98 protein-coding genes, 2 pseudogenes and 1 riboswitch (1 of these 101 cut by a window edge) are annotated in these 114024 nt (G+C 72.6%); of the genes and pseudogenes, 51 read left to right on the forward strand and 49 right to left on the reverse strand.

The window, feature by feature from the left end; all coding sequences use genetic code 11:
- The first annotated feature begins 162 nt into the window (after positions 1-162).
- Positions 163-786, forward strand: coding sequence for a TetR/AcrR family transcriptional regulator (locus tag ACZ3OF_RS24900; RefSeq protein WP_361674130.1), 624 nt, complete (start codon positions 163-165; stop codon positions 784-786).
- A 307-nt stretch (positions 787-1093) separates the two neighbouring features.
- Positions 1094-1312, forward strand: a complete 219-nt coding sequence (locus ACZ3OF_RS24905) for a DUF6296 family protein (protein ID WP_361674128.1) — start codon at positions 1094-1096, stop codon at positions 1310-1312.
- Between the two features lie 38 nt (positions 1313-1350).
- On the opposite strand, the gene ACZ3OF_RS24910 is transcribed toward ACZ3OF_RS24905, so the two are convergent.
- Both ACZ3OF_RS24910 and ACZ3OF_RS24915 read right to left on the reverse strand, forming a co-directional pair.
- Positions 1351-2118: an NPP1 family protein gene (locus tag ACZ3OF_RS24910; RefSeq protein WP_361674126.1), complete on the reverse strand. Its 768-nt coding sequence runs from the start codon at positions 2116-2118 to the stop codon at positions 1351-1353.
- A 146-nt stretch (positions 2119-2264) separates the two neighbouring features.
- Entirely contained in the window at positions 2265-3740 is a 1476-nt protein-coding gene (locus ACZ3OF_RS24915; protein ID WP_467306852.1) for an MFS transporter, read from the reverse strand.
- 150 nt (positions 3741-3890) lie between these two features.
- On the opposite strand from ACZ3OF_RS24915, the gene ACZ3OF_RS24920 reads away from it, so the two are divergent.
- From ACZ3OF_RS24920 to ACZ3OF_RS24935, 4 genes are all read left to right on the forward strand, one after another.
- A complete protein-coding gene (locus ACZ3OF_RS24920; protein WP_361674122.1) occupies positions 3891-4358 on the forward strand; it encodes a MarR family winged helix-turn-helix transcriptional regulator in 468 nt (155 codons plus the stop codon).
- A 142-nt stretch (positions 4359-4500) separates the two neighbouring features.
- Positions 4501-5244: a transporter substrate-binding domain-containing protein gene (locus ACZ3OF_RS24925; RefSeq protein ID WP_467306855.1), complete on the forward strand. Its 744-nt coding sequence runs from the start codon at positions 4501-4503 to the stop codon at positions 5242-5244.
- 117 nt (positions 5245-5361) lie between these two features.
- Positions 5362-5547, forward strand: coding sequence for a DUF1272 domain-containing protein (locus ACZ3OF_RS24930; protein WP_361674119.1), 186 nt, complete (start codon positions 5362-5364; stop codon positions 5545-5547).
- Between the two features lie 132 nt (positions 5548-5679).
- Positions 5680-6771: a baeRF2 domain-containing protein gene (locus ACZ3OF_RS24935; RefSeq protein ID WP_361674117.1), complete on the forward strand. Its 1092-nt coding sequence runs from the start codon at positions 5680-5682 to the stop codon at positions 6769-6771.
- A gap of 459 nt (positions 6772-7230) precedes the next feature.
- Here the strand turns inward: ACZ3OF_RS24935 and yidD are convergent, their stop codons facing one another.
- From yidD to ACZ3OF_RS24950, 3 genes are all read right to left on the reverse strand, one after another.
- Entirely contained in the window at positions 7231-7665 is a 435-nt protein-coding gene (gene yidD, locus ACZ3OF_RS24940; RefSeq protein WP_361674115.1) for a membrane protein insertion efficiency factor YidD, read from the reverse strand.
- Between the two features lie 94 nt (positions 7666-7759).
- The gene (gene fusA, locus ACZ3OF_RS24945; RefSeq protein ID WP_467306857.1) at positions 7760-9853 is read right to left on the reverse strand and encodes an elongation factor G; all 2094 of its coding nucleotides are present in this window, start codon (positions 9851-9853) and stop codon (positions 7760-7762) included.
- Positions 9854-10284: 431 nt separating this feature from the next.
- Positions 10285-11349 carry an enoyl-CoA hydratase/isomerase family protein gene (locus ACZ3OF_RS24950; protein WP_467306859.1) on the reverse strand — a complete coding sequence of 355 codons (1065 nt, stop codon included), beginning with the start codon at positions 11347-11349 and terminating at the stop codon, positions 10285-10287.
- A gap of 356 nt (positions 11350-11705) precedes the next feature.
- Between ACZ3OF_RS24950 and ACZ3OF_RS24955 the strand changes: the two genes are divergently transcribed.
- The 8 genes from ACZ3OF_RS24955 (at position 11706) to ACZ3OF_RS24990 (ending at position 20991) form a co-directional block, all read left to right on the forward strand.
- The gene (locus ACZ3OF_RS24955) at positions 11706-12734 is read left to right on the forward strand and encodes a 3-oxoacyl-ACP synthase III family protein (RefSeq protein ID WP_467306861.1); all 1029 of its coding nucleotides are present in this window, start codon (positions 11706-11708) and stop codon (positions 12732-12734) included.
- Entirely contained in the window at positions 12731-13474 is a 744-nt protein-coding gene (locus ACZ3OF_RS24960) for a glycosyltransferase family 2 protein (protein WP_467306863.1), read from the forward strand. Before ACZ3OF_RS24955 ends, ACZ3OF_RS24960 begins: the two co-directional genes overlap by 4 nt.
- A complete protein-coding gene (locus tag ACZ3OF_RS24965; protein WP_467306865.1) occupies positions 13474-14955 on the forward strand; it encodes a class I adenylate-forming enzyme family protein in 1482 nt (493 codons plus the stop codon). Before ACZ3OF_RS24960 ends, ACZ3OF_RS24965 begins: the two co-directional genes overlap by 1 nt.
- On the forward strand, positions 14952-16271 hold the full coding sequence (locus tag ACZ3OF_RS24970) for a cytochrome P450 (protein WP_467306867.1): 1320 nt from the start codon (positions 14952-14954) through the stop codon (positions 16269-16271). The genes ACZ3OF_RS24965 and ACZ3OF_RS24970 overlap by 4 nt, the downstream gene beginning before the upstream one ends.
- The gene (locus tag ACZ3OF_RS24975; protein WP_361674101.1) at positions 16268-17176 is read left to right on the forward strand and encodes an NAD-dependent epimerase/dehydratase family protein; all 909 of its coding nucleotides are present in this window, start codon (positions 16268-16270) and stop codon (positions 17174-17176) included. Before ACZ3OF_RS24970 ends, ACZ3OF_RS24975 begins: the two co-directional genes overlap by 4 nt.
- Positions 17177-17337: 161 nt before the next feature.
- Positions 17338-18480: a PP2C family protein-serine/threonine phosphatase gene (locus ACZ3OF_RS24980; RefSeq protein WP_361674099.1), complete on the forward strand. Its 1143-nt coding sequence runs from the start codon at positions 17338-17340 to the stop codon at positions 18478-18480.
- A 108-nt stretch (positions 18481-18588) separates the two neighbouring features.
- Positions 18589-20016, forward strand: coding sequence for an FAD-dependent oxidoreductase (locus ACZ3OF_RS24985; protein WP_361674097.1), 1428 nt, complete (start codon positions 18589-18591; stop codon positions 20014-20016).
- A 231-nt stretch (positions 20017-20247) separates the two neighbouring features.
- The gene (locus ACZ3OF_RS24990) at positions 20248-20991 is read left to right on the forward strand and encodes a GntR family transcriptional regulator (protein WP_361674095.1); all 744 of its coding nucleotides are present in this window, start codon (positions 20248-20250) and stop codon (positions 20989-20991) included.
- Between the two features lie 67 nt (positions 20992-21058).
- Here the strand turns inward: ACZ3OF_RS24990 and ACZ3OF_RS24995 are convergent, their stop codons facing one another.
- Positions 21059-23275 carry a PAS domain-containing protein gene (locus ACZ3OF_RS24995; protein WP_467306872.1) on the reverse strand — a complete coding sequence of 739 codons (2217 nt, stop codon included), beginning with the start codon at positions 23273-23275 and terminating at the stop codon, positions 21059-21061.
- 206 nt (positions 23276-23481) lie between these two features.
- Between ACZ3OF_RS24995 and ACZ3OF_RS25000 the strand changes: the two genes are divergently transcribed.
- From ACZ3OF_RS25000 to ACZ3OF_RS25015, 4 genes are all read left to right on the forward strand, one after another.
- On the forward strand, positions 23482-23736 hold the full coding sequence (locus tag ACZ3OF_RS25000; protein ID WP_361674091.1) for a LapA family protein: 255 nt from the start codon (positions 23482-23484) through the stop codon (positions 23734-23736).
- An 11-nt stretch (positions 23737-23747) separates the two neighbouring features.
- Positions 23748-25394, forward strand: coding sequence for a PP2C family protein-serine/threonine phosphatase (locus ACZ3OF_RS25005; protein WP_467306874.1), 1647 nt, complete (start codon positions 23748-23750; stop codon positions 25392-25394).
- 184 nt (positions 25395-25578) lie between these two features.
- A complete protein-coding gene (locus ACZ3OF_RS25010) occupies positions 25579-27603 on the forward strand; it encodes a phosphocholine-specific phospholipase C (protein ID WP_467306876.1) in 2025 nt (674 codons plus the stop codon).
- 322 nt (positions 27604-27925) lie between these two features.
- Positions 27926-28077: riboswitch (cyclic di-AMP (ydaO/yuaA leader) on the forward strand.
- 2 nt (positions 28078-28079) lie between these two features.
- Complete coding sequence (locus tag ACZ3OF_RS25015) at positions 28080-28967, forward strand: transglycosylase SLT domain-containing protein (protein WP_361674085.1); 888 nt, start codon at positions 28080-28082, stop codon at positions 28965-28967.
- Between the two features lie 22 nt (positions 28968-28989).
- Here ACZ3OF_RS25015 and ACZ3OF_RS25020 read toward each other — a convergent pair whose 3' ends face one another.
- Positions 28990-30282, reverse strand: a complete 1293-nt coding sequence (locus ACZ3OF_RS25020) for a phosphoribosyltransferase family protein (RefSeq protein WP_361674083.1) — start codon at positions 30280-30282, stop codon at positions 28990-28992.
- A gap of 57 nt (positions 30283-30339) precedes the next feature.
- A complete protein-coding gene (locus tag ACZ3OF_RS25025) occupies positions 30340-31452 on the reverse strand; it encodes a CapA family protein (protein WP_361674081.1) in 1113 nt (370 codons plus the stop codon).
- Between the two features lie 208 nt (positions 31453-31660).
- Between ACZ3OF_RS25025 and ACZ3OF_RS25030 the strand changes: the two genes are divergently transcribed.
- On the forward strand, positions 31661-32380 hold the full coding sequence (locus ACZ3OF_RS25030; protein ID WP_467306879.1) for an alpha/beta fold hydrolase: 720 nt from the start codon (positions 31661-31663) through the stop codon (positions 32378-32380).
- Here ACZ3OF_RS25030 and ACZ3OF_RS25035 read toward each other — a convergent pair.
- Together ACZ3OF_RS25035 and ACZ3OF_RS25040 are read right to left on the reverse strand one after the other, a co-directional pair.
- The gene (locus ACZ3OF_RS25035; RefSeq protein WP_361674077.1) at positions 32377-33294 is read right to left on the reverse strand and encodes a phosphatase domain-containing protein; all 918 of its coding nucleotides are present in this window, start codon (positions 33292-33294) and stop codon (positions 32377-32379) included. The genes ACZ3OF_RS25030 and ACZ3OF_RS25035 overlap by 4 nt on opposite strands.
- 3 nt (positions 33295-33297) lie before the next feature.
- Positions 33298-34518, reverse strand: coding sequence for an RNA ligase (locus tag ACZ3OF_RS25040; protein ID WP_361674075.1), 1221 nt, complete (start codon positions 34516-34518; stop codon positions 33298-33300).
- Between the two features lie 276 nt (positions 34519-34794).
- On the opposite strand from ACZ3OF_RS25040, the gene ACZ3OF_RS25045 reads away from it, so the two are divergent.
- The 8 genes from ACZ3OF_RS25045 (at position 34795) to ACZ3OF_RS25080 (ending at position 43123) form a co-directional block, all read left to right on the forward strand.
- A complete protein-coding gene (locus ACZ3OF_RS25045) occupies positions 34795-35418 on the forward strand; it encodes an ankyrin repeat domain-containing protein (RefSeq protein WP_361674074.1) in 624 nt (207 codons plus the stop codon).
- The gene (locus ACZ3OF_RS25050) at positions 35415-36566 is read left to right on the forward strand and encodes a YncE family protein (RefSeq protein WP_361674072.1); all 1152 of its coding nucleotides are present in this window, start codon (positions 35415-35417) and stop codon (positions 36564-36566) included. The genes ACZ3OF_RS25045 and ACZ3OF_RS25050 overlap by 4 nt, the downstream gene beginning before the upstream one ends.
- A gap of 87 nt (positions 36567-36653) precedes the next feature.
- Positions 36654-37883 carry an amidohydrolase gene (locus ACZ3OF_RS25055; protein ID WP_467306884.1) on the forward strand — a complete coding sequence of 410 codons (1230 nt, stop codon included), beginning with the start codon at positions 36654-36656 and terminating at the stop codon, positions 37881-37883.
- Between the two features lie 75 nt (positions 37884-37958).
- Positions 37959-38903 (forward strand): endonuclease/exonuclease/phosphatase family protein, encoded by a 945-nt coding sequence (locus tag ACZ3OF_RS25060; RefSeq protein WP_467306886.1) that lies wholly within the window; start codon positions 37959-37961, stop codon positions 38901-38903.
- 135 nt (positions 38904-39038) lie between these two features.
- On the forward strand, positions 39039-39755 hold the full coding sequence (locus ACZ3OF_RS25065) for a flavodoxin family protein (protein ID WP_361674066.1): 717 nt from the start codon (positions 39039-39041) through the stop codon (positions 39753-39755).
- Between the two features lie 87 nt (positions 39756-39842).
- Positions 39843-41120, forward strand: coding sequence for a VWA domain-containing protein (locus ACZ3OF_RS25070; RefSeq protein ID WP_361674064.1), 1278 nt, complete (start codon positions 39843-39845; stop codon positions 41118-41120).
- Complete coding sequence (locus ACZ3OF_RS25075) at positions 41120-41941, forward strand: hypothetical protein (RefSeq protein ID WP_361674062.1); 822 nt, start codon at positions 41120-41122, stop codon at positions 41939-41941. Before ACZ3OF_RS25070 ends, ACZ3OF_RS25075 begins: the two co-directional genes overlap by 1 nt.
- Positions 41942-42022: 81 nt before the next feature.
- Positions 42023-43123, forward strand: coding sequence for a DUF6183 family protein (locus tag ACZ3OF_RS25080; protein ID WP_361674060.1), 1101 nt, complete (start codon positions 42023-42025; stop codon positions 43121-43123).
- Between the two features lie 51 nt (positions 43124-43174).
- On the opposite strand, the gene ACZ3OF_RS25085 is transcribed toward ACZ3OF_RS25080, so the two are convergent.
- Positions 43175-44398, reverse strand: coding sequence for an MFS transporter (locus tag ACZ3OF_RS25085; protein WP_467306891.1), 1224 nt, complete (start codon positions 44396-44398; stop codon positions 43175-43177).
- 64 nt (positions 44399-44462) lie between these two features.
- Between ACZ3OF_RS25085 and ACZ3OF_RS25090 the strand changes: the two genes are divergently transcribed.
- A complete protein-coding gene (locus ACZ3OF_RS25090) occupies positions 44463-44849 on the forward strand; it encodes a MerR family transcriptional regulator (protein ID WP_361674056.1) in 387 nt (128 codons plus the stop codon).
- Positions 44850-44854: 5 nt separating this feature from the next.
- Here the strand turns inward: ACZ3OF_RS25090 and ACZ3OF_RS25095 are convergent, their stop codons facing one another.
- The 3 genes from ACZ3OF_RS25095 to ACZ3OF_RS25105 form a co-directional block, all read right to left on the reverse strand.
- The gene (locus ACZ3OF_RS25095; protein ID WP_361674054.1) at positions 44855-46132 is read right to left on the reverse strand and encodes a YncE family protein; all 1278 of its coding nucleotides are present in this window, start codon (positions 46130-46132) and stop codon (positions 44855-44857) included.
- A 210-nt stretch (positions 46133-46342) separates the two neighbouring features.
- Positions 46343-46822 carry a (2Fe-2S)-binding protein gene (locus tag ACZ3OF_RS25100; protein ID WP_361674052.1) on the reverse strand — a complete coding sequence of 160 codons (480 nt, stop codon included), beginning with the start codon at positions 46820-46822 and terminating at the stop codon, positions 46343-46345.
- Between the two features lie 14 nt (positions 46823-46836).
- Positions 46837-49200: a molybdopterin cofactor-binding domain-containing protein gene (locus ACZ3OF_RS25105; RefSeq protein WP_467306894.1), complete on the reverse strand. Its 2364-nt coding sequence runs from the start codon at positions 49198-49200 to the stop codon at positions 46837-46839.
- Positions 49201-49365: 165 nt separating this feature from the next.
- Between ACZ3OF_RS25105 and ACZ3OF_RS25110 the strand changes: the two genes are divergently transcribed.
- Positions 49366-50064, forward strand: coding sequence for an NADPH-dependent F420 reductase (locus tag ACZ3OF_RS25110; RefSeq protein ID WP_361674050.1), 699 nt, complete (start codon positions 49366-49368; stop codon positions 50062-50064).
- A gap of 54 nt (positions 50065-50118) precedes the next feature.
- Here the strand turns inward: ACZ3OF_RS25110 and ACZ3OF_RS25115 are convergent, their stop codons facing one another.
- Entirely contained in the window at positions 50119-51111 is a 993-nt protein-coding gene (locus tag ACZ3OF_RS25115) for a glutamate ABC transporter substrate-binding protein (protein ID WP_467306897.1), read from the reverse strand.
- 102 nt (positions 51112-51213) lie between these two features.
- Positions 51214-51585: a hypothetical protein gene (locus tag ACZ3OF_RS25120; protein WP_467306899.1), complete on the reverse strand. Its 372-nt coding sequence runs from the start codon at positions 51583-51585 to the stop codon at positions 51214-51216.
- A 216-nt stretch (positions 51586-51801) separates the two neighbouring features.
- On the opposite strand from ACZ3OF_RS25120, the gene ACZ3OF_RS25125 reads away from it, so the two are divergent.
- Entirely contained in the window at positions 51802-52242 is a 441-nt protein-coding gene (locus ACZ3OF_RS25125; protein WP_361434160.1) for an OsmC family protein, read from the forward strand.
- A gap of 15 nt (positions 52243-52257) precedes the next feature.
- On the opposite strand, the gene ACZ3OF_RS25130 is transcribed toward ACZ3OF_RS25125, so the two are convergent.
- Positions 52258-52950 carry an RraA family protein gene (locus tag ACZ3OF_RS25130; protein ID WP_467306902.1) on the reverse strand — a complete coding sequence of 231 codons (693 nt, stop codon included), beginning with the start codon at positions 52948-52950 and terminating at the stop codon, positions 52258-52260.
- A 374-nt stretch (positions 52951-53324) separates the two neighbouring features.
- Between ACZ3OF_RS25130 and ACZ3OF_RS25135 the strand changes: the two are divergent.
- Both ACZ3OF_RS25135 and ACZ3OF_RS25140 read left to right on the forward strand, forming a co-directional pair.
- Positions 53325-53516, forward strand: a pseudogene (locus ACZ3OF_RS25135) (DUF3291 domain-containing protein); the annotation flags it as partial.
- A 334-nt stretch (positions 53517-53850) separates the two neighbouring features.
- On the forward strand, positions 53851-54615 hold the full coding sequence (locus ACZ3OF_RS25140) for a metallophosphoesterase (protein WP_467306904.1): 765 nt from the start codon (positions 53851-53853) through the stop codon (positions 54613-54615).
- Positions 54616-54794: 179 nt separating this feature from the next.
- Here ACZ3OF_RS25140 and ACZ3OF_RS25145 read toward each other — a convergent pair.
- A pseudogene (locus tag ACZ3OF_RS25145) lies at positions 54795-55533 on the reverse strand (aldo/keto reductase).
- 261 nt (positions 55534-55794) lie between these two features.
- Here ACZ3OF_RS25145 and ACZ3OF_RS25150 point away from each other — a divergent pair.
- Complete coding sequence (locus tag ACZ3OF_RS25150) at positions 55795-56487, forward strand: helix-turn-helix transcriptional regulator (RefSeq protein ID WP_467306906.1); 693 nt, start codon at positions 55795-55797, stop codon at positions 56485-56487.
- Between the two features lie 90 nt (positions 56488-56577).
- Here ACZ3OF_RS25150 and ACZ3OF_RS25155 read toward each other — a convergent pair whose 3' ends face one another.
- Positions 56578-58023 (reverse strand): carboxylesterase/lipase family protein, encoded by a 1446-nt coding sequence (locus tag ACZ3OF_RS25155; RefSeq protein ID WP_361674040.1) that lies wholly within the window; start codon positions 58021-58023, stop codon positions 56578-56580.
- A 140-nt stretch (positions 58024-58163) separates the two neighbouring features.
- Between ACZ3OF_RS25155 and ACZ3OF_RS25160 the strand changes: the two genes are divergently transcribed.
- Complete coding sequence (locus ACZ3OF_RS25160) at positions 58164-58532, forward strand: hypothetical protein (protein WP_361674038.1); 369 nt, start codon at positions 58164-58166, stop codon at positions 58530-58532.
- 504 nt (positions 58533-59036) lie between these two features.
- Here the strand turns inward: ACZ3OF_RS25160 and ACZ3OF_RS25165 are convergent.
- The 3 genes from ACZ3OF_RS25165 to ACZ3OF_RS25175 all read right to left on the reverse strand — a co-directional run bounded on the left by ACZ3OF_RS25165 (position 59037) and on the right by ACZ3OF_RS25175 (position 60530).
- Positions 59037-59435: a nuclear transport factor 2 family protein gene (locus ACZ3OF_RS25165; protein WP_467307020.1), complete on the reverse strand. Its 399-nt coding sequence runs from the start codon at positions 59433-59435 to the stop codon at positions 59037-59039.
- Between the two features lie 26 nt (positions 59436-59461).
- A complete protein-coding gene (locus ACZ3OF_RS25170) occupies positions 59462-59992 on the reverse strand; it encodes a GNAT family N-acetyltransferase (RefSeq protein WP_467306910.1) in 531 nt (176 codons plus the stop codon).
- A 172-nt stretch (positions 59993-60164) separates the two neighbouring features.
- Positions 60165-60530 carry a cupin domain-containing protein gene (locus ACZ3OF_RS25175; RefSeq protein ID WP_361674034.1) on the reverse strand — a complete coding sequence of 122 codons (366 nt, stop codon included), beginning with the start codon at positions 60528-60530 and terminating at the stop codon, positions 60165-60167.
- A gap of 333 nt (positions 60531-60863) precedes the next feature.
- On the opposite strand from ACZ3OF_RS25175, the gene ACZ3OF_RS25180 reads away from it, so the two are divergent.
- The 5 genes from ACZ3OF_RS25180 to ACZ3OF_RS25200 all read left to right on the forward strand — a co-directional run bounded on the left by ACZ3OF_RS25180 (position 60864) and on the right by ACZ3OF_RS25200 (position 64731).
- Positions 60864-61247 carry a VOC family protein gene (locus ACZ3OF_RS25180; RefSeq protein ID WP_361674032.1) on the forward strand — a complete coding sequence of 128 codons (384 nt, stop codon included), beginning with the start codon at positions 60864-60866 and terminating at the stop codon, positions 61245-61247.
- Between the two features lie 288 nt (positions 61248-61535).
- Entirely contained in the window at positions 61536-61925 is a 390-nt protein-coding gene (locus ACZ3OF_RS25185; RefSeq protein ID WP_467306913.1) for an SPW repeat protein, read from the forward strand.
- A 210-nt stretch (positions 61926-62135) separates the two neighbouring features.
- A complete protein-coding gene (locus tag ACZ3OF_RS25190) occupies positions 62136-62492 on the forward strand; it encodes a DUF805 domain-containing protein (RefSeq protein ID WP_361674028.1) in 357 nt (118 codons plus the stop codon).
- A 244-nt stretch (positions 62493-62736) separates the two neighbouring features.
- Positions 62737-64029 (forward strand): ATP-binding protein, encoded by a 1293-nt coding sequence (locus ACZ3OF_RS25195; RefSeq protein ID WP_361674026.1) that lies wholly within the window; start codon positions 62737-62739, stop codon positions 64027-64029.
- Positions 64030-64179: 150 nt separating this feature from the next.
- Positions 64180-64731, forward strand: coding sequence for a YdeI/OmpD-associated family protein (locus tag ACZ3OF_RS25200; protein ID WP_361674336.1), 552 nt, complete (start codon positions 64180-64182; stop codon positions 64729-64731).
- Between the two features lie 19 nt (positions 64732-64750).
- Here the strand turns inward: ACZ3OF_RS25200 and ACZ3OF_RS25205 are convergent, their stop codons facing one another.
- Positions 64751-65251 carry a GNAT family N-acetyltransferase gene (locus ACZ3OF_RS25205; RefSeq protein ID WP_467306916.1) on the reverse strand — a complete coding sequence of 167 codons (501 nt, stop codon included), beginning with the start codon at positions 65249-65251 and terminating at the stop codon, positions 64751-64753.
- Positions 65252-65400: 149 nt separating this feature from the next.
- Here ACZ3OF_RS25205 and ACZ3OF_RS25210 point away from each other — a divergent pair, with 149 nt between their 5' ends.
- A complete protein-coding gene (locus ACZ3OF_RS25210) occupies positions 65401-66072 on the forward strand; it encodes an NADPH-dependent F420 reductase (protein ID WP_361674022.1) in 672 nt (223 codons plus the stop codon).
- A gap of 40 nt (positions 66073-66112) precedes the next feature.
- On the opposite strand, the gene ACZ3OF_RS25215 is transcribed toward ACZ3OF_RS25210, so the two are convergent.
- The gene (locus ACZ3OF_RS25215) at positions 66113-67225 is read right to left on the reverse strand and encodes a hypothetical protein (protein WP_361674020.1); all 1113 of its coding nucleotides are present in this window, start codon (positions 67223-67225) and stop codon (positions 66113-66115) included.
- A 198-nt stretch (positions 67226-67423) separates the two neighbouring features.
- On the opposite strand from ACZ3OF_RS25215, the gene ACZ3OF_RS25220 reads away from it, so the two are divergent.
- On the forward strand, positions 67424-68893 hold the full coding sequence (locus tag ACZ3OF_RS25220; RefSeq protein WP_361674018.1) for a PP2C family protein-serine/threonine phosphatase: 1470 nt from the start codon (positions 67424-67426) through the stop codon (positions 68891-68893).
- A gap of 168 nt (positions 68894-69061) precedes the next feature.
- Here the strand turns inward: ACZ3OF_RS25220 and ACZ3OF_RS25225 are convergent, their stop codons facing one another.
- Positions 69062-70558: a DNA-binding protein NsdB gene (locus ACZ3OF_RS25225; protein WP_361674016.1), complete on the reverse strand. Its 1497-nt coding sequence runs from the start codon at positions 70556-70558 to the stop codon at positions 69062-69064.
- A gap of 234 nt (positions 70559-70792) precedes the next feature.
- On the opposite strand from ACZ3OF_RS25225, the gene ACZ3OF_RS25230 reads away from it, so the two are divergent.
- From ACZ3OF_RS25230 to ACZ3OF_RS25250, 5 genes are all read left to right on the forward strand, one after another.
- The gene (locus ACZ3OF_RS25230) at positions 70793-71917 is read left to right on the forward strand and encodes an aminoglycoside phosphotransferase family protein (RefSeq protein ID WP_467306921.1); all 1125 of its coding nucleotides are present in this window, start codon (positions 70793-70795) and stop codon (positions 71915-71917) included.
- A 379-nt stretch (positions 71918-72296) separates the two neighbouring features.
- Positions 72297-74219, forward strand: coding sequence for an N-acetylmuramoyl-L-alanine amidase (locus tag ACZ3OF_RS25235; protein WP_467307022.1), 1923 nt, complete (start codon positions 72297-72299; stop codon positions 74217-74219).
- A gap of 157 nt (positions 74220-74376) precedes the next feature.
- Positions 74377-76566 carry a terpene synthase family protein gene (locus tag ACZ3OF_RS25240; RefSeq protein ID WP_361674010.1) on the forward strand — a complete coding sequence of 730 codons (2190 nt, stop codon included), beginning with the start codon at positions 74377-74379 and terminating at the stop codon, positions 76564-76566.
- A gap of 317 nt (positions 76567-76883) precedes the next feature.
- Entirely contained in the window at positions 76884-78032 is a 1149-nt protein-coding gene (locus tag ACZ3OF_RS25245; RefSeq protein ID WP_467306923.1) for an ROK family transcriptional regulator, read from the forward strand.
- Positions 78033-78146: 114 nt separating this feature from the next.
- The gene (locus ACZ3OF_RS25250; protein ID WP_467306924.1) at positions 78147-79400 is read left to right on the forward strand and encodes a Gfo/Idh/MocA family protein; all 1254 of its coding nucleotides are present in this window, start codon (positions 78147-78149) and stop codon (positions 79398-79400) included.
- 9 nt (positions 79401-79409) lie between these two features.
- Here the strand turns inward: ACZ3OF_RS25250 and ACZ3OF_RS25255 are convergent, their stop codons facing one another.
- From ACZ3OF_RS25255 to ACZ3OF_RS25295, 9 genes are all read right to left on the reverse strand, one after another.
- Entirely contained in the window at positions 79410-79775 is a 366-nt protein-coding gene (locus tag ACZ3OF_RS25255) for an RNA-binding S4 domain-containing protein (RefSeq protein WP_361674004.1), read from the reverse strand.
- Between the two features lie 17 nt (positions 79776-79792).
- A complete protein-coding gene (locus tag ACZ3OF_RS25260) occupies positions 79793-80293 on the reverse strand; it encodes a hypothetical protein (RefSeq protein ID WP_260230756.1) in 501 nt (166 codons plus the stop codon).
- Positions 80294-80596: 303 nt separating this feature from the next.
- Positions 80597-83398, reverse strand: coding sequence for an ATP-binding protein (locus ACZ3OF_RS25265; RefSeq protein ID WP_361674334.1), 2802 nt, complete (start codon positions 83396-83398; stop codon positions 80597-80599).
- 378 nt (positions 83399-83776) lie between these two features.
- A complete protein-coding gene (locus ACZ3OF_RS25270; protein WP_467306927.1) occupies positions 83777-84187 on the reverse strand; it encodes an ACT domain-containing protein in 411 nt (136 codons plus the stop codon).
- 49 nt (positions 84188-84236) lie between these two features.
- Positions 84237-84479, reverse strand: coding sequence for a DUF397 domain-containing protein (locus ACZ3OF_RS25275; protein WP_361605935.1), 243 nt, complete (start codon positions 84477-84479; stop codon positions 84237-84239).
- A 77-nt stretch (positions 84480-84556) separates the two neighbouring features.
- Entirely contained in the window at positions 84557-85723 is a 1167-nt protein-coding gene (locus tag ACZ3OF_RS25280) for a thiolase domain-containing protein (protein ID WP_467306930.1), read from the reverse strand.
- Entirely contained in the window at positions 85716-86792 is a 1077-nt protein-coding gene (locus ACZ3OF_RS25285) for a thiolase domain-containing protein (protein WP_467306932.1), read from the reverse strand. The genes ACZ3OF_RS25280 and ACZ3OF_RS25285 overlap by 8 nt, the downstream gene beginning before the upstream one ends.
- A complete protein-coding gene (locus ACZ3OF_RS25290) occupies positions 86789-87748 on the reverse strand; it encodes a Zn-ribbon domain-containing OB-fold protein (RefSeq protein WP_361673996.1) in 960 nt (319 codons plus the stop codon). The genes ACZ3OF_RS25285 and ACZ3OF_RS25290 overlap by 4 nt, the downstream gene beginning before the upstream one ends.
- A 212-nt stretch (positions 87749-87960) precedes the next feature.
- A complete protein-coding gene (locus ACZ3OF_RS25295) occupies positions 87961-88761 on the reverse strand; it encodes a crotonase/enoyl-CoA hydratase family protein (RefSeq protein WP_361673994.1) in 801 nt (266 codons plus the stop codon).
- Between the two features lie 177 nt (positions 88762-88938).
- Between ACZ3OF_RS25295 and ACZ3OF_RS25300 the strand changes: the two genes are divergently transcribed.
- Complete coding sequence (locus tag ACZ3OF_RS25300) at positions 88939-90570, forward strand: acyl-CoA synthetase (protein WP_361673992.1); 1632 nt, start codon at positions 88939-88941, stop codon at positions 90568-90570.
- A gap of 71 nt (positions 90571-90641) precedes the next feature.
- Positions 90642-91256, forward strand: coding sequence for a dihydrofolate reductase family protein (locus tag ACZ3OF_RS25305; RefSeq protein WP_361673990.1), 615 nt, complete (start codon positions 90642-90644; stop codon positions 91254-91256).
- A 5-nt stretch (positions 91257-91261) separates the two neighbouring features.
- Here the strand turns inward: ACZ3OF_RS25305 and ACZ3OF_RS25310 are convergent, their stop codons facing one another.
- On the reverse strand, positions 91262-92794 hold the full coding sequence (locus tag ACZ3OF_RS25310) for an alpha/beta fold hydrolase (RefSeq protein ID WP_467306935.1): 1533 nt from the start codon (positions 92792-92794) through the stop codon (positions 91262-91264).
- A gap of 100 nt (positions 92795-92894) precedes the next feature.
- On the opposite strand from ACZ3OF_RS25310, the gene ACZ3OF_RS25315 reads away from it, so the two are divergent.
- The gene (locus ACZ3OF_RS25315) at positions 92895-93701 is read left to right on the forward strand and encodes a pentapeptide repeat-containing protein (RefSeq protein WP_467306937.1); all 807 of its coding nucleotides are present in this window, start codon (positions 92895-92897) and stop codon (positions 93699-93701) included.
- A 54-nt stretch (positions 93702-93755) separates the two neighbouring features.
- Here the strand turns inward: ACZ3OF_RS25315 and ACZ3OF_RS25320 are convergent, their stop codons facing one another.
- Both ACZ3OF_RS25320 and ACZ3OF_RS25325 read right to left on the reverse strand, forming a co-directional pair.
- Positions 93756-94532: a GNAT family N-acetyltransferase gene (locus tag ACZ3OF_RS25320; protein ID WP_361673984.1), complete on the reverse strand. Its 777-nt coding sequence runs from the start codon at positions 94530-94532 to the stop codon at positions 93756-93758.
- 107 nt (positions 94533-94639) lie between these two features.
- Positions 94640-95455 (reverse strand): bestrophin-like domain, encoded by an 816-nt coding sequence (locus ACZ3OF_RS25325; RefSeq protein ID WP_467307025.1) that lies wholly within the window; start codon positions 95453-95455, stop codon positions 94640-94642.
- A 161-nt stretch (positions 95456-95616) separates the two neighbouring features.
- On the opposite strand from ACZ3OF_RS25325, the gene paaK reads away from it, so the two are divergent.
- Positions 95617-96906, forward strand: a complete 1290-nt coding sequence (paaK, locus tag ACZ3OF_RS25330; RefSeq protein WP_467306940.1) for a phenylacetate--CoA ligase PaaK — start codon at positions 95617-95619, stop codon at positions 96904-96906.
- 109 nt (positions 96907-97015) lie between these two features.
- Here paaK and ACZ3OF_RS25335 read toward each other — a convergent pair whose 3' ends face one another.
- From ACZ3OF_RS25335 to ACZ3OF_RS25350, 4 genes are all read right to left on the reverse strand, one after another.
- A complete protein-coding gene (locus ACZ3OF_RS25335; protein WP_361673976.1) occupies positions 97016-98518 on the reverse strand; it encodes a fatty acyl-CoA synthetase in 1503 nt (500 codons plus the stop codon).
- Positions 98519-98627: 109 nt separating this feature from the next.
- Entirely contained in the window at positions 98628-99725 is a 1098-nt protein-coding gene (locus ACZ3OF_RS25340; RefSeq protein ID WP_467306942.1) for a calcium:cation antiporter, read from the reverse strand.
- A gap of 140 nt (positions 99726-99865) precedes the next feature.
- On the reverse strand, positions 99866-101440 hold the full coding sequence (locus tag ACZ3OF_RS25345; protein ID WP_361673972.1) for an acyl-CoA synthetase: 1575 nt from the start codon (positions 101438-101440) through the stop codon (positions 99866-99868).
- Complete coding sequence (locus ACZ3OF_RS25350) at positions 101437-102546, reverse strand: NAD(P)H-dependent flavin oxidoreductase (protein ID WP_467306944.1); 1110 nt, start codon at positions 102544-102546, stop codon at positions 101437-101439. Before ACZ3OF_RS25350 ends, ACZ3OF_RS25345 begins: the two co-directional genes overlap by 4 nt.
- Positions 102547-102716: 170 nt before the next feature.
- On the opposite strand from ACZ3OF_RS25350, the gene ACZ3OF_RS25355 reads away from it, so the two are divergent.
- Positions 102717-104507, forward strand: a complete 1791-nt coding sequence (locus tag ACZ3OF_RS25355; protein WP_467306946.1) for a serine hydrolase domain-containing protein — start codon at positions 102717-102719, stop codon at positions 104505-104507.
- Positions 104508-104523: 16 nt separating this feature from the next.
- On the opposite strand, the gene ACZ3OF_RS25360 is transcribed toward ACZ3OF_RS25355, so the two are convergent.
- The 8 genes from ACZ3OF_RS25360 to ACZ3OF_RS25395 all read right to left on the reverse strand — a co-directional run.
- A complete protein-coding gene (locus ACZ3OF_RS25360) occupies positions 104524-105432 on the reverse strand; it encodes a proline iminopeptidase-family hydrolase (protein ID WP_361673966.1) in 909 nt (302 codons plus the stop codon).
- A gap of 145 nt (positions 105433-105577) precedes the next feature.
- Complete coding sequence (locus ACZ3OF_RS25365; protein ID WP_361605878.1) at positions 105578-106486, reverse strand: LysR family transcriptional regulator; 909 nt, start codon at positions 106484-106486, stop codon at positions 105578-105580.
- A gap of 4 nt (positions 106487-106490) precedes the next feature.
- Positions 106491-107690 (reverse strand): glycine C-acetyltransferase, encoded by a 1200-nt coding sequence (locus ACZ3OF_RS25370; protein ID WP_361605875.1) that lies wholly within the window; start codon positions 107688-107690, stop codon positions 106491-106493.
- A 20-nt stretch (positions 107691-107710) separates the two neighbouring features.
- A complete protein-coding gene (gene tdh, locus ACZ3OF_RS25375; RefSeq protein ID WP_361674332.1) occupies positions 107711-108739 on the reverse strand; it encodes an L-threonine 3-dehydrogenase in 1029 nt (342 codons plus the stop codon).
- A 247-nt stretch (positions 108740-108986) separates the two neighbouring features.
- Positions 108987-110525 (reverse strand): phytoene desaturase family protein, encoded by a 1539-nt coding sequence (locus tag ACZ3OF_RS25380; RefSeq protein WP_361673964.1) that lies wholly within the window; start codon positions 110523-110525, stop codon positions 108987-108989.
- 169 nt (positions 110526-110694) lie between these two features.
- Complete coding sequence (locus tag ACZ3OF_RS25385) at positions 110695-113097, reverse strand: serine/threonine-protein kinase (RefSeq protein ID WP_467306949.1); 2403 nt, start codon at positions 113095-113097, stop codon at positions 110695-110697.
- Positions 113079-113975 (reverse strand): oxygenase MpaB family protein, encoded by an 897-nt coding sequence (locus ACZ3OF_RS25390; protein ID WP_361673960.1) that lies wholly within the window; start codon positions 113973-113975, stop codon positions 113079-113081. The genes ACZ3OF_RS25385 and ACZ3OF_RS25390 overlap by 19 nt, the downstream gene beginning before the upstream one ends.
- Before the next feature lie 10 nt (positions 113976-113985).
- Positions 113986-114024 carry the final stretch of a hypothetical protein gene (locus ACZ3OF_RS25395; RefSeq protein ID WP_467306951.1) on the reverse strand. Its footprint extends 108 nt past the window's final position, so the window shows 39 of its 147 coding nt (coding positions 109-147); the start codon falls outside the window, past its right edge; its stop codon occupies positions 113986-113988.

The raw sequence follows: 114024 nt of genomic DNA on the forward strand, positions 1-114024 counted from the left end.
CGTAGGGGGGGGGGGGGGGGGGGGGGGGGGGGGGGGGGGGGGGGGGGGGGGGGGGGGGGTGGGGGGGGGGGGGGGGGGGGTTCCCCCCCCCCCCCCCCCCCCCCCCGGCCGCATCCGGAGCCGTGGTCGGCTCCGGCCGCCGTACCAGAAAGGAACCACCGCATGTCCCGAATGCCGCTCGCCGAACGGCGCCGGCAGTTGACCGAGGCGGCCATCCGCGCCATGACCCGGGACGGCGTGCCGCGTACGACGACCCGGTCCATCGCGGCGGAGGCGGGCGTGTCGCTGAGCGTCTTCCACTACTGCTTCGACTCCAAGCAGGCCCTGCTGGAGTCCGTGATCACGGCGATCACCGACCACTACGTCGGTACGGTGAAGAAGGCGCTGCGGCCGCGCGAGACGTTCAGGGAGACCATCCGGGCCGGCTTCGAGGCGTACTGGGAGCATGTCCGCGCCCACCCGGGCGAGCACATGCTGACCTACGAGCTCACCCAGCACGCGCTGCGCACCCCGGGGTTCGAGCCGCTGGCCCGCCGCCAGCACGAGCGGTACGCCGAGATCTACCAGGAGCTCATCGAGGAGCTCGACGCGAGCATGGCGCTCGAACTCCTGGTCCCGCTACCGGTGTTGACACGCTACCTCGCGGCGGTCACCGACGGGCTGACGCTGAACCTCCTCGTGGTGGGCCACGACGAGGACTCGGCGGCGCTGCTCGATCTGGTCACCGATCAGGTCGCGGCGCTCGTCAGGGACGGGATCGACCGACCCGCAGCCAGTACGCGATGACCTCCGGACGGACGACGACGGTCGTCGACGTCCTGGGGTCGCCCGGTGGGATGACGACCAGCTTCCGGTCGGGCAGGTAGCGAAGCGGCCCACACTTGCGCAGGGCCGGATCATCCCAGGCGCGTATGACCGTCCAAGGCCGGGGCGAGGAGGGCGAGGCCGGCTGTGGGAGGTGTCGGAGCGGCTGACCGGCGTACGGTTCGGTCTCCGGGACCGCGCCGCCGAATGATCGGTTTCCGGTGCCGGTCCGGCCACGGCCGCCGCGCGGGCAGCCGATTCGGCGTCAGGTGTCGGTATAAACAGGCTCATGCAGCATGCCGAGCGCTTTGAACTGACCTTCCCGACCTCGGGTGACTCCATCGTCGTCACCCGCACGGACCGCAAGGGAGCGGGCGGGCACCCCGTGTACTCCGACGAGACCGGCATCGTGCAGGCCGAGATCGACGAGGAGGGGAACGTCCGCATGATCGCCAGCGGCGGACACCAGAGCCTCGACGTTCCCACCCGCGCCGTCCCCGTGGACTGAAGCGTCCACGGGGACGGCATGGTGGGCACGAGCCGTGCTCAGGCGTACGGGTCGAACGGGATGCCGGCGGGCTTCGCCTTCGCGAGGTGCGGGCCGAAGCTACCGTCCTTCAGGCCGAAGTGGGCGCTGCCGAAGTCCGTCTGGACGAGCTTGTCCCGCACCCCGGCCGGGTAGCCGTTCCAGCCGACGAGGGCCGGGAACTGCCACTGGCCCTTGTGGTTCTCCGGCGGCTCGTCGTTCGCGTTGGCGGGGCGGAAGCAGTGCGTGCTCACGCCGTCCTTGTGATAGACGACCTTGGGGTGCGTCCCGTCCCAGCGGATCTGGTCACGGCCGTACGTGTTGAACTCACCGTGCGCGGACGTGGAGACGTACTTGGCCTGGTTGTCCTGGATCCAGACCACCACGTGCTCCCAGTCGTGGCGGTGGCCGCCGAGGCTGATGCCGGGTATCGCCTGGTCCTTCTCGAAGTAGAGGCCGTAGAGGACGGCGCACCAGCCGTTGTTGCACTTGGCGCGGGAGTACCCGTTGGTGTTGTCCAGGTCCCAGGCGTCCCGGCACGAGCCGTTCAGGGCGCCGGTGGGCTTGAGGCCCGGGTTGACCGTGCCGTCGGGACCGATGGCCGCCGAGGAGTAGCAGCCGTCCGTGTCGTAGTCGTACGCCGGCTGGAACGTCTGCTCGAGCGCGTCGGCGTTGGCGGGCAGCGGCGGGGGCGGCGCCGCGAACGCGCTGCCCGAGACCGCCACGACCAGCGCGATGCTGCTGCCGAGGGTGGCCGTGACCCTGCGGGTCCACGAACTCGTCTTCAACTGCGTCCTCCTGAGGGACCGTGCGGGGTCCGAGATGTGATGTGGGGTTGCGCGATTGGCATGCCCAGATCAGTTCTCTCGAACCCCGCTGTCGCGAGGAGGACCGGTTGATGACGCTGTGATGAAGGGTGGCGGTCGCCGGTCCGTCAGGCCTTCGCCCCGGACGGCAGGTGCGGCGAGGCGGCGGACGGGTCGGCGGCGCCGGCTGTGTCGACCCCCTCGGTCCCGGTCGCCGGACGGACCGGGATGAGGAAGGCGACGACCGCGGCGGCGAGACCCACGCCGCTGCCGATGAGGAGGGCTACGCGGAACGCTTCCTCGGAGGGCAGGAGATGGCCTGCGAAGTCCGTGGCCATCTGGGCCAGGACCACGCCCGTCACGGCCGCGGAGACGGAGCTGCCGATCGAACGCATCAGCGTGTTGAAGCTGTTGGCCGACGCGGTCTCGGACCGGGGCACGGCGCCCATGATGAGGGCGGGCATCGCGCCGTACGCGAGGCCCACACCGGTGTTGCAGATGAGGGTCACGACGAGCAGGCCGACGGTCGTGCCCATGAGCGGCAGGGCGCACGCGTACCCGACGGCGATGACGAGGCTGCCGACACCGAGGGTGATCTTGGGGCCGCGGGCGGCGGTGAGCTTGGCGCCGAGAGGGGCGAGGACCATCATCATCAGTCCGGCCGGGGCCATCCAGAGCCCCATCGCGAGCATGGACTGACCCAGTCCGTACCCGGTCGCCTCGGGCAGCTGGAGCAGCTGGGGCACCACGAGCGACTGGGCGTACATCGCGAAACCGACCAGCACCGAGGCCGCGTTGGTCATCAGTATCAGCGGACGGGCTGTGACACGGAGGTCCACCAGCGGTTCGGCGGTGCGCAGTTCCCACCAGCCCCAGAGCAGCAGTGCGGCGACGGAGGCGGCGAAGAGCCCGAGCGTCGTGGCGCTCGTCCAGCCCCAGTCGGAGCCCTTGGAGACGGCGAGCAGCAGACAGACCAGGGCGCCGCCCAGACCGACCGCGCCGGGCACGTCGAAGCGGCCCGCGTCCGACGCGGTACGGCCCGCGGGGACGCACAGCCGGACGAGGACGGCGACCACCGCGGCCAGTGCCGCGACGACCCAGAACAGCACGCGCCAGCTGGCGTTCTCGGCGACGGCGGCGGAGAAGGGGAGGCCGAGCGCGCCGCCCACGCCCATCGAGGCGCTGATGAGGGCGATGGAACCGCCCAGTCGCTCGGGCGGCAGCACGTCGCGCAGCAGGCTGATGCCGAGCGGGACCACGCCCATGCCCAGGCCTTGGAGGCCGCGGCCGACGATCATCGGGACGACGGAGGAGGACAGCGCGCAGACCACCGAGCCCAGCACCAGGGGTGCGAGGGAGACGAGCAGCATGCGCCGCTTGCCGTACATGTCACCCAGCCGTCCGGCGACCGGGGTGGCCACCGCCGCCGACAGCAGCGTGGCCGTGACCACCCAGGAGGCGTTGGACGCGGAGGTGCCGAAGAGCCTGGGCAGGTCGCCCAGGAGGGGCACCACCAGAGTCTGGGTGAGCGCGGCCACGATGCCCGCGAAGGCGAGGACGCCGACGACGGCACGGGGGCGCGCGTCGGGCTTGGAGCTGGTCACGTGGATCTCCCTGAGGGGCGGAGCGGGCGGGATGCGCTTCCGCGAATTGCATGATGCATAGGCATTGCAGCATACACATTGCCTGTACGGTGCAATTTCGAGCGCTCGGTGGGTGACCGGGCACGGCGCGGGGTTGGGAGGATGGGGCACATGGAAAAGCCCACGCACCTGATCGAGTTCGAGACCATGCTCGTCGGGCGGCACTCGCATCTGTTCAATCCCCGGGCGCGCGGCGCCGACGGGCGGCTCGACCGGAGCGCCTACGTGCTGCTCAGCCGCATCGAGATCGACGGACCGCTGTCCATCGGGCAGCTCAGCGAGGCCTTCGGCCTGGACGCCTCCACGCTCCACCGGCAGACCACCGCGATGCTGAAGGCCGGGGTCGTCGAACGCATTCCGGACCCCGACGGCGGCATCGCCCGAAAGTTCAGCATCACCGCCGAGGGTCGACGGCGGCTCGACGCCGACCGCGCCGCGAACGTCCACGGCCTGGAGCGGGTCCTGGAGAACTGGACGGCCGACGAGGTCGCCGGCTTCGCCGCGTACCTCCGGCGCTTCAACAGCGACATCGAGCGCCTGGAGGGGCGCCCCTGGCCGCGCCCCCGGCCGCGCGACTGACCCCGCGACCGACCCCGCGACCGACTCATCGGCCGCCCGCGGGGCCGACCGCCGGGCAGACCGCGGTACCGACCTGCGGTCCGACCACGCGGCCACCCCGTGGGACGGACGGCCTCGGAACGCCTGTCCTAGACTCCGGCGCATGACCACTGCGACCGCGGACATCGCCCGGGATCTCGCGCCGACCGGCGTCCTGCGGGCGTCGATCAACCTGGGCAATCCGGTCCTGGCGCACGGCACGCCCGAGGCCCCCGACGGGGTCACCGTCGACATCGCCCGGCAGATCGGCGCGCGCCTCGGCGTGCCCGTCGAGCTGGTCTGCTTCGACGCGGCCCGTAAGTCGTACGAGGCGATGACCACGGGCCGCGCGGACCTCTGCTTCCTCGCCGTCGAGCCGGCGCGCGAGGCCGAGGTCGCCTTCACCTCCCCTTACGTCGTGATCGAGGGGGTGTACGCCGTGCCCACGGACTCCGGGTTCGCGACGCCCGCCGACGTCGACCGGGAGGGCGTACGGATCGGCGTGAAGCGCGGGTCCGCGTACGACCTCTACCTCACGCGCACGCTCCGGCACGCGACCGTCGTACGCGGCGAGGAGGGCGTCGACACGTTCCGTACGGAGGGCCTCGAGGCCGGGGCAGGGATCCGGCAGCCGATGACCGCGTTCGTCGCCGCGCATCCCGACGTCCGGCTGATCGAGGACCGGTTCATGGAGATCCGGCAGGCCGTCGGCACGACCCCGGCGCGGCGCCCCGGAACGGTGCGCTTCCTCACGGACCTCGTCGAGGAGCTGAAGGCCGGCGGATTCGTCGCCGAGGCACTGCGGCGCGCGAACCAGTCCCCCGCCCTGGTGGCCCCGCCCCGGGACGACGCGACCCGATCGTGTTGATCCTTGGCCCTCGCCGCGCTGTCGGTCGGGCCTCCCGGACGACAGAGTGAGGTGACCTCGGGCCGGGCGCAGACACCCCCGCCCGGGTGGACATCCGGCACACGGTGAGGGAGAACCATGGCTCTGGAGATGCGTGAGACGTGCGAGCGCTGCACGACGGCGGCGCTGCCGCCGGACGCGCCCGCCCGCATCTGTTCGTACGAGTGCACCTACTGCGTCCCCTGCGCCGACGCGATGGACGACGTCTGCCCCAACTGCGGCGGCGAACTGACCTCCCGGCCGCGCCGGGCGGTCGCGGCGTAATGGCGGGGCACGGGCGCCGGGGTCGCCGCGTGACGGCCGAGCACGCCGGCCGACGGCCCTCGGCACCGTGTCGGCGGGCGCGGCTCGGGTAGCCGCCCGGGTGGTACTGCCGCCCCTCCCCGGGAGGAAGCCGTGAAGCTGCACTTCCTCGAACCGCTGTACGCCCATCCCGGACCGATCGTCTCCGTCTGCCTCGACACCTCGCGCGACGGGGACGACCCGGACCGCGCCATCGAGCTGCGCCTGCGCAACGTCCGGGCGAGCCTGCGCTCCCAGGGCGCCGACGAGGCCACGATCGATGCGCTCGCGCGTGCGGCCGGATCGGACCGGGACGTCGCCGGGCCGCACGGCCAGGCGCTGTTCGCCGCTCAGGGCACACTGGTCCTCGCGGAGCGGCTGCCCGAACCGCCCGCCCTGAGCAGCGCCCGGTACGGGATGCTCCCGGATGTCCTCCCCCTCGCGCTCCAGCACGCCCCGGCCCTCCCCTATGCGGCCGTCCTCCTGCACCGTGTGCACACCACCGAGCCCGGCGAGGACGAGGTGGAGCTGGACCACGAGACCGGCCACTGGCCGGCGAGCCGGGTCGCGCCGGGCGCCCGCGTCCACCGCCGGATCCCGGCCGGGGGCTGGGCGAAGGAGGCCGAACAGCTGCTCGCCGAGCTGGTGGACGGGGTGGAGGGCGAGGGTACGGAGGCCATCGTGCTGGCGGGCGATCCGTCGACCGTGAACAGCCTCATCCGAGCCGCCCCGCGCAAGCTGCGGGACCTGATCGTGAAGCTCAAGGACGGTCATCCGCGCCGCCCGGAGCCTGGGCGGGCGCTCCTGGAGTCGGAACTCGCCGGCCTGTTCGCCGGGCGACTGCCCGCGCACGACCGGCATCAGCTGGACACGTACCTCGGTCAGCGGGCGCGTCACCCGGAGTACGTGGAGGGGATCGACGCGTCCGTCGCCGCCCTGCAGCGCGGGCAGGTGCGGGCACTGATCCTCGACCGTCCGGTACGGCACGACCGGCATCTGTGGGTCGGCTGGGCACCCACCCATCTCGCGCTGTCCAGCGAGGAGTTGAGCGCGTTCGGGCTGCGCTTCACGTGGGAGGAACCGGCGGCGGGGGCCGCGCTGATCCGCGCGGCGGCCGGGACTCAGGCCGAGCTGATCGTCGTGCCCGAGGACGAGCTGCCGATCGCGGACGGGGTGGCGGTCCTGCTGCGCTACACCGAGGTCTGAGCTGCACCGCCGTCCGAGCCGCACCGACGTCCGAGCTACACCGACGTCTGGCCCTCCGTCTCCGAACTCCTCAGCACGAGCAGGGCGATGTCGTCCGTACGCCGGGAGGCGGGGCGGACCCGCGCCAGGAGGGTGTCGATGAGCCGGCTCAGAGCGCGCCGGCCCCCTGGCGGGGCCTGCGAGGGTGCGGGGCGGGGGCGGCAGGGGACAGCGTCGGCCCACGGCCAAGGGGCGCCGTCACGGGACGCCGGCAGGGGGATGGGGCGGCAGGGGACAGCGTCGGCCCACGGCCAAGGGGCGCCGTCACGGGACGCCGGCAGGGGGATGCGGTGTCCGCCCGCGTGAGGCCGGGTACGCCGAGCCACGGGACGTCCGGAGACGCCGGCCGGGGTACGCGGGGCCGCACGCAGGGCGGGGGCGGCGGGGTGCGGGCCCCGGGGCAGGGGCCCGCCACGGGGCTCAGTCCGGGACGGGGTCCGTGAAGCCTCGGCGGCGGGCCGCTGCCGGGCGGCAGCGCAACAGTCGCGCCAGCGTGAGACGCCCGCCGCGCAGCGCGCCGTGGCGGCGCAGTGCCTTCGCGGCGTACGTCGAGCAGCTCGGCGTGTACGGGCAGCACGGCGGGCGGGTCGGGCTGATCTCTTCCCGGTAGAACTGGACGCCCGCGTGCAGCGCTCCGGCCACCCGCCCCTGCGGCCGCCCTGCGGTCGGGCGCGGACCGGACGAGGGGCGCAGCAGCGCCGCGAACAGGGTCGGAAGCAGCACCAGCGCCATCTGGGGGCAGTGCATCGCGCACCAGGAGGTGCAGTGGTCGAGCGCCCCCGCGCAGCAGCCTTCTTCCCCGTCCTCGCGCCGCTGCTTCCGACGCGATCGCGCGGATCCCCTCGATGACGCCATTCCGCCCCCTCCGTTCGTCCCCATGATCATATGTGCGGCGCGCCGGGCAGACGGGACGGGCCCGCCCCTCGTCGGGGCGGGCCCGCGCGTTGCCCTAGCCGGACGTGCCGACCACCGTCGCCGTGATGCCGGCCGGGACGGGGGCGTAACCCGTGGGCCGGGTGGTGAACGTGCCCCGGCCCTGCGTACGGCTGCGCAGTCGCGACGCGTAGCCGAACAGCTCGGCCAGCGGCACCGTCGCCGTGAGGACCGCGGTCCCGGCGCGCGCCGTCGAGCCGGAGACCCGGCCCCGGCGCGCCGCGAGGTCACCGAGCACGCCGCCCACGGCGCTGTCGGGCACGGTGACCGTGACCTCGACCACCGGCTCCAGGAGCGTCATCGCACTGGCGCGCAGCGCCTCGCGGAGTGCGAAGCGGCCCGCCGTACGGAACGCCATCTCCGAGGAGTCCTTGGAGTGGGTGGCTCCGTCCGTAAGCGTCACCCGCAGGCCGGTGACCGGATGGCCGCCGAGGGGGCCCTCGGCGAGGGCGTCCCGGCAGCCGGCCTCGATCGCGCGGACGTACTCCTGCGGCACGCGGCCGCCGGTGACGGTGGAGGAGAAGGCGAACTCCCCCGTGCCCGGTTCCTCGGCGCCGAGCGGTTCGACGTCGAGGACGACATGGGCGAACTGCCCCGCGCCACCGTCCTGTTTGACGTGCCGGTGGACCAGCCCGGAGACCCCGCGGACGACCGTCTCCCGGTAGGCCACCTGCGGCCTGCCGACGGCGATCTCCAGGCCCTGGGCCCGGCGGATCTTCTCCACGGCCACCTCCAGGTGGAGTTCACCCATGCCCGAGAGCACGGTCTGACCGGTCTCGGGATCGGTTCTGACGGTCAGCGAGGGGTCCTCCTCGACGAGCCGGGCCAGTGCCGTCGCCAGCCGGTCGGTGTCCAGGCTCCGGCGCGCCTCGACCGCGACGGAGACGACGGGGTCGGCCACCGTGGGCGGTTCGAGGAGCAGCGGGGCCGAGGGCGCGCAGAGCGTCGCGCCCGCGCGGGCCTCCTTCACGCCCACGACCGCGACGATGTCCCCGGCGACGGCCCGGTCCACCTCGGTGTTCCGGTCGGCCTGCACGCGCAGGATCCGGCCGATCCGCTCCGTGCGCCGGGCCGCCACGTCGAGCACGACATCCCCCTTTCCGATGGTCCCCGCGTAGACGCGGAGGTAGGTGAGCCGCCCGGTGGCGGTCGAGTTGACCTTGAAGACGAGCGCGGCGAAGGGTTCCTCCGGGTCCGCGGCCCGCTCCTGTTCCGCGCCGTCCGCCGTGCCGCGCACGGGCGGTACGTCGAGGGGCGAGGGCAGGTAGGAGACGACGGCGTCGAGCAGCGGCTCCGTCCCGCGGTTGCGGTACGCCGAGCCGCACAGCACGACCACGGCGTCCCCGGTCCGGGTCAGGTCGCGCAGCGCGGCCGTGAGCGTGTCCGCGCCGAGCGAGGACGCGGCGCAGAACTCCTCGAGCGCCGCCGCGTGGAGCTCCGCCACCGCTTCCTCGAGGGCGCGGCGCCTGCGCCACGCCTCCTCAGCGAGTGCCTCGGGCACGGGGCCCTCGGTGTACGTGTCGGCGCCGGCGGCCCAGACCAGGGCGCGCATGCGCACAAGGTCCACGACGCCGGTGAACCCGTCCTCGCGGCCGATGGGCAGCTGGACGACGAGCGGCACCGTGTGGAGTCGGTCCCGGATCGACGCCACGGCCGTGTCGAGGTCGGCGCCCGCGCGGTCGAGCTTGTTGACGAAGGCGATCCGCGGGACGCCGTGCCGGTCGGCCTGGCGCCAGACGGTCTCGCTCTGCGGTTCGACGCCGGCGACGGCGTCGAACACCGCGATCGCCCCGTCGAGGACACGCAGCGAGCGCTCCACCTCGTCGGAGAAGTCGACGTGTCCGGGGGTGTCGATGAGGTTGATCCGGTGGTCGTCCCAGACACAACTGACCGCTGCCGCGAAGATGGTGATGCCACGGTCGCGTTCCTGCGCGTCGAAGTCGGTGACAGTGGTGCCGTCGTGGACCTCGCCGCGCTTGTGGGTGGCGCCCGTGAGGTACAGCATCCGCTCGGTGACGGTGGTCTTGCCGGCGTCGACATGGGCGAGGATGCCCAGATTACGGACGCGGTTCAGGGAGGTGGTGAGGTGGCGGTGAAGGTGGGTACGCACGGCCCGGACCTTTCGGTGGTGACGAGAAAGGGCGGCGCGATTCCCGGACGAAGCGGCCCGCAGGCGGGCGGAGCGTGACCCCCACGGCACGGAACGAGGCGTGCGGCAAGGCGGACGTCACGTCCCGAGGCGTTCGAGTCTCAGACCTCAAGACCTCAAGGCCTCCGGGCCGGTCGATGCAGGGCATGCCGGCTGGACGGCTCCGAGGCGCATCGGGCGTGACAAGGGGTCAGGCGTTCGTCACGGGCTTCCGGTGGCGGCCGCGCAGCCGGCACCGGGCAGAGGGAGACATCAGGATCACGTCGTACCGGGACCGGGGCACGACGACAGCAGTGCGGCAACGCATGGTCGGGCTCCCCTCATCGGTCGTCGGCGCGCGCCGTGATCTCGGCGGCACGTGCGGCGAGTCTAGGGAAGGGAGCCCGGTCGCGTCACCGGATTTGTCGTGGCTCGCTCGGCTCGGCGAAGTACCGTGCCACGTCGGCGTCCGTCACCTCGGCGAGCGTGGCCGGCGTCCACCGCGGGTCGCGGTCCTTGTCCACGACCTGGGCGCGGATGCCCTCGACGAGGTCGGCGGAGGAGAGGGCGGCGCTGGAGAGCCCGAACTCCATGTCCAGGACGGCCTCCAGGGAGTCCAGGGACCGGGCGCGGCGGACCGCGGCGAGGGTGACCTTGAGAGCGGTCGGCGACTTGGTGAGCAGGAGGGTGCCGGTCTCCTTGGCCTCGGGGACGCCGTGGTCGAGGAGCCGGTCGACGATCTCCTCCACGGTGTCGGCCGTGTAGCAGGCGTCGATCCAGTCGCGTGCGGCGGCCAGTCGGCCGGGCGGTGCCGGCCGCGTGAACCGGGGCAGCACCTCGTGCGCGGGCGCGCGGGTGAGCTCCGCGGCCAGGCGGGGCAGGTCCTCGGACGGTACGAAGTGGTCGGCCAGGCCGGCGAGGAGGGCGTCGGCGGCGTCGGCCTGGGCACCGGTCAGGGCGAGATGGGTGCCGAGCTCCCCGGGCGCCCGGCCCAGCAGGTGGGTGCCGCCGACGTCGGGAGCGAAGCCGATGCCCGTCTCGGGCATCGCCACACGGGACCGTTCGGTGACCACGCGGACGGAGCCGTGGGCCGAGACGCCGACGCCGCCGCCCATCACGATGCCGTCCATGAAGGCCACGTAGGGCTTGGGGTAGCGGGCGATGTGGGCGTTGAGCCGGTACTCGTCGCGCCAGAAGTCGAGGGTGGCGGTGCCTCCGGCGCGGGCGTCGTCGTGGATGGCGCGGATGTCGCCGCCCGCGCACAGTCCGCGCTCCCCGGCGCCCTGGATGACGACGGTCTCGACGGCCGGATCGTGCTCCCAGGCGGTCAGCGCCTCCTGGATGCGGAGCACCATCGGGTGGGTGAGCGCGTTGATGGCCCGGGGCCGGTTCAGGGTGAGAAATCCGGCCCGCCCTTCGGTGCGCACCAGAACGTGCGGAGCGTCGGCCTCCGTGGAGCCGGAGGTCTCCGCCGTCATCGCCGGGGCTCCGTCGGGCCAGGGGCCTGAATGAGTCGCATGATCCCGTCACCTTCCGCCGAACGATCTTCCGACCACCGTATCGGCAGGGCACGCGAGGCCCCACGCCCCTCCCCTCACCCGGCCCCGCCCGGGGTGCCCAGGAGGGCTGTGGAGCAGTGAGCCCATGCGGCTGCCTCCCGAGAACACCCTGTTCGTGCCCGGTTCCCATCCGGCGGGCGGTGCGCTCGTCCTTTCGCTTCCGGAGCTGCCCCGGGCCCTCGACTGGGAGCGGCTCAGGAACGGGGGCTTTTCCTCAGGGCGGTTGAGTACGGACACTCAGGTCCGTGGCCTCCGTCCTTCGTAGCCTCCGTCGTATGAACAGTCATCAGGCCGTCGCGGACGGCCCTCTCCGTATCGGGATCACCGGGGTCGGCGCGTGTCTGCCCGATCGGGTCATGGATTCGGAGCGGCTGCGGCAGCGGGTCGAGGCCGGCAGTGGGACGGTGTTGCCCGCCGGGGTGTTCGAGCGGGCCACCGGGATCGTGACCCGGCGCGTCGTGGGGCCGGGGGAGTACGCCTCCACCCTGGCGGTGGGGGCCGCCCGGCAGGCCCTCGCGCGGGCCGGGGCCGAGCCTCAGGACGTCGATCTCCTGGTGTTCGCCTCCGCCACGCGCGACATGGTGGAACCCGCCACCGCGCACATCGTGCAGGCCGAACTGGGTTCCCGAGCCCACGCGTTGGACGTCACCAACGCCTGCAACAGCTTCGTCAACGGCATCGACCTGGCCCGGAGCATGATCCTGGCCGGGCGGGCCCGGCGGGCCCTCGTCGTGACCGGTGAGACGCCGAGCCGTGCCGTCCGCCTCGACCCCGCGGACCTGGCCCAGTTCCGGGACGGGTTCGCCGGCTACACCTTCGGGGACGCGGGCGCCGCGGTGGTCCTGGAGGCGGTGGACCGCGGCGGGATCCTCGACGTGGACACCGAGACGCACTCCGAACACTGGCCGGTGGGCGGGATATTCGGAGGCGGTTCGCGCCATCCGCGCGGCGACGAGCACACCTACTTCCGGGGCGACGGCAGCGAGCTGCGCGAGGTGTTCGAGAAGGTCGGCACGTCGGTGATCGACCGGGTGCTGCACCGTACGGGGCTCGAGTGGCGCCACTTCCGGTACGTCCTGGTCCATCAGGTCACCGTGCCGTACCTGCGACGGTTCGTGGAGCTCACCGGCGTTCCGGAGGACCGGCTCGTCGTCACCGTCCCCGAGCTCGGCAACATCGCGAGCGCGACGCTGGGGGTCCAGCTCGACCGTGTCCAGGACGGGTTGCTCTCCGGCGACCGAGTGCTGCTCGTCGGGCTCGGCGGTGGCGTCAGCATCATGACGATGGTCTGGGAGAAGGCGTGAACGACGCGCTGTGGGTCGTGGTGCCCGCGCATCAGGAGGCGGCGCGCATCGGCGACACCCTGGAGGCGCTGGCAGCCCAGGCGGACCGGGACTTCCAGCTCGTCGTCGTGGACAACGCGTCCGAGGATGACACCGCGGCGATCGTCCGCGCCTTCGCGGAGCGTGCGCCGTTCCCCGTCCATGTGCTCGACGAGCGGGACAAGGGCGTGGGCTGCGCCGTTGACACCGGCTTCCGGTACGCGATCGGGCACGGGGCCGTGCTGCTGGCCCGCACGGACGCCGACTGCCTTCCGCACCCCGGCTGGACGGCCGCGGCCCGGGCCGCGCTGCGCGGGGGCGCGGGGCTGGTGTGCGGCCGGATCGACGCCCGCAGGGACGAGCACGGGCCGGTCGGCCGGGCCCTGTTCCGTACCCTTGTCCGCGTCGCCGCGTTCTTCGGGCGGGTACGGCCGGCACACCGGCGCCGGCACGGATACCTCACTCCGTACCGGATGCACGCCGGGAACAACATGGCCATCACGGCCCGGCTGTACGAGGCCGTCGGCGGGATGCCGCGCCGGCCCTCCCCCACCGACCGGCTCTTCCTGAACCGGGTGCGCCGCAGCACCACCGCCATCGTGCACGCCCGCGACATGGTCGTGGAGAACTCCACCCGGCGCCTGCGCGCGTACGGGATCGTCGGAACCGCCCGCTGGTACCTGGACAGGGGACCGGGGCGGCACGGGGAGGACCCTCGCTGATGCTGGACGCTCTCGCTCACACCCTGCGGTCGGACCCCGGCCGCCCGGCCGTGCTCGGCACGACCCGGTCCGGCGGAGTCCGGACGACTGCCACCTGCGGGGAGCTCGCCGACCTCGCGGACCGCTACGCCTCGGCGCTGCACGCGCGGGGTCTGCGGCGCGGTGACACGGTGGGGGTCGCGGTGCGGCCCGGGCCGCGCGCGCTGGCCGTGATGCTCGCCGTGCACCGGCTCGGGCTGCGGGCGGCCGTGCTCGACCCGGGCGCGGGCCCCGACGTGCTGCGGGCCCGCCTCGCGCTGGCCCGCCCCGACATCGTCCTCGCCGACGCTGCCGCGCAGGCGGTCGCCGGCTGGGCGCGGCCGCTCGCCCGCCGGGCCCGGCTCGCGCTGCCGGACCTCGCGGAGCTCGGCGGCCCGGTGGCCACGGTCGGACGCCGACTGCCGGGCTGCGCACCGGCGTTGGAGGCGGGGACGGGTACGTCGGTCCTGCCGCGTGCGGTGGACGAGGACGGGGACGCGGTGATCGTCTTCACCTCGGGCACGACCTCGCGCCCGCGTGCCGTGGTCCACACGCGTGCGTCGCTGGCCGCCGGTATGGCGACGGTGACCGATCTCGTCCGTCCGAAGCCGGGGCGTCCCGTGCTCGGCGGTACGTTCTTCGTTCTCGTTCCGTCGCTCGCGAGCGGGGCTCCGGTCGCGCTGCCCGCCCGGTCGCCTCGTGTACTGGCCCGCCAGATGCGCCGACTCGCCCCGCAGGCGACCTATCTGACGCCACCTCAGCTGAGGGCGGCGCTGGCCGTGGACGCGCGGTTCGGCGGGCGGGTGTGGACCGGTTCGGCGCCGGCGAGCGCCGAGCTGCTCACGCGTGTGCGGCGCGCCGGGGCGGACGAGGCGTGGGGGGTGTACGCGCTCACCGAGCTGTTCCCGGCGGCTGCCGTCGAGCAGGCGGAGAAGGCGGCGTTCTCGGGCGACGGCGATCTGGTGGGCGCGCCGCTGCCGGGGGTGACGGCGAGGCCCGGGCCGGGCGGCGAGCTGCTGCTGACCGGGCGCGGGGCCCGGAACCGCTACCTCGGCGAGGAGCCCGAGCCCTGGGTCCGTACCGGCGACCGGGGGCTGCTCGACGCGCGCGGCCGGATCGTGCTCGCGGGGCGCTGCAAGGACATGGTGCTGAGGAGGGCGGAGAACATCTACCCCGGCCTCTACGAGCCCGCGCTGCACGTGCCCGGGGTCGAACTCGCGCTCCTGGTGGGCGTCCCGGCCGGTGACGGCGACGAGCGGCTGGTCGCCGTCGTCCAGCCCCGCCGTGAGGCCGACCGCGACCGGGTGCGGGCGGCGCTCGCCGGCCCGCTCCGACGCATGGGCGCGGCCCGCCCGGACGCGCTGCTGCTGGCGGACATCCCGCTGTCCGGCCGCTCGCTGAAGCCGGACCGTGCGGCAACGGCACGGCTGGCGGCCGCACAGCGGACGGAGCCGGTCCGATGACGGCCGCGCGGGCCGTGGGTACGGATACGGAACCGGGGACGGGACTGCGCGCCGCGCCCGGCGCCGACGCGCCCGCGGACGCGCGGAGCACGGCCGAACCGGACGCGAGGGCCCCCTCCGGCGGGGCTGCTGAGGGTTCCTGCCCGCGTCGCGACGCCCGTGGCTCGGCGGCCCCCGGTGCCACGCCCGACCGCCGGGCCGCTCTGCGAGCAGCGCGACGGCGGGACCGGCAGGTGTACACGCGGTCGCATCCGCTGCTGTTCGCTCTGCTCGCGGCCGTGCGCCGGCGGCCCGTGGCACGGGTCGGGCGGGCGGTTCTGGTGAGCGGCACCGAGGAGTACCGCGAGGCGCTCACCCGCATCCCGCTGGACCGTGCGGCGGCCGGCACCACCGGGGGTGCGGCGCGCGAACTGTCCGGCGGGGGGAGCCTGTTCGACCAGGACGGGGGCGACCACCGCGACACCCGGCGCGCCGTCGCCGGGGACCTCGGTGCGGCCGGGGTCGAGCGGTTGCGCCCCGTGTGGCGGGCCGTGCTCGCCCACCGCCTCGCCCCGCTCGCCGCCGGGCACTCCGTCGACCTCGTCCCGCTGGCCCGGGAGTTCGCCGGTGCGACCGTCCGGGCCCTCCTCGACACCCCCGCCGACCCCTCGGCCCTCGCCGAGGCGGCGGCGGACGCCGCGGTCGCCGCCGTCCGCGACCACCTCCCCGGGCCGCGGCTCCCGGGCACCGCCCGCGCGGCGGCGGAGGCCACCGCACGTCTGGAGGCGCTCCTGGACGACGGATCGGCGACCCCGACCGCGCTGCGCGCCATGATCGCCGTCGCGGCCGTCAACACCACCGTCGCCGCGGTGCCGCGGGCCGTCGCCTGGTGTGCCGACGGGGGTCTGTGGGAGCAGGCCGCCGACGACCGGCTCCGGCCCGCGCTCGTCGACGAGCTGCTGCGCGTCACCGCGCCGTCCCCGCTGTTGCCGCGCGTGGCGGCCGCCGATGCCGTGCTCGGCGGGTGCCCGGTGAAGGCCGGGGACCGGCTGGTGCTGGTGGCCCGGCATGCCGTGGGGGCAAACCGCGAACCGCCCGACGCCCACCGCCCCGCCCCGCCCGCCGTCGCGCGGCTCGTCTTCGGTGCCGGTCCGCACGCCTGCCCCGGCGCGCGGCTCGCCCTGGCGCAGCTCGACGACGTCCTCGCCGCCCTCGCGCCGTACCGTCCGACCGTCGTCGACACCCGCGTGGACCGGCGCGCCGCGCTGCCCGGCTGGCGCCGGCTTACCCTCCGCGCGACCACCGCCACCCGCCCCCTCACGGAGACCTCCGCATGATCACGATCGCCGTCACCGGAGCGAGCGGCTTCTGCGGCTCCCATGTCGCCTCCCTCGCCGCCGCCCGTGGCGCGGACGTCCTGTGCGTGGGGCGGCGGCCCGGGCCGGTCGGCCGGCACGTCCCGTGGGACGCCGAGACCGCACCGCCCGACCTCACCGGGGCCGACCTCGTCGTGCACTGCGCGGCGGCGGTCGGCGACCCCGTGCCCGGTTCGCCGGCGGAGGCGACGATGCGGGCCGTGAACGTCGACGGCACCGCCCGGCTCATGGAGGCGGCAGCGGGCCGCCCTGTGGTCTGGGTGAGCAGTGCCAGCGTGTACGAGCCCGGTCCCGGACGTGACCGGATCACCGAGGACCATCCCGTGCGCGGCCAGCTGAACGCCTACGGCCGTACGAAGGCGGCGGGCGAGGCCCTCGCGCTCGCCGCCGGGGCGGTGGTCCTCCGGCCTCGCGCGGTCTACGGCCCCGGCGATCCGCACCTCGTGCCGCGCCTCCTCGCGCGTGTGCGGGCCGGGCGGGTGCTGCTGCCCGGCCCCGACGTCGTCCTGAGCCTGACGGCCGTCGAGAACCTCGCCGACGCGTGCCTGGGCGCCGTCGGCTGGGAGCCGGGCGCGTACAACATCGCCGACCCCGTGCCGTACCGCCGGGACGAGGCGATCCGGACCGTCCTGCGGGCCCATGGCACAGGCGCCCGGATCCACCACCTTCCGCTGCCGCTGGCCCGCGGCGCGGCGACGGCGGCCGAGGCCGTGGCGCGCCTTCGCCCGGGCGCCGAGCCGCCGCTGACCCGGTACGCCGTCGATCAGCTGGCCCACCGGGTCGTCCTGGACGTCTCCAAGGCGGAGGGCCGGGGCTGGCGGGCCGCCCGCACCCTCACCGACTACGCGACGGCGCGCCGGGCCTGACCGCATCGAGCCGGCGGGGGCGCCGCGAGCCCGTGCGACACGTGGCGCACGGCCGCTCCCCTGCCGAGCGTTTCGTGCGGTGGCGCCCCTGGGCACGTCGTGCGCCGCGCCGTGGAGCCCGGCAACAGGACATGCCCCAACACCTGATGTATGCCTTTCCCATGGATGCCCGCCGGCCCGACCCCTCACCTCGCCTCTCCCGGCGCGGCGGCCGGCTGCTGCTCACCGCTTCGTTCGCGCTGATCGCCGCGGTGACCGTGGTGGACATCCTGGCTCCGCCCGAGGTCCATCTGGGACCGTTCCTGATCGCCGCGCCGGCGGTGACGGCCTCGTTCGCGGGGCCGCGGATGACGGCGTTCGTGGGAGCCGTCGCGGTCCTCGCGCAGGCGGTGGTGGCGATCGCGCGGACGAGCCTGACCGACCTCAACCACACGTACCAGATCGTGGCGCTGATCCTGATCTCGGTCATCGTCACCTTCTTCGCCTACCTGCGCGAACGCGACGAGGGCCGGGTGTCGCGGCTGCGCTCCATCGCCCAGGCCGCCCAGAGCGTCGTCCTGCGCCCGCTGCCCCATCACGCGGGCCCCCTCCATATCGCGTCCGTCTACCTCGCGGCCGAGGAGGAGGCGCAGATGGGGGGTGACCTCTACGCGGCAGCCCGTACGGCCACGGGGACCCGGCTGCTGATCGGGGACGCCCGGGGCAAGGGCCTCGACGCGATCAGCGAGGCGTCGCTCGTCCTGGGCGCCTTCCGGGTCACCGCCCGGCGAGAGGCGGACCTGCCCGCCCTGATCGGGCATCTGGAGGCGGGCGTGGGGTCGGCCGAGGGGCCGGAGCCCGCGGACGAGCCGAGATCCGGCGCCGACGAGCCGGTCGACGACGCCGACGAGGCCTTCGTCACCGCGCTGGTCCTCGACATCCCCGATCAGGAGCCGGTGGTACGGCTGGTGAACTGCGGGCACCCGCCGCCGCTGCTGCTGCGGCACGGGCGGATCGTCCCCCTCGACACCGCGGACGCGAGCCCACCCCTGGGGCTCGCGGACGTGCTCTCCCCCGAGGTCACGGTGGAGACCTTCCCGTTCGACGTGGGCGACGTCCTCCTGCTCTACACGGACGGGGTGATCGAGGCCCGCGACCACACGCGGGCCTTCTACCCCTTGACGGAGCGGCTGGCGGCCTGGGTCGGGGACGATCCGCCGACCCTGCTCGGCCGGCTGCGGGAGGACCTGCGCGCCTACGCGGGCGGCCATCTCGGCGACGACGCGGCGCTCGTCGCGGTCGAGCGCCTCGCCCCGAAGCCGTAGCCTGGTCGTAGTCGTAGCCCCCGGCCGCAGGTCCAGGCCGCGCGTGATCCGGAGCCTGGCGGGCAGACGCGGGCCGACGGTCCCCGCCCCGGCCCGAAGGAGCGCGCGATGCCGGCGGACGCGAGTTTCGGCATGTCGTACTGGATGCGTGGCACCCCCTCCCCCGACCGTCCGGCCCTGGCCGAGGACCTCACGGCCGATGTCGTCGTCATCGGCGGCGGCATCGCGGGCGTCTGCACCGCGCACGAACTCGTCCGCGCGGGGCGCGAGGTCGTACTCCTGGAGGCCGGCCGGATCGGCGGCGGTGTCACCGGCCACACCACGGGGAAACTGACCGCCCTGCACGGCCTCACCTACGCCCGGATCCGCGACACCCACGGCATCCTCGCCGCCGCCCGGTACGCCCGCGCCCAGCAGGAGGCCCTGGAGCACGTCGTCCGGCTCTGCGAGGAGACGGGCACCGACGCCGAGTTGGAGCGCGCCCCCGCCTGCACGTACGTCACGGACGCCCGGCGGGCCGACGAGATCCGCTCCGAGGCGGCCGCCGCCCTGGAGGCGGGTCTCGACACCACGTACGTGACGGAGACCGAGCTCCCCTTCCCGGTGGCCGCGGCGGTACGCCTCGACGATCAGCTCCTCTTCCACCCCCGCCGCTTCCTGCTCGGTCTCGCGGAGGACCTCGTCGCCCGCGGCGGCAGGGTCCACGAGCACACGCGGGTCACCGAGCTGCGCGAGCACGCGGACTGCCGGATCACGACCGAAGCCGGTCACACGGTGCACGCGCGGGACGTCGTCGTGGCGACCCATTTCCCGCTGACCGTGCACAGCTCGCTGCTGACAAGGCTCACGGTACGGCGCGAGCTCGTCGTGGCGGCCCCGGTGCCCACGGACCAGGCGCCCCGCGGCATGTACCTCACGCCGGAGGACCGCACCCGCTCGGTGCGCACCGCTCCGTACGACGACGGCCACCGGCTGCTCATCGTCACCGGAGAGGCCTTCGAGCCCGGCACGGACCACACGGGCGAGCGTCTCGAACGGCTCACCGGCTGGGCGCGCCGGATCTTCCCGGGGTTCGGCGACGCGCGGGAGACGTACCGGTGGGCCGCGCAGGACGTACGGTCGGCGGACCACCTTCCGTACGTCGGCCATGAGCACCCGGACACCCAGCACGTCTTCGTGGCCACGGGTTTCGGTGGCTGGGGGATGAGCAACGGGGTCATGGCGGGCCGCCTGCTCGCCGCGCACGTGACCGGCGGACCGCGTCCGGACTGGACCGAACTGTTCGACCCGCGCCGGACCCTGCCGCTGCGGGAGTTCCCCGACGTGGTCAGGGCGCAGGCCTCGGTGGCCCGCCACTATCTCGTCGCCCGTCCGCCGCGCTGTACCCACATGGGCTGCGAGCTCGGCTTCAACGCGTTGGAGGACACCTGGGAGTGCCCCTGCCACGGCTCCCGCTTCGCGGCGTCCGACGGCCGCGTGCTGCAGGGGCCGGCGACCAGCCCCTTGGAGAACCCTGAGCGCAGGATTCAGCCATGACCGTGCCCACCGAACCGGACCCCGTCCCCCGCGAGCCCCGGCCCGGGTCCGACCCCGGCCCCACTCCCGGATCCGACCCCGAACCCGGTCGACCGGAGCCGCCGGATCAGCACCCGGCCTTCGGCCTCGACGATCCGTTCCCGGGACGCTTTTTCGTATGACATCGTGCGAGGGCGCGGCGCCACGCCCGGTGGCCGGACGGCGCGTCATAGGGACATCGGAGAACGGCATATGGGGCATCTGAAGCAGAGCCGGCTGATCACCACCCGGGAACGCCTGCGCGACCAGGTGGCCCACGCTCTGCGGGCCGCGCTGATCTCCGGCGAGCTGAAGCCGGGCGCGGTGTACTCGGCGCCGGGCCTGGCCGAGGACTTCGGCATCTCCGCGACGCCGGTGCGCGAGGCGATGCTCGACCTCGCCCGTGAGGGCCTGGTCGAGCCGGTACGCAACAAGGGCTTCCGCGTCACCGAGGTCGACGAGCGCGACCTCGACCAGTACACGGACATCCGTCTGCTGATCGAGGTGCCCACCGTGGGCCGGGTGACGCTCACGGCGGACCGCGAGGAGCTGCGGGCCCTGCGCCCGATCGCCGAGGAGATCGTGGCGGCGGCCCGTGCCCATGACCTCATCGGCTATCTGGAGTCGGACCGCCGTTTCCATCTCACCCTGCTCGGCCTGTCGGGCAACGCGCGCCTGGTGGAGACGGTCGGCGAACTGCGCAAGCGCTCCCGGCTGTACGGGCTGACGACCCTTGACGAGCGGGGTGAGCTGCTGCCGTCCGCCGAGGAGCATCTGGAGCTGCTCGACCTGATGCTGGCGGGCGACGCGAGAGGCGCGGAGGCCTGCATGGTGCGCCATCTCAGCCATGTGCGCTCGCTGTGGGCCCGGGACGACGCGGACCTGCGGGCTCGGATCGACGCCGGTCCGCGGCCGCGGACCCCCACGCCCCTCGGCATGCCGCGCGACGGACGCTGAGCTCGGAGCCCGTCCCCGGCAAGGAGTCTCAGAGCGTTCTCGGGGCGTGTTTCTCAGGGCGTGTTTCTCAGGGCGTGTAGGAGGTCTCGGTCCAGACCGTCTTGCCCTGCTCCGACCAGCGCACGCCCCAGCGGTCCGACAGCTCCCCGGAGATGAAGATGCCGCGTCCGCCCTCGTCGGCCGCTCGGGCCCGGCGCAGATGCGGGGCGGCGGTCCCCGCGTCGGAGATCTCGCAGGTCACCGTGTGATCCGCGGGGTTGCGGATGATCCGGAGGTGGATCGGCGGGGTGCCGTGGCGGATCGCGTTGGTCACGAGCTCGCTGACGATGAGTTCGACGGCGAAGGTCGTCTCCGGCAGGCCCCATTCCATCAGGGTACGGACGGCCCAGCGGCGGGCCTCGGACACGGCGGTCAGGTCGGGAGCGACCTCCCAGCAGGCGATGTCCTCCGCGTCGAGCGCCCGGGTACGGGCGACGAGGACGGCCGCCTGGTCGAGGGGGAGGTCGTGGAGGTCCGAGGCGCTGAGCGCGTGCGGAGGAACCGCACCGGTCAGCCGCGTGCGCAGCCCGGCGAGCGCCGGGTCGTCGGGATCGGCCCGGCCGGACAGGAGGACGAGGGTGCTGCCGGGCGGCACGGGAAACTCGTCGGCGGCGAACGGCGGCCCTTCACCGCCCAGCGCGGTGGTCTCCTCCAGGAGGCCGTTCCGCCAGCTTCCGTCGGGGTGTCCGACGAGGACGGTCTGGTGGCCGGCGCGGGCGATCGCGCAGGTCTCCGTGACCGGGTCGTGCACGGCGTACACGCACTGGGCCGTCAGCGGTCCCCCCGTACCGGCGGCCGCGCGTTCCTCGCCGAGACGGCGGGTGGTGTCGTCGAGCCGCGCGAGCAGATCGTGCGGGTCGAGGTCGAGCGCGGACAACACCTGGACGGCCGAGCGGAGTTGGACCATGCCCGCCATGGCGTCCGGCCCGACGCCGGCGATATGACCGACCGTGAGGGCGACACGGTTGCCGGACAGCGGGATGACGTCGAACCAGGTTCCGCTGCCGAGTCCGGTGGGGAGATAGCGGTGTGCCGTCTCCAGCGCGCTCCGGCCGGTACGGCCGGGCCGCACGAGGTCCCCCTTCAGGGCGAGTGCCACCGCGTGGTCGTGCTCGTAGCGCCGGGCGTTGTCGACGCAGACGGCGGTGTGGGCGGCGAGGTCCGCCGCGAGACGCAGATCGTCGTCCTCGAAGGGGTCGGGCCTGCGCGGCCGGGAGAAGTGGGCGACGCCGAGTAGGACGCCGCGCAGGGTGAGGGGCACGACGAGGGTGGGCCCGGCCGCGTCCGACTCCTCGACGTACGGAGCGGACGCGTGCGCGTCGCCGTAGGGCATGAGGGCGGCGCCCACCTCCGGTGTCTCCTCGGCGTCGGGGGGCCACACGGCCACGCAGCGCAGCGCCGTGTCGCCCGCCGAGGCCGTGTCCGTGTCCGTGTCGGGGTCGTGGGGCTCCGCGGTGGTGAGGGCGACGGTGGCGACATCGGCGAAGGTGGGCACGACGGCCCGGACGAGTTCGCGGGCGCACTGTACGGCGTCCAGGCGAAGCCCCATCCGCGCGTGGACGCGGTGCAGCACGGCCAGTCGGTCGCGGGCACGGTCGCGCGCGGTGACGTCGACGGCGGAGGCGACGAGGCCGAGGGGGCGGCCCAGGTCGTCCTCGAGCCGGAAGACGGAGACCGTGTAGACGTGTTCGCGTGCGGGATCCGCGGGAGGATAGCCCGTGACCCGCTGGTCGAAGATGGGCACACCCGAGGCCAGGACCTCACGGAGGGCGTCCTCGAACGGTCCGACGCCGAATCGGGAGTAGACCTCGGAGAACGGGCGGCCGACGATCTCTCCCTCGGACATCCCGCGCAACCCGCCGGCCGCCGAATTGATCCGGAGGACGTTCAGGTCGGCGTCGAGCACGTGCAGGCCGACCGGGGACTGGGTGAAGACGGCGTCGAGGACTCCGGAGCGGATTCCGCCGGGGAGCGGACCGGCGGGCCACAGGCCCCAGCGGCCGGGAGGGTCCCCCTCCCCGACGGGCCCCACCGTGACGCCCTCGGTCAGCCTCTCGACGTCGACGAGCGTGAGCAGTTCGGTCACGGGGCGGCCGAGGATGCCGGCGCGGTGGACGCCGAGGAGGCGTTCGGCGGCCCGGGTCCAGACGACGACCAGACCGCTCTCGTCGAAGACGGCGATGGCTCGGCGCCCCTCGGGGCCGGGCCTCTCGGAGGCCTCCCGCCCTTCGGGGGCTGCCGACAACGCCGGGGCTTCCTGCCCCGCTCGTTCCTCACGCTCTGCCATCGTGCCTCGCACTCGGCGTCGACTGACGTCTGTCGGCGGACATCCGTCGGCGGACATCTGCGGTCGTCGACGCAGCCTAGCGCTCGGCGCGAAATGAGGCATCCCGGCCAAGACGGGCATCCGACAGCCAGCACGTTCGCCCGATACGTCCGATAATGGGCTGCATGGCCCGTAAGGCATCATCGACGCATCCGCCCCCGACCGTGACCGTCAAGGGCAGGGACATGCGGCTGCGCACGATCGGTTTCGTGGTACTCGCGGCCCTCGCCATCTGGTTCATCGCCGTCAACACCGACTCGGTCACCATCCGCCTGTGGGTGTCGGAGGTCACGCTGCCGCTCTGGAGCGTCCTCACGGTCACCCTGCTCGTGGGGATCGTCCTCGGCCTGTACATCGCCCGTCGGCGCGCCCGACGCTGACGGGCACCCGTATGGGAGACAGCTCTCCGCGACTGGAGCGGGGCGAGGTGCTCACGGCGACCGGCGTGGGCTGTTTCGCATGGGATCCGGCCACCGGGCACCTGACCCTGGACGACGTCGCCCGGGCGGTGTTCGACCTGCTCCCGGCGGAGCACACCGTCCTCACCCACGGTCTGCGCCCCCGGATCCAGGCGGCGGACTGGACGCTGCTGTCCGGTCTGTCGGCGGATCTCCTGGCCGGCCGGCGCGACGCGTACAGCGCCTATTTCCGTGTGGTGCTCCATGACGGACGCACCCGCTGGACGCATGCCCGGGGCAGCGTCGTACGGGAGCCCCAGGGTGGCGGGCTCCGGGTCGTGGGGGTGGTCAGGGACGCGACACCCGATCTGGCGCACTCGGCGCTGCGGCTGCCGGGCGAGGAGGTCGAGGATCCGCTGCGCGCTCTGGGCGAGGGCGGGCTCGCGCTGGCGCGGGCCATGAGCGTCCGCGAGGTCTCCGCGGTCCTCGGCGACGAGGTGAGTCTGCGCCCGCTCGGCGCGATGGCGATGTCGCTCGGGGTGCTGGAGCAGGGGCGTCTTCAGATGATCCGCACCGTCCTCGCCCCGGACGCGACCGAGTTCCCGTGGAAGTCGCGGCTCGCGGACTCCTGGCCGTTGAACGACGTCGTCCGCACGAGCAGTCCGCTCTTCTTCACCTCCGCCCGTGCCTTTCTGGACCGCTATCCGCGGCTGGCGCCCCATCGGCACGGCTTCGATGCCACGGCGGCCGCGTTCCTGCCGCTGGTCGACGAGGGGCAGCCGCTCGGCGCCCTGGGCGTCTTCTACGACGACCGCTCCGTCTTCACCCTGGCGGACCACACCCTGATGAACGCCTGGGCCAAGGCGGTCGCCCGGGCGGTGCACCGGGTGCTGGCGCTCGACCGGTCGCGTGAGATCGCCGCCGGTCTGCAGAACGCGATGCTGCCGCGCCGGATCCCGGCGACGCCCGGGGGCCGGATCGCGGTGCGCTACCGGACGGCCCGGCAGGGGGTACGGGTCGGTGGTGACTGGTACGACGCGGTGATACTGCCCGACGGCGGTCTGGGGCTCGCGATCGGTGACGTGCAGGGGCACGACATCGAGGCCGCGGCGCTCATGGGGCAGGTGCGCGTCGCCATGACCGCGTACGCGGCGGAGGGCCATGGGTGCGACAGCGTGCTGGGGAAGGCGTCGGCGTTCCTCGCGGACCTGGACGCCGACCGCTTCGCCACCTGCCAGTACCTGCGGGTCGTACTGGATACGGGAGAGGTCCACGCGGCGAACGCGGGTCATCCGCCGCCGCTGCTGCGCCACGCGGACGGCACCGTCGCGTGCCTGCCCCTCGCGGGCGGCCCGCCGCTGGGCCTCCCCGCCGCCTGGGGGCTCGCCTCGTACCCGTACACGACGGCCCGGCTGGCGCCGGGCGAGACGCTGCTGCTCTACTCCGACGGACTGGTCGAGAAACCGGGTGAGGACTTCGATCTCGGGCTTTCCCGGCTGGCCGCCGCCTTCTCGGACGGACCGACCGATCTGGAGGAGCTGGCCGACCACCTGCTCGGCTCCCTCACGGACGGACCACACGCCGAGGACGACGCGGCACTGCTGATGCTGCGCCGGGACGCCGCCGGCCCCCTCGCCTAGAAGCGGTCGCTGCATCGTGCCGTTCGTCGCATTGGTTCGCTTCGGGACCAATCAGATCGCCACCACCCGAGGCCCTTCGTAAGTTCACCCAAGAATTACCGCACGGAGGTATACCTTTAAGCTCGCCTCCCTCATTCTGTCCACCGTGTGCCATGGGGGCACGCGGTGACACGAGAGGCGGGGCATGACTCCCATCAGCCGCAGGGGATTCGTCGGGATCGGGGCAGGGCTCGTGGCGGGTGCGACGCTGCCCACGGGCACGGCGTCGGCCGCCGCCTCCGCCGCGACCGGCACCATCACCGACGTCAAGCACGTCGTGATCCTCATGCAGGAGAACCGCAGCTTCGACCACTACTTCGGCAGACTGCGCGGTGTCCGCGGCTTCGGCGACCGGGCGGCGGGGAACATCCCGGGCGGCTGGGGCATGTTCCACCAGCCCAACTGGGGTGGCCGGCAGTACCCGTGGAAGCTGAGCGCCACCCCGCCGGCAGGCGGTGTCGACGGGGAGACCCTCGCGCAGTGCAACGGGGACCTGCCGCACAGCTGGACCTCGCAGCACGCGGCATGGAACAAGGGCCGGATGGACAACTGGGTCACGGGTGTCGGCAACACCCGCACCCTCGGTTATCTCGACCGCGGCGACATCCCCTTCCATTACGCCCTCGCCGACAACTACACCGTCTGCGACGCGTACTTCTGCTCGGCGCTCAGCGCCACGGGCCCGAACCGCACCTTCCTCTGGAGCGGCAGGATCGACGCCTCCAGCAAGGACGGCGGCGAGGAGTCCGGGCTCACCTGGGAGACGTACGCCGAGGCGCTCCAGCGGGCCGGTGTGAACTGGAAGGTCTACCAGAACGCCCAGGACAACTACGGCGACAACGGCCTCGCGTACTTCAAGAAGTTCACCGACGCCCGGCCGGGCGACCCGTTGCACGACCGCGGCATGGGCTCCGTGCCGAAGGTCACCGGCTCCACCCCGGACGACATAGCCGCCGCGATCCGCGCCGACGCCGTCGCCGGAACCCTGCCGCAGGTCTCCTGGGTGGTGGCGAGCGAGGCGTTCTCCGAGCACCCCTACGCCCCGCCCGGCGACGGCGCGCACTTCGTCGATCTCGTCTACCGTGCGCTCGCCGCGAACCCCGAGGTCTTCGACTCGACCGTGCTGTTCCTCAACTACGACGAGAACGACGGGTTCTTCGACCATGTGCCGCCGCCGGTCGCTCCGCCCGGAACGCCCGGCGAGTACATCGACGGCGTGCCGATCGGTCTGGGCTTCCGTGTCCCCATGCTCGTCATGTCGCCCTGGACGCGCGGCGGTTGGGTGAGCTCCGAGGTCTTCGACCACACCTCCGTCCTGCGCTTCATGGAGACCTGGACGGCCGCCATCGGAACCCCCGCCACCTGCCCGAACATCAGCGCGTGGCGGCGGAAGGTCACCGGCGACCTGACGGGCGTCTTCGACTTCGCGCGACCGGTGTACGGAGTTCCCTCCGGCCTGCCCTCCACCGCCAAGGTCATCGGGCAGTCCACCTGCGGCCCGCTGCCGAACCCGGTGCCGCAGGACAACGCCCTGCCCGCGCAGGAGTCCGGCACCCGTCCGGCGCGCGCCGTGCCGTACCAGGTCAACGGCAACCTCGACCGGTTCGAGTTCGGTGCGGCGGGCAAGATCCTCGCCTGGTTCTCGATGACGAACCGGGGCGCGCAGGCGAAGCGGGCCGCGCACTTCACGATCCACCCGCACCAGCACCGGGACACGGCGGCCTGGCAGTACACGGTCGACCCGGGCACGACGTCCACGGACTACTTCAACATCGGGCTCGGGTCCGGGTCGGGCAAGTACGACATCTCGATGATGGGCCCCAACCGCTTCCTGCGCCGTTTCATCGGTGACGCGTCGAAGGCGGGCAAGGCGATCGAGGTGGCGGCGAGGTTCGCGACCGAGCCGGGCACCGGGAAGACGGCGGTCTACTTCAGGATGACCAACACCTCGGCCGGCCCCGTGACCTTCACGATCCGCTCGAACGCCTACCGCACGGACGGGCCGTGGACGTACCCGGTCCCGGCGAACTCCTCGCGCGAGGACTTCTTCAACGCCGTGGCGTACAGCGACGGCTGGTACGACTTCACGATCACGGCCGACATCGACGGCACCTGGTCGCGCCGTTACACCGGTCACATCGAGACCGGCGCCCCGAGCACCACAGGCTGACGTACCCCACTACTTCCCACCAAAAGGGGCACAAGGGCATTTTCATGCCCTTGTGCCCCTTTTCTCTACTCAGCTGAATTTACCGGTATGACCGTTTTGACTACCGGGGTGACAGGAATCACGCGATCGGGACGCAACCCTTCCGGACGGACCCCTTCCCCTTGCGCCCCAAGGAAGTTCGGTGCTGCCGCGGCTGCGGGGAACTCATTTCTGAATTTCCTGTTCATTTCGCATCCATGCCCAGCCTTGTTCCGTCCGACATTTCTCGCCTACGGTCACCTCGACCCGGACGGATCGCCGAATCCTGCCACCGTCCGAAAAGACCAACCATTCACCCGTCGGCAGGAGCGGGGGACCCAGTTTTTTCGCCGGCCCGGATTTCCGGAGCGGCTTGGGGTGAAGCCGCACGCGTGCGGCCGGGCAGCTCCAGCCCGAACCCGACAGCTCACCCCGCAGGCGCCGGAGAGGAATCCTTCATGCCCGCTCACGGTAAGCACCGGCGCCCCAAGCGACGTCCCCTCAGCCGCGGTATCGCCCTCGCGAGTACGGGTGGAGCCGCGCTGGCCCTCCCCCTCGTCGCGACGGCCGGCGCGCACGCGGCGCCGAACGCGGCGCACACCGTCGCGCCCGTCCAGAAGACCGCCTTCACCAGCCCGGCGAAGATCGCGGAATCGGTTCCCGCCGCAGGGAATTCCGCCCCCAAGATCTATACCGTCGTCGGCGGTGACTCCCTTTCCGTGATCGCACACGAACAGGGCGTGCGAGGCGGCTGGAAGGCCCTGTACCAGGCGAATCGCAAGGCCGTCGGTGACAATCCGTCACTTATTCACCCGGGTCTGGAACTCTCGCTGACCGGGAAGCCCGCGGCCGCCGAGAAGCAGAAGTCCTCGGCCCGTACGACGAGCACGGACCGCGCGGACCGCTCGCAGCAGCGGAGCGCCGCTCCCGGCGCCGCCGCGACCAAGACCCCCGCCAAGGCCGCCCCGGCGAAGGCCCCCGCCGCCGCCCCGGCCAAGGCCGCTCCTGCCGCCGCCAAGAGCTACACCAACGACCTGGACGGCTGGATCCGCGAGTCCCTCGACGTCCTGCAGAAGTACGGCATCCCCGGTTCGTACGAGGGCATCCACCGCAACATCATGCGCGAGTCCTCGGGCAACCCGCAGGCGATCAACCTCTGGGACTCCAACGCCGTCAAGGGCACCCCGTCCAAGGGCCTCCTGCAGGTGATCGAACCGACCTTCCTGGCCTACCACGTGCCCGGTACGTCCATGGACCTCTTCGACCCGGTCGCCAACATCACCGCGGCCTGCAACTACGCCGCGGACCGCTACGGCTCCATCGACAACGTCAACGGACCGTACTGACAGTCGCTCCGGTGACGGGCGCTCAGCCACGAGCGCTCCGGAAGTGGTCGGCGAACCAGCCCGCGGCGAGTTCGCCGACCTCTTCCAGCGTGCCCGGCTCCTCGAAGAGGTGCCCGGCACCGTCGACGACGACGAGCCGGTTCTCGCAGGTGAGCCGCGCCTGCGCCGCCTCGTTCAGCTCCCGTACGAGCGGATCGCGACCCCCCACGATCAGCAGCGTCGGGGCGCGCACCTGCGCGAGGCGCGCCCCCGCGAGGTCCGGGCGGCCGCCGCGCGAGACGACGGCGGACACGTCGGACAGCGGGTCGGCGGCGGCCCAGAGGGCGGCCGCGGCGCCCGTGCTGGCGCCGAAGTAGCCGATCCGCAGCCCGTCGAGGCCCGGCCGGCCCGCCAGCCAGTGCGTGGCCCTGGCCAGCCGGCCGGCCAGCAGCTCCGTGTCGAACACGTTGTCCCGGTCGTCGGCCTCCTCCTCGGTGAGCAGGTCGAACAGGAGCGTTCCGAGGCCGGCGCGGTTCAGGCTCTCCGCGACGGCCCGGTTACGGGGGCTGTGCCGGCTGCTGCCGCTGCCGTGGGCGAACAGCACGATCCCCGCGGCGCCGTCGGGCACCACCAGATGGCCCGCGACCCGCGCCTCCCCCGCCGGGATGCGCACCTCCGGGTCCTGGTCGTCCGTGCCGCGCCCGGCGTGGTGGCGCTCCAGACAGGCGACGACCTCCTCGTCCGGTGTCTGCGAGAAGTCCTCGTAGAACTGGCCGATCGCGTAGAAGACCGCCGGTTCGTGGACGCTGATGGTCTCGTCCGCCTCCCTGCCGATCCGCTCCGGCCAGTCGCTCGGCGCGACCGGCACCGCGAGGACGATCCGCGCGGCCCCCTGGGCACGGACGACCCGGCAGGCGGCGACCGCCGTGGCTCCCGTCGCCAGTCCGTCGTCGACGACCACGGCCGTCCGGCCGTCGAGCCGGGCCGGTGGGCGGTCTCCCCGGTAGCGCCGGGCCCGCTGCCCGAGCACGGTGCGCTCGCGGGCCTCGACGGCGGCCAGGTCACCGCCGGAGACCCGGGTGTCGGCCAGGACATGGTCGTTCAGGACCCGGACGCCGCCCTCGCCGATGGCGCCCATGGCCAGCTCCGGCTGGAAAGGCACCCCCAGCTTGCGTACGAGACAGACGTCCAGGGGCGCTCCGAGTGCGTCCGCGACCTGTTCGGCGACCGGCACCCCGCCGCGGGGAAGCCCCAGGACCACGACGTCATGGCCCTTGAGGTGCTCCAGGCGTGCGGCGAGTTGCCGTCCTGCGTCCGTGCGATCGGTGAAGTACATGTCCCGCTCGTCTCCCTGGTCCGGAGCGTGTGCGCGGGCGGGTGCGGCCGCCGCCCGTCAGGCGGGGCGGGCGACGAGGGTTCCGTCCTCGTCGAGGTCGACCCGCGCGCCGTAGGGCCGGCTCTTCCGGCCCAGGACGTCATGGAGCCAGCGCGCGTCACGGCGGGGGGCGTGCTCCAGCCGCAGGCGCCGGGCCCGCAGGGGAATCATGCGTACCTCCTGGAGTCGGCCGTCTTCGGGCCTCAGCGAGACGAGGTACAGCAGACGCAGGTCGTCGCGGTACTGCTCGTAGCCCGTGATGCCCTCGTAGTCGTTGATCAGGTCGCCGCAGCCGTGGAGGACCAGCTTGCCCCGGTGGACCTCCAGGGGGCGGGGGTGGTGCGAGGAGTGGCCGTGCACCACGTCCGCGCCGGCGTCGATCAGCGCGTGCGCGTAGTCGACGTCGCCACGGGCGAGCGCGTACCCCCAGTTCGGTCCCCAGTGGATCGAGACCATGACGATGTCGCCGGGGCGCCTGGTGTCCCGGATCCGGGTGAGGAGGCGCGTGGCGGCGGTGTGGGTGGGTCCCGAGGCGAAGTGGACGCCGCCGCGCCCTGCGGTGGCGGCCCAGTCGCGCGGAATGCCGCTGGACGCCATGCCCAGGGCGTACGCGACGAACCGTCCGCCGCCGGGCAGGGGGACGACCACGGGCCGTGCCGCCTCCTCGGCGTCCTCGCCGGCGCCCACCGTGGGCACGCCGTGTTTGGCCAGGGCGTCGAGGGTGTCCGCCAGCCCTCGGTGGCCGTGGTCCAGGACGTGGTTGTTGGCCAGGACGCAGACGTCCGGGCGGGCGGCGGTCAGGCTCGGCAGGTTGTCCGGGTGCATGCGGTAGTGGACCGCCTTGCCGGGGACGAACTCGTCGCTCGTGGTGACGGCCGTCTCCAGATTCGTGACACGGACGTCGGGAGCGGCGGCGTCCAGGACGTCGAGCGCGGCGCCCCAGGGGTAGGTGAAGTCCACCCGGTGCGGGATGGGACCGTTGACCGCCTCGGCGAGCGCCACATAGGACCGTGCATCATGCACGTACCGCTCGCGCAGGGCCGGGTCGCCGGGGTGCGGAAGGACCTGGTCCACCCCGCGGCCGAGCATCACGTCGCCGCAGAGGAACAGTCCGACCAGGTCACCGCCCATACAGCCAGGGTAGACGCGGGGCGGCCCACGGGCCGGTGCGACTCACGTCTTCGGGGGCGGGGTCACACGGGTCGTCCACGTGCCCCGCCCCGGGCTCACGGCCTGGGGACGAGGGCGCCCCCTCGTCCCCAGGCGGTGCCGGACGGGCGGGCCCCGTACGGCGAGTCCCACGAGCCGGATTGTCAGACCCCCGACCTACGTTGGCAGCATGACGGAATTCGTACTGGTGGCAGGCACGTGGCTCGGATCGTGGGCGTGGGACGAGGTGGCGTCCGAGTTGCGGGCGGCCGGTCATGGTGCTCATGCGGTGACCTTGTCCGGTCTCGCCGAGAGACAGGGCGTGGCGGCGGGGCAGCGGACGCATGTGGCGGACGTCGTCGAGGTGGTCGAGGGGCTCGATCTGCGGGACGTCGTTCTGGTGGGGCACAGCTACGCGGGCATCCCGGTCGGTCAGGCCGCCGGACGGATCGGCGACCGGCTCGCCCGGGTGGTCTTCGTGGACTCCAACGTGCCCGCGGACGGTGAGTCGTTCGTGTCGGCGTGGCCGGACGGCCGGGCGATGGTGGAGGGGTCGATCGCCGGGAACGGCGGCTTCTGGGCGCCGCCGGGAGCAGCGGACTTCGAAGGCCAGGGCCTCGACGCGGAGCAGATCGCGCGGATACTCGCCGACTCGACGCCCCACCCGGGCGCCACGCTCACCGAACCGGCCGAACTGGCCCGCCCGCTCGGCGAGCTGCCGGCGACGTACATCAAGTGCCTGCTGGACGGCGAGGAGCCGAACGCCGACGTGGCGACGCTGCTGAAGAGCGAGCGGTGGCATCTCGTGCGGATGGACACCGGCCACTGGCCCATGTTCTCCCAGCCGCGCGAGCTGGCCCGGATCCTCCTCGACGGGGAGGATCCGGGCCGGCGGTGTGACGCGGTCTAGAAGTTGCCGTAGTTGACCTGCCAGGTCGGCAGGCCCATACGGCGCCAGAGGGCGACGACACGGTCGCGGTCGTCGAGCGAGACCCGTACCGCGTACCGGTGCCGGATGTGCGCGTCGAAGAGCTCGGCCTTGACGATGTCGTCACCGCGCCCGTCGTCCGAGGCCCGCATCCACAGTTCGTCGTACGGCACCTCATGGCGCGCGAGCCATGCCTCGGTCAGGGCGCGGTGATCCTCGCTGCGCCCTGACAGCAGCACGATCGTGTCGTTCTCTGCGCTGCGGAACGCGCGCAGCGCGCGGGCCACGGAGACGTTGAGCAGATCGAGGTCGCAGCGGGTGAAGTCGTAAGGACCGCGGTCGCCGCGCAGCGCGAGCGTGCCGTCGATGTCGCACAGCACCGCCGAGGGGAGCGCCGGGTCGGGGACGTACGGCGTGGCGGCGGGACTTTCACCCAGCCACTCCGCGGTCAGGCGCCAGCCGCCGCGGGTGGCCTTGGCGTGCTTGTCGGCGAGGATCCGGATGATCTCCTCGCCGACGGACCGCTCGCGCGCGGCGTCGCGCCGTACGCACTCCTCGACCGGTACGCCGGTGAAGTCGTGCACCACGAACCGGGCGTCGAGGCCGATGACGGCCGCCTTCAGCCGCTTGGGGATGTGCGGGGTCAGGTGCGTGTTGTCGACGACGACGTCGAAACCGCCCTCGACGGCCGAGCGGACCGCCGCGTCCTGGATGTCGAGGACGGTCCGCTCGTGCGCGTGGGAGCGGCCGCGCTCGGGGGCCGGGACGTCCAGCATGGTGCGCAGGTCGTCGAGGTTGACGCGGCGCATCCGGCCCTCGGCCTCGGCCTGGAGCCGTCGGGCGGCCGTCGTCTTCCCCGAGGCGGGGAGCCCGGTCATGACATGTACTTCGGGCACGGGTCAGTTCTCCACATCGTTCGTGAACGGGTCGGACGCCTCGGGCCTGATGGCGCGCCAGACGAAGAGGTCGGTCGGACGCCCGTCCAGGCGCAGGAACATCGCCGACCGCAGGTCGGCGTCGACCGGCAGCGACTTCACGGCCCGGGCGAAGGCGCCCCGGTCCGCCGCCAGGTGGGCGACGCGCGTGAACGCCTCGTCGATGGCGCGCTCACGGGCCGCGGCCTCGTCCTCCAGGCGCGCGATGACCCCGCGCACCCAGGCGTCGAACTCGTCCGGCACCTGCTCCAGGAGTGCGTCCAGCGGGCGGCCGCCCGCCGACTTCACGCCGCCGAGCTCGGCGACCGAGCAACCCAGGCCCTGGGCGAGGCGCTTGACGGACGTCCCCGCGAACCGCTGGATGCCATGGCTGCGCCAGATGTCCCGCTCGGTGACGCCGGTGAGCACCTTGTGGAGGCGTACGTACTCGCTCAGCTTGGCCTTGGCCCGCACACCGGAGGCGTAGCGGAGCACGAAGCCCTCGGCGTCCATGCCGGTGGCGGCGGATCCGCCGGGCAGGGTGTTCGACTCGGTCAGGGCCAGCAGTTCGTCGAGCGGCATGGCGGGCCAGGTCCGTACGACGGAGCCGATCTCCGTCCAGTCTGCGGCCGCCTCGGCGAGCGGGATCTCGGTGCCGTCGGGGCCGAAGGCGGCGAGCAGCACCAGGTCACGCCGGTCGCCGTAGTCGACGACGATACGGTTCTGCGGGTAGAGGATCTCGGCGAGGTAGGTGACACCGGGGGTCAGGGCCGCGGTGTCCCGGCCGTCGAGCCGGCGCTGCGCCCAGGTCGCCTGGGCGCTGATGAAGGAGCCCTTGGACGCGACCTGCCAACGGCCCGCGTAGTGGAAGATCACCGCGAGGCTGCCGTCGACCTTGTCGTAGACCTCGAAGGGCTCGTCGGGCAGCGTGGGCGCGTAGGGCTGACCGGCCTCGTGCTCACCGACGTTGAAGAACTTGGGAAGCGGCAGCGCGACGATCGCCCCGGTCGCGTCGTCGGCGACGAGCCCACGGCAGCGCGTCGTCACCTGGTTCCAGATCCGCTCGTACTGACACGCCCGCGTGTACGTGTAGATGGACAGCGGCAGTTCGGGGTGTGCCTTGCGGGTGACGTGCCCGGCGTCGATGGCCTCGGCCAACGCCTGCGGGGGCAGCAGCTCCTGGAGAGTCAGGTACGCCTGGCTCATGGGTTCCTCCTGGTCGGTGAGGGCCCATTCTGACCTGCGGAGAACCCGTCCGGACAATGCTTTTCACGGCGCCCGGGCAGAGCGCCGCTCCAGCGCGGTCATCCGATCGGTCGACCCTCCTGTCCACCGGTCGGCACCCCGGGGACATCCACTGGTCCGACCGGCGGCGCGCGGCGGCGACCGCACGATGGTGAGGAGAGCGGACCGCCCGCCTCCGCCGTCCGACGGGAAGGGACGACGACCGTGCTGCCGACAGCCGTGAGAAGGAGAACCTCCATGGACCCTAACGACCGGCTGCTGCTCGCGGCCGCCCGGCGGGGGGACACCGAAGGGGTCGCCGGCGCGCTCGGTGCCGGAGCGCACGTCGAGTGCCGTGACGAGGAGCGCCGCACCCCCTTGCTGCTGGCCGCGCGGGCGGACCAGGTGGACGTCGCCGCCCTGTTGGTCGAGGCGGGCGCCGATCCTGACGCGCGGGACAGCCGGGCGGACACGCCGTGGCTGGTCACCGGGGTGACGGGCAGTGTGCGGATGATGCGCGTGCTGCTCCGCGCGAACCCGGACCTGACGCTCACCAACCGCTTCGGCGGGACCTCGCTCATCCCCGCGGCGGAGTGCGGCCATGTCGCGTACGTACGGGCCGTCCTGCGCGAGACGGACGTGGACGTCGACCACGTCAACCGGCTCGGCTGGACCGCCCTGCTGGAGGCGGTCATCCTCGGCGACGGCGGGCGCGCGCACGAGGAGATCGTCGAGCTGCTCATCACCGCCGGAGCGGATCCCCTGCTCGCGGACCACGACGGGACGACGCCGCTCGAACACGCGCGGCGGCGCGGATTCGACGGCATCGCCGGCCTCCTCGCGGCCGCGTCGGCGCGCGCCGGACGGAGGGCGGCCCGATGACGCACGCGAGCAGGACGAGGGCACGCGCGCGCGTCATCGCGGGGGCCGCCGCGGTCGCGGCGGTCCTCGTCGGGTGCGCACCGGGCCAGGGCGCCGACGCCAGGACCGGAGGCGCCTCCGCCCCCGCGCCCGCGTCGCCCGCCGGAACGTCCCCCGGGACGGCTCCCACGCCGACGCCCGACGGGACTCTCCTCGTCGCCGACTTCGGCTCCGACACCGTCACCTTCGTCGATCCGGAGCGCGGCCCGCTCGGCTCGGTCGAGGTGGGGACCGCGCCGTACGGCCTGGTTGTCGGCGCCGACGGGCGCGCCTGGGTGGCCACCGCCGAGGGCGTCGCCGTCGTGGACACCCGCACCCGCGAGCGGCTCGCCCTCGTCCCGTACGAGACCGACACCGGCCCCGTCACCACGGGCGAGTACCGGGGCGGCGGCATGGGCATCGCGCTCTCCCCCGACGGCGGGCGGGCCTACGTCGGGGTCAACGTCCCCGGCGGGAACGGCACCCTGGAGGTCATCGACACCGCGAGCCGCGAGGTGACCGGCACGGTCCCCGTCGGCCGGCGGCCCTTCGACGTCGACGTGGCGCGGGACGGCTCCGAGGTGTACGCGACGAACCACGACTCGTTCGATGTGACGGTCGTCCGGGCGGACACGCTCGACCCGCACCGTATCGAGGTCGCCCCGTACGGCACGGAGGGCGGTCTCGGCTCGTGGCTCAAGCCTCACTACACGGTCGTGCGGCCCTCGGACGGCCGGCTGCTGCTCCCCTTCGAGGGGGAGCGACTCGCGGTGGTCGACCCGAGGACCGGGCGCACGGAGATCGCGCCGATGACGGCGAACACGCACCAGCACGGCGCCACCATCACCCCCGACGGCACGCTCTTCGTCGTCGGGACGGGGCCGATCGACCCGTCGGAGGACGAGGCTCCCTCGCTCACGGTCCGGGCGCCCGACGGCACCGAGCGGGTGTACCCGCTGGAGGGTCCGCACGAGGACGTCGCCGTGTCCAAGGACGGTCGCACCGCGTACGTCACGGGCGGCTTCACCCGCGACGGCTGGTGGGACGGCATCACCGTCGTCGACGTCAGGAGCGGCGAGACCCAGCGGCTCGCCGCGGGTGGACGTCCGCTCGGCGTCGCCGTCCTCTAGCGGTCCCGAGGCGGACCGCCCGTGGTACACCACCATCCGATCCACCACCCGAAGACGACCCCGCCCGCTCGTCGAGGAGTTCTCACCGTGGCCCCGAACGCTTCGCCCGTCATCACCGTCTTCCGCGACGTACGCCCCTGGGGCGGCCCGCCGACCGACCTGACCGCGGTGGACGGCGTGCTGGTGGAGGCGGACGCGGTCCCGGAGGGCGCCGCCGTGGAGCACGTCGACGGGGGCGGCCGGCTCGCCCTGCCGACCCTCGTCGACGCGCACCTCCACCCCGACAAGACGACGTGGGGCGAGCCCTGGCACAGCCGGCGGCCGGCGCGCGGCATCGCGGCGTACGTAGAGGGCGACGTGGAGCTGTACCGCGCGCAGCGCACGTCCGTGGCCGAGCGGGCGCTGCGACTGCTCTCGCACGCGGCGGCCCAGGGCACCCGGGCCACACGGGCCCATGTCGACGTCGCCCCCGCGTACGGCCTCGAAGGCGTCGAGGCCCTCGCCGCGGCGCGGGAGAAGCTGCGCGGGGTCCTGGACATCGAAGCGGTCGCCTTCCCCCAGCACGGTGTGGGGCGCACGCCGGGTGTGGCCGAGCTCCTGGAGGAGGCGGCGGCCGCCGGACTCGTCTCGCACATCGGCGGCATCGACCCGGCGGGCTTCGACCTCGACGGCGCGGGGCCCGACGGCGCGGGGCGTGACGGCGGGCAGCTCGACACGGTCTTCGGTATCGCGGAGCGCCACGGCCTGGGCCTCGGCATCCACCTGCACGACACGGGCGAGCGGGGTCTCGCGCCGCTGCGTGACATCGCCGCCCGCACCAAGGCACTTGGCCTGGGGGGCAAGGTCAACGTGGGACACGCGTTCGCGGTGGCCGAGCTGTCCGGCGGTGACCTGGACGAGATCGCGGACGTCCTCGCCGACGCCGGGGTCTCCCTGACGACGGTCGCGCTGTCGGTGAACACCGTGCTGCCCTTCCGCCGCCTGGCCGAGCGCGGGGTCCGCGTCGGCCTCGGCTCGGACGGCGTACGGGACAGCTGGAGCCCGTTCGGCAACGCGGACATGCTGCACCGCGCCTGGCTGGCGGGCTGGGCCCTGGACGTCCGGCTCGACGAGGAGCTGGAGGCCTGCTTCCGGGTGGCGTCGGACGGCGGCGCGGAGCTGCTGGGCCTTCCGCGCGCCGATCTGCGTACCGGCTCTCCGGCCGACTTCATGCTGGTGGAGGGCGAGTGCGTACCCCAGGTCGTGGTCGACCAGCCGCGCCGTGACGTGGTGGTGCGCGCGGGCCGCGTGGTCGCGAGGGACGGACGCCTGGTGTGAGGCGGCACGCCCCGCCCCGCTGCGGCCGGGAACTGGATCATTCCTGACGGCGTCCCCTCCCCCGAAGGGGGTCATGTGGAGGGGACACGAAGGAGGCGCGGGCTGCTCACGGCCGTCGTCGTCGCCGTGGTCGGCGTGCTGCTGCTGGTTCACCCCTGGCTCCCGGGGCTGCCGGGGAACCCGGTGAGTCTGGCGGAGACCTTTCTGCCCTGGCTCGGTCTCGCCGTGCCCCTCGGGCTGATCGTCGCCGCCCTGCGCCGCTCGGCGCTCGCGGCCGTCGTGTGCGTGGTCGTGGCCGCCGTCTGGCTGGGGGTGTTCCGGGAGACGCTGGCGTCGCCGTCGCCCGGCGTCTCCCGGGCGTACGACCTGACGGTCGTCCAGCACAACGTGAGCGACGAGAACACCAGCCCGTCGCGCGTCGCGCGGATCCTTCTCGGTCCCGACCCCGATCTCGTCGCCCTCCAGGAGCTGACTCCGGCGAGCCTGCCCGCCTTCCAGGTCGTTCTCGCGCCCACCCATCCGCATCACGCGACCGTGGGGACGGTCGGGCTCTGGTCGAAGTTCCCGCTGACGGACATCGCGCGCGTCGACCTGAAGCCGGCGGAGGTGGCCCCCGGCTGGGAGCGGGGGCTGCGGGCCGTCGTCCGCGGCCCGCACGGGCCGGTGACGACGTATGTGGCGCATCTGCCGTCGGTCCGGGTGCGGGCCACGCAGGGCTACGCGACCGCGTGGCGCGACGAGAGCGCCGAACGGCTCGGCAACGCGCTGACGGCCGACCGGTCCTCGGCGGTGCTCGTCGTCGGCGATCTCAACGGCACCGTCGACGACCGCGGTCTGGCCCCCGTCCTGTCCCAGGTGCGCGGCAACCGGGACGCCTTCGCCTTCAGCTGGCCCGCGAGCCTGCCCCTCGCCCGCATCGACCACGTCCTGGCGCGCGGCGGCGCGGAGGTCGGCACGACCTGGACGCTGCCCGAGACCGGCAGCGACCATCTGCCCGTGGCGGCGCGCGTACGGCTGTGAGTGCGGCGCCCGGGCCCGCGTCATCCGGTCGGTCGCCCAGCGTTGGCCCGGCCGCGCGCCGCCGCCGAGTCTGGTGGGGTGGCGTGGGCTCCGGACCGCGGCACTCCGGTGACCCCACCCGCGAGGAGACGGCCGATGCCCGAGACGACGTACCGCTACGACGATCTGCGGGCCCTGTTCGTCAACTGCACGCTCAAGCGCTCCCCCGAGGTCAGCAACACCGAGGGGCTGATCGACCGCAGCAGGGCCGTGATGGAACGGCAGGGCGTGGCGACCTCGCTCCTGCGGGCGGTCGACCACGACATCGCGACCGGGGTGTGGCCGGACATGAGGGAGCACGGCTGGGAGTCGGACGCCTGGCCCGAGCTGTACGAGCAGGTCATGGCGGCCGACATCCTCGTGCTCTGCGGTCCGATCTGGCTCGGTGACAACAGCTCGGTGATGAAGCGGGTGATCGAGCGGTTGTACGCCTGCTCCAGCCTGCTCAACAACGAGGGCCAGTACGCCTATTACGGCCGGGTGGGCGGCTGTCTGATCACCGGGAACGAGGACGGCGTCAAGCACTGCGCGATGAACGTCCTCTACAGCCTGCAGCATCTGGGCTATGTGATCCCGCCGCAGGCGGACGCGGGCTGGATCGGCGAGGCCGGACCCGGCCCGTCGTACCTGGACCCGGGGTCGGGCGGGCCGGAGAACGACTTCACCAACCGCAACACCTCGTTCATGGCCTGGAACCTGATGCACCTGGCGGCGATGCTCAAGCGGGCCGGCGGGATCCCGGCGTACGGCAACCAGCGTTCCGCCTGGGACGCCGGCTGCCACGCCGACTTCCCGAACCCTGAGCACCGCTAGGGACGTATCGGACGCGCGGACGCCCCCTCGGACGGCCGCGCACGGGGCCGTTTTGGATTGTCGGACGATCATCCCTACGATCCGCCCATGATCACGAGAAAACGGCTGTCGACCGGGGCCTGCGCACTGCTCGCCGTCCTGGCCGTCGGGCTGTTCCCGACCGGCGCCGCCGCCGACGAACCGGTGGCGAAGGAATCCCCCAAGGTCGAGCTGGTGCTCGACGTCAGCGGCTCGATGCGCGCCCGCGACATCGACGGCCAGTCCCGGATGTCCGCCGCCAAGCAGGCCTTCAACGAGGTGCTCGACGCGGTGCCCGAGGAGGTGGAGCTCGGCATACGCACCCTCGGCGCCGACTACCCCGGGCAGGACCGCAAGAAGGGCTGCAAGGACACCCGGCAGCTCTACCCGGTCGGTCCGCTCGACCGCACCGAGGCCAAGACCGCCGTCGCCACCCTCGCCCCCACCGGCTGGACCCCCATCGGGCCCGCCCTGCTCGGTGCGGCGGAGGACCTCAAGGGCGACGACAACGCCACCCGCCGCATCGTGCTCATCACGGACGGGGAGGACACCTGCGCCCCGCTCGACCCCTGCGAGGTGGCTCGCGACATCGCCGCCCGAGGCATCCACCTCACCATCGACACGCTCGGCCTGGTGCCGAACGCCAAGATCCGCCAGCAGCTCACCTGTATCGCGGAGGCGACCGGCGGCACGTACACCTCGGTCCGGCACACCGAGGAACTCTCCAAGCGTGTCCGGCAGTTGGTGGACCGCGCGGCCGACCCGGTCGTCACCCCTGTGGCCACCGACGGCGCCGAGCGCTGCGCCGACGCCCCGACCCTGAAGCCGGGGCTCTACACCGACCGCGAGACCTTCGGGCAGCACCGCTGGTACCGGGTCGACGTCCTGCCCGGCCAGGAGCTCCGCGCCTCGGTGAGCGTCTCCGCCGACCGCGCCGTCAACGACGACTACGGGGTCCTGCTGCGCGCGGTGACCCTGCGCGGTCGTGAGATCGTGCGCGGCTCCGAGGCGGGTGACGGACGCACGGACGTCATCTCGACCGGACTGCGCTATCCCAAGCAGCCCATGGACGGCATCGACGCGGACGCGAAGCCCGCGGCGGAGACCGTCTGCCTCCAGGTCAGCAACTCCTTCTCCGCGCCTCCGTCGGTGAAGACCACGCCCGGTATGCCGATCGAGCTGGCCGTCGACCTGGTCGACGCGCCCGACGAGGCCTCGGACGTGGCCGCCTTCGGCCTCGGCCGGGGCTGGTGGCTGCTCGGCGCGCTCGTCCTTGCCGGTTTCGTGGGCGGTCTGCTCTGGGGCTTCCTGTCCCGCTGGCGCGTCGCCGTCTGGAGGACCAACTGATGCGTACCGTACGCGCGCTGAGCGCCGTCGTCCTCGCGGGCGCCGCCCTGTTCGGACCGGCCGCCGTGCCGGTCCTGGCCGACACACCGACCCCGAGCGGCAGCGCGAGCGCCGAGGCGACGGCCGGACCGACCGAGGCCGGCACCACGTTCCGTACCGCCGCCTTCTTCCGGCAGGGCCAGCAGGCCACCGCCGAGGCCTCCACGGGTGACTACCTGTACTGGGTGTTCCCCGCGGACACCGGGCAGCGGCCCACCGTGACGGCCTCGGTCACCCTGCCCGAGTCCACCGCCCGGCACGGCGCCTCCACCTGGCGGATCGACGTCTACGACGGGCTGCGCCGCCGTCAGCCGTGCATGTACGGAATGCAGTCCCGGGCCGCGGCGAAGGAGGCCGCGACCGTGGAGCTGGCCTGCACCCTGCGCCCGGTCCGGCCCTGGGCCGACACCTGGGACGACGATCCGCTGCCCGGCAGTTACTACGTGCGGCTGACCGTCACGGGTCTGCCCGAGGAGGACCTCGGGCAGTCGTTCACGGCCCGGATCGGCGCGGTCTCGGCCGAGCAGGGCGGCGCGTACGCGGGCGGCGGCTCGCTCGCGGCCCCGCTGGTGCCCGGTGCCACGACGGAGGACGCGGCCTCGGCCGGCACGCCCTCCGCGGTGGAGGCGCGCGCGCCCGAGGACGGCTGGTCGTCGGGCTGGTGGTCCGACCGCTGGATCTGGACGGCGGTCGGCGGTGTGCTCGCCGCGCTGGCCGGCATCGGCGGGTACTCCCTGACCAGGGGAACCGGACGCCCCTCGCGGGTGCCGCCCGCCGTCTGACGCGGACGCGACGCGTACGGCCCCGGGACCCCACCAGGTCCCGGGGCCGTGTGCGTCGACCGGGCCCGTAGCCTGGGCGGCATGCCGGAACCGACCGCTCTGCCCAACGACGCCTCGCTGAAGGTCTACGCCGCCACCGACCCCGAGCGGCTGTACGTCCTGGCCACCGAACCGGCCCGCACCGCGGGCTCGTTGTACGTGCCGGAGGTCCTGAAGCTCGTCGAGCTCCTGACCGGGCAGCGCTCACAGGCCGCCACGGACCGCGCGGTCCGGCTCGGCGAGCACGCGGCCCGGCTCGGCACGGCTCCGGGAGCCGCACGGCTCATGGACCATGTGGTACGGGAGTTGGGGCGGCGGTCGAGCCCGGTCCAGCTCCGGCCGTACTTCGAGCAGGCACCGACGTCCGGCGATCCCGTCACGGAGTTCCGTGCCCGCCTCCTCCATGAGCTGGCCCTGGGCCGGGGCCTGCGCGACGAGCCGTACACGACCTACCAGGAGGGTCTGCGGGAGCTCGGCCACCCGCTCTCGTGGCTGCCGCTCACCTCGTTCCACTTCGAGCACACCGTACGGGAGCGCGCCTGGCGCCCCGGGGACATGCTCGGCTCCATGACTCCCGAGGAGCTCTACGCCCGCTACCCCGAGACAGCACCGACAGCGGCCGGAGCCGGGGCGGGCCGGGCCGCCCTGCCCGCGCCGGACGGCCGCCGCACCGAGGTCGCCGTCGACCCGTTCGCCGAACTCGGCCGGTCCGCCGCCGAGTTCTTCACGCTGCCGGAGCCGCTCGCTCCCGCCGACTTCAACGCGGCGCTGCTGACGGCGCTCGGCGCGGCGAGTCTGGCCGGGCTCACCGTGGAGACGTTGGCGGCGGCCCACACCACGGCGGACGACGTCATGGGCGATCTGTTCGTGGCGGCGGCCTCGGGCGGAATGTGGGGCGACGGACGGCCGGGCGCGTACTGCAGGTTGTCCACCTGGCGTGCGCTGTACGCCCTGATGGACCTGGACCTGTCCGTCCCGCACGGTCACGCCGTGCGCGCCGCCGCCGACCACCGCTGGCTGCGTCTGGCGCCGGCGCGCCGGACCGGGGACTTCTTCTTCGGCGATCTCTCGGACACCGCCTTCGCCGTCCTCGACCCGACGCGCACCCGGGTCGCGGTGGTCGCGGCCACCGACACGGACTGACGGCCAGGTGGCCGGCCGGGCGGGCTCCGAGGCGCCGGGAGAGGCGGGGTCTCACCCGCGGCCTCGGCGGGCCGGGAATCCGTGGGTGCGGGCGGTCGCCGCGACGGTCAGGACGGGGACGAGCAGCAGCAGGACGCTCCAGGGCAGGGCGGCGGCACCGAGCAGGTCGAGGAGGAGGCCGCCGACGACGCCCCCTCCAGCCATGGCCGCGTTCCAGACGCTGACGAGCATGGTCTGGGCGGTGTCCGCCGCCTCGCCCCCGGCGTCGCCCGCGGCGGTCTGCAGCAGGGTAGGCGCGCCGCCCCAGCCGAGGCCCCACAGCGTGGCGGCGGCGTAGACGAGGGCGGTGCTGTCGGTGGCCGCGGCGAGGATGCCGGAGGCGACGGCGAACAGCACGGTCCCGCCCAGGGTCAGGGCCCGCAGCCGGCGGTCGATGTGCAGGCCGGTGAACCAGAGGCTCAGCAGCGACGCCCCGCCGAAGGCCAGGAGGACGAGTCCGGTGGAGCCGCCCATGCCGAGGTGGTCGAGGAAGGCGGCGACGTACGTGTAGAGGAGCGTGTGGGCGAGGACGAGCACGAGCGTGACAAAGAGGACGGGGGCCACCCCGGGGACGGCGAGGGTCCGCCGGACGGGCGCCCGGCCGCCCCTGGGCAGGCCCGGGAAGTCGGGGACGGTCAGGACGATCCAGGCGAGGAGGACGGCGGCGAGGGCGGTCATGACCAGGAAGGTGACCCGCCAGCCGACCACGGCGCCGACGAACGTGCCGGCGGGCACGCCGAGGGAGAGCGCGAGCGGAATGCCCGTCATGACGACGGCGATCGCCTTGCCCTGGAGGTGGACGGGCACCATCCGTCGGGCGTATCCGGCGAGCAGGGCCCAGGCGACACCGGCGGCGACACCGGCGAGGAACCGGGCGGCCATGGTGAGGGCGTAGTGCGTGGAGAGGGCGGTCACCGTGTTGGCGAGAGCGAAGCCCGCGACCGCGGTGAGCAGCAGGCGCTTGCGGCGCCAGCCGGCGGTGGCCGCGGTCAGCGGGATCGCGGTGAGCGCCGTCCCGATCGCGTAGACGGTGACCGACTGGCCCATGGCCGCCTCGCCGACGCCGAGGTCGGCGCTCATCGCGGGCAGGACGCCCGCGGGCAGGGTCTCGGTGAGGCTGGTGACGAAGACGGCGGTGGCCAGGGCGAGGAGGGCGGCAAGGGGCAGGGGGCGGGCGGGCTGGTCGCTCCTGGCGCGGTTCGGCGAACCGGCCTTCGAGGCGGTGGAGTTGCTCATGCCCCGTATGCTGAAACCCTCACATTGATGTGAAGGTCAAGCGCGATCCCGGGAGGTGGACCACATGCGCATCGGAGAGCTGTCGCAGCGCACCGAAACCCCGCGCAGACTGTTGCGCTACTACGAGGAGCAGGGTCTCATCGTCGCCGATCGCGCACCGAACGGCTATCGCTCCTACGACGAGTCGAACGTGGACCGCGTCCTGCAGATCCGTGGTCTGCTGGACGCGGGGCTGCCGACGCGGATCATCAAGCAGATCCTGCCGTGTCTCGACAAGCCCCGCGCCATCCACTTCCCCGACGCCACACCGGAGATGCTCGCCACGCTGGAGAACGAGCGCGACCGGATGACCGACCGCATCCGTTGCCTGACCCGTAACCGGGACGCGGTCGCCGCCTATCTCGACGCCGTGCGCGAGAAGTTGGCGACCGGGTCCGTCGCGGCGGGCTGAGGCCGTCAGCGCGCGGCCGGGCCGCTCCAGTCGGCGGGAACGCGGGCCAGGCGGACGCGCTGGGGGTGGTCGCCGACGGAGACGGAGGCGACCTTGCGGCCGGTGGCGAAGTCGATCGCCGTCACCCGGTCCGTACCGCTCTCCGAGATGACACAGGACCGGCCGTCGCCGCTGACCGTTGCCCAGTAGGGCTTGGACGCCTCCACCAGCGGCCCCTCCTTCAGGGTCTGACGGTCCACGACGGTGACGTAGTCGTCCATCGTGGCGGCGACACAGAGCTTGGACCCGTCGGGACTCATGGACATGCCGTGGTGGCGCGAGTCGTTGACCCAGGTGGTGCGGTCCGGGTCGGTGGCCGGGTTCTCGGGGAGCGTCTTGACCCGGGTGATCCGGTCGGTGGCGATGTCGTACTCGAGGAAGCCGTTGAAGAACGAGACCTGGAAGTAGAGCTTCGACTCGTCGGGGGTGAAGGCGACGGGCCGGACCGCGTCGGAGAGGTCCTTGCGGCCGAAGGCGTCGAGCCGGGCGCGCATGTCGATGACGCGGACCTGCTCGAAGGTGCGGGCGTCGACGACGGTGATGCGGCGATCGCCCTTGGTCCAGTCCCAGAAGGGGTCGTCGAGGGCGGTGGTGACCTCGCCGATGGCCATGTTCCAGAGGTGACGGCCGTCGGCCGAGAAGACGTTCTCGTGCGGCTTGTCTCCGGTTGCGAAGGAGCCGACCTGCTTGCCCGTGGTGATGTCGAGCACGTGCACGGTGTTGGAGGTGGAGGCCGAGACGGCGACGCGGGTGCCGTCGGGCGAGACGGCCATGTGGTCGGAGCGGAAACCGGAGACGGGGAAGCGCCAGTTGAGCGCGCCGGTGCGGAGGTCGATGGAGACGACGTCGGCGAAGCTCGGCCTGGAGACCACCATCGCCGAGCCGTCCGGCGTGGCGTACATGTCGTCGACGAACTGGTCGTGCCCCTCGCCGGGCCCCTGCCGGATGCCCAGGAAGAAGGCGAGCTTGATCGGGTTGAGTCCGATCTCCCACATGCGGCGCTCGCGGTCCGGTATGACGTTGATCCGGCCGATGCGCGCGAAGTCGCCGGTGGCCTCGATGACGTCGGCGGTGCCGTCCCAGTTGTTCCCCACGAACATGACCTCGCGCAGACCCTCGGGAGCGGCCGGCCCGGCGGGCGGGGCGGCGGCGACGGTGCCGCCGCCGACGACGGTGAGCGCGAGGGCGGCGGCGAGTGAGCCGAGCAGGAGGCGGCGCGCGCCTCGCGTCCGGGCAGCAGACATCGGTGTTCCTTCCAGGAGGGTATGCGGCATCAACTGCCCTGTGCGGCAGGGCAACTTACCCGACAGTAAGGAGTCGCCGCGCCACCCACAAGACTCGGAACGCGCCTGCTGTCACGCGAGGCGTCCGTCGCGGGAGACCGACATCATCAGGACGATCTTCCTTGTCATGCCGTGGTCTCCCTCGCACTGGGCGAACCGGTGCTGTCCTCGTCAGGGCATACGGCGGGCTCCCGCCACGATCGCCTCACGGATCCGGTTATATGTGCCGCAACGGCAGATGTTGCGGATCTCGTCGAGGTCGGCCTCGTCGATCTCGCGCCCCGCCGCCCGTGCGGCGCGGACCTTGGCGACGGCCGTCATGATCTGGCCGGGCTGGCAGTAGCCGCACTGGGCCACGTCGAGATCCAGCCAGGCCTCCTGCATGGGGTGGAGCTCCTCGCCGACGGTCGCGGGCAGGCCCTCGATGGTGGTGATCTCGTCGGTGGGGGCGATGTCCTTGACCGGGACGGAGCAGGGGTTGAACGCCTTGCCGTTGATGTGGCTGGTGCACGCCTGGCAGACGCCGAGCCCGCAGCCGTACTTGGGTCCCGTGACGCCGAGGACGTCCCGGAGCACCCACAGCAGCCGGACGTCGTCCTCGACCTCGGCCGTGACGGCCCGGCCGTTGAGGATGAAGGTGTGGTGCGGCACGGAGGCTCCTGGTCCTAGAAGGCGCGGTCGAGGCCGTCGACCGGCGAGGCGGGGATCGGCGGGGTGGTGGGCAGCGGCTCGAAGCCGAGCGGCTCGGCGTGGTTGACGGGGAAGGTCGTCGGCATGGTGCCGGTGGCCCTGCCGTACGCGCAGGCGACCGCGGCCATCGCGCCCGCGACGGCCAGCTCCCCGGCGCCGCCCGGCCGGTCCGAGGTCGGGGGCATGACGACGATCTCCAGCTCGGGCGGGGTGTTCCACTGCCGGGTGTAGAAGTAGTTGTCCCAGCTCCCCTCCTCGAAGTGCCCGTCGCGGAGGTGGAGGCCCGAAGTGAGGGTGACGGCGATGCCGTCGATGATCCCGCCCATCATCTGCGCCTCCAGGCCGCGCGGGTTGACCGCCAGGCCGACGTCGACGGCGCAGACGACCTTGGTCACGCGGGGGCCGGTGTACGCGTCGTGGATCTTCCGGCCGGTGGTCTCGGGCCGGCAGTCGATCTCGGCGAGGACGGCGACGAAGGAGTGGTACTCGGGGTGGAGCGCGATGCCCTGCGCCATGCCGGCGGGCAGGGACCGTCCCCACTCCCCCACCTCCGCGACCTTGTCCAGGACGGCCCGGGCGCGCTCGTCCTTGAGGTGCCGGCGGCGGAACTCGTACGCGTCCTTGCCCGTCCGGCGGGCCAGTTCGTCCACGACCAGCTCCTGCGCGCACCGGACGTTGGGCGAGTAGATGTTGCGCATGGAGCCGGTGTTGAACCCCTTGTCGGTCTCGCTGAGCAGCTGGGTGGTGACACCGAAGTGGTACGGGCTCTGCTGCGTCAGCTGGAAGATCGTCTGGGAGAACGTGAGGTCACCGACGGGCAGTTGGGCGGCGGCGGAGGTGATGATCTCGCCGAGGCCGTGGCCGAAGTCGGTGGCGACGGAGGTGTGGCGCTGCTCGTACGTGAGCACCTCGCCGAGGGTGTACGTCGCCCTGACCCGGGACGTCGACATGGGATGCGTACGGCCCTGACGGAAGTCGTCGGTCCGGTGCCACATCAGCTTCACGGGCTTGCCCATGGCGCGCGAGATCTCGGCGGCCTCACGGGCGGCGTCGTGGAAGAGCTTGCGGCCGAACGATCCGCCGCCCTCGGTGACGTGGACCTTCACTGCCGTGACCGGGAGACCCAGCTGGAGGGCGATCTGCTCCTGGGCGACGATGGGCGATTTCAGGCTCGCCCAGATCTCGGCCGAATCCGCGCGCACGTCGGCGATGGCGCAGTTGGTCTCCAGGGCGCTGTTGCTGGCGAAGTGGAAGGTGAAGCGGGCGTCGACGGCCTTGGTCAGGAGGGGCAACGGCGGTACGACGAGGGGGAGTTCGGCGGCGCGCAGCTTCCGCAGGACGGTCGCGTCGGAGTCTGAGTCGGCGGTGCCGGGCCCCCAGGTGACCTTCAGGGCGCGGACGGCGTCGATGCACTGGCCGAAGGTACGGCCACGGACGGCGACGCCGGTGGAGATCCGTACGACGTCGGTGATGCCGGGCATGGCCCGTACCTGGTCCGCGTTGTCGACGGAGCGGACGGTGCCGTTGATCGTGGGCGGCCGGCAGACCATGGTCGGCAGCGCGTCCGGCACCTGGACGTCCATCGCGAACTTCTTGCGTCCCGTCACGGCCTCCAGGGCGTCGATCCGCCGCTGCGCGGTACCGATGACCTTGAACTCGGACGGCTTCTTGAGGGCGACGCTCACCGCGGTGTCGGTGCCGGAGGCCGCCTTCACGGCGAGCTGGCCGTAGGTGAGGCTCCGGCCCGTCGCCGAGGAGACGATCGCCCCGGCCTTGGCGGTGAGCGAGCCCACCAGCTCGCCGAGTTCGAGGGCGGCGGCGCGCAGCAGCCGGCCCCGGGCGACGGCCGCGGCGACCCGGATGGGCGTGAAGGTGGAGATGGTGGTGTTGGAGCCGCCGGTGAGCTGGTTGAACAGCAGCTCCGGGCGGGCGTCGGCGAGAGTGACGCGTACCTTCTCCAGCGGCAGGTCCAGCTCCTCGGCGATCAGCATCGCACTGGAGGTGGTGATGCCCTGGCCGACCTCGGCCCTGGGCAGGGCGAAGGAGGCGGTGCCGTCCGGGTCGATCCGGATGGTGATCAGGTCGGCGGTGGGAAGGGCGGCGTGCGTGAGCATGTCATTGAGGTCGTAGATCTCGGACGGCCCGGGCAGCGAGGGCACCAGGGCCGGTGCCGCCGCTGCCGCCGGGGCGGGCGCCAGGACCGCCTCGCCGAGCTGCGCGGCGACGGTGAGGGTCGGTGCGGCCAGGACGTAGCCGAGGAACCGGCGCCGGTCCATACCGCCACCCGGCGCGGACTCCTCCTGCTGCGGATTCTGCCGCGCCTCGTCGCGCGCTGTCATCGGCTGTCCTCTCGACGAACCTCGAAGTCTTCAGGATCATCGCGCACTTGGCGACCACTCCGGCCCCGGAACGGCACAGGATTCACTCCGGACACGCCAAGCCCTCACGTCGGGGCGGCGCGGAGCCGGGGAATAGCCCACCCGGGCCTGCGGTTCCGGTCTTGCGTGGCAGCTCGCCGCACCCGCTCGGAAGGACGTTCCATGAAGATCGGCATCATCGGCGCAGGCAACATCGGCGGCAACCTCACCCGCCGTCTCGCGGCGCTCGGCCACGACGTGTCCGTGGCGAACTCCCGCGGCCCCGAGACCCTCACGGCACTCGCCGAGGAGACCGGAGCCACGCCCGTCACGGTCGGCGACGCGGCGCGCGGCGCCGAGATCGTGATCGTGACCGTCCCGCTGAAGGCCGTCCCCGACCTGCCCTCGGGTCTCTTCGACGGCGCAGCGGAGGGCTTCGCGGTCATCGACACGAACAACTACTACCCGCAGCAGCGCGACGGCCGGATCGCCGCCATCGAGGACGACGGCCTGACCGAGAGCCGCTGGACCGAGCGCCACCTCGGCCACCCGGTCATCAAGGCCTTCAACGGCACCTACGCGCAGGACATCCTGGACAGGCCGCTCCCGGCCGGTGACCCGGAGCGCATGGCGCTCCCCGTCGCGGGCGACGACGAGGTGGCCAAGAAGACGGTCCGCGCCCTCATCGACCAGCTGGGCTTCGACACGGTCGACGCGGGCGGCATCGACGACTCCTGGCGCCAGCAGCCCGACACCCCGGTCTACGGCCTGCGGGCCGGTACGGAGGCGGTGGTGAAGGCCCTCGCCGAGGCCTCGCCGGAGCGGCCGGCGACGTTCCGGGGCTGACGGGCCAGGGAGGGCACCAGGCCGGGCCGTGGGGCCGGTCGGCGTACTCGCGGGTCAGTCGGCGTACTCGGCCGGCGGTGGGCCCTGCGGAAGGGCACCCAGGGTCGGGGCCAGCCAGCGGTTGTACGAGACCATCCAGAGGCTGCGGGAGCCGCCCTCGCGGTAGTCCTCCAGGATCGCGTTGACCCGGCGGACCAGGTCCGTGTCGCCCTTGTTCATGGCGACGCCGTACAGCGAGGTGTCCAGGCGCGGCCCGACGATCCGCAGCGTGGGGTCCTGCGCGACGAGCCCGGCGGCGAGCGTGGCGTGGGTGAGTACGGCGTCCACGTCGCCCTGCTGGAGCTCGACGAGACAGTCCAGATGGCTCGAGGTCTCCACGGCGACGGCGCCCGTACCGGACGAGCCCAGCAGGGGGGACGCCGAGCTCCCCTTGCTCAGGCAGACGCGCTTGCCGCGCAGCTTCGCGTCGAAGCCCGTGATCTCGGAGCCCTCCGGCACGAGGAGGCGGTGACCGGTCTCGAAGTACACGCTGGAGAAGGCGACATCGGCCAGCCGCTCGCAGGTGATGCTCATCGTGCGCACGATCACGTCGACCTGGCGGGCCTGGAGGCGGGGGATCCGCTGGCTGGGCGGCATGCTGACGAAACGGACCGTGGCCTTCGGGCCGAGGATGTCGCGCGCGATGGCCCGCACCAGGTCGACGTCGAAGCCGGCCGGCTCCTGCGCGTCCTGGTCCAGCGAGGCCCAGAGGTAGCTGTTGAGGTCCACGCCCGCGACGAGATGACCGCGCTCACGGATGCGCCGCACGGCCTGGCCGTCGACGCGTGAGGGGCGCGGGCTCGCGCGCCGTGGGTCGCAGGAGGGCGCCCGTGCGGCCGGCGCGGCGGCGGTCCTGACGGCGGTCGGGCGCGGGCCGTCCGACGGACCGGCCGTGACGGCGGCCGCGGGAGCCGCGGCGAGGAGGGTCGCCAGGAGCAGGAGCCAGAGGGCGAAGCGGCCGCGCGATGGACCCTTCCCCCGCCGTATCGACCCGGATCCAGCAGTCACACGCCTCACCCCCGCGCAGCCGACTCCCCTCCCCCAAGGCTACGCAGTCATGGCCCAACACAGGCGTCTATGCCGGGAGTTGGTCATACGTTGGGGCAGGCTTCACCGACGCGGAAGGGCAACCAGTTCGCGCAGGGCGTGCAGTTCACGCCGGGCGGCCAGTTCACGCAGGGCGGGCATGGCGGGGAGGGCGGGGAGGGAGGGCAGCGAACGCCGGGGGTGGACCGGGCGGGTCGGGCCGACCACCGGGCCCCGGCCCTCGCGCTTCGACCGTACGGCGCGCAGCTGGCAACGGTCCAGGCGGGCGCGCTGGCCGCCGCTCGCGATCAGGGCGTTCACCGGCGTCATCGGGTCCGCGCCCACGCTCCTCGCCAGCAGCATGCCGACGACGAGCGGAAGCAGCGCGCCCGCCAGCGCCGAGCCGGTGGTCGTGACGTGCTGCATGCGGCGGGAGCGCCGGGCGTCGGAGATCATGGTGCCATTCGACCAGCGCGGCCCCGGGCCGGGTATCGGACGACGTACTCACTCGGACCTGCTCACGTACTCAGGTCGGGACCGCGAGTGGGGGCGGATGCCCTGCGGCGACGCCGACCCGGCGCGCCACCTTGGCGGGCCGGGCCCGGTGGGGGTTGCGTGGTCGGTCGACCGCACCGTACGGACCCGTACGCACACCGAGGAGCCCACGACACCATGGCCGACTACCGCATCGAGACCGTCCGCACCGGCTACCGCCAGTGGACCGCCCGCAACGACCGGGGGGCGGAGGTGCGCATGGGAGCGGCGGACGACGCGGACGCACAGCCCTCGTTCACCCCCGTCGAGCTGCTGCTCGCGGCCATGGGCGGCTGCGGCGGCATGGTCGTGGACCGGACCGCGCGCGCGGTGGACCATGACGACCTGCGGATCGTCGTGGAGTCGGTCTCCGCTCCGGAGGACGACGGACGGGTGGGCCGGATCAGGGTCAGTTACGAGTTCGAGCTGCCCGAGAGCAACCCGCGGGCCGCCGAGGTCTTCGCCCGCGGGGTCCGGCTCACGCACGAGAAGTTCTGCACGGTGAGCCGCACCGTCGAGCACGGCGCGACGGTGGAGGCCGTCCTGCCGGACGGGACCGTCGGCTTCCGGGCCGGCTGATCCGCGGCACGGCCTCTACTCCTCGATGGCGCCGCCGATCCGGCGCAGATGCTGTCGGAAGGTGTACGACGGGTCCGCCTCCCGCCGGTCGAGGTACTCCGCGAACCGCGTCTGCGCGCGCAGCGTCTCACCGGCCCTGATCCTGCGCGCCTGTCCGCGCTCTGTGCCGTGGATCTGGTGTGCGGTCTCGAGGACGGCGTCGACCCGGTCGGCGGCGACGAACAGCACGCCGTCGTCGTCGCCGAGGACGACGTCGGCGGCGCTCACCAGGTGCGTCCCGCACCGCGCCGTGCGCAGGGACTCCGGCTCCCGGTCGTCCAGGCGCACGGGTCCGGGTGCGTGGCGGCCGTAGGAGAAGACGGGCAGCCCGATCTCGACGAGATCGGGGGTGTCGCGGTGCAGCCCCCAGACGACAAGACCGGCGACGCCGGCCGCCTCGGCCTCCAGCACGGCCAGGTCCCCGACGCAGGCCTCGTCGCGGCGGCCCGCGTTGTCGACGACGAGCACGTCCCCGGGCTCGGCCGCACCGAAGGCCTCCAGGAAGACGTCGACGCTTCCGTAGTGCCGGGCGGGCAGCACTCGCCCTGCGATGCGCTGCCCCGGCACGACGGGGGCGATACCGGTGGGAGCGACGCGCAGCGGTTCACCGAGCCGGACACAGGCGTCGGCGATCAGAGGCGTGGAGAGCTCGGCGAAGTCCTTCAGCATCGGTGATGTCCGTTCTCTGACGTGGTGCCCGGGCCCGGCGTCCGATCCCTCCGAGGGCGCGGACGGCGGCTGTCGCCCGATGCTAGACCGCAGCGTTGACGGTCTTTGAGCCCGTGCTCCGCCCGTCACCGCCCCAACCCCCGCAATGACCGGTGCAGGGGAGCCACTTGGGCAGGGGAAACGCAACTTCGACATGGCCCGCGGAGGCAGCTACCTTCACCCCGGTCCTCGGCGATCGCCCACGGTCGCGCAGGAGTTCCTTCAGGCTGGGCCACCCGCGACGGGACGAGTTCGTCACGCCCCAGGATCCTCGCCCCCAGGCGTAGGCCACCGAACCGGGTCCGCACCAGGCACCCCCGACCAGGGAGAGAAGCATGCCCCGTCTTGCGCTGTACACGTTCGGCGTCCTGAAGTCACCTCTCGCCGATCCCTCATCTCTCACGCGCGAGTTCTACGACCGTGGTGAGGCCGTCTACCGGAAGATCAGTCAGCACCCCGGATACCTCGCGCGGGCTGAAGCGGCGGACGGTGACCGGGGCCTGTTCTTCGGGGCGGACTGGGGCGCCCCCCGCACGCCTTCACCTTCCATCACCCGTTCGCCCCCGACGGAACTCCGACCAGGATCGAGGGCATCGGGCCGAAGAGCGACCAGGTTGGCTGACAAGGAAGCCTGAACGACGGCGAACAGATGCGTCTGCGCCACAGCGGTTACCGGAGCCGACCATCTGGCGTCGCGGATGCGGCGCGGTCCCGGGCCACTTGTGCGGAGTTGGCCCGCGCGACGGCCGGGCGGCGCACAGTAGTTTCACGGCGGGGACGCGGAGGGCGTCCCCTGGGTTGCCGGGGGCGCGGGGACCGTACGCGGTGCTCACGGCCTCGCGCCGGAGAGGGGTTCCCGCCGTGATCGTGATCGCGCATCTCAGCGACATCCACATCGACAGCTCACCGCGCAGCGCGGAGCGGACCAGGTCCGTGATGGCCTACCTGGAGTCGCTCGACATCGACCTCGACGCGGTCGTGGTGACCGGTGACATCGCCGACCACGGTCTGGAGTCGGAGTACCTCCGCGTACGGGAGTTGCTGCGGACCCGGCACCCGCTGCTCGTCTGTCCCGGAAACCACGACCGGCGTGACGTCTTCCGCCGGGTGCTCCTCGGCGAGCGCGCGTCGCGGGCCGATGCACCGGTGAACCAGGTGCTGCGCGGGGCCGGGTTCGTACTGGCGCTCGGCGACTCGTCGGTGCCGGGGAAGGACGAGGGCTTCCTGGAGGAGGAGACGCTCGCCTGGCTGGAGTCCGTACTGGAAGAGACACCGGAGGCGGTGCCCGTCCTGGTCGGCTTCCACCACCCGCCGACCGCGCTGCACATCCCGTTCGTGGACGGGATCCGTCAGTTCGGGGAGCACCGGCTCGCCGAGCTTGCCGAGCGCCGCCCCGGCCTCGTCGCGTTCCTGTGCGGACACGCGCACACCGCGGCCGCCACGACCTTCGCGGGGCTCCCGGTGCTGGTCGCCCCGGGCGTGATCTCGACGTCGAAGCTCCCCTGGGAGTCGGACGGCCGACCCGGCGTCCATGTGTACCGGGACGAGATGGCGCCCTCGCTCGCCTTCCACGTCCTGGCCGAGGGGGGCAGGATCACCACCCACTACCGGAGCGTCCCCATGTAGCGGCGCGCAGAGCGGAGACCCGCGAGGGTGTGGCGTGGAAGTTCTCGCCCGGGCGGGTGAAGCAGGCCAGGAGGACCTGCCTCAGGTCGTGTCCGGTCGCTGCGCTGCGGTGCGCCGGGCGGGTGCCCCGGGCGTCTGCTTCCGGGCACCCGCGGCCGGCGAGGGGCGTCTGGTGGCGCTCAGCTGTCCAGGCGGCGCCCCGCGAGCCAGGTGACCATCTCGGGGTCGCGGTGGTCGGGGATGGCGACGACGCCGCGCTGAGTGAGCCAGCGCAGCACGACCTGGGCGACCGACTTGCCGTGCTCCTTGCCGATCTCGGCGAGCAGCGGGTTGGTGAACAGGTCGTTCCTGCCTTCGGCGAAAGCCTCCCCAGGACTGGATCTGCACCCCGTGCTCGCGCATGAGGTCCTGGTAGTCGGCGCGCTGGAAGAAGGGGTGGGTCTCGATCTGGTTGACCTGCGGGGTGATCTCGTTGTTGACGATCAGGTCGATCAGCCGGTCGGGGTAGAAGTTGGCAACGCCGATCGCCTTGGCCGCGCCTTCGCGGTTGAGCGCCTCCATGGCGCGCCACTGGCCGTAGACGTCACCGAAGGGCTGGTGCATCAGGTACAGGTCGACGTGGTCCAGGTCCAGCTCGGCCAGCGACGTCTCGAACGCGCGGCGGGTGTTGTCCTCGGCGGGGGCGTCCTGCACCCACAGCTTGGTGGTGACGAACAGCTCCTCGCGCGGGATGTTGCCGGACTTGATGGCGCGGCCGACGGCTTCCTCGTTGCCGTAGGCGGCGGCGGTGTCCAGCAGGCGGTAGCCGGCGGCCAGTGCTTCGGAGACGGCGCACTCGGTGTCCTCGGCGGGGATCTGGTAGACGCCGAAGCCGAGGAGCGGCATCTCGACGCCGTTGTTGAGGGTGACGGTCTGCATGAGCGGAATGTCCTTCGCTGTGCGGGAGGAGAGCGGGTGGCGCGTCTCGCCTTCTCCGGTCGGTGGCGTTCTCCGTCCCTCCACCCTCGCCCGGCCCGGCAGATCGTGCCGGTCGGAGCCTGGGTGACGGCGAGGGGGCCGGTGTCTTCCTCGTCCACCTTCGCCCGGATCGATGCCGTGTGGCAGGGCGGGCTCTTCAGGGGGATGGCAGGCCCCCCGTCCTGTCCGCGGAGCGGGTGCCCGTCGGGCGAGACTGGAGTCATGGCATCCCAGAGCGCGCACAGCGAGGGCGCCGAGCTGAGCCGCTTCCTGCGCGCCCGCCGCACCCAGACCAGTCCCGGACACGTCGGCCTCACCGTCGGCGCCGGCATCCGCCGCACGCCCGGCCTGCGCCGTGAGGAGCTGGCCACCCTCGCCGGCATCAGCATCGACTACTACGTGCGCCTGGAACGCGGCAAGGAGACCCGCCCCAGCCCCGCCGTCCTCGACTCCCTCGCCCGCGCCCTGCACATGGACGACCAGGAACACCAGCACCTGCGCGATCTCGCCGCCCGCGCCGCCCGCTACGCCCCCGAACCACCCCCGGCCCCGGACTGGGACCGCCAGATCACCGGCTGCGTCGCCCGGCTGCGCGCCGTCGCCGGCACCGACCCCGACGCCCCCGACCTGACCAACCTCGTCGGTGAGCTCCTCCTCAAGAGCCCCGACTTCGCCCGGCTGTGGGAACGCAACGAGGTCACCGGCCACAAGCCCGCGCAGAAGACCTTCCACCACCCCCGCGTCGGCACGGTCACGCTCACCTCCCAGTCCATGCACCTGGAAGGCACCCCCGGCCGGCGCATCGGCGTCTACACCGCCGAACCCGACACCCCCGACCACGACGCCATGATGCTGCTCGACATGACCGCGCCCGTGGCCGCGCCCGGCCGGGAGACTCCGCGCACATCGGCCTGACCGCTGGTCGCGCCGAAGGTTCGTGGTCGACACGCCACCTCGCGCGGAACCCACAGGGTCGAGATGGCGCTTCTGCCGCGCACCGCCCGGTCAGGCGAGCCAGATCTCGCGGACCTGGCGCAGCGGGTCCCGCTCGACGCGCGGCTCGGCGTCCCAGATCATCGTGGCGCGCTCGTCGGCCGTGTAGCGCGGCCAGGAGGCGCCCGGGTCCTGGTCCCGTACGAAGGCGACCCAGGCACGGTGCATCGCGTCCGCCAGGGCGCGGGGCGGGGCCTCGCCCGCCACGGCGGTGACGCCCTCCGCGTCCAGGAGGTCGAAGGCGTACGGCAGGTCCAGGCAGTGGAAGGCCTGGCCGTTGACGGGCGACTCCCATACGAACTCGTACAGCCAGGTGGGGCGACGGCGCACGGCGCGGGCGTCGGCGAGGGCCAGGGACGGTGCGCGGAAGGTGACGTCGGTCAGGGCCTGGCCGAACAGCGTGTCCGGGTCGCCCCCGCCGTACGCCGAGGTGAACGAGTCCATCCGGTCCTCGGCCAGGCCGAGCGCGCCCAGGAGGAGCGGCACGGGTGGGCCGTCGGGGCCCGGGGCCGGGAAGGCGTTGAACTCGTGGGCGGTGAAGCCCAGCATGAGCGGGACGTCGGCACCCGCCTCGCCGGCCGTCAGCGCGTCGAGGACGGGCTCCGGGATCAGCTCGCCGTCCGCGAAGGGCGCCAGGGACAGCAGCGGCGGCAGGCCCTCGCGGTCCGGGCCCGGTGCGCCCATCCGGTCCTGGAGGTCGAGGAGTTCGTCGTCGCTCAGGTCACGGAGGGCCGCGGCCGTGGCGGGTACGCCGGTTCGCGCGGCGAACAGCCGGGACGCCGCGCGGGCGACCTCGGGGCCGTCGGGACGCATGACCGCCCCGGAGACGGAGAGCGCGCCGCGGAACAGGCCTCGGGCGGAGGGAACGGCGAGCAGGGTCTGCACGGCGCCGCCGCCCGCCGACTGGCCGGCGACGGTGACCTTGGCCGGGTCGCCGCCGAAGCGGGCGATGTTGTCGCGGATCCATTCGAGGGCGGCGATCCAGTCGCGGACGGCACGGTTGTCGGGGGCGTCGTCGAGGTGCAGGAAGCCCTCGACGCCGAGCCGGTAGCCGAGGGAGACCAGGACGACACCGTCGCGGTTGAAGGCCGATCCGTCGTACCAGGGGCTGGCCGCCGACCCCGCCACGTATCCGCCGCCGTGGATCCACACGAGGACGGGGAGCCCGGCCTCGGGGTCGGTACGCGGCGTGAAGACGTTGAGGTTGAGGACCCCGGTGCCCGGGACGGAGGGCTCGGGGATCGTGGTCACGTCGGCGAAGGGGCGGCGCTGGGCGGTCGGCCCGTAGGCGGTGGCGTCCAGCGGTTCGGTCCACGGCTCCGGCGGCACGGGCGCCGCGAACCGGAGGTCGCCGACGGGCGGCTGCGCGTAGGGAATGCCGAGGAAGCGGAGGCTCCCGTCAGTCCGGCGCTCGCCTCGGACGGGGCCGTGGGTGGTGGTGACGGTGGTGACGGTCATGGGAGCAGCGTCCGGCCGAAGATCGGCCGCGTCAACGCCTGAAGCCGGGAAGGTGACACGTGTCACTTACGCGTGTCAGGGAGGGCGGTGCCTGGATTCGGGTCGAACTGGGTACGGGTCCCTCGACGGGAGGGGGCCGGGTGACGGGGCTGCACGCGGAGACGGTGGTGGGGATCCTGGTCGTGGCCGCGGGGGCGGGCCTCATGGCGCTGGGCGCCGCGCGCCAGGGGCGCGCGGTCCGGCCGTTGGCCCCGGCGCGGGCGTGGGCCGCCGCCCAGCGGGAACAGCAGCGGGTGTTGCGGAGGGCGGCGGGCATGGCGATCGCATCGGCCCGCGGGGCGGCGGGAGCGGGTGAACCGGCGATCGTCACGGTGGACGACGTGCTCCGCCTGGCCGACGAACACTTCGCCCACCCGAACGCGGACCCCCACCTGGCGGCGGCCGCCCTCCGCGACGCGTACGAGCGGGGCGCGTGCGCGAGGGACTGCGTGACGGACGCGTACGGCTGAGGTGGCACCTGCGGGAGCCTCCGGTGGTACGCCACGACGGCCCTCCGGGCCGACCCGAGCCGGCACGCCGTGGCGGACGGGCCGGGCCAGTCCGTCGTGGCCGACGGGCGGTTCTTCGGCCAGGTGGCTGCCGGAGGCCGAGCGCTAGGCGAGGGGGCGCCGCCCGACGACGGCCGCAGGTAGCGACCCCGACGGACGAGCCGCCGGACGCCGGTGCCGACCGGCCGAAGGGGCCGCCGTGCACAGACCGCCGCACGTCTGCCCCAAGAGACCCTTGTGGTGCCACGAACCGCCGGACGCCGGCGCCCGACCGGCCCCCGAGGGGCAAGCGTCAGGCCACCGCCAACCGCACGCAGCGACCCCGGCACGGCCCCGGGCGCCTGCGCCCAACAGGCCCCCCGGGGGCCAGCGCCCGGCCGAACGCCGCACGCGTCTGTCCCAGCGAGACCCTTGCGGTTCGCCGGTGGCGCCCCCAAGAGGAGGGCGCCGGCAGATCGCGGGGTGCTACTTCGGGAACGGGGTTGCCTGGTGGTAGTACATGCGCCAGGTGCCGTCCGTGTGGCGGCGCCAGAGGGAGCTGCGGTGGGCGTGGTGGCCGTCGATGTGCGTGTCGTACGTCAGGTGGACCAGGCCGGGCGCCAGGACCGTGCCGTTCATCGCCGAGGGCTCGTAGCGCGGGCCCTCCGCCGAGCCGCCCGCGATCTCGGGCAGCGCGGCGAGCATCTCCGCGTACGTCCAGCGGCGCCCCGACGCCCCGATCTCCACGAAGTCGGGGTCGAGGAGTTCCCTGGAGAGCGCGCGCGAGGAGCGCACCGAGGGGTCCATCAGGCGCAGTTCCGCCGCGATCGCTTCGTCGATCTCACCCGGCACGTCCATGCCGTCCAAGCCGTCCAACCCGTCCATCCCCTCCATCCCGCCGGCCTCCGCGTTCACAGGGCGATCCAGTACCGGCGCTTGCGGCCGATCTCCGTGTCGCGGGTGTCCTCCAGGACCCCTCCGTTGCGCTCGATCGTGCGGGCGGAGGCCACGTTGTCGTCGTCGCAGGTCACCAGGACCCGGTCGAGCCCGAGGGCTCGGGCCTCGGGAAGGACTGCCCCCAGGGCCCAGGTGGCGAGGCCGCGGCGGCGGGCGGAGGGCCGGATGCTGTAACCGATGTGCCCGCCGGCCCGCAGCAGGAAGTCGTTGAGCTCATGGCGCAGATCGATCGCGCCGACGTACGCTCCGTCCTCGACGATCCACCAGTGCGTGGCGTTCACCCACCCCCGCGCCAACGGCCGCGCCGAGTCGGCCTGTTCCCGCAGTCGCCCGACCCAGGCGGCGAAGACCTCGGGCATCGCGAAGGCTTCCTCCTCCGCCAGTCTCATCCCCGCGCCCGACTGATGGGCGCCGGGGCTCCACTCGGCATGCGCTTCGAGCCAGGAGCGGTGAAGTCGAGCTGTGGGGGCGATCAGTTCGGGCATGCGGGCGACGATAACAGGCCAATGCCCCCGTTGATCTGGGCTTTTCGGCAGCCGTCCGGGTACCAGTACGCCCGGCCGGCGTCACGCGGTGGCCGGTGTCACACCGTGGGCGGTGTGCGCGGCGGGCCGCACCACCGACGCCCTCGGCTGTCGTCCACGCCGGTCGGCAGCCTCACTTCCGTACCGCGTAGTCCCGGAAGCCGGACCAGTCCACCACCACGCAGGGGTCGTCGCCGAGGACCCACGCGTCGTGGCCCGGCTCGACGGCCATGAAGTCGCCGGGGCCCAAGTCGGCGGACTCCCCGTCGTCCATCACGACCTTCATCCGGCCGCTGACGACGTACCCGACGTGCGAAGCCTGGCAACTGTCCGTCCCGGCAATGGGCTTGACGTGCTCGGACCACCGCCAGCCGGGCTCGAACACAGCACGCCCGACCGGACCACTGTCCGCGTTGATCACGTCCAGCCTGCCCTTGGCGCCCTCGAAGGGACGCGTCTCATCTGCGGAGTCGAAGCTCTGGGACACGATTCCGGTCATGTTCGTCCGCCTCCCGGCGATGGGACGTACCGACCCCCGAGTCCACTTCCAGATTACGCCGCGGAGCGCGTCGGGACCTCTCCCCGCGTTCTCCCCGCTCGCCGAAATGATGTTGCCCGCCCCGATGATCATTGGCTAGCCTGACCGTATGACTGCCGGGTCGGCCATGGGCCGTGAGCGAGTGAGGCACCCGGCCTTGGCGTGACCGCCGCCGGGCGGGCGCGAGGCCCGCCTCGGTCGTCTTCCACGTACGCGTACGCGTTCATACGCCAGTACGCGCGCGACAAGCCCATCAGGAAGACACCGACGCAGCCTTTTTCGAGAGGACCCTCCGTGGCCATCGAGCTCAACCACACTGTTGTATACGCCCGTGACAAGCAGGCCTCCGCCGCGTTCATCGCCGAGGTCCTCGGCCTGGACGTCGGCGCACCCTTCGGACCGTTCGTTCCGGTGGAGACCGGCAACGGCGTGACCCTCGACTACTACGAGTCGCCGGACGCCACGTTCACCCCTCAGCACTACGCCTTCCTCGTGCCCGACGAGGCGTTCGACACCATGATCGGACGGCTCGAGCGGATGGGTGTCACGTACTACGCGGACCCGAACCACACCGAGCCCGGGCAGGTCAACCACCTCTTCGGAGGCCGCGGCGCGTACTTCGACGACGCCGACGGTCACAACATGGAGATCATCACCCGCCCCTACAGCCGTGGCTGACGATCAGCGGTAGCCCGCGCATACCGATGCGGCGATGCACGTGACCCTTCAGGGGATGTTCATCAAATGATCACCCCTTTGGTGGTTACGCGCATATCCGTGACGCCATTTCTGTGCGAATCCCCTATCGGGCGCATCTACACATAAAGGCCAGATAAGCGCACAATGAAACCGCGGCACGACGCCGCAAGCGCGGTCAGACGTGCAAGACGCCAGAAGGAGGCGAGTCGTATGTCTGACGTCTCTCACCGTCCTGGTGATATCAGGGGACACCCTGACGCAACGGAAATGCGGGAGCGTTACTCCCAAATCCTCCAGACCCGGGGTGTGGCGGCGGTCGAGGAGCTCGTGATCCTCGCCGGCATCTACGCCGCGGTCTCCGGATGGGTGGTTCACTTCTCAACCGCCAGGCCAGAACTCGCTCTCAGCAACCTGGTCACCGGCATCGCCCTCGCGGCCCTCGGCCTGTGTATGTCGATGGCCCCCGAGCGGTCTCAGGACCTCAACTTCGTGGTCCTGGCGCTCGGCGCATGGCTGATCATCTCTCCCTGGGTGGTCGCCACCGCGGACGCCGGAACTGGCGCGATCCTGAGCAACGTCATCACCGGTGCGTGCGTCTGCCTCTTCGCTCTCACGGCGGGCGGGCTGCTCATGAGCAAGACCAGAAAAACGCGGTAAACCCCTGATACCTCCTCAGAACGGCGCCGCACCCCGAACGGGATGCGGCGCCGCCGCCGTGCCACAGGCGCAAATGCAGACACATCCACCACCAACGCCCCGCCCCAGGTAACGAATTGACCGACGGCGTTTCGGCCACATAAGTTCTGCGTAAGCTTGCTCCACAGGGACAGGCTCCCGCTCGCATTTCCCAGTCCTTGGGGGGACTAAGTGAACTGGTACCTCGACGTTCTCAAGAAGTACGCGGTATTCACCGGCCGTGCGCGCCGCCAGGAATACTGGATGTACATGCTGTTCAACGTCATCGCCTACGTCGTCCTGGCGATCCTCGACGCGGTGCTCACCACGGCCCCGCTGCTGACCGGCATCTACGCGCTGGGCGTGTTCCTGCCGACCCTCGCCGTGACCATCCGCCGTCTGCACGACACGGGCCGCTCCGGCTGGATGATCCTGCTCGGCCTGATCCCGCTGGTCGGTGGGATCATCCTCATCGTGTTCTACGCGACCGAGGGCAACCAGACGGACAACGCCTACGGCCCGAACCCGAAGCTCGCGCCGGCGTACTGAGCTGCACCCTGACGAAGCCCCCGGAGGATTCCTTCCGGGGGCTTCGCCCGTTCCGGATGCGTTCCGGACGCGATCGGGAGGCCATCCCGTACGCGTTCCGGACTTCCCCGGGCGCCGCCCGGCCAGTGACGCTTCGTAGCACTTGCCGGGCGCTCCTTGTGCACCGTGGCACACGACCCGCCTCCTCCCCCGCCCCTAGCCTCGCCGCATCGGTTCGAAATCGAACGAACGAGGGGCGGTACCGGTGAACTGGCTCATCCACGACTACCGCGAGAGCGATCTCGCCGCGGTCGTCCATCTGATCGACACCACGGCCGAGCTCGGACAGGAGTCCGTGTTCTCCCTGGCCGAGTGCATCAGCGCCCTGACCTCCCGCCAGCCGGCCGTCGTCGCCGTGCACCAGGGCGTTCCCATCGGCGCGGCGCTCGCCTGCGTCTCGGGCGAACGGGCCTGGGTGATGCGGATCGCGATCTCCTCCGCCTGGCGTGGCCGGGGGCTCGCCAGCGCCCTGCTCGTCGAGCTGGAGCGGCGGCTGGTCGCGGCACGGGTCGGCCGGATCGCGTACGTCCTGCCCGAGGAGGACCTGCTCGGCGAAGGCCTGCTCAACGCCGGTTACACCCGTCAGCCGGCCGTCGCGTACTTCGAGAAGGTCGAGCCGCTGCACGGCCCCGCCGCCAATCTCCTCGACGACCTCGGAGGCCGGCTGCTGCCGGGCGATCTGTGGGCCAAGGTCGCCGGCATGGAGCGCGAGAAGGACCTGATCGAACGGCGCGTCGTGCTTCCGCTCGCCGAGCCGGAGCGCGCGGCGCGGCACGGTGTGCGGCCACCGCGGGCGGTGGGTCTGTTCGGACCGCCGGGGACCGGCAAGACGACGTTCGCGCGCGGCATCGCCTCGCGCCTCGGCTGGCCGTTCGTGGAGATCCTGCCGTCCCGGCTCGCCGACGAGGGGAACCTGGCGGCGGCGCTGCGCTCGGCGTTCGCCCGGATCGCGGAGCTGGAGCGCGTACTGGTCTTCATCGACGAGGTGGAGGAGATCGCCCCGGTCCGTCAGGAGCCCGCGCAGCCGGGCGGGATGCACGGGGTGACCAACGAACTCCTCAAGCTCATCCCGGGGTTCCGCGAGCGGGACGAGCGGTTGCTCGTCTGCGCGACGAACTCGATCCGCTCCCTCGACCCTGCCTTTCTGCGCCCGGGGCGCTTCGACTACCTGATCCCGATCGGTACGCCGGACAAGGCGGCCCGCGCCGCGATCTGGGCACGGTACACCGAGGGGCGGACGGACGTCGACATCGACGAACTGGTGGCGGCGAGCGACCTGTTCACACCCGCCGACATCGAGCACGCGGCGCGGATCGCCGCCCAGAACTCCTTCGAGCGCGATCTGGTCGCCGTCGGCGGGCGCGCCGCGGCCGACGAGCGGCTGCCGGGTGCGACCACGGCGGACTACCTGGAGGCGATCGGCCAGTGCCGGCCGACGGTGACGCCCGAGATGATCACCCAGTTCGAGTCGGACATCACGACGCACGCACGGTTCTGACGAGGCATCACCCCTCCGGTGCGAGGCTTCCGCGGGTGGGTCCGGGGTCGCCGAATATCGTGGTCACGAGCGTCCAGGACGACGTCCGTGGGCGACGTCCGACGACGACAGGGGACCGATCCGGTGGAGCGGTACGAGGGACTCGAGCTGATCACGGTCACGACGGTCGCGGAGCTGGAGGCATGGCTGGAAACGCACCATGCCGACACGCCCGGGGTCTGGCTGCGGGTCGCGAAGAAGGGCAAGGGGGGCGAGTCGCTGACGATTCCGGAGATCCTCGACTGCATGCTCTGCTTCGGCTGGATCGACGGGCAGCGCAAGGGCGGGGACGGGGTGTACTACGTCCAGAAGTACACCCCGCGGAGACCGGGCAGTCTCTGGTCGCGGGTGAACGTGCGCAAGGTCGAGGCGCTCACGGCGGCAGGCCGGATGCGCGAGCCGGGGCTCGCGCAGGTGCGGGCCGCCCAGTCGGACGGCCGGTGGGAGGCGGCGTACCCGTCGCAGGCGGAGGCGACCGTACCGGACGATCTCGCAGCGGCGCTGGCGGCCGACGAGCGGGCGCGGGCCTTCTACGAGGGGCTCGGCAAGACCGATCAGTACCTGGTGATCCTGCGGCTGTGGCAGGCCCGCACCCCGAAGGGGCGGGCGCAGCGGCTGGAGCGGATGGTGGCGAAGCTGGCGGCGGGCGAGAAGGTCCGATGAGCGACGGGGGCCGCGGGGGTCAGCGTCGACGCCGGTAGAGGACCTGGTGGGCGTCGTGCTCGACGAAGGACGAGGTATGGGTCATGCCGACGGCTTCGAGGAGCCGCCGGGAGGGGTGGTTCGCCTCCTGGGTCAGGGCGACGACGCTGGGGGTGTCGTGGAGCGTGGCGTCGAGGACGGCTGCGACGGCCTCGCGGGCGTAGCCGTGACCCCAGTGCTCGGGGAGGAACTGGTACGAGATCTCCGTCTCCCCGTCCCGCGCCTCCGGCTCCACGGTCACGAGCCCGAGCAGTACCCCGTCGGCGGTCCGCACCACGGCATGCACGCCGGGCGCACCGACGACGCGCCGCTGCCGGATCCGCACGACCTGCTCGGTGACCGGCCCGCCCAGATGGCGCCGGACCTCGGGGTCGGTCCACAGCCGGGTGACGGCCGGCACATCGGCCGTGCGCACGGGGCGCAGCAGCAGACGCTCGGTGGTGAGGGCGTCGGTCGGCGCGGAGAAGGAAGAGGCGTGCATACGTACGATCATCTCAGCCCGGACGCCGGGCCGGGCGGCGCCGAGCCCCCTGGGGCCCGGCCTAGGCCGCCGGGTCTACGCCCGCGCGCGGGGCTTCCCCGACCATCGGCCGATGTGGCACCGGGCGGGGCGCGCCTAGCGTCGTGGTCATGCGAATCGGAATTCTCGGTACGGGTCATGTGGGACAGGCGCTGGCGGCGGGCTGGGCCCGCGCGGGCCATGACATCGTCCTCGGGTCACGGCGCCCCGAGGACAAGGAACTCCTCACGGAGCTGGAGGACCTGCTGGACGCGGGGGTACGCATCGGCGATCCGGCGGCGGCCACCGCGCACGCGGAGGTCCTGGTGAACGCCACGCCGGGGACGGCGTCGGTGGCGATCCTGGAGTCGATCGGCGCACCGGCGCTGGAGGGGAAGGTGCTGCTGGACGTCGCCGTCGGCTTCCTGGAGGACGAGTCGCTCTCGCACCCCGTGGTGAGCCTCGGGGAGGAGATCCAGAGTGCGTTCCCGGGGACGCGCGTCGTCAAGACGCTCTGCACGGTCGACAGTGTCGTGATGGTCGCCCCGCAGTCCCTGGAGGGCCCGAGCACGCTCTTCCTCTCCGGCGACGACGCCACGGCCAAGGAGACGGTGAGCGGCCTGCTGCACGACCTGGGCTGGCCGGACGACTCCCTGCTCGACCTCGGCGGCATCCAAACCGCCCGCGGCCAGGAGCACTTCGCACTCCTCTTCATCGGCATCGCCCTGTCGACGAACACCTTCGGGTTCGGCATCCGCCTGGTCCGCCCCGCGACCACCCAGGGATCCCGCACCGGCACGTGAGACCTGGCGAACCCCCGCGGGCGCGCGGGGGTTCGGCGGGTCATCCCATCTTGCGCTCGAGCGCGGCGAGGGCGCCGGCCTTGCGGCCCGGCACGTGGCGGCGCAGGGCGACGAGGGTGGGGCCGAGTGCGCGGGCGCGGACCGGGTCCGCGATGCGCTCCCATTGGTGGTGCGCCCGGTCCACGGCGCCTTCGACGTCCGGGTCCTGCGGCGGCTGGCTCATGTCGAGCCGGGCCTGCGCCGCTCCTATCCACAGCTCGCAGCTGCGGGCGGCCTCCCCCGCCAGCCGCGCGAGGTCGGCCCGCACCTCCATCCAGTGCACCGCCTCCCGCGACCGCGGCCCGTACCGCCGCAACGCCTCCTGCTCCCAGGCCACGGCCACCGCCACGGCCTCCCCGTGCCGCCCCGCCCGCGCGGCGGCGAGGATCGCGGGGTGGGGATCGATGTCTGCGGCAGGAGCGGCCGGCGGGGCCGGAGGGGTCGGGAATCCGTTCGCGGGCGCCCCCGTCTCCGGCGTCAGATACCGCGCCGGTGCCGGGCCCATCTGCGCGGCCGCCGCCGCGTGCAGGTCCGGCAGCGGGGGCCGGGCACCCGTGCGCCAGACCGTGGCGAAGTGGCGGAGGTAGTCCGGCGTCGTGGGCGCGCCACGCCGTGGCGCCGGGGCGACACGACCGTACAGCTGTACGCCCGGCCCCAGAGAGAGGAGCCCCGGCGTGGAGCCCAGGCCCTCCCAGACCTCCGCGTCGGCGACCAGGTCGGCCACCACGCTCGTCGTTCCCGGCCGCCGTACCGCCAGTTCCCCCGCGAGCCAGTGCCACGGCAGCCCCGTGTACCGCAGGGTCGTCGCCGTGCTCCGCGCCAGCGCCAGATGCGGCAGGCGCTGACGGCGGTCCAGTTGGAGCTGGCCCGCGAGGTGGACGGAGAGCGGTCCCGGTGTCGCGGCTGCCGCGCGCAGACGCGTCAGGACGGTCTGCGGGTCCAGCGGGTCGGCCAGTTCGACGACCGTCGCCACCGGCGTACCGGTCAGCGCGCCCGGCGGTACCGCCGCCAGCGCGGGCAGTACGGACGCCGCGTCGATCGCGCGCCCCCGCCCCGCCGGCGCCGCCGCCAGCAGCAACGCCGTCCCCACCCTGTCCACCTCGTCGTTCACCACAGCAGCACCGTAACCTTCCCACGGTGTCCTTCCGTTACCACCCCGATGGCCGATAATCGGCGGGCCGTTGGCATATGCCAGAAGCACCACCGTATCGAGTGTTGCCAAATCCCTTACGGGCTGTCCCCGCCTGTGCAACAGTCGTATCCGGGCCTCGTTCCACCGCTCGCCCGCGTCGCGCCTGTATCGGAGTACGACATGCCGTCCCCTCTCTACGCGGACCGTCCAGCCCAGCCGCCGGAGCCCGGCACCGTGGACGCGCTGATCTCGCAGACCCGTCGGCTGCGCGGTGACGTGGACGCCGTGCGCCGGGACGCCGTCATGGACGAGGACGACCCGAAGAACCGCTGGCAGCGTGCCCTCTGCGACCTGGCTGTGCATCAACTCGACGATCTGGGCGCCCATTTGGGACAGCTCAAGGCCGGCGTCCCCGACGAGCTCCCCGCCACCCCCGGTGCCGACGTCATCGAGGTCGAGGCCGAGGGCGTCTCCGACCCCGGCGCCGCCTACGGCGTCCCGGCGCCCCGCACCGGATCCCTCCTCAGCCGCGTCGGCAGCGCCGAGTGGAATCTGCTGAACGACGAGGTCAGCTGGTCCGAGGAGCTGTACCAGATCTTCGGCCGGAACCCCGAGAGCGGCCCGATGTCGCTGGACGAACTTCCCTCGATGGTGTTCGCCGAGGACCAGTCCGTGCTCCAGGCGATGGTGACGGACTGTCTGATCGACGGGAAGCCGATCGACGGCGAGTTCCGCATCGTCCGCACCGACGGCCGGGTCCGCACGCTCCACATGATGGGCGAGCCGGTCCTCGACTCCGACGGCTGCACGGCCTCCATGTGGGCCGTCCTGCGCGACGTCAGCGAGCTGCGCCGCAGCGAACGCGCGGTCCGCGAGTCCCGGGACAGTCTCCAGCGCCGTCGCCACATCGAGCGCACCGAGCGCCGCGTCGCCGTCGAGCTCCAGGAGGCCGTGCTCCCCCCGTGGCGTGGCTCCCTGCGGTTCGCCCACGGCGGCCCCGGCGCCCCGCTCGATGTGGCGGGCCACTACCTGCCCGCCGCCTCGACCGGTCTGATCGGCGGCGACTGGTACGACGCGCTGGCACTCCCGGACGGCGACGCGCTCCTGACCGTCGGTGACCTCACCGGACACGGCGTCTCCGCGACCTCGTCCATGGCGATGCTCCTCGGCGCGCTGCGCGGCATGGCCGTGGCCGGAATTCGCCCCGGCGCCCTGATGGGCCATCTCAACCAGCTGCTCGAATCGGCGGTCCAGCCGGCGCTCGGCAGCGCGATGTGCTGCCGCTACGAGCCCGTCAGCCAGACCCTCTCCTGGGCCCAGGCAGGACACCCCGCCCCGCTGCTCTTCCGCGACGGGACGGGGCGCACCCTGAAGCGGCCCGACGGTGTGCTCCTGGGAGCGACGACCGGGGCCGTGTACGAGGAGGCCGAGATCCGGCTGCTCCCCGGGGACCTGCTGATGCTGCACACGGACGGGCTGACCCGCCGCGGCAGCATGGACGATACGGGTACGCAGCGGCTGCTCGACCTGGCCCCGCGGCTGTCCGAGGCCCGGGACGCACTGGACTGCGTACGGTCGGTGGTGGAGGAGTTCGGTGAGGCACCGCGCGAGGACGACGCCTGCGTGATGGTGGTCCGCGTCGGCCACTAGTCCGGTGGACCGGCGAGGTCCACGCAGCCAGGTCCGTAAGGCGTCTTGCACACACAGCCGGAGACCCCGGCGCCGCCGCCTCGCACCCGGCGAGCGAGCACCCTCAGGAGGGCATACCGGCAAGCGCCGGTGTGCCCTTTCTCGTACGTACGGGAGTCGGGCCGGCCCTCAGATCCCGCGGGCCCTCGGCCGCTTCGCCGTCGGCTCCGGCAGCGCGAGCGCGATCTCCTCGCGCAGGTCCTCGATCTTGGCGTAGCCGGCGTACTGCCCGGTCAGCCGGTACATCTCACGCAGCCGGTCCCAGGTGCGGTGCGAGGAGGTCTCACCCATGGAGACCAGGGCGAGCCGCGCGTACCGGTCGGCCTGCTCCGGGTCGTCCGCGATGAAGCAGGCCGAGGCGAGGGAGATGTAGTCGAAGAGCCGGGATCGGTTGTGACCGTTGCGGCGCAGCTCCAGGGCCAGCTTGGCGTGGCGCTGCGCGGGGACCGCGGCGGCGGGGTCGTGTTCGGCGAGGGTGCGGTACGCGAGGGCCTGCATGCCGTGCATGTCGGCGTCGTCGAAGTTCTGCATCCAGCTCGGCGGAGGCACGTCCGACCGGTCGGAGACGAACAGGTCCTCGGCCTCGCCGAGCGTACGGCGCATGGCCTGGCCCTTGCCCATGGACGCCTGCGCCCACGCCTCGATGGTGTGCAGCATCGCCTGCGTGCGCGGCAGAACCTCCTCGCCGGAGCCGGACTTGGCGAGCTTCATGAGGTCGAGGGCGTCGTCGGGCCGGCCCAGGTGGACCATCTGGCGCGCCGCGCGGGACAGGGCTTCCCCGGCGCGCGGCCGGTCGCCGCCCTCCCGGGCCGCGTGGGCGGCGATCACGAAGTACTTCTGCGCGGTGGGTTCCAGGCCCACGTCGTGGGACATCCAGCCTGCCAGGACTGCCAGGTTGGCCGCGACGCCCCAGAGGCGCCGCTGGAGGTGGTCGGGGTGACGGTAGGCGAGCATGCCGCCCACCTCGTTCAACTGGCCCACGACCGCCTTGCGTTGCAGGCCGCCGCCGCGGGAGGCGTCCCAGGCGCGGAACACCTCCACCGAGCGCTCCAGTGCTTCGATCTCCTCCGACCCGATGGGGGCGGCCTCGTAGCGGTCGAACCCAGCGGGGTCGGCGTGGAGGGGATCGTTCGCGCGGGGGGCTTGCGCGGCGGCGCGTGCGGGGTCGGTGTGGAGCCAGTCGTGCATGGCGCTGGTGAGTGCGGAGCCGGCCGCGAGCACGGCGCCCGCGCCCATCAGGCCGCGTCGGTTGAGCATGAGGTCCATTCCCGTGAATTCGGTGAGGACCGCTGCCGTACGCTCGGGCGCCCAGGGCAGCCCGTCAGGGTTGTCGGTGTTCCTGACGTTCTGCCGTCTCCCGGCACGCCCGTGTCGCACGAACCCGAGGTCCTCGATGGTCACGACACGGCCGAGTCGCTCGGTGAACAGTGCAGCCAGCACCCGGGGTACAGGGTCGCGCGGGGTCTCCCCCATGTCGATCCATCGCCTCACCCGGGAGGTGTCGGTCGACAGTTGCGGATGGCCCATGGCCGCCGCCTGCCGGTTGACGAGCCTCGCGAGCTCTCCCTTGGACCAGCCGGCGAGGCCGAAGAGGTCTGCCAGGCGGGTGTTGGTCTGTCCGGTCACGTCTAAGCCCCCAGGTTCTCGGCTGAGTTGACAGTAACCCCCTGTCATAGGGCTGGCGACTATTCGCCAGGCTTCGCCAGGGTGCGCCCGATGTTCCGCCACCCGCGCCCGGGTGTCAGGTAGGAACGCGCCACCCCGCCCCGGCAACCGGCCCACATTCCCCAGGGTGCGGCCCGGAGGTCGGGCGGGGCGACGCACGCAACTCGTCGGCACACGAAGGGATCTGTCTCCTCCATGTACACAGCATCGTCCTCCGTGTCCGCCCCGCCCCGGCCCCAGCACCGTTCCGTACCGGTCGGCAGCGGACCGTACCTCGCCCCCGTCGTTCCGGCGGCCCGTGCGAGGCGATGGGCCGGCAGTGCCGCTCAGCCGCTCAGCGGAAGAATCGACCTGTCCGGCCCCCAAGGGGCCCAGGTACGGATGGCCATCGCCTCCGTCCACCGGATCTGCCCGGAGTTCAACCCGGTACAGGTCCTGCGGCGCAGCGGGCGTTCCGTACTGATCGTCGGCACGACCGGGCGGGCCACGGCCGTCGCGAAGTGTTTACTTGACCACTCCCCCGCGTGGGTCGAGCGGTTCCAGCACGAAATAGCTGCTTATCGCTCCTTCGTCCGGCACCGGCCACCGGTGCGAGCCCCCCGGCTGATCGCCGCGGACCCGGAGAACTGCACGCTGGTCATCGAACGGATGCCTGGACGGGCGGCGGCGCTGACGCGCCACCCCGTCGAGGCGCCGCCCCGCGCGGATCTGCGCGCCGCGCTCGGCGCGATCGCGCGGCTGAACGCCTGGCGGCCGCCCGCGGGCACCTTCGACGCGCCGCTGGACTACCCGTCCCGGATCGCGCGCTACCACGAGCTGGGCCTCTTCACCGACCGTGACCGGGACGACCTCCAGAAGCTGCTGCACGGCCTCGCGCATGCCGGTGGCCGCCAGGGCATGGGCCAGTTCTGTCACGGAGACGCCCTGCTCTCCAACATCCTGCTCTCGCCCACGGGCCCGGTCCTGGTCGACTGGGAGCACGCGGGCTGGTACCTGCCCGGCTACGACCTGGCGACGATGTGGTCGGTGCTCGCTGACGCGCCGATGGCCCGGCGGCAGATCAGCCAGCTCGCCCAGCAGGCGGGGCCGGCGTCCCGTGACGCCTTCCTCGTGAACCTGATGATCGTGCTGACCCGGGAGATCCGTACGTACGAGACGGCGGTGCAGCGCACCATCAAGGAGGCTCCGCCCGCCGGTTCGGTTCCCGTCCCCACGGGAGCGGTCTCGCCCGGTGAGGAACAGCGGCGGCTGCTGCGGCGGCTGCACGACGACTGCGCCATGGCACGGCGGGCCGTGCGCGCCGCGGTCGGTACGCGCTGACGCCGCGCCGACCGTCACGGGGGTGACACGCCGCGCGCCCGGTGCCGACACACCGGGTGCGCGGCGTTCCGCGTGTGGGCCTGGTGCCGGAAGCCTCTGCTCCGCACCGGCACCCACCACCCCTGAACCCGCCTCGCCCCCGCCCATTGGTCCACGCCACTGACGCGCCGCAGGCCGGCGCGCCGCCGCCACGAAAGTCCGTGAGACGGCCCTGACAGCCCGCCTGACATGGGAAGTTCCGTGTCGCTCGGGGTGATTGACGGAACGTCGGGAAGCCGATACCCCTGTACGGGACCGGCCCCGCACGCCCCCTCATCACCCCCGGTACCTGGAGGCTGCCTTGCACCGTTCCGCGTCGCGCAGACGGGTTCCCCGAGCGGTGGGCGCCGTGGCGTCCGCCGCCCTGCTCCTCCCCCTTCTCTCGGCGGCTCCGCCGGCCACGGCCGAGCCGCTGGAAAGCGGTTCGCTCCAGCGGCAGTTCGCGGCGGCCGCCGAGCGGCAGGGCGTGCCGCAGAGCGTGCTGCTCGCGGTGTCGTACCTCCAGTCACGGTGGGACGCGCACGGCGGCGCCCCGAGCGTGACCGGGGGCTACGGCCCGATGCACCTCACGGACGCGGTGACCGCGCTGGCCGAGGCCCCGCACCACTCGCACGGCGAGGAGGACGCGCGGGGCGACGCCTCCCGGGCGCCGCGGCACGGAACGGAGGCGGAGACCCCGCTGCCGACGCCGGCGCAGCTGCCGGAGCGGCTGAGGACGCTGGACCGGGCGGCCGCGCTGACCGGGATTCCGGCGCGGGAGCTGCGGACCAGTACGGCGGCGAACATCGAGGGCGGTGCGGCGCTGCTCGCCGCCGCCCAGCGCGCCTCGGGCCGGCCGCTCGGCGCCGACCCGGCCGACTGGTTCGGCGCGGTGGCGCGCTACTCCGGCGCCGACGACACGGCAACCGCGACGACGTACGCGAACGACGTGTTCGACGTGATCCGGTCCGGTGCGTCGCGGCGTACCGACAGCGGTCAGGTGGTCACCCTTGCGGGCGACGCGGACCTCGTGCCCGAGACCGGGCAGGTGCAGTCGTTGGGGCTGCGGAAGGCGGAGGCGGGGCGGACCGAGTGTCCGAAGACGGTGGCCTGCGAGTGGATCCCGGCGCCGTACGAGGAGTTCGGCGACGGTGACTACGGCAACCACGACAAGGCGAACCGGCCCGCGTCGCAGTCGATCGAGTACATCGTCGTCCATGACACCGAGGCGACCTGGGACGTCACGCTCCGGCTCGTACAGGACCCGACGTATGTGTCGTGGCAGTACTCGCTGCGCTCGTCGGACGGCCACATCGCCCAGCATCTGCCGTTGAAGGACGTCGGCTGGCACGCGGGCAACTGGTTCGTGAACGCCAAGTCGGTGGGCCTGGAGCACGAGGGCTTCCTCACGGCGCCGGACTCCTGGTACACGGAGGCGATGTACCGCACCTCGGCACGTCTGGTGCGGTATCTCGCACAGCGCTACGGCATCCCGCTCGACCGGCAGCACGTCCTCGGGCACGACAACGTGCCGGGCACGACGACGTCGACGATCCGCGGGATGCACACCGATCCGGGGCCGTACTGGGACTGGGCGCACTACTTCCAGCTGCTCGGCAGGCCGTTCACGCCGACCGCGGGCGCGAACGCGGCAGTGGTGACGATCCGTCCGGAGTACACCGCGCACCAGCCGGTGTACACGGGGTGCGTGAAGACGGGAGAGGCGTGCGCCCCGCACGGCAGCGGCGCGGTCCGGCTGCACACGGCGCCGGGCGCGGACGCCCCGCTGGTGAAGGACGTCGGTCTGCGGCCGGACGGCCAGGACTCGACGACCGGGGTCAACGACACGGGGGCGCGGGCCTCGACGGGCCAGCAGTACGCGGTGGCCGAACGACGGGGCGACTGGACGGCGATCTGGTACCTGGGCCAGAAGGCCTGGTTCCACAACCCGAAGGGGCAGCGTACGGCGGTGAACTCCCGGGGGCTGGTGCTGACCCCGAAGGAGGGCCTGGCGGAGGTTCCGGTGTACGGGCGCGCCTATCCGGAGGCCTCGGCGTACCCGGCCGGTGTGCCGGTCCAGGCGGTGTCGCCGCTGCCGTACAAGCTGCTCGCGGGCCAGAGGTACGTGGTGGGCGGCCGCACCCCGGGCGAGTACTACTTCGCTCCGGTGTTCGACACCACGGGGCATCGGGTCGTCCGGGGGCAGGAGGAGTACTACGAGATCCAGTTCGGCCATCGGGTCGCCTTCGTGAAGGCGGCTGACGTGCGGGTTTCCCGCGCCTGAGCCGAATCCGGCCAGGGGGCGAGGGGTGGCGCCGGGGCGGAGATCCGGGCGCCACCCCTCGCCGTTCATATGACTACCTTCGTTGTCGCGTGGGCCGTACGGGCGAGGGGTAATGCTCGGCGGACACTGCCCACGCTCACCGAAAGGCCCCTCACGCATGGCTCAGCCCTTCGTCCTGCCGGATTTCTATGTTCCGTATCCGGCGCGGCTCAATCCCCATGTGGAGACCGCCCGCACGCACACCCGGGAGTGGGCGCGGGAGATGGGGATGCTGGAGGGCTCCGGCGTCTGGGAGGAGCACGACCTCGACTCCCACGACTACGCGCTGCTCTGCTCGTACACCCATCCCGACTGCGACGCCGAGGCGCTGTCACTGGTCACCGACTGGTACACCTGGGTGTTCTTCTTCGACGACCACTTCCTGGAGGTCTTCAAACGCACCCAGGACCGGCCGGGCAGCAAGGCGTATCTGGACCGGCTACCGCTGTTCATGCCGAAGGACCCCGCGGCCCCGATGCCCGAGCCGACCAACCCGGTGGAGGCCGGCCTCGCGGACCTGTGGCTGCGCACCGTCCCGTCCATGTCCGCCGCCTGGCGGGAACGGTTCGCCACGGCGACCGAGGCGCTGCTGTACGAGTCCCTGTGGGAGCTCGACAACATCAACGAGGGGCGGATCGCCAACCCCGTCGAGTACATCGAGATGCGACGCAAGGTGGGCGGAGCCCCCTGGTCGGCGGGGCTCGTCGAGTACGCGGCGGGCGCCGAGGTCCCGGAGCAGGTGGCGCACTCCAGGCCCTTGCTCGTGCTGCGCGACACGTTCTCCGACGCGGTGCATCTGCGCAACGACCTCTTCTCGTACCAGCGGGAGGTCGAGGACGAGGGTGAGAACAGCAACGGCGTGCTCGTCCTGGAGAAGTTCCTCGGCTGCACGACGCAGGAGGCGGCCGAGGCCGTCAACGACCTGCTGACCTCACGGCTCCAGCAGTTCGAGAACACGGCACTGACCGAAGTGCCGGGCCTCTGCCTGGAGAGGAGACTCACCCCCGTGGAGTGCGCGGCGGTCGCGGCGTACACGAAGGGGCTGCAGGACTGGCAGTCGGGCGGCCACGAGTGGCACATGCGCTCCAGCCGGTACATGAACGAGGGCCTGGAGACCGGGCCTTCGCGTTTCGAGGGCGCCCTCGGCACCTCGGCCCTGGACATCACGACCCTCTTCGGCCGCCCCGCGGCCTCACGTCTGCGCGCCCTGACGCACGTCCCGCACCAGAAGGTCGGGCCCTCGCTGCTGCCGGACTTCGACCTGCCCTACCCGCTGACGCTCAACCCGCACCACCAGGAGGCGAAGCGCCGGTCGGAGGACTGGGCGGAGCGGATGGGGCTCCTGGACGACATCTGGGACCGGCCGATGCTGGAGGGCTTCGACTTCGCGCTCTGCTCGGCGGGGCTCGATCCCGACGCCACGCCCGAGGAGTTGGAACTCAGCGCGGAGTGGCTGACCTGGGGCACGTACGGCGACGACTACTACCCGCGGGTCTTCGGCCGGCCGCGGAACCTGATCGGCGCGAAGCAGTGCACCGAGCGTCTCAAGTCCCTGATGTCGCCGGCCGATCCGGGCGCGGCGCGGGCATCGGCCGTCAGCCCGATGGAGCGTTCGCTCGCCGATCTGTGGGCGCGGACCGCCGGACCGATGAGCGCCGACGCCAGGGCCAGGCTGCGCCGCTCCATGGACGGGATGCTCGACAGCTGGATGTGGGAGCTGCACAACCAGGCGCAGCACCGGGTCCCCGACCCCGTGGACTACATCGAGATGCGGCGCTTCACCTTCGGTTCGGACATGACCATGCTGCTGTGCAGGCTGCGGCGCACGGACGGGTTGCCGCCCGGGATCTTCGACAGCGGCACGGTCCGGGCTCTGGAGAACTCGGCCGCGGACTACGCGGCGCTCCTCAACGATCTCTTCTCGTACCAGAAGGAGATCGAGGTGGAGGGGGAGGTCCACAACGGGGTCCTCGTCCTGCAGAGGTTCTTCGACTGCGACTACCCGACGGCCGTGTCGATGGTCGACGATCTGATGCGCGGGCGGCTGCGCCAGTTCGAGCACGTGAAGCACCACGAACTTCCGCTGCTGTACGAGGACTTCGCCCTGGACTCGCAGGGGCGCGCGGCCTTCGAGGCGTATGTGCGCGAGCTGGAGGACTGGCTCGCGGGGATCCTCAACTGGCACCGGGGCGTGCGTCGTTACGGCCCCGACGACGTGCGCTCGGACAGCGGTACGACACTGGCCAGGATGGGCCCGACCGGTATCGGCACCTCGGCGGCGCGGCTGGCCTCGGCGTTCGCCCCGTAGCTCGCGGCACCGGAACCGCCTCCGCCCATGGCACAACCACCCGGGCTGTGCGGGTCACGTCGCGATCAGGTGCGTCACGTGTCGTGGGCGGGCATCACCGGGACACCCCCGCCGAGAGCGCCGGATGCCGGGGGTGAGGTTGCGCAGGGGGAGCATGGCTCTCCCGCGCGACTCCGTCGAGGACGTAAGTGAAGTCTCCTGAACAACCCCGGGAACCACACCTGTTCGCCTCCTGGTCCGCCATTGACGACCCCGGCGGAGGTTGTGTAACTCTCTTTCATCAACGGCCCCGCGACGGGCTGATGGAGGACGTGGACGTGCCCAGTGACATACGGGGTAGAGACCTGGCCGGTCTGCGGAAGATGAACGCCGCCGTGGTGATCCGCGCGTTGCACGCCCGCAGTCCTCGGACGGTCAGCCAGCTGACCGCTGCCACCGGGCTGTCCAGGCCCACGATCGAGGGTTTGGTGGAGACGCTGTCCGCGCTCGGCTGGGTGGCGGAGACCGAGGGGAGTCCCTCCGGGAGGGCCGGCGGCAGACCCGCCCGCTCCTTCCGGTTCCGGGGCGAGGCCGGCGTCGTCGTGGGCGTGGACATCGGCTTGCACAAGGTCGTGATGGACCTGTCCGGTCTCACGGGCGAGACGATCGCCAGCGTACGGGAGGACACCGATCCGGAGATGACGGGACTGGCGCGTCTCGAGTTCCTGCGCGCCCGTCTCGCCGCCATCCTGTCCGAACACTCCGTGGCCTCCGACCGGCTGCTCGCGATCACGGTCGGCGTACCCGGCATGGTCGACACCACGGGCAGGGTCAGGTCACAGGTGATCCCGGACTGGAACGACGTCGACCTCGCCAGGCGGCTCGCGGACACGTTCTCCTGCCGGATCCTCGTGGAGAACGATGCCAATCTGGCCGTGGTCGCCGAGCATTGGCGCGGCTCCGCCGCGTTGGTGGACGACGCCGTCTGCATCCTGGCGGGCCGTCGGATCGCCGCCGGGCTGCTGTTGTCGGGGCGCCTGCACCGAGGGCGCCGTGGAGGCGCGGGCGAGATGAGCACACTCCCCCAGCTCGGCCTGGGGCCGGCCCTCGAGTCCCTGCGCTGGAGCGGTGAGCGTCTGCCCGGCGAGTCGGACATCGAGGCACTCACCCGCGCGACGGCGGACAAGGATCCGCAGGCCCTCGCGGCCGTCCACGACTTCGCACGGCGGCTGGCTCCGGCGATCGCGGCCCTGATCCTGGCGGTCGACCCGGAGCTCGTGGTCCTCGCCGGCGGGATCAGCCTCTTGGCCGGCGCCCTGGTCCCCTCGCTGACCGAGCAGCTCGACCACATCACCCCACACGTGCCGCCCATCACCGCCAGCACTCTGGGCGACGCGGTCGTGGCGCGCGGCGCCGTCCGCATCGCCCTGGATGCCGTGAACCGCGAACTCCTGAACGATCCGGAGTCCCTGACTCCCATGACCTGACGAACCGCCGGCCCCGCCGACGGGCCGGGGCCCGCGCACCGGCGGGTCCCCGTACCCCTCGGCCGGCACCCCGGCCGCCACCTCCCCGGCTGTCCGCGACAGAAGGAGCGACACATGCCCGACGCAACAACACTGCTGGTGGTCGGCGCGGGTGACCGCGGCACCAGTCACGCCCGGTACGCCCTGCGCCATCCCGACCGCGCACGGGTCGTGGCCGTGGCCGAGCCGTTGCGCGTACGGCGCGAACGGTTCGCCGCCGAGCACGGCCTCACCGCCGATGCCGCCGTGGCGGACTGGCGCCAGATCGTGGAGCGCGGACGCGTCTCGGACGCGGTCCTGCTCTGCACCCTGGACCGCGACCATCTGGAGCCCGCTCTGGCGTTCGCCGCGCAGGGCTACCACATCATGCTGGAGAAGCCGATGGCCGTGGACGAGGAGTCCTGCCGCGCCATCGTCGACGCCGTCGAGCGGGCCGGAGTGATCCTGGCCGTGGGCCACGTCCTGAGGTACACCCCGTACACCCGGGTGCTGAAGCGCGTCGTCGACGCGGGCCGCATCGGGGACATCATCAGCGTGCAGCACCTGGAACCGGTCGGCCACTGGCACCAGGCGCATTCGTTCGTCCGTGGCAACTGGCGGCGTACGGACGAGTCCACGTCCATGCTGATGGCGAAGTCGTGCCACGACCTGGACTGGCTGCAGCACATCGTCGGAGAGCCGCCGGCCCGCGTATCCAGCTTCGGCCGCCTCACGCACTTCACCCCTGCCAACCGCCCCCAGGGCGCCGCCGACCGCTGCGTGGAGTGCCCTGTGCGCGGCGAGTGCGCCTTCGACGCGGTGCGGTTCTACGGCGACCGGCTCGCCGCGGGCAAGAAGGGCTGGCCGCTGTCGGTCGTGCTCGACGACTTCACCGGGGCGGCTCTGGAGGAGGCGCTGCGCACCGGCCCGTACGGGCGCTGCGTGTACGCCTGCGACAACGACGTCGTCGACCATCAGGTCGTCGCGATGGAGTTCGCCGGTGGCGCCACCGCGACCTTCACCATGACCGGCTTCACGGAGATGGCCAACCGCCAGACGCGGATCTTCGGCACGCGCGGCGAGATCCGGGGCGACGGCCGCATGCTGCACATCCACGACTTCCGCACAGGGACCACCGAGGAGGTCGACACCCTCCCCATCGGGGACATGTCCGCCGGCGGCGGTCACGGCGGCGGCGACGAGGGCCTCATGGAGGCCTTCGTCGCGGCGGTCGTCGCCGAGGACCCCTCGCTCGTCTCGTCCGGTCCGCGTGAGTCGCTGCTCAGCCACCTGTCCGTACTCGCCGCGGAACGCGCCCGCGAGACGGGCAGCGTGGTCGAGGTGTCCTGAGTCCCGAAGTCAGGCGGGGCGGCCGCGCAGTTGGTCCAGTTCGCGGCGCTCGCGCTTGGTGGGGCGGCCGGCGCCGCGGTCGCGGACGGCGGCCACGGCCACGTGCTCGCGCGGGGGCGGCGGCGGGCTGTTGTCGACGTACGCCTCGGCGGCGACGGGCGGGCCGACCCGCTTGGTGAGGAGCTGCTTGACCTCGACGATCCGCTCCCGGCCGCCGTGGAAGAGGCGTACTTCGTCGCCGGGCTTCACCGGCTGGGCGGGCTTGGCGCGGTCACCGTTCACCTTGACGTGCCCGGCCCGGCAGGCGGCGGCCGCCTGCGAGCGGGTCTTGGTGAGGCGGACCGCCCAGATCCAGCTGTCGACGCGCGCGCTCATCGGCCCCCGCCCCTCCGTCAGCCCTGCTGGAACAGCTCGGCGGGCAGCGGCTTGAGCAGCGCGTAGAGATCGTCGGTGATGGGACGGTCCCAACTGGCGATCGTCACGAGGACGTTGTCGCTGCGGTCGAACTGCACGCAGGCGATACGGCTCTCGGAGAGCTTGAGCCGGCGCACGATCAGCAGGTTGTCGCCCTGCATCACAGGCATGTCCTCGGTGTCGAGGACCTCGACCGGCTCGTCGTTGTCCAGGGCCGCGAGGAGCTGCGCCACCTCGAAGGGGATCTGGCCGTCGGCGAGCTCGCGCGCCGGGGAGCCCTCGGGGAGGTTGCCGATGATCATCGCGGGGCCGCGGCCGCCGAACAGGTCGTAGCGCAGGAAGACGCCCTGGCAGCTGCCGTCGGGGGCGGGCAGCAGACCGGCACCGAGGTTGCCGGGCCAGTCCCCCGGGTCCATGGCCAGGACGTCGAAGTCCGGGCCCGCGGGTGTGGCGGCGCTGCGGCGGCGGAGGAAGGACATACGGCCATGGTACGTGCCCCGAGGCCCACCGCGACGCGCCGGGGCGGGTCCGCCGGAGGGCCACGACGGCACGCCGTGACGGAGGGGTCGGAAGGGGCGCAGCACCACCATCCGGCACGGCGTGCCGCCCCCGGCCGACGGGCTGCCGCGCCCCTGCTCGGCGGTCCGTCGAACCCTGCCGGACGGAGCCGTCGCGACCTTCCGCGGCAAGGCACGCCGCCCTCAGCCCGGCGAGCAGTGCGGCCCCGCCCGACAGGCAACCGCTCCCCCGCTCGGCGGCGGCACCGCTGGCGCGTCGGGGTGTCAGGTGTGGCGGGGGGTTTCGCCGGGTTCTCGGCCGGTTTTGGCGAGAGCCTGGGTGAGGCCTGCGCGGTCGGTGCCGAGCTTGCGGTAGACGGCGGAGAGGAGCTGGGTCACCGCGGCCTCGTCGGTGCCCAGGGCGGCCGCCGCGTCCTCGCCACGGACAGTGAGATCGGCCGCGGTGCGCTCACGCGCGGTGAGCGTGTCCGTGCCGGCCGAGTGGAGGGTGCGGGGCCTGAGCCCGGCGGCCGCCAGCTCCGCCCTGGCCTCGTCCCCGAGGCCGTCCGCCCCGCACGTCTGGGCGGCCTCCAGGCCCCGGTAGAGGTACTCGGCGGCCTCGCCGGTGCGTCCGGTGCGGCGCAGTGCGCCGCCGAGAGCCACCAAGGAGCGCGCCAGCTCGTACGCGGCGGGTGACTGCTCCAGCCAGTCGACGGACTCCTCCAGGAGCTTCACGCGCCCGTCGCCGCCGACGACCTCGGCCGTCACGCGCAGCGCCTGGCCGATGGCGGAGGGCGCGCCGTACTGGCGGGCTCGGGCCACGGCCTCCAGGGCGGTACCGGCGGCCCGCTCGGGCGTCTCCCGGGCCTCGGCGAGGGCGAGGTGGAGCTGCCAGGGGCACCAGGCCGGGTTGCGCATGCCGCGCGGGTCGAGGCGCCGGCCGACGGCGGCCAGCTCGGCCGCCGCCTCCTCGACGCGTCCGGTGGCCAGGAGCAGTTCGGCGTGGACGGTCTGCGAGTCGGGGAAGGTGACGGCGGCGGGGAACGGCTCGCCGAAGTCGTGGGTACGGGCGATCCGCGCGGCCTCCTCGACACGGCCGCGGGCGAGCAGCACCTCGATCGTGACGCCGACGGCGTACCAGTGGGCGGGGGTGCGGGGGCCGACGCGCTCGGCGAGGCGAAGACCCGCGCGGACGAAGTCCTCCGCCTCGACGAGCCGGCCGCGACGCAGCCGGATGTAGCCGAGGAGCGTGTACGCGAAGGAGAGATGGGCGCCGCGCCAGCCCTGGCGCTCGAACTCCGCGGTGCCGGCCGCGAAGAGTTCCTCGGCACGGCCGGGCCGGTCGGCGTAGAGGAAGGTGAGGGCGACCAGGACCGGAACCTCGAAGCCGCGGCTCTCGTCGGCCCAGCTCAGGCCGCCTTCCAGAGCGCGTTCGGCGTGCCCGACGGCGACGGCCGAGGGTTCGGCGCGCAGCGTGGCGTCCCAGGCGCGCAGGCCGATGACGTACCGCTCGGTGAGGTCGCGGCCGGTGAGCCGGTCGGCGAGCCGGGCCAGTCGGCGGGAACGGGCGGGCGAGTCGGGTTCGTCGGCGCGGAAGGCGTCCCACATGAACTTCTCGGACTGCATACGGAGCCGGCTGCGGGCGTCGGTCGTGAGCCGGGATTCGCGGCCGAGGAGTTCGGAGGCCTCGACGAGCCGGTCGCTGTGGGCGAGGACCTGGGAGAGGCGGTAGACGATGCCGTGGCGCAGCGCGGGGTCGGAGACGGGCTCCTCCAGGGCGGCACGGAGGTGGTTGACGGTGGTGGCGGGCTCGGTGAGCAGGGAGGCGCTGCCGAGTTCGAAGAGGACGGCGGCGCGCTCGTCGTCGGCGGGAGGCTCGCGCAGGGCGCGGGCGAGGAAGCGGCGCGCCGCGTCGGGGGCGCCGGCGCGCAGGGTCTCGCGGGCGGCCTCGCGCAGATGGCCGACGACCCAGGGGTCGCCCTCCGGATGCGTCTCCAGGAGGTGGCGCGCGGCGGCGGTGGCACCGAGTCCGGCGTCGATGACGCACCACGCGGCCTGGCCGTGCAGCGCGACGCGGGTGGCGGTCGGGATGGCCTTGTAGACGGCGGTGGCGATCAGCGGGTGGACGAACTCGAGGGTCTCGGTGCCCGCGAGGACGCGCGCGTCGCGCAGGCGTCCGGCGCACTCGGCGACCGCCTCGCTGCCCAGTCCCGCGACGGCGCCGGCGAGCTGGGGCGAGATCTCGGTGCCGAGGACGGCGCAGGCCCAGGCGAGGCGGACGGTGGCGGTGCCGAGCCGTTCGAGGGTGGCCACGAGGCCGCTCCCCTTGACGGCCGCGGCGAGATCGCGGAGCTCGTGGGCGGCCTCGGCCCGGGGTTCGAGGCCGCGGTCGCGGACCTTGGCGGCGAGTTCGACGGCCTCGAAGGGGTTGCCGGAGGTGACGGTCCAGCACTCGCGGCAGAAGGTGTCGTCGGCGTGGGAGCCGACCCGGTCACGGACGAGGCTCGCGATGGCGGAAGAGGTGAGGGGTTCGAGGCCGAGGGGCCGCCTGCCGGACCGCCTTCCGGTGAACTCGTCTCCGCTGTCGGGAAGTTCGTCCGGACGGTAGGCGACCACGAGGAGCATGGGTAGCTCCTCGGCGCGCGGCGCGAAGGCGGAGAGCCAGCCGAGGGACTCGGGGTCGGCCCAGTGGGCGTCGTCGAGGACGACGACGAGCGGGGCGCGCCGGACGGCCAGGTGGGTCAGTACCCAGTCGAGCCCGTCGCGCAGGCCCTGCGGGTCCGGCGGTCCGCCGTCGCCGGCGGCGCACAGCCCCAGGGCGGGGCCGACGATGTCGTACCAACTGCCCAGACGGGCCCGGAGTTCGGTGTCGGATGCGGCGGCGAGCCGGGGCTGCAGCAGCTGGCGGGCGACGTGGAAGGCGACGCGCTGCTCCTGGTCGCCGCCGCGCGCCGCGAGCACGGTGCACCCCTTGTCGGCGGCGCGCCGCCGGATCTCGGCGAGCAGCGTGGTCTTCCCGAGCCCGGCCGGCGCGGCATAGGCGAGGACGCCACCGCGCGGCGTGCGGGCGGTCCGGATCGGGCGCACCGTCGCGTCGGGGCGCCGGACCTCCTCCTGGGCGTCGAGCGGCTCGGCCGTGTCACGGAGGAGGCGCAGCGACGGGCCCGGTGGTGCGCCGGGTTCCGGGGCCTCGCGCGGGAGCGGGACCCGTTCGTCCGGGTCCTCCGGTTCCGGCCACGGTTCGTCGTCCCCGAGGCCGGTCAACTGGTTCAACGCCTCTTCCGCCGCCGCGAGTTCCGCCTCGCGCTCGAAGAGGCCGGAGCCCCGACGGCCCACCCTGCCACTGTGTACTGCCACGTTCCACCCCCACGCCGGGGGCGCACACCCGGCGCGCGGATGAGTGCGGCCGGGCCGATGGGCCCCGCGAGGACCCCAGCGTACGCCCGTATACGCCCCTTGCGAGCGTCAGACGGCCGACCGGTTCGGGTGGTCCGCGAGATCTTTCAGCGCGGCCAACGCCTGCTCGGCGCGGGCGTGTTCGACGAACAGGTGGTCATGGTGGAAGCCGGCCACGACATTGCAGCTCAGCCCGGCCCTGGCGAGCTCACGCGCGACCGCCGCGGTGAGTCCGACCGCGTCGAGCGCGGAGTGGACCCGCAGCGTGATCCAGGCGGCCACGTAGTCGTACGCCAGACCGGCGGCGTCGGCCTCCTCCTGGCGTACGACCAGCGTGAGCCCCTCGCTCTCGGCGACGGTGACGACCGGGGCGACCCCCGCCGGAGCGGGGCCGTCCACGGTGGTGAAGACATAGCGGCCGGGGTTGATCTCCGGCCGCATCCCGGCGACGAGCCGGGTCAGATCACGTTCTGCGCTCATGATCACCACCCTAGGGCGGGTGGGAACGCGGGCAGGCGCCGACGGCGTGTCAGGTCAGGTCGAACTCACCCTCGCGGGCGTTGACCACGAACGCCCGCCATTCGGCCGGCGTGAAGATCAGCGACGGCGCCTCCGGACGCCCTTCGTTCCGCATCGCGATGAAGCCCTCGACGAAGGCGATCTGGACGTCTCCCGCGCCCTGGCTGCTCGACCGCCAGTCGGCCCCGCTGAGGTCGAGTTCGGGCTTGTCCCAGCCCGCGAAGGCGTGCTGGGTGGTGGTGCTCTCCGCCACGTCCGTGCTCCTCCCGCATAGCGCAACGTCGTCGTCCGGGGCTCAGGGTAGCGAGCGGGATCCGGCGCCGACAGACCTCACGCGCCGGGCGGACGGTCGCCCACGAGCCACATGGAGAAGAACTGCGCGCCCCCTCCGTACGCGTGCCCGAGCGCCCTGCGCGCGCCGTCCACCTGATGCTCGCCCGCCTGCCCGCGCACCTGAAGCGCGGCCTCGGCGAAGCGGATCATCCCGGACGCTCCGATGGGGTTGGTGGAGAGCACGCCGCCCGAGGGGTTCACGGGCAGGTCGCCGTCGAGTTCGGTGACGCCGGCCTCGGTGAGCTTCCACCCCTCGCCCTCCTCGGCGAAGCCCAGGTTCTCCAGCCACATCGGCTCGTACCAGGAGAACGGGACGTACATCTCGACCGCGTCGATCTCCCGGCGCGGGTCGGTGATCCCCGCCTGCCGGTAGACGTCGGCGGCGCAGTCCTTGCCGGCCTGCGGCGAGACGAAGTCCTTGCCAGCGAAGAGCGTGGGCTCGCTGCGCATCGCACCGCCGTGCACCCAGGCGGGCGGCCGGGGCGAACGCTCCGCGCCCGCGCGGTCGGTGAGGATCATCGCGCAGGCGCCGTCGGAGGACGGGCAGGTCTCGGAGTAGCGGATCGGGTCCCAGAGCATCGGGGAGGCCTGGACCTTCTCCAGGGTGATGTCGTGCTCGTGAAGGTGGGCGTACGGGTTCTTCAGCGCGTTGCGCCGGTCCTTGTACGCGACGAGGGAGCCGACCGTGTCGGGGGCGCCGGTGCGCCGCATGTAGGCGCGGACGTGCGGGGCGAAGAAGCCGCCGGCCCCGGCGAGCAGCGGCTGCTGGAACGGGACGGGCAGGGAGAGGCCCCACATGGCGTTGGATTCGGACTGTTTCTCGAAGGCGAGGGTGAGGACGGTGCCGTGGACGCGGGCGGCCACCAGGTTCGCGGCGACGAGCGCGGTGGATCCGCCGACGGAGCCGGCGGTGTGGACGCGGAGCATCGGTTTGCCGACCGCCCCGAGGGCGTCGGCGAGGTACAGCTCCGGCATCATCACGCCCTCGAAGAAGTCGGGGGCCTTGCCGATGACGACGGCGTCGATGTCCGCCCAGGTCAGCTCGGCGTCCTCCAGGGCGCGCCGGGCGGCCTCGCGGACGAGTCCGGCGATGGAGACGTCGTGCCGGGCGGCGACGTGCTTGGTCTGGCCGATCCCGACGACGGCGACGGGCTCCTTAGCCACGGGCTTCCCCTTCCAGGACGGCGACCAGGTTCTGCTGCAGGCAGGGCCCGGAGGTGGCGTGGGCGAGGGCGCGGTCGGAGGCGCCCCGGTGGATGCGGGCGGCGGCCTCGCCGAGGCGGATCAGGCCGGCGGCCATCATCGGGTTGGCGGCGAGCGCTCCGCCGGACGGGTTGACCTTCACGCTCTCGTCGAGGCCGAGGGCTCGGCGGAGCACGACCTCCTGGGAGGTGAAGGGCGCATGCAGTTCGGCGGTGTCGACGGGCCGGTCGAAGGCTCCGGCGCGCTCGGCGGCGAGGCGGGTGGAGGGCGAGTCGGTGAGGTCCCGTACGCCGAGGGAGTGGGCTTCGATCCGGTGGTCGATGCCGCGGATCCAGGCGGGGCGCTCGCACAGTTCGCGGGCCCGGTCACCGACGGCGAGGATCACGGCGGCCGCTCCGTCGCCGATGGGCGGGCAGTCTCCGGTGCGCAGCGGACCGACGACGTACGCGCCCTGGTCGCGGGCGCCGGGCAGTTGGGCGTGCGGGTTCGCGGTGGCGTCCCGGCGGCTGCGGGCGGCGACGGCGGCCAGCGCGGGTTCGTCGGTGTGTCCGGCGTCGATGAGCGCCTGTGCCTGAAGGGCGGCGAGGGCGACGGAGTCGGGCCAGAGCGGGGCGACGTAGTAGGGGTCGAGCTGCCGCGTGAGGACATCGCGTACGGATCCGGGTGAGGACTTTCCGTACGAGTAGACGAGGGCGGTGTCGGCCTCGCCGGTGAGCAGCTTCACCCAGGCCTCGTAGAGCGCCCAGGCGCCGTCCATCTCGACATGGGACTCGGAGATCGGCGGCCAGGCACCGACGCCGTCGAGCGCCATGGTGAACGAGAAGGCGCGTCCGGCGAGGTAGTCGGAGGAGCCGGAGCAGGTGAAGCCGATGTCGGGTGTCTTCAGGCCGGTCTGGCGCAGGACGTCGTGGAGGACGGGCATGACCATCTCGACCTCGGACAGCTCGTCCGTGCGCCGCCGGTGGTCGGTCTGGGCGAAGGCGACGATGGCCACCTCGCGGTCCGGTCGGTCCGATCGGTCCGGCGTCACAGCAGCTCCTTGTACGTGTCGTAGTCGGCGTCGGGTTCGCCGGTCGGCCGGTAGTGGTCGGGGTAGCGGCCGTCCTCGCTCCACACGGGTTCGACGCGGAGCCCCATCCGGACCTGGTCGTACGGGATGCCGCCGATCCGGCCGTGGAGCGCGAGCCCGGCGCCGTCCAGGGCGATGTGGGCGTAGACGTACGGCACCTCGATGTCGAGGCCGCGGGCCTTGATGTTGACGATGCAGTAGGTGGTCACCGTGCCGCGCGGGCCGACCTCGACCTGTTCGGTGGTGGCCACGCCGCACGTGGGGCAGGCGCCGCGGGGCGGGACGTAGACCTTGGTGCAGGACGGGCAGCGTTCGCCGACGGTCCTGTTGTCGGCGAGGGCCTGGAGGTAGGCGGTCTGCGCGCGGCCGGGACTGTACGTGTAGTCGAGGCGGGCGGGGGCGACGATGCCGGTGACGGGGTCGTCGAAGGCGCCGTCGTGGGGGCGTGGCGGGTGACCGTCGTCGCTCTCGTACGGTTCGAAGCAGGCGATGTCGGTGATGGCACCGGCCCGTTCGGGGGCCCAGCGGATCCGGACCCGCATCCCGGTGCGGACGGCTTCGGGGCCGGGCGCGTCCAGGGCGTGGAGGAGGGCGGTGTCGGCGCCGTCGAGCCGGACGAGGACCCAGGCGAAGGGGGTGGACAGGGGTTGCCCGGTGCGGGGTTCGGGGTTCCAGGCCCAGGTGGTGACGGTGCCGGTGGCGCGGACCTCGACGAGTTCGCGGAGTTCGGCCGCGGTCTGGGGGTCGTACTCGACGGGCGGGACGAGCACGCGCCCGTCCTCGGTCTTGACTCCGAGGACGGTCTCTTCGCGCAGCCCGGTCAGAAAGGCGGCCTGCACGGGCCCGAGGGACCGGGTGAACGGAAACTCGACGACGAGGGGAGCGCGGAGCGTTTCCGGGACGGGGGCGACTGTCATGAGCGTGGCTCCTTGTCGGGGGCTGGGGCGCGGGCGGGGGGCCGCTGGCGCGGGGCAAGCCCCCAGACCCCCGAACGACCCTCGAACGGCCTGCGGCCGGTGTCCTCAAGCGCCGGACGCGATGGACTTCGAGGCACGGGGTACGGGGCGGAGCCCAGTTCGGGAAGTGGGGTTCCCCCACGCCGCCAGGCGTAGGGGCGGGTGGGGGAGGCTCACTCCCGGCGGTACACCGGCGGACGTTTCTCCGCGAACGCCCGCGCCCCCTCCTTCGCGTCCGCCGTCTCGAAGATCGGCCAGCCGCGCTTCAGTTCGGCCGCGAGCCCCTCCCCTTCGGTCATCTCGGCCGTCTCGTACACCGACGCCTTCACGGCCTCCACCGCGAGCGGCCCGCAGGCGTTGATCTGTTCGGCGACGGACAGAGCCGTCTCCAGCGCGGTCCCGGCGGGTACGACACGGCCGACGAGTCCGATCCGGGCCGCCTCCTCCGCGCCGTACGGACGCCCGGTGATGAGCATCTCCAGCGCGTGGGTCCGGGCGATCTGGCGGGGCAGCCGGACCGTCGAGCCGCCGATCGGGAACAGCCCCCTCTTCACCTCGAACAGCCCGAACGTCGCGGTGGCGCCGGCGATCCGGATGTCGGTGCCCTGGAGGATCTCGGTGCCGCCGGCGACGCAGTACCCTTCGACGGCGGCGATGACGGGCTTGCGGGGGCGGTGGTGGCGCAGCATCGCCTTCCAGTGCAGATCGGGGTCGGCTCTCATCCGGTCCCGGTACCGCTCGCCCTCCATCCCCTTGCCCGCCAGCGCCTTGAGGTCCATCCCGGCGCAGAAGGAGCCGCCGGCGCCGGTGAGGACGACGGAGCGGATCGAGTCGTCGGCGTCGGCCTCCAGCCAGCCGTCGTAGAGCCCGACCAGCATGGCCAGTGACAGCGCGTTCTTGGCCTCAGGCCGGTTGAGCGTGAGCACGAGTGTGGCGCCTTCGCGCTGCACGGTGAGGTGTTCGGTCCCACCCATGGGCGTTCTCCCGTCTCCAGACCTAGAACAGGTTGCAGGAGGCGCGGGTCCAGTTCAATAGTTTTCTGACACTCAGTCAGATTCTTCTGCGCGCCCCCTTCCCACCTCCGCCGCCCGGCGCTCTAATGACCGCCGAGTCAGTCAGGCCCCGGACGACCAGCGAGGTCAGGAGGAACGGTGGAGTACAACCTTGCCGACCTGTTCGAATCGGTCGTGGACGTGGTCCCGGAGCGCGAGGCGCTCGTCTACGTCGACCACCCGGGGACGGGAGCGGAGCGCCGGCTCACGTACGCCGAGCTCGACGCCGCCGCCAACCGTCTCGCCCACCATCTGATCGACGCCGGCATCGGGCCGGGCGAGCACCTGGGCCTGCACCTCTACAACGGGATCGAGTACCTGCAGACCGTCCTGGCCTGCCTGAAGGCGCGGATCGTGCCGGTGAACGTGAACTACCGCTACGTGGAGGAGGAGTTGGTCTACCTCTACACGGACGCCGATCTGGCCGCGCTCGTCTTCGACGCCGAGTTCACCGGACGGGTCGCGGCCGCGCTGCCGCAGACGGAGAAGCTGCGGCACCTCGTGCGGGTGGGGACCCCGCCCGAGGACGCGCCCGCGCTCGACTGCGCACCCTTCGCGGAGGCGGAGGCCGGAGGTTCGCCGGAACGCGGCTTCCCCCCGCGCTCCGCCGACGACCTCTTCATCATCTACACCGGCGGTACGACGGGGATGCCGAAGGGCGTCATGTGGCGTCAGGAGGACCTCTTCTTCGCCGGACTCTTCGGCGGCGACCCCGCGGGCGAGCCGGTCAAGCGGCCGGAGGAGCTGGCCGAGCGCGTCGCGGCGGGCGGCTCGGGGATCACGTTCTTCCCCGCTCCCCCGCTGATGCACGGAACCTCGACGCTGACCTCGTTCATCGCCTTCAACTACGGGCAGCGGGTGGTGATCCACCGCAAGTACGCGCCCGAGGAGGTGCTCCGGACGATCGAGAAGGAGAAGGTCTCCAGCGTCTCGCTCGTGGGCGACGCCATGCTCAGGCCGCTGATCGACGCGCTCCATGGACCGCTCAAGGGAACGGACCTCTCCTCCCTGTTCAGCGTCTCCTCCTCCGGGGCGATCATGTCGGAGACGGTGCGGGCGCAGTTCCAGGCGCTCGTACCGAACGTGCTGCTCCTCAACAACTTCGGCTCCTCGGAGTCCGGCTCCAACGGCAAGGCGACGGACGACTCGGGCCCGGAGAAGGGCTTCCGCCTGGAGGTCAACGAGCGGACGCGGGTCGTGGACCCGGCGACGTACGCGGAGGTCGCGGTCGGTGAAGTGGGACGCCTCGCCCAGCGCGGACATGTGCCGCTCGGCTACTACAACGACCCGGCGAAGACGGCCGAGACCTTCTTCCGGAAGGGCGACGAGCGGTGGGTGCTGCTCGGCGACATGGCGACCGTCGACGAGGACGGCATCGTCACGGTCCTCGGCCGCGGCTCGCAGTGCATCAACACGGGCGGCGAGAAGGTCTACCCGGAGGAGGTCGAGCAGGCGCTGAAGTCCCATCCGGACGTGTACGACGCCCTGGTCGCCGGGGTGCCCGACGCGAAGTGGGGCAACCATGTGGCGGCCGTCGTCCAACTGCGCGCCGGGGCGCCCTCGCTGGACCTGGAGACCGTCCAGACCCACTGCCGTACGCGCCTCGCCGGCTACAAGATCCCCCGCCAGCTGGTGATCACCGACCGCATCCAGCGCTCCCCCAGCGGCAAGGCGGACTACCGCTGGGCCCGCTCGGTCGCCGCCACCGAGGACGCCCAGGGCTCCGCGTGAACCCTGCCCGGCGCCGTCACCGCCCCGGGCACGGCGCCGGTGGATCGGGTATGTCCTGGTATGACTCGAACATGACGCGCATCATCGCTGACATCTCGGTCTCGCTCGACGGCTTCGTCACCGGGCCCGACCCCGGACCGGACAACGGTCTGGGCACCGGTGGCGAGGCCCTGCACGCCTGGGCGTTCTCCGAGGACCCCGAGGACCGCCGGATCCTGCGCGAGGGGACCGTCCGGTCGGGGGCCGTCGTCCTCGGGCGTCGGCTCTTCGATCTGGTCGACGGGCCGGACGGCTGGGACGACACGACCGGCTACGGCGCCGGCGAGGTCGGCAAGCCCTCGTTCGTCGTCGTCACTAGTTCACCGCCGGAGTCGGTACGGCTGACAGGCCTCGACTGGACGTTCGTCACCACCGGTCTGGCCGACGCCGTCACCGCCGCGCGCGAGCGTGCCGAGGCGGCTTCGTCGGCGGGCGGCAAGGACCTCGACGTCGTCCTCATGGGCGGGGGCGCCACGATCGGCTCGGCCTTCGAAGCCGGGCTGGTCGACGCGCTCTCGCTGCACCTCGCGCCCGTCGTACTGGGCGCCGGAACGCCCCTGTTCACCGGCGGGACACCGCGCACGCTGGCGCAGCGGAGCGTGACCACGACATCGACCGCGACGCATCTGACCTACGACGTGCTCTGACGGCGTCAGACCCGGCGCTGGATCCCGAACTCACGCAGAGCCGTGAGGAATTCGGCCGGACGGGACGCGTGGATCTCGTGGCCCGTACCGATCGTGACGAGGTGTCCCTCGGGCAGTCGGTCCGCCATCCAGGACAGCCGCTCCTGAGCGAGGTGGCTGGCCGCGCCGCCGGCCAGGATCAGGGTCGGGGACGTGATCGCCGCGAGGCCCTCGCGCCAGGCGGGGTCCGGTTCGTTCAGCTGGGCGTCCGTCGCGAGCACGACGTCCCAGTCCAGGCCGAGGCGCCCCTCGGGGCGGGCCGCGTGACCTCGCGGCGGGTCAAGGGGGAAGAAGACGGGCGCCTCCTCCAGGACCAGCCGGCCGATCAGGCCGGGTTCGTTCATGGCGAGGAGGTAGGCCGCGGCGCCGCCCATCGAGTGGGCGACCACATCGGCGCCGCCGAGGTCCAGCGCCTTCAGGAACCCGCGCAGCTCGTCGCGGAACACGTCGAAGCCGTAGGGGCCGGTCCAGTCGCTCAGACCGTGTCCGCGCAGATCGACGGCGTACACCCGGCGGTCCGTGGCCAGTTCCTCGGCGATCCGCGTCCAGTCCGCGCCGTTCCCGCCGCGGCCGTGGACCAGGACGACGGGCGGCGCGTCCTCCTCGCCCCACACCCGGTACGCGAGGCGTACCCCGTCGACGGTGACCGTACGCACCTCCGGGTCGAGGAACGCGGCGACCGGGCGGGCGAAGGCGCCCGCGTCGTCCACCCACGGGAAGTGCCCCGCACCGCGCTGGACGACCACCTCGGCATGGGGGAAGAACTCCGCGAGCTCGGCCGCCCGCGCCGGGGTCGGCCCGCCGTCGTACTCCCCCGCCAGGATCAGGACCGGCGCGGTGAGGGCGGCCAGGGCTGCCCGGGTCGTCACGGGGTCGAAGGCGCCGGGCGCGTGGAAGGCGGCCGCGGCGTCCCAGTGCGTCTCCGTCAGGCCCGCCGCCGCGTGGGCTCGGGCGGCCTCGTCCCACCGCCCGTAGGCGAACGGGGCGATGATCTCCATGACCCGTACCATCGGCGTGCCGGCGCCGATGGTCGCCAGCGCGGCCCGCGCCTCGGCGTACCACGGCTCGTCGGCGAAGACCTCGGTGGCCTTGTCCCACTCCTCGTCCGTGATGTCGATGCCCACCGCCCGCGTGCCCGGGGTGACCAGGACGAGGGAGCGCACCCGCTCGGGGTGGGCCGCCGCGTACAGCGTGGCCAGGTTCCCCGAGGCCGAGTGGCCGAGCAGATCGACGCGCTCCAGGCCGAGGTGGAGCCGCAGCGCCTCTACGTCCGCCACCTGCCGGTCGCAGCGGTACGAGGCGGGGTCGGCGGGCTCCGCGCTGGCGCCGGTGCCACGCAGGTGCAGCACGATCAGGCTGCGACGCGTGTCGAGGCCTCCGAGGTCGCCGAGGTACGTGGCGTCGCGCATCGGACCGCCGGGCAGACAGACGAGCGGCTCACCCACGCCCCGCACGTCATAGGCCAGTTCGGTCCCGTCGTACGTCGTGAAGGTCGGCATGTCACCGATCGTCGGCGAGGCCGGATGATCTTCGCAACCGATTTCGCCGACAGCGCGATACGGTGGGTGTACACCCCATCGACGAAGGAACCGCACACCCATGCCCGAGACCCTCCGAGGCGACTGCGCCAACTGCTTCGGACTCTGCTGCGTCGCGCTCCCCTTCGCGAAGTCCGCGGACTTCGCGGTGAACAAGTCCTCCGGCGAACCGTGCCGGAACCTCCAGGAGGACTTCCGCTGCGGCATCCACACCAAGCTGCGGCCGAGCGGCTTCTCGGGGTGCACGGTGTACGACTGCTTCGGCGCGGGCCAGAAGGTCTCCCAGGTCACCTTCCACGGGGTCTCCTGGCGCGAGGCTCCGGAGACGTCACGCCGGATGTACGAGGTGTTCCCCGTGATGCGCCAGCTCCACGAGCTGCTGCGCTACCTCACCGAGGCCCTCGCCCTGCCCGCCGCCCGCCCGGTCCACGCCGAGCTGCGACGGGCACTTTCCCGGGTCGAGCAGCTGACCGAGGGGGCCGCGGACGCCCTGGAGAAGCTCGACGTCGCCGCCGTACGCGGCGAGGTCAACCCGCTCCTGCTGAAGACCAGCGCGCTGGTGCGGGCGACGGCGGGCGGCAGGACCAAGAGCCGGCGCGGCGCGGATCTGATCGGCGCACGGCTCCGGGGGGCCAGGCTGCGCGGCGCCGACCTGCGCGGCGCTCTGCTGATCGCCGCCGACCTGACGGGCGCGGATCTGTCCCTGGCCGATCTGATCGGCGCCGATCTGCGGGACGCCGACCTGTCCGGCGCTAACCTCACCGGCGCCCTGTTCCTCACCCAGCCCCAGCTGAACGCGGCCCGCGGCGACTGCACGACCCGCCTGCCGGAGGGCTTCGAGCGCCCCACCCACTGGGCCCGCCCGTAGACCCGCGCGCTTCGTGGGGCCTGGGCGCACGGGCGCCCGCGCGCCCGGGAAGCCCTAGGGGACGTAGACGTACGGCGTGGTCGTCGTCAGGGCGGTGAAGCCGAGGCGCTGGAGGATCGGGCGGCTGGTGTCGGCCGCGTCGACCTGGACGAAGCGGTGGCCCCGCTCGAGGGCGATCCGCGTACGGAAGGCGACCAGGGCCCGGTAGAGGCCCTTGCCCCGCCAGGGCTCGACCGTGCCGCCGCCCCACAGACCGGCGAAGTCCGTGCCGGGGTACAGCTCCAGGCGCGCGGCGCTGACGGGTTCGTCGCCGGCCATGGCGAGTACGGCGGCGACGGTGTCGGGGGCGGCGGCCAGCTGGTCGAGGAGCTGACGGCCGATGTGGGAACTGTCGCCGCCGAAGGCCCGGTCGTGGACCTCGGTCACCAGCTTCACCCCGGCCGCGTCGGTGACGGGGACCAGCTCGACGCCTTCGGGAAGGTCCACCGCCGTGGGCAGCGTGGCCGCCTCGGCGACCATCAGGGTCTCCTGGTCCTCGGCGGTGAACCCGGCGGCGAGCAGTCGCGCGGCGAGGTCCGCCGGACCGTCGTGGCCGTACACCTTCCACTCGAAGGGCAGGCGGAGCGCCGTGAAGTGGCGGATCTGTCGGGCGACGGCCTCGTCGACGTCCCGCTCCTGGAGGCCGGACCAGAGGATGCCGTTCCAGGCATGGGCCGGGCCGGTCTGCCGCACGACCTGGCCGTCGCGCTCGACCCGGATGCCCGGCCCGTCGGGACGGGCGCCGAGGCGCAGCTGGTGGTCGAACAGGGCGCGTATCGCTGTCTGGTCCATGGCGGCACTTCAGCACCGGTCGTCGGAGCGCGGCAAGCGGATTGGCGCGCCCGCTGAACCGTGAGGGCGCCCCGCGAGCGCCGTGCGCGCTCCGCCGTCCGGGCACATCACCGGACGGCGGACGCCTCCTGGGCGGGCTCCCAGAACTGCGCCAGCGCGCCTTCCTGGTACGGGACGGGGCTGACGCTCAGCTCCCCCGCGAAGGGCCGGTCCAGCACGACGACCAGCAGGAGGCTGAACCCGATGAGCGCCGCCACCGCCCCGACGAACAGCAGCTGCATGCGGCGGCTCCGCATGCCGTAGAGGAAGGTCAGCGGAATGATGACCAGGGCGCCGCCGACGGCGAGCACCTGGAGGAGCGGCGGCAGTTGCTGACCGGCCATGGTCAGCCGCGCCCGGCGCTCGCCTGCCACGTCGTCCAGCTTCGCGACGGCCTGTGTGTAGAAGGCCTTCTCCGATTCGGTGACGGGCTCGTACGCCTGCAGGGCGTCGTACAGCCCCTCGAGCTTCGCCCCGGTGACGGAGTACTCCGCGGCACCCTCCCGCATGAGCGGCCACTGCACCTCGACGACGGCGTGCACATATCCGGAGGCCGCCGCGTTCACCCGGGCCTGCTCCGCGGGCGGAAACGCGCGGGCGTCCCGCACGATGAGCGCGACGCCGGTGGCCTCGGCCGCGACGACGTTCTGGGTGTTCTCCATCTGGGTCCACAGGGTGACGATCACGAAGGCGAGGATGATCCCGTAGATGGCGCCGAACATCCCGAGGACGACACCCACCATGTCGTTGTGCTCGCCGTCGGCGAGCCGGGGATGCCTGCGGCGCAGCAGCACACTGCCGGCGAGTGCCGCGAGGACGGTGCCGCCGACGATCAGGACGGCGAGGGTGAGCGTACCGAGGTGGTTGAGCAGCCAGAGGACCATGGTCACCGAGCGTAGGGGGATGCTCACGGGATCAGAAAATCGACGCCACCCCCTTGCCATCGGCCGGGTCCGGCCGGATTTACTGACCTCGAAAGGATCTACCGAATGATCGGTAGTCCGATTTCAGACGTTCAGGACCTTCGGACGGGAGTGGGCGGGACATGACGGATCTGCTGGACAGCGGCGAACGACTCGGGCGCGCGGAGCTGGAGGCGCTCCAACTGGAGCGGCTGCGGTCCACGCTGCGTCACGCGTACGAGAACGTGGCCTTCTACCGGCAGTCCTTCGACAAGGCGGGGATACACCCCGACGACTGCCGCTCACTGGCCGACCTCGCCCGCTTCCCCTTCACCGCCAAGACCGATCTGCGGGACCACTACCCGTTCGGGATGTTCGCGGTCGACCGGTCCGAGATCCGGCGTATCCACGCCTCCAGCGGGACCACCGGCCGGCCGACCGTGGTCGGCTACACCGAACGCGACCTGGACACCTGGGCCGACGTCGTCGCCCGTTCGATCCGCGCGGCGGGCGGCAGGCCGGGTCACAAGGTCCATGTGGCGTACGGATACGGCCTGTTCACCGGAGGACTCGGCGCGCACTACGGCGCGGAGCGGCTCGGCTGTACGGTCATCCCGGCGTCGGGCGGCATGACGGCCCGTCAAGTGCAGCTGATCCAGGACTTCGAGCCCGAGATCATCATGGTGACGCCCTCGTACATGCTCACCCTGCTCGACGAGTTCGAGCGGCAGGGCGTGGATCCGCGGACAACCTCGCTCAAGGTGGGCATCTTCGGCGCCGAGCCGTGGACGGAGGCGATGCGCCGGGAGATCGAGGAGCGCTTCGCCATCGACGCCGTCGACATCTACGGACTCTCGGAGGTGATGGGCCCCGGCGTCGCGCAGGAGTGCGTGGAGACCAAGGACGGCCTGCACATCTGGGAGGACCACTTCTACCCGGAGATCGTGGACCCGTTCACGGGCGAAGTGCTGCCGGACGGCGAGGAGGGCGAGCTGGTGTTCACCTCCCTCACCAAGGAGGCCATGCCGGTCGTCCGCTACCGGACCCGGGACCTGACCCGGCTGCTGCCGGGCACGGCACGTGTGTTCCGGCGGATGGAGAAGGTCACGGGCCGCAGCGACGACATGGTGATCCTGCGCGGGGTGAACCTCTTCCCCACCCAGATCGAGGAGATCGTGCTGCGTACGCCGGCGGTGGCCCCGCACTTCCAGCTGAGGCTGACCCGGGAGGGCCGGCTCGACGCGCTGACGGTACGGGCCGAGGCGCGCCCGGACGCCTCCCCCGAGCAGCGGGCGGAGGCGGCCCGGGCGATCGCGCAGTCGGTCAAGGACGGCATCGGGGTCTCGGTCGGGGTCGAGGTGGTCGACCCCGAGACGCTGGAACGGTCGGTGGGCAAGATCAAGCGGATCGTGGACCTGCGCGGCGAGCACTGAGCACGGGGACCGGGAGGCGGCCGGGCCCGTGTGCGGGTACGGCCACCTCCCGGCCGTACCCGGACGCGCCGGACCCGGTGCGGACGCGGCGGACTCGCCCGCATCGGCGTCAGGAGGAGGCGAAGCGGTCGCGGAGCTCCCGCTTCAGGATCTTCCCGCTGGCGTTGCGCGGCAGCTCGTTCACGAAGAGCACCCTCTTCGGGGCCTTGAAGTGGGCGAGCTTCTCACGGGCGTGGGCGAGGAGTTCGGCCTCGGTGACGTGCCCCGCCCGGGGGACGACGACGGCCGTGACCGCCTCGATCCAGCGCTCGTCGGGCAGGCCCACGACGGCGACCTCGGCGACGCCCGGATGGGTGTAGAGGGCGTCCTCGACCTGTCGGGAGGCGACCAGCACTCCCCCGGAGTTGATGACGTCCTTCACCCGGTCCACGACCGTGTAGTAGCCCTCCGCGTCGCGCACGGCGAGATCGCCGGAGCGGAACCAGCCCCCGCGGAAGGCCTCCTTGGTCTCGTCGTGCTTGTCCCAGTAGCCGTCGCACAGCTGCGGTGAGCGGTAGACGATCTCGCCGGGAGTGCCGTCCGGGACGTCCACGCCGTTCTCGTCGACGACCTTGGCCTCGACGAAGCGGACCGGCTTCCCGCAGGAGTCCATCCGCCCCTCGTGCTCGTCGGGGCCGAGGACGGTGGCGAGCGGACCGATCTCGCTCTGCCCGAAGCAGTTGTAGAAGCGCAGCCCGGGAAGCCGGCCGCGCAGCCGCTCCAGGACGGGCACCGGCATGATCGAGGCGCCGTAGTACGCCTTGCGCAGGGCTGAGAGGTCGCGGCTCGCGAACTCCGGGTGGTTGGACAGGCCGATCCACACGGTCGGCGGCGCGAAGAGGCTGTCGGCGCGGCCGGCCTCGATCAGGTCGAAGAGCACCTTCGGGTCGGGCCCGTCGACGATGGTGTTCTCGGCGCCGACCGCGAGGTACGGCAGCAGGAAGACATGCATCTGCGCCGAGTGGTACAGCGGCAGCGAGTGGACCGGCTTGTCGTCCTCGTGCAGGTCGAGGGCCTCGATGGCGCTGGCGTACTCGTGGACCAGGGCGCGGTGGGTCATCCGGGCGCCCTTGGGCAGCGCGGTCGTGCCGGAGGTGTAGAGCAGCTGGACGTACTCGCGTGCGTCACGGTCGGTGTCGTACGTGTCGGGCTCGGCGAGCGCCGCGAGAAACGAGTCCTCGGTGTCCCGCAGAGCCCGCACCGCCAGGCCGGCGGGGACGCCGTCGGCGAGCGCCGGGTCGGCGAGGACGAGCGAACTGCCGGACTGGCGCAGGATGTAGGCGAGGTCGTCGCCGGTGAGGTGGTGGTTGACCGGGACGTGGATCAGGTCCGCGCGGGAGCAGGCGAGGAAGGCGATGAGGTACGCGTCGGAGTTGTGGGCGTACGTCGCGACGCGGGCCCGTTCCTCCAGCCCGTACCGCTCGCGCAGCACGGCGGCCGCGGTGCTCACGGCCGCGTCCAGCTCGGCATAGGTCCAGACGCGGTCCGCGTACCGTACGGCGATCCGCTCGGGGGTGCGCTGGGCGCTCATGCGCAGGACGCCGTCGACGGTCCGGGTGAGGAGTCGTTCCATGTCGGGATCCTCGGCGGCCCCGGGGCGACGGGTCAAGTACCGGAGCCGGCCACCTGCCCGAGGGGGGGAAGGAACAAGGTGCGGGACCACCACGCGGGCTGAGCCTGCGTCAGGGGCTGAACGACAGGAACACGAAGGCGGCGAAGATCGAGAGGTGGACGCCGCCCTGGAGCAGGGTGGCTCGCCCGGGCACCACGGTCAGGGCGCTCACCACGGCGGTGAGCACGAGCAGCACCATGTGGACCGCGCCGACGCCCAGGACCAGGGGGCCGGAGAGCCAGATCGAGGCGAGGGCGATCGCCGGGATCGTCAGGCCGATGCTGGCGATCGCCGAGCCGTAGGCGAGGTTGAGGCTGGTCTGCATCCGGTCCCGGCGCGCGGCGCGCACGGCGGCGAGCGTCTCGGGGAGCAGCACCATCAGGGCGATGATCACGCCGACGACGGCCTTGGGCAGACCGGCCGACTCGACACCGTCCTCGATCGTCGGCGAGATGATCTTGGCGAGGCCCACGACGGCGACGAGCGCCACGACGAGGAGGCCGAGGCTCGCCAAGGTCATCCGGTCGCTCGGCGGATCGGCGTGGTCCTCCTCGGACTCGTGGCCCGGGCGCGCGACGGGGAGGAAGTAGTCGCGGTGCCGGAAGGTCTGGACGGCGACGAACACGGCGTACAGACAGAGCGAGGCGACGGCGGCGAAGGCCAGCTGTGCCCCGGAGAACTCGGGGCCGGCGTGACTGGTCGTGAAGGTCGGCAGGACCAGGGTCATGGTGGCGAGGGTGCAGACGGTGGCGAGCGCGCCGCCGGAGCCCTCGGCGTTGAAGACGGCGACGCGGTTGCGCAGGGCGCCCACGAGGAGGGAGAGACCGACGATGCCGTTGCAGGTGATCATGACGGCGGCGAAGACGGTGTCACGCGCGTAGGTCGAGGCCTTGTCGCCCCCGCCCGCCATGAGGGTGACGATCAGTCCGACCTCGATGACCGTGACCGCGACCGCGAGGACGAGCGAGCCGAACGGCTCGCCGACGCGATGGGCGACGACCTCGGCGTGATGGACCGCGGCGAGGACGGCGGCGATCAGGCAGACCGCGATGAGGCCGACGACGAAGCCGGGAAGGCCACGTCCCCACGTCAGCCCGAGGACGCCGGCCGCAAGGACCGGTCCCCATGTCGACCACTGCCGTGCCAGCCCCGCCTCGCTCGAACTCATGCCCTGCATCCTGCCATATAGGAGACATCGACCGACTTGCGGCCTATGTCCCAAGGCATGCGGTGGCGCACGGCGGGAACTCACCACCCGGGGCCGGGGCACGACAGTTCGACTGTACGTGACCCGGCACCGGAACCCGGCTAGAGCGGGCGCTCGTGACCCTCCCAGTAGGGCTCCCTGATCCTGCGCTTGTAGAGCTTGCCGTTCGGGTCGCGGGGCATGGCGGCGATGAAGTCGACCGACTTGGGGCGCTTGTAGCCGGCGAGGCGCTCCTCGCAGTGCGCCAGGATGTCGGCTGCGAGCGCGTCACCCGGCTCATGGCCCTCGGCCGCCTCGACGACGGCCTTGACCTCCTCGCCCCAGTCGGAGTGCGGGATGCCGAAGGCGGCGGCGTCGGCGACCGCGGGATGGGTGAGGAGCGCCGACTCGATCTCGGCGGGGTAGATGTTGACCCCGCCCGAGATGATCATGTCGATCTTGCGGTCGCGGAGGAAGAGATAGCCGTCCTCGTCCAGGACGCCCAGGTCGCCGACCGTGAAGAAGTCACCGATACGGTTCTTCGCGGTCTTCGCCTCGTCCTTGTGGTACGAGAAGCCGCCGGTGCTCATCTTCATGTAGACGGTGCCGAGTTCGCCGGGCGGGAGGCGGTTGCCGTCGTCGTCGAAGACGGCGAGCTCGCTGATGGGCCAGGCCTTGCCGACCGTGCCGGGTTTCTTGAGCCAGTCCTCGGCGGTGGCGAAGGCGCCGCCACCCTCGCTCGCCGCGTAGTACTCCTCCACACAGCTCCCCCACCAGTCGATCATCGCCCGCTTGACGTGGTCGGGGCAGGGCGCGGCGCCATGGATGGCGTGGCGCATCGACGAGACGTCGTACCGGCTCCGTACCTCCTCGGGCAGCGCGAGCAGCCGGTGGAACTGGGTCGGGACCATGTGCGTGTGGGTGCAGTCGTGGGTGTCGATGAGCCGCAGCATCTCCTCGGGGGTCCACTTGTCCATGAGGACGAGCGGATGGCCGATGTGCAGGGCGGCGCCGGCGAACTGCAGCACGGCCGTGTGGTAGAGCGGCGAGCAGACGAGGTGCACGTTGCCGTCGTAGGGCCGGATCCCGAAGATGCCGAGGAAGCCGCCGAGATACGTCTCCTCGGGGAGCTTGCCCGGCAGCGGGCGGCGGATGCCGCGCGGGCGGCCGGTGGTGCCGGAGGTGTAGTTCATGACCCAGCCGAGGGTGCGGTCCTCCGGGGCGGACTCCGGTTGCCCGTCGAGGAGTTCGGCGTACGGGCGGAAGCCCGGCACGGAGCCCACGGCATAGCGGTGGGTCGCGGGCAGCCCCGCCTCGTCGGCCGCGGCCGTCGCCGCGGGCCCGAACCGCTCGTGGGCGACGAGGACCTTGGCGCCGGAGTCGGCGACGATCCAGGCGATCTCGGGCCCGACGAGGTGGTGGTTGACGGGGACGAGATAGAACCCGGCCTGGGAGGCGGCGAGATACGCGGCGAGGAACTCGACCCCGTTGGGCAGGACGACCGCGAAGGCGTCGCCCCGCTCCAGGCCGGCCGCGCGCAACCCGTGCACCAGCCGGTTCGCGTCGGCGTGGAGCCGTCCTGCCGTCCACTCCTCGCCGTCCGGCGCGATCAGCACCGTACGGGAGGGGTCTGCGGTGGCCTGGGACCAGAACCCTCCCCCGGACTCCGTCCCGGGGGACCCCCATTTCTCGCTCACGAGGCACCCCTTCCGGCGATGCGGTTGATGCGGTCGACGGCCTTCTCGAACCCGCTGGTCAGCTCGTCGAAGACCTGCTGCACGCTCCGCTCGGAGTTCATCCGGCCGACGATCTGCCCGACGGGCGTGCCGAGCAGCGGCTCGACCTCGTACTTCTGGATGCGGGAGACGGCCTCGGCGACCAGCAGCCCCTGGAGCGGCATCGGGAGGGTGCCGGGGCCGTCCGGGTCGTCCCAGGCGTCGGTCCACTCGGTGCGCAGCTGACGGGCGGGCTTGCCGGTCAGGGCACGGGAGCGGACGGTGTCGCCGGAGCCTGCGGCGAGGAGTTTCGCGGTCAGGGCACGGGAGTGCATGTCGGCCTCGGTGGTGGTGAGCCAGAGGGAGCCGAGCCAGACGCCCTGGGCGCCGAGCGCGAACCCGGCGGCGATCTGTTCGCCGCTGCCGATGCCGCCCGCGGCGAGTACGGGCAGCGGGGAGACGGCGTCGACGACCTCGGGGGTGAGGACCATGGAGGCGATCTCACCGGTGTGCCCGCCGGCCTCGTACCCCTGGGCGACGACGATGTCGATGCCGGCCTCCGCGTGGTGACGGGCGTGCCGTGCGCTGCCCGCGAGGGCCGCGACGAGGACGTCGTGGTCGTGGGCGCGCTGGACCACGTCGGCGGGCGGGGAACCGAGGGCGTTGGCGAGGAGCTTGATGGGGTAGTCGAAGGCGACGTCGAGCTGGTTGCGGGCGACCTGCTCCATCCAGCCGGTGATGCGCCAGCCGGAGGCCTCGCCCTCGGCGAGTTCGGGGACGCCGTGTTCGGCGAGGGTGGTACGGACGAACTCGCGGTGCCCTTCCGGGATCATCGCCTCGACGTCGGCCTCGCTCACCCCCTCGACCTTCTTCGCGGGCATGACGACGTCGAGGCCGTAGGGCAGTCCGTCGGTGTGGTCCTGCATCCAGTCGAGGTCGCGCGCGAGGTCGTCGGGGGCGGTGTAGCGCACCGCGCCGAGGACACCGAATCCGCCGGCTCTGGTGATGGCGGCGGCCACCGCGGGGAAGGGCGTGAAGCCGAAGATGGCGTGCTCGATCCCCAGTTTTTGGCTCAGCTCCGTCTTCATGGGCGGCAGGATGCCGCAGGGGATCGGCCGAGGGAAGAGATTTTCTGATGCTGTGTCAGATTCTTTGCTCCGCCGCCCGCTTCCTTGACGCACCCTCACCCCGGTAAGAAAGTTTCAGCCGTTGCGCGTGTGGCCGAAGGATTCTTTCAGAGGCGTGGGAGAGGGTAGGGATGACGGAGGAATCGGCAAGGGTTGCGGTGGGCCGGGGAATCGGTCGCCGGGCGTTCGGCGGCCGGCTTCTCGCCCTGGGAGGTGCGTTGATGGTCGGCTCGATCCCGGGGGCCGCCGCGGCCTCCACGCCCGGGGGCGGCCGGACGACCCTGCGGCGCGGGTCCGCGGAGCGGGCCGGGCTGCTTCCCGAGCACCTGGACCGGCTGGTCGCCGACGCCGAGGCGTTCCTCGGGCCCTCCCCGATCCACCCGTGGTACGCGGGAGCGGTGCTGCTGGCCGGGCGGGGCGGGACGGTCGCGCTGCACCGGCCGATCGGGGCGGCGGTGCGGTACGCGGGGTACGACGAGGAGACGGACAGCGGGATCGAGCTGCCGTCCGAGCGGCAGATCGCGATGGCGGAGGACACGGTCTTCGACCTGGCGTCCGTCTCCAAGCTCTTCACCTCGATCCTGGCGGTGCAGCAGATCGAGCGGGGCGCCCTGGACCTCGAGGCGAAGGTCACCGCGTACCTGCCGGAGTTCGGGGGTGGCGGGAAGCAGGACATCACGGTCCGTCAGCTGCTCACCCACACCTCGGGGTTCCGGGCCTGGATCCCGCTCTTCAAGGAGCCGACGCGGGAGGGGAAGCTGCGGCTGCTCTGGGCCGAGACGCCGGCGAACCCGCCCGGGACCCGCTATCTGTACTCGGATCTGAATCTGATCTCGCTCCAGCTGATCCTGGAGGAGATCACCGGTCGCACACTGGACACACTGCTCCGAAGCGAGATCACCGCTCCACTCCGGATGCACCGCACGCGGTTCAATCCCCCGCTCTCCTGGAAGCCGAAGATCGCGGCGACGGAGGACTCCCGGCTGCCCTGGTCCGGCCTCGACCGGGGCATGGTGTGGGGCGAGGTCCACGACGAGAACGCGTACAGCCTGGGCGGGGTCGCCGGCCACGCGGGCGTGTTCTCCTGCGCCTGGGACCTGGCGGTCCTGGCCCGCACGCTGCTCAACGGCGGGGCGTACGGCGACGCGCGGATCCTGGCCCCCGAGTCGGTGGAGCTGATGCTCACCGACTTCAACACCGACTTCCCGGGCGACGAGCACGGCCTCGGCTTCGAGCTCTACCAGCACTGGTACATGGGCGCGATGGCCACCCCGCGCTCGGCCGGCCACACCGGCTTCACCGGTACGAGCCTGGTCCTGGACCCGACGACGGACGCCTTCCTCGTCGTGCTGGGCAACTCCGTCCACCCGGTCCGTTCCTGGCGTTCCGGCTCGGCGCCCCGCGTCGCCGCGGCGAACAACCTGGCCCGCGCCGTCCCGGTCCGCCCGGCGCACGGCCGGACGTCCTGGTTCTCCGGAATGACGAGCGCGACCACCGCCACGCTGACGCTCCCGCCGCTCCAAGGGGCGAGGCGTCTGGAGTGCGCGCTGTGGTGGGACACCGAGCCGGGCGTGGACGCCGCCGTCCTGGAGGCGTCCACGGACGGTGGCGCGACCTGGGGGCCGGTGCCGTTCACCACCGTACGGAAGGGGCAGGAGCCGCGGGAGCGCCCGGCGGGCTCGGTGAGCGGCTGGTCCGGGCGCGTCTGGCACCAGGCGGCCGCCGACCTCACGCACGTGGGCGGCGCCGCGTCCGTACGCCTGCGGTGGCGGTACTCGACGGACAGGCTCTATGTCGGACGCGGGGTGTACGTGGACGGCCTGCGGGTCCTGGACGCCTCCGGGCGCCGGGTGTTCGAGGAGGCGCGACCGGCGGACGGGTCCAGGATCGAGGCGGTGGGGTGGACCAGGTCGGCGGACTGACCCGGCCGCGGGGCCGTCATCTGCCGGACGCCTCCGGATGTTCCCCCTCGACCCCGGAGAGGAAGCTCTCCACCACCTGGCGGTAGTGGTCCGGCTCCTCGACGGACGCCATGTGGGCGCTCTTCTCGAAGAGCGTCCACATCGCGCCCGGGATGCTCTCCACCACGGGGCGGACCACCTCGGGGGTCACCATGTCGTGGCGGCCGGAGGTCACCAGGACGGGGAGGTCGATCTCGTGCAGCCGGTCGGCGACGCTCCAGTCCTTCAGGCTGCCCGTGACGTTCCACTCCGGGCCCCACAGCGCAGCGTTCACGTCCTCCCGCATGGTGAGAACGGAGCGCACGAGATGTTCGGGCCAGGGGTCCAGGCGGCAGAGCCAGCGCTGGTAGAAGGCCATGGTGGCGCCCAGGTAGGCGTCGTCGTCGGTTCTCCCCTCGGCCTCGCACCGGTCGATGACCTCGCGGACCTCGGCGGGAAGGGAGTCCTTGAGCCGTCGCGCCTCGGCTGCGTACGCGGGCGCGTCGGCGACCACGCCCGCCAGGACGAGACCCGCCACCCCGGACGGCTTGCCGAGGACGTAGGCGAGGGCCACCTGGGTGCCCCAGGAGTGGCCGAGCAGATGGAACCGGTCGAGTCCGAGCTCCTGCCGCACGGCCTCGATCTCCGCCACGAACGTGTCCAGCGACCACAGGCCGGGGTCCTCCGCCTGGTCGGACCTGCCGCAGCCGAGCTGGTCGTAGAAGATCACGGCACGACCGCCGCCGTCGGCGAGCTCCCCGAGGTCCTCCAGGTAGTCATGGGGCAGGCCGGGGCCGCCGTGCACGACGAGGAGAGGGAGTTTCCCGTCGGGACTGTGAAGCCGGCCGACGACCCGGTACCAGGTGTGGAAGCCGCGGAACGGCACAGTGCCTTCGGTGACGGCCATGGCGCCTCCTGGGGAGATCCGGCATTCCCCCCATGATGGGCAGGGCTCGAAGGACGGCGCACGCGGTGGGCGGCGGCGGAGGGACGCACCCGTGCGGGACCGGCGCACCGGGCCTCCCGGACGCACGGGATGCCCCGGGCGCTCCTCAGCCGGCCGGTTCCGCCGCCGCGCGCAGGGCTGCGAGGACCGGGCTGATGAGGGGGTGCTCCTCGGCTCCCCTCCGTACGGCGGCGAAGACGCGGCGGGTGGGCGCGACGCCGTCGACCGGACGGATCACCACCTCGTCGAGGGCCGTGCCGCGCAGCGCCGAGCGCGGGACGAGCGCGACACCCGCACCCGCGGAGGCGAGGGCGACGACGGCCCGGAAGTCGTCGGACGAGTGCTCCAGGCGGGGTGCGAAGCCGGCGTACTCGCAGGCCAGCACGGTCACGTCATGGCACGGGTTGCCGGCGGACTGGCCGATCCAGGCGTCCTTGGCGAGATCGGCCAGGGCCACCTGCTCGTCGCCGGCGAGTGGGTGCCCGAGCGGCAGGACGGCGTCGAACGGCTCCGCGTAGAGCGGTACGCGAGTGAGCCGGGCGTCGTCCTCGCCCGGCGCGCCGCGGTACTCGACGGCCACGGCGACGTCGACCTGACGGTCCAGGACCATCAGCAGGCTCTCGTCGCCCTCCGCGTCGCGTACCCGTACCCGTATGCCGGGCGACGTGCGGGCGAGGCCGCTGATGGCGGGGGCGACGACCAGGCCGATACCGGTCGCGAAGGCCGCGACCGTGACCGTGCCCGCCTCGCCCGATCCATAGGCGGCGAGTTCGGATTCGGCGCGCTCCAGCTGGGCGAGGACCGCGTTGGCGTGGCTGAGGAGGATCTCCCCTGCCGGGGTGAGCCGTGCCCCGCGGGCATTGCGCTCGACGAGGCGGTGGCCGGTCTCCTGCTCCAGGGCGGCGAGCTGCTGGGAGACGGCCGAGGGGGTGAGATAGAGCGCGGCGGCAGCCGCCGTGACGGTGCGGTGGTCGGCCACCGCCCGGAGGATGTGCAGCCGCCGCGCTTCGATCATTCCCCTAGTTTCGCAGGGCGGCGCGCGCGTCGACGAACGCGTCCACAGCCCGGTTCACATCATCGGACGAATGGGCCGCCGAGAGCTGGACGCGGATGCGGGCCTGGCCCTGCGGGACGACCGGGTACGAGAAGCCGATCACGTACACACCGCGCTCCAGGAGCAGCTCCGCCATGCGGCCCGCCTCGGACGCGTCGCCGATCATGACGGGGGCGATGGCGTGGTCGCCGGGGAGGATGTCGAAGCCCTCCGCGGTCATCCGGGTTCGGAAGAGCTCCGTGTTGGCGCGCAGCCGCTCGCGCAGGTCACCGGCCGACTCCAGCAGGTCGAGGACCTTGAGGGAGGCGGCGGCGATGACCGGGGCGAGGGTGTTCGAGAAGAGGTACGGGCGCGAGCGCTGGCGCAGCAGGGCGACGATCTCGGCGCGGGCGGCGACGTAGCCGCCGGAGGCGCCGCCGAGGGCCTTGCCCAGGGTGCCGGTGATGATGTCGACCCGGTCCATGACGCCGTGCAGCTCGGGGGTGCCGCGGCCGCCGGGGCCGACGAAGCCGACGGCGTGGGAGTCGTCGACCATCACCATGGCGTCGTAGCGCTCGGCCAGGTCGCAGATCTCGTCGAGCGGGGCGACGTAGCCGTCCATCGAGAAGACGCCGTCGGTGACGACCAGCTTGCGCCGGGCGCCGCCCTCGGTGGCCTCCTTGAGCTGCTGCTCCAGGTCGGCCATGTCGCGGTTGGCGTAGCGGAAGCGGCGGGCCTTGGAGAGGCGGATGCCGTCGATGATGGAGGCGTGGTTGAGGGCGTCGGAGATGACGGCGTCCTCGGGGCCGAGCAGCGTCTCGAAGACGCCGCCGTTGGCGTCGAAGCAGGACGAGTAGAGGATCGTGTCCTCCTGGCCGAGGAAGGAGGAGAGGCGGGCCTCCAGTTCCTTGTGCACCTCCTGCGTACCGCAGATGAAGCGGACGGACGCCATGCCGTAGCCCCAGCGGTCGAGCGCCTCGTGGGCGGCGGCGATCACCTCGGGGTGGTCGGCGAGGCCGAGGTAGTTGTTGGCGCAGAAGTTGAGCACCTCGCCCGGCTGACCACCCGCGGTGACCGCGACGGTCGCGGACTGGGGCGTGCCGATCACGCGCTCGGGCTTGTGCAGCCCGGCGGCACGGATCTCGTCGAGGGTGGTACGGAGGTCGTCGCGTACGGAAGTGAACATGGTTCGGTCCTTTGAGGGGATCAGACGGTCCAGTCGAGGATGATCTTGCCGCCCTTGCCGGACGCGGCGTCGTCGAAGGCGGCCTCGAAGTCGGTGTACGCGTAGCGGCCGGTGATCACCGGGGCGAGGTCCAGGCCGCCCTCCAGGAGGACGGACATCGCGTACCAGGTCTCGAACATCTCGCGTCCGTAGATGCCCTTGATCGTGATCATGGAGGTGACGATCTTCGCCCAGTCGACGGAGAAGTCCTCCGCGGGCAGACCCAGCATGGCGATCTTGCCGCCGTTGGTCATGTTCGCGACCATGTCGCGCATCGCGCGGGGGTTGCCGGACATCTCCAGACCGACGTCGAAGCCCTCCTTGAGGCCGAGCGTGCGCTGGCCGTCGGCGATCGTCTGCTCGGCGACGTTCAGCGCGAGCGAGACACCGGCCTTGCGGGCGAGCGCGAGGCGCTCCTCGCTGACGTCGGTGATGACGACGTTGCGCGCGCCGGCGTGCTTCGCCACCGCGGCCGCCATGATGCCGATCGGGCCCGCGCCGGTGACGAGGACGTCCTCACCGACGAGCGGGAAGGAGAGCGCCGTGTGGACGGCGTTGCCGAAGGGGTCGAAGATCGCGGCCACGTCGAGGTCGACGTCGACGCGGTGCACCCACACGTTGGACGCGGGCAGGGCGACGTACTCGGCGAACGCGCCGTCGCGGCCGACGCCGAGGCCGACGGTGGCGCGGCAGAGGTGGCGGCGGCCGGCCAGACAGTTGCGGCACTTGCCGCACACGAGGTGGCCCTCGCCGCTGACCAGGTCACCGACCGCGATGTCGGCGACGTCACGGCCGATCTCGACGACCTCGCCGACGAACTCGTGGCCGAGCGTCAGCGGCGTGGCGATGGTCTTCTGCGCCCAGCCGTCCCAGGAGCGGATGTGCAGGTCCGTCCCGCAGATACCGGTCCGCTTGACCTTGATCAGTACGTCTCCGGGGCCGATCTCCGGCTCCGGTACGTCCATGAGCCAGAGTCCCGGCTCCGCGTTCTGCTTGACCAGCGCCTTCAATGCCATGGCTCCCGACGTGCGTGTCCTGTGACCTTCGGGGTCCGGGCGCGGGTTCGCGCTCAAGATCCCTGAAGGAAATCTTCCGTACGTCAGGCTCCCGGTCCATCGAGGTTTTCTTAAGCACCGCCACAGGTGAGCTTCACGCCAGTCGCCGCGCGGGCGGGACCGGGGCTCGGACCGGGCGACGCAGCAACGGCGCCGCCGGCACCACGTGGCACCTGCCACGGGTGCCACGGGCAACGGCGCGTCAGTGACCGAGCGCCGCCATCGCCGCGTTGTGGCCGGGGACTCCGCTCACGCCTCCGCCCCTGACCGCCCCGGCGCCGCAGAGGAGGACGTTGGCGTGCGCGGTCTCGACGCCCCAGCGGCCGGTGCCCTCTTCCCCGTAGGGGAAGGAGAGGTCGCGGTGGAAGATGTGGCCACCGGGCAGCCGCAGATCGCGTTCGAGGTCGAGCGGGGTCTTCGCCTCGATGCAGGGCCGGCCCTCGGCGTCGACGGCGAGGCAGTCGGCGAGCGGCTCGTCGAGGACGGCGTCGAGTTCGGCGAGGGTCGCCTTGAGGAGGGCGGCGCGGGCGGAGTCGTTGTCGGCGGCGAACAGCCGGGCAGGGGTGTGCAGTCCGAAGAGCGTGAGGGTCTGGTAGCCGCGCTCGACGAGGTCCGGGCCGAGGATGCTCGGGTCGGTAAGCGAGTGGCAGTAGATCTCCGAGGGCGGCGCGCTCGGCAGCCGGCCCGCCGCGGCCTCGGCGTAGGCCGTGGCCAACTGACCGTATCCCTCGGCGATGTGGAAGGTGCCGGCGAAGGCCTCGCGCGGGTCGACGGAGCGGTCCCGGAGCTTCGGCAACCGGGTGAGCAGCATGTTGACCTTGAGCTGGGCGCCTTCGGCGGGCTGTGGTGGCGTCTCGCCGAGCAGGCCGGCGAGGGCCTGCGGCGAGGCGTTCACCAGTGCGTGCCCTGCCGCGACCACACCCTCGCCCTCCGCCGTGCGGTACGTGATCTCGGCGCGGACGCCGTCGGTCTCGATCCGCGTCACCTCGTGGCCGGTCCGGATCTCCGCGCCCGCGGTGCGGGCGGCGTCCGCGAGGGCGTCGGTGAGGGCGCCCATGCCGCCGACGGGCACGTCCCAGTCGCCGGTGCCGCCGCCGATGACGTGGTAGAGGAAGCAGCGGTTCTGGAGCAGCGAGGGGTCGTGGGCGTCGGCGAAGGTCCCGATCAGGGCGTCGGTCAGGACGACGCCCCGGACGAGGTCGTCGGCGAAGTTCTCCTCGACGGCGGCGCCGATCGGCTGCTCGAAGAGCATGCGCCAGGCCGTCTCGTCGGCCACGCGGGCCCGGAGCTCCGCGCGGGAGGGCAGCGGCTCCGTGAGCGTGGGGAAGACGCGTTCGGCCACCTCTCCCGTACGGCCGTAGAACGCCTGCCAGGCCTCGTACTCCCGGTCGGAGCCGGTGAGGGCGGCGAAGGAGGCGCGGGTGCGGTCGGGGCCGCCGCCGACGAGCAGGCCGCCGTCGCCCTTCGGGGTGTACGAGGAGATGGACCGTTTCCGCACCGCGAACCGCAGCCCCAGTTCGCGCACGATCTTCCGCGGCAGGAGCGAGACGAGGTACGAGTACCGGGAGAGCCGGGCGTCGACCCCGGCGAAGGGCCGGGTGGAGACGGCGGCACCGCCGGTGGATCCGAGGCGTTCCAGAACGAGGACGGTACGTCCGGCGCGGGCCAGGTAGGCGGCGGCGACCAGTCCGTTGTGGCCACCGCCGACGATGACGGCGTCGTACGAGCGCTGTGCGGTCATGTCTCTTGCTAACACGCGAAGATCGCGCACGGAACCCCGCGAGCGGGGGCGGGTTGCGGTTCGGGGGCTCGCACCGGGACGGGGCACGTCCAGCACGGGGCACGTCCAGCACGGGGCACGTCCTGCACGGGGCGCGTCCAGCGCGGGGCGTCTCCAGCGCGGGGCGTGTCTAGCTTGGGGGCGGATCCCCCGCCGACTCTCCTCCTCCCTTTCCGTCGCCGTCGTCGTCACGCAGGGCGGCGACCCGGCGGTACAGCTCGACGGCTTCCGTGTGGCGGCCGAGGCGTTCGAGACAGTGGGCCTCGTCGTGGCGGCTGGCGAGGGTGTCCGGGTGACCGTCGCCCAGCGCACGCGCGCGTGCCTCGGCGACCTGGTGGTAGACCGTGAGGGCGTCCTCCCAGCGGGCGAGCCAGCCGAGGCCCACGGCGATCTCACGGCGGCTGACGAGCGTGTCCGGGTGGTCCTCGCCGAGGACGCGCTCGCGGATCGACCAAACGTCGCGGGCCTCCTCCACCGCCTCCTCCCAGCGGGAGAGGCGTCCGAGGTTGACGCCGAGTCCGTGGCGGGCGCGCAGCGTCTCCGGGTCGTCGGGGCCGAGCGCCCTGGTGCGGGCGTCGACGAGGTCGCGGTAGAGATCCAGCGCCTCGGCGCTCCGGCCGAGCCGGCCCAGACAGATGCCCACCTCGTAGCGGGCGGCGAGCGTGTCGGGGTGGTCCGGCCCGAGCACGGTGCACCGCGCCGTGGCGACCTCGCGGTACGTCGTGAGCGCCTCCGCCCAGCGCCCCGACTGGCCGAGGGTGTAGGCCACTTCGTACCGGGTCACCAGCGTGTCCGGGTGCTCGTCGCCGAGCAGCCGGCCACGCGCCTCGGCCACCTCCGTGGCCATCCGGTACGACTCGTCGAGGCGCCCGAGACGGCCCAGGTTGAAGGCCAGGTTGTGGCGGCAGCGGAGGGTGTCGGGGTGCTCCGGGCCCATCGTGCGCTCGCGCGAGGCGAGCACCGCCGCGTAGACCTGGTGCGCCTCGGCGTGCCGCCCGAGGCGGCCGAGGACGTACGCCGTCTCCTGGCGCGCGGCCAGGGTGTCGGGGTGGTCCGCGCCGAGGACGCGCTCACGCGCCTCGGCCACCCGGCCGAACTCGCGCAGGGCGTCGGCCGGGCGGGCGAGCCTGCTGAGCGTGAAGCCGAGTTCGTACCCGCTGGTGAGCGTGTCGGGGTGATCGGGTCCGAGGACGCGGCGACGGTCCTCGACGACGGACCGGTGCACGTCCTCCGCCTCGTTCCAGCGGCCGAGCCGGCCGAGGCTGAGACCGGCCTTGTGCCGACTGGCGAGCACGGCGAGGAGTTCCGGCGGCGGAGCGGGCCGCTCGGCGCGGCCGGCGGTCCGCTGGGGAAGCACCCGCGACGCGGTGGTCCACTCCCCCGTGAGCTCGGCCGCCGGGTCGTACGCCACGGTGCTCAGCGCACGGGATCCGGCGGTGACGCGGTGCCCGGTGGTCATCCCCCGCGCCCAGGAGGGGAGTCGGCGCTGGGCCGCCCCGGGCACCCGTACGGGAGGCGGCGCGAGCGCGGGTCCGGCGGCGGGGCCGGGACCGGGTCCGTGGCGCGGTCCCGGCTCCGGTCCGAGCGCCGTTCCGTGGCCCGGCCCAGGAGCGGGTCCGAGACCCGGAGCAGGTCCGAGACCCTGTCCCGGTCCGTGGCCAGGTACCGATCCGTACCCCGGCCCCGTGCGGGCGGTCACGATCCTGCGGCGCAGGTCGCTCGCGTCCGTCGGCCGGCCGTCGGGCGTCTTGGCGAGCAGGTCGAGGACGATCCGGTCCAGGTAGTCGGGCAGCTCGGCGCGGTGCGTCCGCAGGGGCTCGGGCGGGGTGTCCCGGTGGCCGACGAGCACGGCCCAGGCGTCCTCCAGGTCGAAGGGAGGGGCACCGGTGGCGATCTCGTACAGCACACACCCGAGCGAGTACAGGTCGCTGCGGTGGTCGATCTCCCCGCCGCTGATCTGCTCCGGCGACATGTAGTGCGGCGTGCCCATGGCGATGCCCGTGCCGGTGAGCTTGGACGTGAAGCCGATGTCTTCGCCGAGGCGCGCTATCCCGAAGTCGCAGATCTTCACGGCACCGTCGCCGAGCCGCATGATGTTGGCGGGCTTGAGGTCGCGGTGGACGATCCCCTGACGGTGGGTGTAGGCGAGGGCGTCGGCGACCTGTTCGGCGATGTCCACGACGTCCGGCACCGGCAGCGGGTGCTGCTTGTTCTCCTCCAGGAGCTGGCTGAGGTTGTGGCCCTCCAGCAGCTCCATGACGAGGAAGAGCACCCCGTCGTACTCGCCGAAGTCGTGGACGACGGTGACCCCGCGGTGCTGGAGGGAGGCGGCGACCCGGGCCTCGCGCCGGAACCTTTCCCGCAGCACCGTCATGAAGGCCGGATCCCGCTGCGGCCCCAGCGGCTTGAGGCACTTGACCGCGACCCTGCGGCCGAGCGACTCGTCGGTGGCCCGCCACACCTCGCCCATCCCGCCGCGCCCGATCACGTCGTGCAGCCGGTACCGGCCCTGGATCAGCCTGGTGTCCGCCATCGCGTGCTGTCGCCCCCGTTGATGTTCCGCGCCCTCCCCGGCGGGTCCAGTATGGCCGCCTTGTGCCTGAGTGTGTACGGCGCGGGGCGCACGTCAGGGCCCAGCCGGGCCATCGCGTTCAAGATGTGACCTGGCGGCAGCCGCCAGCGGAGCCTGGCCGGGACGGAGCGCAGCAGATTGGCCGCGGCGGTGAGCCGGTTCGTGACGGTGTCGGCCGGGGGCGCGGGCCGGCCGTAGAGCTCGTGGGCGTACGGGGGCAGGGAGTCGTACGCGAGTGATGCCACGCGCCGCCAGACGATCTCGCGCGCCGGGACGAGCGCGGGCGGAACGGGTGGCCGGCGCAGGAAGGAGGCGACCGTGCGGGCGTCCTCGCCGGCGGCGAGCCGCGGGCGGACGTCCTCGAAGTAGGAGGCGAGTTCGCCGGCGGTGGCGGGGACGGTACCCGTGTCGAGTCCGACGAGCCGGGCGGAGACTCGGTGTTCGTCGATGTAGCGGTCGACCTGGGCGTCGGTGAGGGGGACGCCGGAGCGGCGCACGACCGAGATGTACGAGTCGACCTCGGCGCAGTGCACCCAGAGGAGGAGCTCGGGGTCGTCGACCCCGAGCAGCTTGTGGATCTTCCGTACACGTGCGCCGGCCGCCTCGGCGGCGTCGGTGGTGCCGTAGCTGATCGTGCCGACGAAGTTCGCCGTGCGCAGCAGTCGGCCCCAGGCGTCCTTCCTGAAGTCGCTGTTGATCATGACGCCACGCACCGCGACGGGGTGCAGCGCCTGGAGGTACAGGGCACGGACGCCGGCGATCCACATCACCGGGTCGCCGTGCAGCTGCCAGGTGACGGATTCGGGACCGAACAGCCCGGGGTCGGCTTCCTGCCTCATGGCGTCCAGGCTACGGCTGCTGACGCCAGATCGTCAGTACGGTGTTCGT

The sequence above is a fragment of the Streptomyces sp. NPDC022552 genome, assembly GCF_055561875.1.

Coding starts and splice junctions, on each gene's coding strand:
- ACZ3OF_RS24990 (WP_361674095.1), top strand. CDS start 20,248: ATGGGGCATCTGAAGCAGAGCCGGCTGATCACCACCCGGGAACGCCTG.
- ACZ3OF_RS25270 (WP_467306927.1), bottom strand. CDS start 84,187: ATGAGCGCAGAACGTGATCTGACCCGGCTCGTCGCCGGGATGCGGCCG.
- ACZ3OF_RS25295 (WP_361673994.1), bottom strand. CDS start 88,761: ATGGGTGGGACCGAACACCTCACCGTGCAGCGCGAAGGCGCCACACTC.
- ACZ3OF_RS25185 (WP_467306913.1), top strand. CDS start 61,536: ATGCGGGAGCGTTACTCCCAAATCCTCCAGACCCGGGGTGTGGCGGCG.
- ACZ3OF_RS24985 (WP_361674097.1), top strand. CDS start 18,589: ATGCCGGCGGACGCGAGTTTCGGCATGTCGTACTGGATGCGTGGCACC.
- ACZ3OF_RS25045 (WP_361674074.1), top strand. CDS start 34,795: ATGGACCCTAACGACCGGCTGCTGCTCGCGGCCGCCCGGCGGGGGGAC.
- ACZ3OF_RS25105 (WP_467306894.1), bottom strand. CDS start 49,200: ATGACAGCGCGCGACGAGGCGCGGCAGAATCCGCAGCAGGAGGAGTCC.
- yidD (WP_361674115.1), bottom strand. CDS start 7,665: ATGGCGTCATCGAGGGGATCCGCGCGATCGCGTCGGAAGCAGCGGCGC.
- ACZ3OF_RS25315 (WP_467306937.1), top strand. CDS start 92,895: ATGCCCGAGACCCTCCGAGGCGACTGCGCCAACTGCTTCGGACTCTGC.
- ACZ3OF_RS25325 (WP_467307025.1), bottom strand. CDS start 95,455: ATGGTCCTCTGGCTGCTCAACCACCTCGGTACGCTCACCCTCGCCGTC.
- ACZ3OF_RS25385 (WP_467306949.1), bottom strand. CDS start 113,097: ATGGCGGACACCAGGCTGATCCAGGGCCGGTACCGGCTGCACGACGTG.
- ACZ3OF_RS24930 (WP_361674119.1), top strand. CDS start 5,362: ATGGCTCTGGAGATGCGTGAGACGTGCGAGCGCTGCACGACGGCGGCG.
- ACZ3OF_RS25150 (WP_467306906.1), top strand. CDS start 55,795: ATGGCATCCCAGAGCGCGCACAGCGAGGGCGCCGAGCTGAGCCGCTTC.
- ACZ3OF_RS25350 (WP_467306944.1), bottom strand. CDS start 102,546: ATGAAGACGGAGCTGAGCCAAAAACTGGGGATCGAGCACGCCATCTTC.
- ACZ3OF_RS24965 (WP_467306865.1), top strand. CDS start 13,474: ATGCTGGACGCTCTCGCTCACACCCTGCGGTCGGACCCCGGCCGCCCG.
- ACZ3OF_RS25070 (WP_361674064.1), top strand. CDS start 39,843: ATGATCACGAGAAAACGGCTGTCGACCGGGGCCTGCGCACTGCTCGCC.
- ACZ3OF_RS25040 (WP_361674075.1), bottom strand. CDS start 34,518: ATGAGCCAGGCGTACCTGACTCTCCAGGAGCTGCTGCCCCCGCAGGCG.
- ACZ3OF_RS25260 (WP_260230756.1), bottom strand. CDS start 80,293: ATGTCCTTCCTCCGCCGCCGCAGCGCCGCCACACCCGCGGGCCCGGAC.
- ACZ3OF_RS25080 (WP_361674060.1), top strand. CDS start 42,023: ATGCCGGAACCGACCGCTCTGCCCAACGACGCCTCGCTGAAGGTCTAC.
- ACZ3OF_RS25240 (WP_361674010.1), top strand. CDS start 74,377: ATGGCTCAGCCCTTCGTCCTGCCGGATTTCTATGTTCCGTATCCGGCG.
- ACZ3OF_RS24905 (WP_361674128.1), top strand. CDS start 1,094: ATGCAGCATGCCGAGCGCTTTGAACTGACCTTCCCGACCTCGGGTGAC.
- ACZ3OF_RS25095 (WP_361674054.1), bottom strand. CDS start 46,132: ATGTCTGCTGCCCGGACGCGAGGCGCGCGCCGCCTCCTGCTCGGCTCA.
- ACZ3OF_RS25220 (WP_361674018.1), top strand. CDS start 67,424: ATGCCGTCCCCTCTCTACGCGGACCGTCCAGCCCAGCCGCCGGAGCCC.
- ACZ3OF_RS25020 (WP_361674083.1), bottom strand. CDS start 30,282: ATGTACTTCACCGATCGCACGGACGCAGGACGGCAACTCGCCGCACGC.
- ACZ3OF_RS25000 (WP_361674091.1), top strand. CDS start 23,482: ATGGCCCGTAAGGCATCATCGACGCATCCGCCCCCGACCGTGACCGTC.
- ACZ3OF_RS25165 (WP_467307020.1), bottom strand. CDS start 59,435: ATGGACGGGTTGGACGGCTTGGACGGCATGGACGTGCCGGGTGAGATC.
- ACZ3OF_RS25030 (WP_467306879.1), top strand. CDS start 31,661: ATGACGGAATTCGTACTGGTGGCAGGCACGTGGCTCGGATCGTGGGCG.
- ACZ3OF_RS25015 (WP_361674085.1), top strand. CDS start 28,080: ATGCCCGCTCACGGTAAGCACCGGCGCCCCAAGCGACGTCCCCTCAGC.
- ACZ3OF_RS24925 (WP_467306855.1), top strand. CDS start 4,501: ATGACCACTGCGACCGCGGACATCGCCCGGGATCTCGCGCCGACCGGC.
- ACZ3OF_RS24900 (WP_361674130.1), top strand. CDS start 163: ATGTCCCGAATGCCGCTCGCCGAACGGCGCCGGCAGTTGACCGAGGCG.
- ACZ3OF_RS24970 (WP_467306867.1), top strand. CDS start 14,952: ATGACGGCCGCGCGGGCCGTGGGTACGGATACGGAACCGGGGACGGGA.
- ACZ3OF_RS25250 (WP_467306924.1), top strand. CDS start 78,147: ATGCCCGACGCAACAACACTGCTGGTGGTCGGCGCGGGTGACCGCGGC.
- ACZ3OF_RS25230 (WP_467306921.1), top strand. CDS start 70,793: ATGTACACAGCATCGTCCTCCGTGTCCGCCCCGCCCCGGCCCCAGCAC.
- ACZ3OF_RS25050 (WP_361674072.1), top strand. CDS start 35,415: ATGACGCACGCGAGCAGGACGAGGGCACGCGCGCGCGTCATCGCGGGG.
- ACZ3OF_RS25120 (WP_467306899.1), bottom strand. CDS start 51,585: ATGATCTCCGACGCCCGGCGCTCCCGCCGCATGCAGCACGTCACGACC.
- ACZ3OF_RS25320 (WP_361673984.1), bottom strand. CDS start 94,532: ATGGACCAGACAGCGATACGCGCCCTGTTCGACCACCAGCTGCGCCTC.
- ACZ3OF_RS25010 (WP_467306876.1), top strand. CDS start 25,579: ATGACTCCCATCAGCCGCAGGGGATTCGTCGGGATCGGGGCAGGGCTC.
- ACZ3OF_RS25255 (WP_361674004.1), bottom strand. CDS start 79,775: ATGAGCGCGCGCGTCGACAGCTGGATCTGGGCGGTCCGCCTCACCAAG.
- ACZ3OF_RS25355 (WP_467306946.1), top strand. CDS start 102,717: ATGACGGAGGAATCGGCAAGGGTTGCGGTGGGCCGGGGAATCGGTCGC.
- ACZ3OF_RS24975 (WP_361674101.1), top strand. CDS start 16,268: ATGATCACGATCGCCGTCACCGGAGCGAGCGGCTTCTGCGGCTCCCAT.
- ACZ3OF_RS24920 (WP_361674122.1), top strand. CDS start 3,891: ATGGAAAAGCCCACGCACCTGATCGAGTTCGAGACCATGCTCGTCGGG.
- ACZ3OF_RS25025 (WP_361674081.1), bottom strand. CDS start 31,452: ATGGGCGGTGACCTGGTCGGACTGTTCCTCTGCGGCGACGTGATGCTC.
- ACZ3OF_RS25360 (WP_361673966.1), bottom strand. CDS start 105,432: ATGGCCGTCACCGAAGGCACTGTGCCGTTCCGCGGCTTCCACACCTGG.
- paaK (WP_467306940.1), top strand. CDS start 95,617: ATGACGGATCTGCTGGACAGCGGCGAACGACTCGGGCGCGCGGAGCTG.
- ACZ3OF_RS25390 (WP_361673960.1), bottom strand. CDS start 113,975: ATGAGGCAGGAAGCCGACCCCGGGCTGTTCGGTCCCGAATCCGTCACC.
- ACZ3OF_RS25310 (WP_467306935.1), bottom strand. CDS start 92,794: ATGCCGACCTTCACGACGTACGACGGGACCGAACTGGCCTATGACGTG.
- ACZ3OF_RS24955 (WP_467306861.1), top strand. CDS start 11,706: ATGAACAGTCATCAGGCCGTCGCGGACGGCCCTCTCCGTATCGGGATC.
- ACZ3OF_RS25085 (WP_467306891.1), bottom strand. CDS start 44,398: ATGAGCAACTCCACCGCCTCGAAGGCCGGTTCGCCGAACCGCGCCAGG.
- ACZ3OF_RS24950 (WP_467306859.1), bottom strand. CDS start 11,349: ATGACGGCGGAGACCTCCGGCTCCACGGAGGCCGACGCTCCGCACGTT.
- ACZ3OF_RS25090 (WP_361674056.1), top strand. CDS start 44,463: ATGCGCATCGGAGAGCTGTCGCAGCGCACCGAAACCCCGCGCAGACTG.
- ACZ3OF_RS24980 (WP_361674099.1), top strand. CDS start 17,338: ATGGATGCCCGCCGGCCCGACCCCTCACCTCGCCTCTCCCGGCGCGGC.
- ACZ3OF_RS25340 (WP_467306942.1), bottom strand. CDS start 99,725: ATGAGTTCGAGCGAGGCGGGGCTGGCACGGCAGTGGTCGACATGGGGA.
- ACZ3OF_RS25290 (WP_361673996.1), bottom strand. CDS start 87,748: ATGACAGTCGCCCCCGTCCCGGAAACGCTCCGCGCTCCCCTCGTCGTC.
- ACZ3OF_RS25380 (WP_361673964.1), bottom strand. CDS start 110,525: ATGACCGCACAGCGCTCGTACGACGCCGTCATCGTCGGCGGTGGCCAC.
- ACZ3OF_RS25075 (WP_361674062.1), top strand. CDS start 41,120: ATGCGTACCGTACGCGCGCTGAGCGCCGTCGTCCTCGCGGGCGCCGCC.
- ACZ3OF_RS25065 (WP_361674066.1), top strand. CDS start 39,039: ATGCCCGAGACGACGTACCGCTACGACGATCTGCGGGCCCTGTTCGTC.
- ACZ3OF_RS25125 (WP_361434160.1), top strand. CDS start 51,802: ATGGCCGACTACCGCATCGAGACCGTCCGCACCGGCTACCGCCAGTGG.
- ACZ3OF_RS25155 (WP_361674040.1), bottom strand. CDS start 58,023: ATGACCGTCACCACCGTCACCACCACCCACGGCCCCGTCCGAGGCGAG.
- ACZ3OF_RS25210 (WP_361674022.1), top strand. CDS start 65,401: ATGCGAATCGGAATTCTCGGTACGGGTCATGTGGGACAGGCGCTGGCG.
- ACZ3OF_RS25175 (WP_361674034.1), bottom strand. CDS start 60,530: ATGACCGGAATCGTGTCCCAGAGCTTCGACTCCGCAGATGAGACGCGT.
- ACZ3OF_RS25130 (WP_467306902.1), bottom strand. CDS start 52,950: ATGCTGAAGGACTTCGCCGAGCTCTCCACGCCTCTGATCGCCGACGCC.
- ACZ3OF_RS25370 (WP_361605875.1), bottom strand. CDS start 107,690: ATGTTCACTTCCGTACGCGACGACCTCCGTACCACCCTCGACGAGATC.
- ACZ3OF_RS25335 (WP_361673976.1), bottom strand. CDS start 98,518: ATGGAACGACTCCTCACCCGGACCGTCGACGGCGTCCTGCGCATGAGC.
- ACZ3OF_RS25170 (WP_467306910.1), bottom strand. CDS start 59,992: ATGCCCGAACTGATCGCCCCCACAGCTCGACTTCACCGCTCCTGGCTC.
- ACZ3OF_RS25305 (WP_361673990.1), top strand. CDS start 90,642: ATGACGCGCATCATCGCTGACATCTCGGTCTCGCTCGACGGCTTCGTC.
- ACZ3OF_RS25365 (WP_361605878.1), bottom strand. CDS start 106,486: ATGATCGAAGCGCGGCGGCTGCACATCCTCCGGGCGGTGGCCGACCAC.
- ACZ3OF_RS25205 (WP_467306916.1), bottom strand. CDS start 65,251: ATGCACGCCTCTTCCTTCTCCGCGCCGACCGACGCCCTCACCACCGAG.
- ACZ3OF_RS25005 (WP_467306874.1), top strand. CDS start 23,748: ATGGGAGACAGCTCTCCGCGACTGGAGCGGGGCGAGGTGCTCACGGCG.